General features: G+C 60.1%; 106 protein-coding genes and 1 pseudogene (2 of these 107 cut by a window edge). 62 read left to right on the top strand and 45 right to left on the bottom strand.

Going from position 1 to position 114,049, the window contains the following annotated elements:
• On the bottom strand, positions 1–7 hold the start of the coding sequence (locus ABOK31_RS25125; protein WP_349959400.1) for an NAD(P)-dependent alcohol dehydrogenase. The gene continues 1,040 nt to the left of window position 1, outside the view; only the first 7 of its 1,047 coding nucleotides appear in the window; its start codon is at positions 5–7; its stop codon lies off the left edge, out of view.
• Between the two features lie 259 nt (positions 8–266).
• Between ABOK31_RS25125 and ABOK31_RS25120 the strand changes: the two genes are divergently transcribed.
• On the top strand, positions 267–407 hold the full coding sequence (locus ABOK31_RS25120) for a hypothetical protein (protein WP_159444792.1): 141 nt from the start codon (positions 267–269) through the stop codon (positions 405–407).
• 21 nt (positions 408–428) lie between these two features.
• Here the strand turns inward: ABOK31_RS25120 and ABOK31_RS25115 are convergent, their stop codons facing one another.
• Entirely contained in the window at positions 429–1,892 is a 1,464-nt protein-coding gene (locus ABOK31_RS25115) for a DHA2 family efflux MFS transporter permease subunit (protein WP_350019283.1), read from the bottom strand.
• A gap of 434 nt (positions 1,893–2,326) precedes the next feature.
• Here ABOK31_RS25115 and ABOK31_RS25110 point away from each other — a divergent pair, with 434 nt between their 5' ends.
• Complete coding sequence (locus tag ABOK31_RS25110; protein WP_349959398.1) at positions 2,327–3,100, top strand: FadR/GntR family transcriptional regulator; 774 nt, start codon at positions 2,327–2,329, stop codon at positions 3,098–3,100.
• Between the two features lie 24 nt (positions 3,101–3,124).
• Here ABOK31_RS25110 and ABOK31_RS25105 read toward each other — a convergent pair whose 3' ends face one another.
• Positions 3,125–4,624, bottom strand: coding sequence for an MDR family MFS transporter (locus ABOK31_RS25105; protein ID WP_349959397.1), 1,500 nt, complete (start codon positions 4,622–4,624; stop codon positions 3,125–3,127).
• A gap of 369 nt (positions 4,625–4,993) precedes the next feature.
• On the opposite strand from ABOK31_RS25105, the gene ABOK31_RS25100 reads away from it, so the two are divergent.
• From ABOK31_RS25100 to ABOK31_RS25050, 11 genes are all read left to right on the top strand, one after another.
• Positions 4,994–6,127 carry an ROK family transcriptional regulator gene (locus ABOK31_RS25100; protein WP_349959395.1) on the top strand — a complete coding sequence of 378 codons (1,134 nt, stop codon included), beginning with the start codon at positions 4,994–4,996 and terminating at the stop codon, positions 6,125–6,127.
• 7 nt (positions 6,128–6,134) lie between these two features.
• Positions 6,135–7,577 carry a M81 family metallopeptidase gene (locus ABOK31_RS25095; protein WP_349959394.1) on the top strand — a complete coding sequence of 481 codons (1,443 nt, stop codon included), beginning with the start codon at positions 6,135–6,137 and terminating at the stop codon, positions 7,575–7,577.
• A gap of 191 nt (positions 7,578–7,768) precedes the next feature.
• The gene (locus tag ABOK31_RS25090) at positions 7,769–8,506 is read left to right on the top strand and encodes a FadR/GntR family transcriptional regulator (RefSeq protein ID WP_349959393.1); all 738 of its coding nucleotides are present in this window, start codon (positions 7,769–7,771) and stop codon (positions 8,504–8,506) included.
• Between the two features lie 86 nt (positions 8,507–8,592).
• A complete protein-coding gene (locus ABOK31_RS25085) occupies positions 8,593–10,101 on the top strand; it encodes an ABC transporter substrate-binding protein (protein WP_349959391.1) in 1,509 nt (502 codons plus the stop codon).
• A gap of 70 nt (positions 10,102–10,171) precedes the next feature.
• On the top strand, positions 10,172–11,119 hold the full coding sequence (locus ABOK31_RS25080; RefSeq protein WP_349959389.1) for an ABC transporter permease: 948 nt from the start codon (positions 10,172–10,174) through the stop codon (positions 11,117–11,119).
• The gene (locus tag ABOK31_RS25075; protein WP_349959387.1) at positions 11,116–11,994 is read left to right on the top strand and encodes an ABC transporter permease; all 879 of its coding nucleotides are present in this window, start codon (positions 11,116–11,118) and stop codon (positions 11,992–11,994) included. Before ABOK31_RS25080 ends, ABOK31_RS25075 begins: the two co-directional genes overlap by 4 nt.
• 22 nt (positions 11,995–12,016) lie before the next feature.
• Positions 12,017–13,804 carry a gamma-glutamyltransferase family protein gene (locus tag ABOK31_RS25070; protein WP_349959386.1) on the top strand — a complete coding sequence of 596 codons (1,788 nt, stop codon included), beginning with the start codon at positions 12,017–12,019 and terminating at the stop codon, positions 13,802–13,804.
• 5 nt (positions 13,805–13,809) lie between these two features.
• Positions 13,810–14,568 (top strand): DUF1028 domain-containing protein, encoded by a 759-nt coding sequence (locus tag ABOK31_RS25065; RefSeq protein WP_349959385.1) that lies wholly within the window; start codon positions 13,810–13,812, stop codon positions 14,566–14,568.
• A gap of 50 nt (positions 14,569–14,618) precedes the next feature.
• A complete protein-coding gene (locus ABOK31_RS25060) occupies positions 14,619–16,469 on the top strand; it encodes an ABC transporter ATP-binding protein (RefSeq protein WP_349959383.1) in 1,851 nt (616 codons plus the stop codon).
• 79 nt (positions 16,470–16,548) lie between these two features.
• On the top strand, positions 16,549–17,100 hold the full coding sequence (locus ABOK31_RS25055) for a glutathione peroxidase (protein ID WP_174176338.1): 552 nt from the start codon (positions 16,549–16,551) through the stop codon (positions 17,098–17,100).
• A gap of 184 nt (positions 17,101–17,284) precedes the next feature.
• Positions 17,285–18,346, top strand: a complete 1,062-nt coding sequence (locus ABOK31_RS25050; protein WP_174176336.1) for a class I SAM-dependent methyltransferase — start codon at positions 17,285–17,287, stop codon at positions 18,344–18,346.
• A gap of 41 nt (positions 18,347–18,387) precedes the next feature.
• On the opposite strand, the gene ABOK31_RS25045 is transcribed toward ABOK31_RS25050, so the two are convergent.
• The 11 genes from ABOK31_RS25045 to ABOK31_RS24995 form a co-directional block, all read right to left on the bottom strand.
• Positions 18,388–19,473 (bottom strand): ATP-binding cassette domain-containing protein, encoded by a 1,086-nt coding sequence (locus tag ABOK31_RS25045; RefSeq protein ID WP_349959381.1) that lies wholly within the window; start codon positions 19,471–19,473, stop codon positions 18,388–18,390.
• A 3-nt stretch (positions 19,474–19,476) separates the two neighbouring features.
• Entirely contained in the window at positions 19,477–20,385 is a 909-nt protein-coding gene (locus ABOK31_RS25040) for a carbohydrate ABC transporter permease (protein WP_174176332.1), read from the bottom strand.
• Positions 20,385–21,251 (bottom strand): ABC transporter permease subunit, encoded by an 867-nt coding sequence (locus ABOK31_RS25035; RefSeq protein ID WP_234910491.1) that lies wholly within the window; start codon positions 21,249–21,251, stop codon positions 20,385–20,387. Before ABOK31_RS25035 ends, ABOK31_RS25040 begins: the two co-directional genes overlap by 1 nt.
• 146 nt (positions 21,252–21,397) lie before the next feature.
• Complete coding sequence (locus ABOK31_RS25030) at positions 21,398–22,645, bottom strand: extracellular solute-binding protein (RefSeq protein WP_234910486.1); 1,248 nt, start codon at positions 22,643–22,645, stop codon at positions 21,398–21,400.
• A 209-nt stretch (positions 22,646–22,854) separates the two neighbouring features.
• A complete protein-coding gene (locus ABOK31_RS25025) occupies positions 22,855–23,976 on the bottom strand; it encodes a Gfo/Idh/MocA family oxidoreductase (protein ID WP_174176328.1) in 1,122 nt (373 codons plus the stop codon).
• Positions 23,977–23,987: 11 nt separating this feature from the next.
• Positions 23,988–24,917, bottom strand: coding sequence for a sugar phosphate isomerase/epimerase family protein (locus ABOK31_RS25020; protein ID WP_349959378.1), 930 nt, complete (start codon positions 24,915–24,917; stop codon positions 23,988–23,990).
• 431 nt (positions 24,918–25,348) lie between these two features.
• Complete coding sequence (locus ABOK31_RS25015) at positions 25,349–26,245, bottom strand: fructose bisphosphate aldolase (protein WP_349959376.1); 897 nt, start codon at positions 26,243–26,245, stop codon at positions 25,349–25,351.
• 494 nt (positions 26,246–26,739) lie between these two features.
• A complete protein-coding gene (locus ABOK31_RS25010; RefSeq protein ID WP_349961295.1) occupies positions 26,740–27,801 on the bottom strand; it encodes a LacI family transcriptional regulator in 1,062 nt (353 codons plus the stop codon).
• Between the two features lie 175 nt (positions 27,802–27,976).
• The gene (locus ABOK31_RS25005) at positions 27,977–28,258 is read right to left on the bottom strand and encodes a hypothetical protein (protein ID WP_349959374.1); all 282 of its coding nucleotides are present in this window, start codon (positions 28,256–28,258) and stop codon (positions 27,977–27,979) included.
• Between the two features lie 62 nt (positions 28,259–28,320).
• On the bottom strand, positions 28,321–29,115 hold the full coding sequence (locus ABOK31_RS25000; protein ID WP_349959372.1) for an aldolase/citrate lyase family protein: 795 nt from the start codon (positions 29,113–29,115) through the stop codon (positions 28,321–28,323).
• Between the two features lie 444 nt (positions 29,116–29,559).
• The gene (locus tag ABOK31_RS24995; RefSeq protein WP_349959371.1) at positions 29,560–29,958 is read right to left on the bottom strand and encodes a VOC family protein; all 399 of its coding nucleotides are present in this window, start codon (positions 29,956–29,958) and stop codon (positions 29,560–29,562) included.
• Between the two features lie 101 nt (positions 29,959–30,059).
• Here ABOK31_RS24995 and ABOK31_RS24990 point away from each other — a divergent pair, with 101 nt between their 5' ends.
• Positions 30,060–30,770, top strand: coding sequence for a YafY family protein (locus ABOK31_RS24990; RefSeq protein WP_349959370.1), 711 nt, complete (start codon positions 30,060–30,062; stop codon positions 30,768–30,770).
• Positions 30,771–30,812: 42 nt separating this feature from the next.
• Here the strand turns inward: ABOK31_RS24990 and rhaI are convergent, their stop codons facing one another.
• Entirely contained in the window at positions 30,813–32,105 is a 1,293-nt protein-coding gene (gene rhaI, locus ABOK31_RS24985) for an L-rhamnose catabolism isomerase (protein ID WP_349959369.1), read from the bottom strand.
• Between the two features lie 64 nt (positions 32,106–32,169).
• Positions 32,170–34,266 carry a bifunctional rhamnulose-1-phosphate aldolase/short-chain dehydrogenase gene (locus tag ABOK31_RS24980; protein ID WP_349959367.1) on the bottom strand — a complete coding sequence of 699 codons (2,097 nt, stop codon included), beginning with the start codon at positions 34,264–34,266 and terminating at the stop codon, positions 32,170–32,172.
• 209 nt (positions 34,267–34,475) lie between these two features.
• Between ABOK31_RS24980 and ABOK31_RS24975 the strand changes: the two genes are divergently transcribed.
• The 7 genes from ABOK31_RS24975 (at position 34,476) to ABOK31_RS24945 (ending at position 41,679) form a co-directional block, all read left to right on the top strand.
• The gene (locus tag ABOK31_RS24975) at positions 34,476–35,288 is read left to right on the top strand and encodes a DeoR/GlpR family DNA-binding transcription regulator (protein ID WP_174176307.1); all 813 of its coding nucleotides are present in this window, start codon (positions 34,476–34,478) and stop codon (positions 35,286–35,288) included.
• A gap of 53 nt (positions 35,289–35,341) precedes the next feature.
• Positions 35,342–36,337 (top strand): rhamnose ABC transporter substrate-binding protein, encoded by a 996-nt coding sequence (gene rhaS, locus ABOK31_RS24970; RefSeq protein WP_092706622.1) that lies wholly within the window; start codon positions 35,342–35,344, stop codon positions 36,335–36,337.
• Positions 36,338–36,410: 73 nt separating this feature from the next.
• Positions 36,411–37,946, top strand: coding sequence for a sugar ABC transporter ATP-binding protein (locus ABOK31_RS24965; RefSeq protein ID WP_349959364.1), 1,536 nt, complete (start codon positions 36,411–36,413; stop codon positions 37,944–37,946).
• Between the two features lie 10 nt (positions 37,947–37,956).
• Positions 37,957–38,961: an ABC transporter permease gene (locus ABOK31_RS24960; protein WP_349959363.1), complete on the top strand. Its 1,005-nt coding sequence runs from the start codon at positions 37,957–37,959 to the stop codon at positions 38,959–38,961.
• Positions 38,958–39,974 carry an ABC transporter permease gene (locus ABOK31_RS24955; RefSeq protein WP_174176301.1) on the top strand — a complete coding sequence of 339 codons (1,017 nt, stop codon included), beginning with the start codon at positions 38,958–38,960 and terminating at the stop codon, positions 39,972–39,974. The genes ABOK31_RS24960 and ABOK31_RS24955 overlap by 4 nt, the downstream gene beginning before the upstream one ends.
• On the top strand, positions 39,971–40,297 hold the full coding sequence (rhaM, locus tag ABOK31_RS24950) for an L-rhamnose mutarotase (RefSeq protein ID WP_174176299.1): 327 nt from the start codon (positions 39,971–39,973) through the stop codon (positions 40,295–40,297). Before ABOK31_RS24955 ends, rhaM begins: the two co-directional genes overlap by 4 nt.
• Positions 40,294–41,679, top strand: a complete 1,386-nt coding sequence (locus ABOK31_RS24945; protein WP_349959360.1) for an FGGY-family carbohydrate kinase — start codon at positions 40,294–40,296, stop codon at positions 41,677–41,679. Before rhaM ends, ABOK31_RS24945 begins: the two co-directional genes overlap by 4 nt.
• On the opposite strand, the gene ABOK31_RS24940 is transcribed toward ABOK31_RS24945, so the two are convergent.
• Positions 41,676–42,503 (bottom strand): aminoglycoside phosphotransferase family protein, encoded by an 828-nt coding sequence (locus tag ABOK31_RS24940; protein ID WP_349959358.1) that lies wholly within the window; start codon positions 42,501–42,503, stop codon positions 41,676–41,678. The two genes, ABOK31_RS24945 and ABOK31_RS24940, sit on opposite strands and share 4 nt — an antisense overlap.
• A gap of 400 nt (positions 42,504–42,903) precedes the next feature.
• On the opposite strand from ABOK31_RS24940, the gene ABOK31_RS24935 reads away from it, so the two are divergent.
• Positions 42,904–44,010 (top strand): branched-chain amino acid ABC transporter substrate-binding protein, encoded by a 1,107-nt coding sequence (locus ABOK31_RS24935; RefSeq protein WP_075853910.1) that lies wholly within the window; start codon positions 42,904–42,906, stop codon positions 44,008–44,010.
• Between the two features lie 88 nt (positions 44,011–44,098).
• On the opposite strand, the gene ABOK31_RS24930 is transcribed toward ABOK31_RS24935, so the two are convergent.
• The 4 genes from ABOK31_RS24930 to ABOK31_RS24915 form a co-directional block, all read right to left on the bottom strand.
• Positions 44,099–44,923, bottom strand: coding sequence for a sugar phosphate isomerase/epimerase family protein (locus tag ABOK31_RS24930; RefSeq protein ID WP_349959356.1), 825 nt, complete (start codon positions 44,921–44,923; stop codon positions 44,099–44,101).
• A 130-nt stretch (positions 44,924–45,053) separates the two neighbouring features.
• On the bottom strand, positions 45,054–46,229 hold the full coding sequence (locus tag ABOK31_RS24925; RefSeq protein ID WP_349959355.1) for a dihydrodipicolinate synthase family protein: 1,176 nt from the start codon (positions 46,227–46,229) through the stop codon (positions 45,054–45,056).
• A 12-nt stretch (positions 46,230–46,241) separates the two neighbouring features.
• Positions 46,242–47,399 (bottom strand): Gfo/Idh/MocA family oxidoreductase, encoded by a 1,158-nt coding sequence (locus tag ABOK31_RS24920; protein WP_349959354.1) that lies wholly within the window; start codon positions 47,397–47,399, stop codon positions 46,242–46,244.
• Positions 47,400–47,528: 129 nt separating this feature from the next.
• Positions 47,529–48,236, bottom strand: coding sequence for a TetR/AcrR family transcriptional regulator (locus ABOK31_RS24915; protein WP_174176287.1), 708 nt, complete (start codon positions 48,234–48,236; stop codon positions 47,529–47,531).
• Between the two features lie 289 nt (positions 48,237–48,525).
• On the opposite strand from ABOK31_RS24915, the gene ABOK31_RS24910 reads away from it, so the two are divergent.
• Complete coding sequence (locus ABOK31_RS24910) at positions 48,526–49,737, top strand: TIGR03862 family flavoprotein (protein WP_349959353.1); 1,212 nt, start codon at positions 48,526–48,528, stop codon at positions 49,735–49,737.
• A gap of 22 nt (positions 49,738–49,759) precedes the next feature.
• On the opposite strand, the gene ABOK31_RS24905 is transcribed toward ABOK31_RS24910, so the two are convergent.
• Entirely contained in the window at positions 49,760–50,713 is a 954-nt protein-coding gene (locus tag ABOK31_RS24905) for an NAD(P)-dependent oxidoreductase (protein WP_349959351.1), read from the bottom strand.
• A 550-nt stretch (positions 50,714–51,263) separates the two neighbouring features.
• On the opposite strand from ABOK31_RS24905, the gene ABOK31_RS24900 reads away from it, so the two are divergent.
• Positions 51,264–52,838, top strand: a complete 1,575-nt coding sequence (locus tag ABOK31_RS24900) for a gamma-glutamyltransferase family protein (protein WP_349961292.1) — start codon at positions 51,264–51,266, stop codon at positions 52,836–52,838.
• A complete protein-coding gene (locus ABOK31_RS24895) occupies positions 52,835–54,079 on the top strand; it encodes an amidohydrolase family protein (RefSeq protein ID WP_349959349.1) in 1,245 nt (414 codons plus the stop codon). Before ABOK31_RS24900 ends, ABOK31_RS24895 begins: the two co-directional genes overlap by 4 nt.
• A gap of 83 nt (positions 54,080–54,162) precedes the next feature.
• Here ABOK31_RS24895 and ABOK31_RS24890 read toward each other — a convergent pair whose 3' ends face one another.
• On the bottom strand, positions 54,163–55,077 hold the full coding sequence (locus ABOK31_RS24890; protein WP_349959347.1) for a proline iminopeptidase-family hydrolase: 915 nt from the start codon (positions 55,075–55,077) through the stop codon (positions 54,163–54,165).
• Between the two features lie 54 nt (positions 55,078–55,131).
• The gene (locus ABOK31_RS24885) at positions 55,132–55,914 is read right to left on the bottom strand and encodes a LuxR family transcriptional regulator (protein WP_174176274.1); all 783 of its coding nucleotides are present in this window, start codon (positions 55,912–55,914) and stop codon (positions 55,132–55,134) included.
• Between the two features lie 131 nt (positions 55,915–56,045).
• On the opposite strand from ABOK31_RS24885, the gene ABOK31_RS24880 reads away from it, so the two are divergent.
• The 14 genes from ABOK31_RS24880 (at position 56,046) to ABOK31_RS24815 (ending at position 70,740) form a co-directional block, all read left to right on the top strand.
• Positions 56,046–56,936: a proline iminopeptidase-family hydrolase gene (locus ABOK31_RS24880; protein WP_349959346.1), complete on the top strand. Its 891-nt coding sequence runs from the start codon at positions 56,046–56,048 to the stop codon at positions 56,934–56,936.
• Positions 56,937–56,987: 51 nt separating this feature from the next.
• The gene (locus ABOK31_RS24875; protein ID WP_349959344.1) at positions 56,988–57,926 is read left to right on the top strand and encodes an ABC transporter permease; all 939 of its coding nucleotides are present in this window, start codon (positions 56,988–56,990) and stop codon (positions 57,924–57,926) included.
• Positions 57,923–58,774 (top strand): ABC transporter permease, encoded by an 852-nt coding sequence (locus ABOK31_RS24870; protein WP_349959342.1) that lies wholly within the window; start codon positions 57,923–57,925, stop codon positions 58,772–58,774. Before ABOK31_RS24875 ends, ABOK31_RS24870 begins: the two co-directional genes overlap by 4 nt.
• Positions 58,771–60,471 (top strand): ABC transporter ATP-binding protein, encoded by a 1,701-nt coding sequence (locus ABOK31_RS24865; RefSeq protein ID WP_349959340.1) that lies wholly within the window; start codon positions 58,771–58,773, stop codon positions 60,469–60,471. The genes ABOK31_RS24870 and ABOK31_RS24865 overlap by 4 nt, the downstream gene beginning before the upstream one ends.
• 19 nt (positions 60,472–60,490) lie before the next feature.
• Complete coding sequence (locus ABOK31_RS24860) at positions 60,491–62,005, top strand: ABC transporter substrate-binding protein (protein ID WP_349959338.1); 1,515 nt, start codon at positions 60,491–60,493, stop codon at positions 62,003–62,005.
• Positions 62,006–62,135: 130 nt separating this feature from the next.
• Positions 62,136–62,420: an acylphosphatase gene (locus ABOK31_RS24855; RefSeq protein ID WP_349959336.1), complete on the top strand. Its 285-nt coding sequence runs from the start codon at positions 62,136–62,138 to the stop codon at positions 62,418–62,420.
• 138 nt (positions 62,421–62,558) lie between these two features.
• On the top strand, positions 62,559–63,203 hold the full coding sequence (locus ABOK31_RS24850; RefSeq protein WP_349959333.1) for a Rieske (2Fe-2S) protein: 645 nt from the start codon (positions 62,559–62,561) through the stop codon (positions 63,201–63,203).
• A complete protein-coding gene (locus tag ABOK31_RS24845) occupies positions 63,200–64,045 on the top strand; it encodes an aromatic ring-hydroxylating dioxygenase subunit alpha (RefSeq protein WP_349959332.1) in 846 nt (281 codons plus the stop codon). The genes ABOK31_RS24850 and ABOK31_RS24845 overlap by 4 nt, the downstream gene beginning before the upstream one ends.
• Entirely contained in the window at positions 64,042–64,698 is a 657-nt protein-coding gene (locus tag ABOK31_RS24840; RefSeq protein WP_349959331.1) for a glutathione S-transferase family protein, read from the top strand. The genes ABOK31_RS24845 and ABOK31_RS24840 overlap by 4 nt, the downstream gene beginning before the upstream one ends.
• A 4-nt stretch (positions 64,699–64,702) precedes the next feature.
• On the top strand, positions 64,703–66,082 hold the full coding sequence (locus ABOK31_RS24835; protein WP_349959330.1) for an amidohydrolase: 1,380 nt from the start codon (positions 64,703–64,705) through the stop codon (positions 66,080–66,082).
• Positions 66,083–66,103: 21 nt separating this feature from the next.
• Positions 66,104–67,204, top strand: a complete 1,101-nt coding sequence (locus tag ABOK31_RS24830) for a BMP family ABC transporter substrate-binding protein (RefSeq protein WP_349959328.1) — start codon at positions 66,104–66,106, stop codon at positions 67,202–67,204.
• Between the two features lie 7 nt (positions 67,205–67,211).
• Entirely contained in the window at positions 67,212–68,735 is a 1,524-nt protein-coding gene (locus ABOK31_RS24825) for an ABC transporter ATP-binding protein (protein WP_174176250.1), read from the top strand.
• A complete protein-coding gene (locus ABOK31_RS24820) occupies positions 68,732–69,832 on the top strand; it encodes an ABC transporter permease (protein WP_349959327.1) in 1,101 nt (366 codons plus the stop codon). Before ABOK31_RS24825 ends, ABOK31_RS24820 begins: the two co-directional genes overlap by 4 nt.
• Entirely contained in the window at positions 69,829–70,740 is a 912-nt protein-coding gene (locus ABOK31_RS24815; protein WP_349959325.1) for an ABC transporter permease, read from the top strand. The genes ABOK31_RS24820 and ABOK31_RS24815 overlap by 4 nt, the downstream gene beginning before the upstream one ends.
• Here ABOK31_RS24815 and ABOK31_RS24810 read toward each other — a convergent pair.
• Positions 70,737–70,892, bottom strand: coding sequence for a hypothetical protein (locus tag ABOK31_RS24810; RefSeq protein WP_349959324.1), 156 nt, complete (start codon positions 70,890–70,892; stop codon positions 70,737–70,739). The two genes, ABOK31_RS24815 and ABOK31_RS24810, sit on opposite strands and share 4 nt — an antisense overlap.
• A 56-nt stretch (positions 70,893–70,948) precedes the next feature.
• Here ABOK31_RS24810 and ABOK31_RS24805 point away from each other — a divergent pair, with 56 nt between their 5' ends.
• From ABOK31_RS24805 to ABOK31_RS24770, 8 genes are all read left to right on the top strand, one after another.
• Positions 70,949–72,595, top strand: coding sequence for an ABC transporter ATP-binding protein (locus ABOK31_RS24805; protein ID WP_349959322.1), 1,647 nt, complete (start codon positions 70,949–70,951; stop codon positions 72,593–72,595).
• Positions 72,596–72,876: 281 nt separating this feature from the next.
• Positions 72,877–73,359 (top strand): MarR family transcriptional regulator, encoded by a 483-nt coding sequence (locus ABOK31_RS24800; RefSeq protein WP_349959319.1) that lies wholly within the window; start codon positions 72,877–72,879, stop codon positions 73,357–73,359.
• 25 nt (positions 73,360–73,384) lie between these two features.
• Positions 73,385–74,089, top strand: a complete 705-nt coding sequence (locus ABOK31_RS24795; protein ID WP_349959317.1) for an SDR family NAD(P)-dependent oxidoreductase — start codon at positions 73,385–73,387, stop codon at positions 74,087–74,089.
• Positions 74,090–74,091: 2 nt separating this feature from the next.
• Positions 74,092–75,423: an FAD-binding oxidoreductase gene (locus ABOK31_RS24790; protein ID WP_349959314.1), complete on the top strand. Its 1,332-nt coding sequence runs from the start codon at positions 74,092–74,094 to the stop codon at positions 75,421–75,423.
• An 87-nt stretch (positions 75,424–75,510) separates the two neighbouring features.
• Entirely contained in the window at positions 75,511–77,184 is a 1,674-nt protein-coding gene (locus ABOK31_RS24785; protein WP_349959311.1) for a peptide ABC transporter substrate-binding protein, read from the top strand.
• A gap of 78 nt (positions 77,185–77,262) precedes the next feature.
• Positions 77,263–78,213: an ABC transporter permease gene (locus ABOK31_RS24780; protein ID WP_092706687.1), complete on the top strand. Its 951-nt coding sequence runs from the start codon at positions 77,263–77,265 to the stop codon at positions 78,211–78,213.
• 10 nt (positions 78,214–78,223) lie between these two features.
• Positions 78,224–79,123 (top strand): ABC transporter permease, encoded by a 900-nt coding sequence (locus ABOK31_RS24775; protein WP_174176234.1) that lies wholly within the window; start codon positions 78,224–78,226, stop codon positions 79,121–79,123.
• Positions 79,124–79,132: 9 nt separating this feature from the next.
• Positions 79,133–80,455, top strand: a complete 1,323-nt coding sequence (locus ABOK31_RS24770; RefSeq protein ID WP_349959308.1) for an FAD-binding oxidoreductase — start codon at positions 79,133–79,135, stop codon at positions 80,453–80,455.
• Positions 80,456–80,624: 169 nt separating this feature from the next.
• Here ABOK31_RS24770 and ABOK31_RS24765 read toward each other — a convergent pair whose 3' ends face one another.
• From ABOK31_RS24765 to ABOK31_RS24755, 3 genes are all read right to left on the bottom strand, one after another.
• Positions 80,625–81,770, bottom strand: coding sequence for an FAD-binding oxidoreductase (locus ABOK31_RS24765; protein ID WP_349961290.1), 1,146 nt, complete (start codon positions 81,768–81,770; stop codon positions 80,625–80,627).
• Between the two features lie 51 nt (positions 81,771–81,821).
• Complete coding sequence (locus ABOK31_RS24760; RefSeq protein WP_349959306.1) at positions 81,822–83,348, bottom strand: amino acid ABC transporter permease/ATP-binding protein; 1,527 nt, start codon at positions 83,346–83,348, stop codon at positions 81,822–81,824.
• 69 nt (positions 83,349–83,417) lie between these two features.
• Complete coding sequence (locus tag ABOK31_RS24755; protein WP_349959304.1) at positions 83,418–84,245, bottom strand: ABC transporter substrate-binding protein; 828 nt, start codon at positions 84,243–84,245, stop codon at positions 83,418–83,420.
• Between the two features lie 186 nt (positions 84,246–84,431).
• Here ABOK31_RS24755 and ABOK31_RS24750 point away from each other — a divergent pair, with 186 nt between their 5' ends.
• Positions 84,432–85,511 (top strand): LacI family DNA-binding transcriptional regulator, encoded by a 1,080-nt coding sequence (locus ABOK31_RS24750; RefSeq protein ID WP_349959303.1) that lies wholly within the window; start codon positions 84,432–84,434, stop codon positions 85,509–85,511.
• Between the two features lie 128 nt (positions 85,512–85,639).
• Here the strand turns inward: ABOK31_RS24750 and ABOK31_RS24745 are convergent.
• From ABOK31_RS24745 to ABOK31_RS24690, 12 genes and pseudogenes are all read right to left on the bottom strand, one after another.
• A pseudogene (locus ABOK31_RS24745) lies at positions 85,640–85,798 on the bottom strand (bifunctional methylenetetrahydrofolate dehydrogenase/methenyltetrahydrofolate cyclohydrolase); the annotation flags it as partial.
• 40 nt (positions 85,799–85,838) lie between these two features.
• Positions 85,839–86,723, bottom strand: coding sequence for a formyltetrahydrofolate deformylase (gene purU, locus ABOK31_RS24740; RefSeq protein WP_349961288.1), 885 nt, complete (start codon positions 86,721–86,723; stop codon positions 85,839–85,841).
• A 38-nt stretch (positions 86,724–86,761) separates the two neighbouring features.
• Positions 86,762–87,988, bottom strand: coding sequence for an FAD-dependent oxidoreductase (locus ABOK31_RS24735; RefSeq protein ID WP_349959300.1), 1,227 nt, complete (start codon positions 87,986–87,988; stop codon positions 86,762–86,764).
• A 30-nt stretch (positions 87,989–88,018) separates the two neighbouring features.
• The gene (locus tag ABOK31_RS24730) at positions 88,019–88,306 is read right to left on the bottom strand and encodes a MurR/RpiR family transcriptional regulator (RefSeq protein ID WP_349959298.1); all 288 of its coding nucleotides are present in this window, start codon (positions 88,304–88,306) and stop codon (positions 88,019–88,021) included.
• Positions 88,307–88,400: 94 nt separating this feature from the next.
• Positions 88,401–89,402: an inositol 2-dehydrogenase gene (gene iolG, locus ABOK31_RS24725; protein ID WP_349959296.1), complete on the bottom strand. Its 1,002-nt coding sequence runs from the start codon at positions 89,400–89,402 to the stop codon at positions 88,401–88,403.
• Between the two features lie 18 nt (positions 89,403–89,420).
• Entirely contained in the window at positions 89,421–90,245 is an 825-nt protein-coding gene (locus tag ABOK31_RS24720; protein ID WP_349959294.1) for a 3-methyl-2-oxobutanoate hydroxymethyltransferase, read from the bottom strand.
• Between the two features lie 4 nt (positions 90,246–90,249).
• On the bottom strand, positions 90,250–91,029 hold the full coding sequence (locus ABOK31_RS24715) for a TIM barrel protein (RefSeq protein WP_174182385.1): 780 nt from the start codon (positions 91,027–91,029) through the stop codon (positions 90,250–90,252).
• A gap of 4 nt (positions 91,030–91,033) precedes the next feature.
• Positions 91,034–91,345: a MocE family 2Fe-2S type ferredoxin gene (locus ABOK31_RS24710; protein WP_174182384.1), complete on the bottom strand. Its 312-nt coding sequence runs from the start codon at positions 91,343–91,345 to the stop codon at positions 91,034–91,036.
• 42 nt (positions 91,346–91,387) lie between these two features.
• Positions 91,388–92,215: an ATP-binding cassette domain-containing protein gene (locus tag ABOK31_RS24705; RefSeq protein ID WP_349959290.1), complete on the bottom strand. Its 828-nt coding sequence runs from the start codon at positions 92,213–92,215 to the stop codon at positions 91,388–91,390.
• Between the two features lie 8 nt (positions 92,216–92,223).
• The gene (locus tag ABOK31_RS24700; protein ID WP_349961286.1) at positions 92,224–93,246 is read right to left on the bottom strand and encodes an ABC transporter permease; all 1,023 of its coding nucleotides are present in this window, start codon (positions 93,244–93,246) and stop codon (positions 92,224–92,226) included.
• 119 nt (positions 93,247–93,365) lie between these two features.
• Entirely contained in the window at positions 93,366–94,322 is a 957-nt protein-coding gene (locus tag ABOK31_RS24695) for a substrate-binding domain-containing protein (protein WP_174182469.1), read from the bottom strand.
• A gap of 135 nt (positions 94,323–94,457) precedes the next feature.
• Positions 94,458–95,480, bottom strand: a complete 1,023-nt coding sequence (locus ABOK31_RS24690) for a sterol desaturase family protein (protein ID WP_174182382.1) — start codon at positions 95,478–95,480, stop codon at positions 94,458–94,460.
• A 297-nt stretch (positions 95,481–95,777) separates the two neighbouring features.
• Here ABOK31_RS24690 and ABOK31_RS24685 point away from each other — a divergent pair, with 297 nt between their 5' ends.
• Positions 95,778–96,806 carry a LacI family DNA-binding transcriptional regulator gene (locus ABOK31_RS24685; RefSeq protein ID WP_349959289.1) on the top strand — a complete coding sequence of 343 codons (1,029 nt, stop codon included), beginning with the start codon at positions 95,778–95,780 and terminating at the stop codon, positions 96,804–96,806.
• A gap of 390 nt (positions 96,807–97,196) precedes the next feature.
• Complete coding sequence (locus tag ABOK31_RS24680; protein ID WP_349959288.1) at positions 97,197–98,948, top strand: thiamine pyrophosphate-binding protein; 1,752 nt, start codon at positions 97,197–97,199, stop codon at positions 98,946–98,948.
• Here ABOK31_RS24680 and ABOK31_RS24675 read toward each other — a convergent pair.
• On the bottom strand, positions 98,939–99,868 hold the full coding sequence (locus ABOK31_RS24675; RefSeq protein ID WP_349959286.1) for a LysR substrate-binding domain-containing protein: 930 nt from the start codon (positions 99,866–99,868) through the stop codon (positions 98,939–98,941). The two genes, ABOK31_RS24680 and ABOK31_RS24675, sit on opposite strands and share 10 nt — an antisense overlap.
• On the opposite strand from ABOK31_RS24675, the gene ABOK31_RS24670 reads away from it, so the two are divergent.
• The 6 genes from ABOK31_RS24670 to ABOK31_RS24645 are packed head-to-tail and all read left to right on the top strand — an operon-like array spanning position 99,867 to position 104,754.
• Positions 99,867–100,445 (top strand): Lrp/AsnC family transcriptional regulator, encoded by a 579-nt coding sequence (locus ABOK31_RS24670; RefSeq protein ID WP_349959284.1) that lies wholly within the window; start codon positions 99,867–99,869, stop codon positions 100,443–100,445. The genes ABOK31_RS24675 and ABOK31_RS24670 overlap by 2 nt on opposite strands.
• 28 nt (positions 100,446–100,473) lie before the next feature.
• Positions 100,474–101,307 carry a transporter substrate-binding domain-containing protein gene (locus ABOK31_RS24665; protein WP_349959283.1) on the top strand — a complete coding sequence of 278 codons (834 nt, stop codon included), beginning with the start codon at positions 100,474–100,476 and terminating at the stop codon, positions 101,305–101,307.
• A gap of 11 nt (positions 101,308–101,318) precedes the next feature.
• A complete protein-coding gene (locus ABOK31_RS24660; RefSeq protein WP_349959282.1) occupies positions 101,319–102,032 on the top strand; it encodes an aspartate/glutamate racemase family protein in 714 nt (237 codons plus the stop codon).
• Positions 102,032–102,688, top strand: coding sequence for an amino acid ABC transporter permease (locus ABOK31_RS24655; protein WP_349959281.1), 657 nt, complete (start codon positions 102,032–102,034; stop codon positions 102,686–102,688). Before ABOK31_RS24660 ends, ABOK31_RS24655 begins: the two co-directional genes overlap by 1 nt.
• Positions 102,685–103,479 carry an amino acid ABC transporter ATP-binding protein gene (locus ABOK31_RS24650; RefSeq protein WP_349959278.1) on the top strand — a complete coding sequence of 265 codons (795 nt, stop codon included), beginning with the start codon at positions 102,685–102,687 and terminating at the stop codon, positions 103,477–103,479. The genes ABOK31_RS24655 and ABOK31_RS24650 overlap by 4 nt, the downstream gene beginning before the upstream one ends.
• A gap of 18 nt (positions 103,480–103,497) precedes the next feature.
• A complete protein-coding gene (locus ABOK31_RS24645) occupies positions 103,498–104,754 on the top strand; it encodes an FAD-dependent oxidoreductase (RefSeq protein WP_349959276.1) in 1,257 nt (418 codons plus the stop codon).
• 68 nt (positions 104,755–104,822) lie between these two features.
• Here the strand turns inward: ABOK31_RS24645 and ABOK31_RS24640 are convergent, their stop codons facing one another.
• Genes ABOK31_RS24640 through ABOK31_RS24625 form a run of 4 tightly spaced genes read right to left on the bottom strand, consistent with a single transcriptional unit; the run spans position 104,823 to position 108,270 of the window.
• Positions 104,823–105,887 carry a 4-oxalomesaconate tautomerase gene (locus ABOK31_RS24640; protein WP_349959275.1) on the bottom strand — a complete coding sequence of 355 codons (1,065 nt, stop codon included), beginning with the start codon at positions 105,885–105,887 and terminating at the stop codon, positions 104,823–104,825.
• Positions 105,880–106,551 (bottom strand): 4-carboxy-4-hydroxy-2-oxoadipate aldolase/oxaloacetate decarboxylase, encoded by a 672-nt coding sequence (locus tag ABOK31_RS24635; protein ID WP_349959274.1) that lies wholly within the window; start codon positions 106,549–106,551, stop codon positions 105,880–105,882. The genes ABOK31_RS24640 and ABOK31_RS24635 overlap by 8 nt, the downstream gene beginning before the upstream one ends.
• 1 nt (position 106,552) lies before the next feature.
• Positions 106,553–107,515 (bottom strand): VOC family protein, encoded by a 963-nt coding sequence (locus tag ABOK31_RS24630; protein ID WP_349959272.1) that lies wholly within the window; start codon positions 107,513–107,515, stop codon positions 106,553–106,555.
• A 20-nt stretch (positions 107,516–107,535) separates the two neighbouring features.
• A complete protein-coding gene (locus ABOK31_RS24625) occupies positions 107,536–108,270 on the bottom strand; it encodes a PIG-L deacetylase family protein (RefSeq protein WP_349959271.1) in 735 nt (244 codons plus the stop codon).
• Positions 108,271–108,557: 287 nt separating this feature from the next.
• Between ABOK31_RS24625 and ABOK31_RS24620 the strand changes: the two genes are divergently transcribed.
• The 6 genes from ABOK31_RS24620 to ABOK31_RS24595 form a co-directional block, all read left to right on the top strand.
• Positions 108,558–109,412 (top strand): branched-chain amino acid ABC transporter permease, encoded by an 855-nt coding sequence (locus tag ABOK31_RS24620; protein WP_349959270.1) that lies wholly within the window; start codon positions 108,558–108,560, stop codon positions 109,410–109,412.
• On the top strand, positions 109,412–110,461 hold the full coding sequence (locus tag ABOK31_RS24615; RefSeq protein WP_174182467.1) for a branched-chain amino acid ABC transporter permease: 1,050 nt from the start codon (positions 109,412–109,414) through the stop codon (positions 110,459–110,461). The genes ABOK31_RS24620 and ABOK31_RS24615 overlap by 1 nt, the downstream gene beginning before the upstream one ends.
• A complete protein-coding gene (locus ABOK31_RS24610; RefSeq protein ID WP_174182369.1) occupies positions 110,458–111,213 on the top strand; it encodes an ABC transporter ATP-binding protein in 756 nt (251 codons plus the stop codon). The genes ABOK31_RS24615 and ABOK31_RS24610 overlap by 4 nt, the downstream gene beginning before the upstream one ends.
• Complete coding sequence (locus tag ABOK31_RS24605; RefSeq protein WP_349959268.1) at positions 111,206–111,916, top strand: ABC transporter ATP-binding protein; 711 nt, start codon at positions 111,206–111,208, stop codon at positions 111,914–111,916. The genes ABOK31_RS24610 and ABOK31_RS24605 overlap by 8 nt, the downstream gene beginning before the upstream one ends.
• A 114-nt stretch (positions 111,917–112,030) precedes the next feature.
• Positions 112,031–113,200 (top strand): ABC transporter substrate-binding protein, encoded by a 1,170-nt coding sequence (locus ABOK31_RS24600; protein ID WP_174182367.1) that lies wholly within the window; start codon positions 112,031–112,033, stop codon positions 113,198–113,200.
• Between the two features lie 74 nt (positions 113,201–113,274).
• Positions 113,275–114,049 carry the 5' portion of a DUF1932 domain-containing protein gene (locus tag ABOK31_RS24595; protein WP_349959267.1) on the top strand. 110 nt of this gene lie beyond the right edge of the window, so the window shows 775 of its 885 coding nt (coding positions 1–775); its start codon is at positions 113,275–113,277; its stop codon lies beyond the right edge, outside the window.

Below are 114,049 nucleotides of genomic sequence, written 5' to 3'. Positions count from 1 at the left end.
TGCTCATCGCCTCTTCCTCTTTTCCAAAGCAGCCGGCGTCCCACTGACACAGGGACGAAATCCTTATCCGTTATATCGTGTGGGCCGGTATCATAAAACGATCTTTATGCCCTGCGGATGAAGTTCGATGGCCCTCTTAAGGTCAACAAAACGCTCTTCATCTGCAGAACATTAGAGAATTCTTATTATTTAGCTCGCTATTGCCGATATTGACTGGCGTTCCATTTCTTGCCTTTCTAATAGTTAAGGAGAAGGAGGGGCTCATTATGGCAGTATATGATTGGACCGGTCAGCGCGCCCGCCGGATGAAGATGGTGCGCGCGGCAAGCGTCGCAATGCTTCTGATCATTCTGATGGCGATACCCGCGATATTGCTGCATTATAATCTGATCCAATACCCGTACTGAACGCTTCGAAAAAAGACATCTCTACGCCGCCTTCCTCGTGCTCTGCTTCGGTTTGCGCGAGACGTTGTCGCCTGCCTTGCGGTCAAGCGGCAGGCAATCCAGCACAGCGAGAAGCGCGATGATGCCGAGCAGCACGAAAGCCAGACGGAACTCGATGGCGACGATGCCCCCTACTCCGAGCGGTGCGCTGATTGCCTGCCCGATGCGGATGCCGATGGCGCCAATTGCGATACCCATGCCCATCGTCAGCTGAAAGACGGTGCTGAACAGCGTGTTGGCACCCGTCATCTGCTGGGGCGGGATATCGGCGAAAGCGATTGTATTCAGTGCGGTAAAATGCATCGACCGGCACATGCCGCCGATGAACAGCACCGGCACGATGAACCAGAGGGGCGTGTCGGGCGAAAACAGCGCGCAGGCCGCGATGAAAACGGCATTCAACAGGCCGTTGACGATCAGAACCGGCTTGAAGCCGAAGCGGCGCAGGATGGGCGTTGTTGCCGGCTTCATCGCCAGATTGCCGGCAAAAACGGCGAGCGTCAGCATGCCGGCATGAAAGGCGCTGAGCCCGAAGCCGACCTGAAACATTAGCGGCAGCAAGAAGGGCACAGCACCGATGGCGGTGCGGAACAGCGATCCGCCCGAGATGGTGATGGCGAACGTTGGCAGCTTCAGCCCCGAGAGATCGATGAGCGGATGCTCGGTGCGGAGAAAATGAAAGACGGCGACGGCTAGCAGGACAAAGCCTGCAATCACATAGGTCCAGGCTTCCAGCCAGACCGGATCGGGGCGCCCGATCAGCTCCAGCCCATACATCAGGCTCGCAAGCCCGATGCCGCTGACGGCGAAGCCGATCCAGTCGAAAGGCGGGCGCGCCGTGCTTTTCGTTTCCGGAATGAGCATGAGCGCGAAGATGAATGCCAGAATGCCGAGCGGAAGGTTGAGGAAGAAGATCCAGCGCCAGCTTGCATGGTCGGTGATGAAGCCGCCGAGCGGCGGCCCAAGGATCGGCGCCACCAGCGCCGGCCAGGTGATCGTGGCAATGGCCGAGATCAGTTTGTCCTTCGGCGTATTGTTCAAGACCACAAGCCGACCCACCGGCACCATCATCGCCCCGCCGATGCCCTGCAGGATACGCATCGCGACGAAGGAGCCGACGCCATTGGCAAAACCGCAGAGCACGGATGCAAGTGTGAAGATGACGACAGCTGTCGTGAAGACCAGGCGCGCGCCGAAGCGGTCGCTGATCCAGCCGCTGATCGGAATGAAGACGCCGAGCGTCAGCAGATAGGCGCTCATGCCGATATTGAGGTCGACCGGGCGGGCACCGAAGGAGACGGCCATCTGCGGCAATGCGGTCGCGATGACCGTGCCGTCCAGATTTTCCATGAAGAAGGCACCGGCCACGAGCAATGCAATCAACAGCGAACGAGAGCCCGCCTCCTGCACATCCTCCCTTTGCCCACGCGTGGACATGTCATTCATCGATCAGCTACTCCGAATCCGCCTCGCATCCCGAATGCATTTAACCGGTTCGGTAACGTTTACGATAGGCCGAAATCGCTTCCGCAATCGATTGAGCGATCACGTTTCGCTTAGCAGTCGGGACGCAATTTGATGATCGGGCACGGCTTCTTTCGGTACCCCCGATAAAGCGGCATCCCTGCAAGTTCACAGCCGCAAATTGCTCTCTCAATCCATGCCAGTAGGCATGGACAGGCAAGACATGCTAGGGTTTCGCCGGGACATGCCGCAAAAAGGACGACAGGATCACCGCCGGAACACTATGGAACAGCCTCAAACAAGCCGAGACACCAGCGTGAAGCTCTCCCCAACCGAACTTCAGCCGACGATTGTTCTCACAACGGCGCATCAATAAGGAACGAGAGCCCCGCATAATGAAACATGGCCAGGACGCAATGACCTCTAGGGCTACCCCGGAGTCGAAACTGATCGTAACGCAGTCGCCTTTCGATGCTTTTGTGCGAAAATACGGCACGATTCCGCGACGCGGCGTCTTCGGCTATTTCGTCCACGAACTCGGTCGCCGTATCGTCAGCGGAGACTATCCGGTCGGCACGACATTACCGAACGAGCCCGATCTGGTCGAACAATTCGGCATCAGCCGCACCGTCATCCGTGAAGCGATGAAATGCCTCGCGGGCAAGGGATTGGTGGAAATCAAAACCCGCGTCGGCACCCGCGTCAAGGAACGCTCCAACTGGCATCATCTCGATACGGATGTCATGGTCTGGTACTACGAGACCGGCCCATCGGTCGAAATCATGCGATCGATCAAGGACCTGCGATTGGCGCTGGAGCCTGAGGCGACCGCGCGCGCGGCGCTCCGCCGCACCGAGAGCGATATTGCCGCAATCAACTCCGCTTATGAGGAGATGGCGTCCACCATCGGCGACGTCAACAGCAACGCCGATGCCGACCTGCGCTTTCATACGGCCATCTTCGCCTCCACCCACAATATGATCTATTCGCAGCTGATCGATCTGATCGCCGTCGGGATCTACGCCAATCGCACGCTTTCAGGCCATGAAGACATAGCCGAGGGGCAAAAACGCTCCCTGCCCCTTCACAAGGCCATCCTCGACTCGATCATCGCTCAGGATGCGAATGCCGCCATCACGGCATCCAGAAACCTGCTGGATGCGTGGCTTGCCCGCGATTATGGCTTCTAACGCGCCGCAGCCTGCCCTTCCGGGTTAGTGCGTCATCGCATCCTGGGCATCCGCGTTGGGCATTGACGATCCGCGACCGGCATCACGCGTCACGGGGATAAGCCAGATCGTCGCGCAGGTCGTCAAGGCAACGATGACGACGCCCCAGAAGCTCCAGTGCAGCGCCGCATCGAAGACGTCACGGATCGCAGGATCGCGGACGAGGTCGGAAAGGCCGGTCGGCTGGTTGAGGATATCGTGAAGCCTCGCCGCCAGTTCTCCGCTGCCGTAATGCGCGATGCCGACATTCATGATCGCGCCGAGCGCGGTCGCGCCAAGCGTATTGCCGAGGCTCCGCGAGAAGATGATCGAGGCGGTGGCGCTGCCGCGCATCGACCATTCGACGCTTTCCTGCACCAATACGACGCTGGTGAGACTGATGAGCCCCATGCCGAAGCCCATCAGGAACGAACCGATGCCGGCAATCACCGGGCTGCTTTCAGGCGTCAGGAACAGAAGGAAGAGCGAACCGAAGGGAAACATCAGGCTGCCGGCTCGCAAGGTTGTGCGGATGCCGAAGGTACGGAAGAAGCGGCTTGCAAGCATGACGGCGAGCGGCCAGCCGACGATCAGCATGGTGAGCGTAAAGCCGGCTTCGAGCGGCGAACGGCCGAGCACGCCCTGTACATAGATCGGCAGGACCGTCGTCAGGCCGATCAGGGCCATGCCGGCAAGCAGCGTCGCGGCATTGCTGGTTGCGATCAGTCGCCTGCTCCAAAGCGCGATCGAGATGATCGGCTCCGGCGCCCGCCGCTCCTGCCACAGGAACAGGATGCCGGTGACGACAAAAACAATCGCCAGGGGACAGAGAACGGCAAAGCCCGCATCGGTCTCCGTCAGAATGACGAGCAGCGACACGATCGATATCGAAAACAGGACCGTGCCGAGATAGTCGATCTTTGCTTCGCGCGGCGTGATGGACTCGTGCAGAAAGATCATGAAACCGGCGATCGCAAGCACGCCAAGCGGCAGATTGATCCAGAAAATCCAGGCCCAGGAGAGATTGTCGACGATGATGCCGCCGGCAAGCGGACCGATGACGGCGGAGATTGCCCAGACGCTGGCAAGTGCGCCCTGCACCTTGGCTCGCTCTTCCAGCTTGTAGAGGTCGCCAACGACCGTCATCGTGACAGGCTGGATGGCACCGGCGCCGAGGCCTTGCAGCAGCCTGAAAACGATGAGCGAGGCCATTGACCAGGCAAAACCGGCCAGTGTCGAGCCTACGAGAAAGATGATGATGCCGCCGATCAGCATGGGCTTGCGGCCGAAAATATCGGAAAGCTTGCCATAGATGACCGTGGTGGTGGACTGCGCCAGCAGAAAGGCGGAAAAGACCCAGCTATAATAGGTGAAGCCGCCGAGCTGGCCGACGATGCGCGGCATGGCGGTTGCGACGATGGTCGCTTCGATGGCGACCATGAAGGTTGCCAGCATGATCGAGACGATGACCAACGGGCGTCTCGAACGATCGACCGTGCTGGACATGGCATTCCTTTCTGACTGCTGCACCCGAGGCCGAAAATGCAGGAGGCCACCATAATGGCTATGGTCGAGTGCTTAGCTGGTGGGATCAAGTCTAGGGACAAGACGATTGGAGCGCGACTGCCGGCTGAATCGTTATGATAAGCTTTGCATATTGATGTAGGTCGATGTCAACTATTTAAACGCGAGCATATTCTGCCAAGTCGCCCGCAGGCAGCGCTTGGATATCGCCTTTCACAAATTCAGTATTCTCCTCAAATTCTTTGCTAGCCTGGATTAATTAGGTCCTCGGTGAAACCAATCGTGATTGCTTTGTTCATTTTCTGAACTTATTATCGGCAAAGAGAGCAAGGATCCGAGCGGGACGTCGAATTGCTAACATCCTCACAGCAGCAGCTTTTGCGGGTTATCAGCCAATCAGGCCCTTCCAGCCGCACGGTTCTGGCGGCATCCATGGGGCTGAGCAAGGCTGCGATGAGCGGAATTGCGCGCGATCTGATTTCCCGCGGCGTATTGCGGGAGACGGAAACGATCTACGGACAGGGCCGCCCGTCGATCCTGCTGGACCTGCATCCGGAAGGTGCCTTCTTCGGTGGAATTTCGCTGCTGGAAGACCCGGCACCGCTGGTGCTCAGCGACTTCAATGGCAATACAGTCGCTCGCCAGACCATGCCGCTATCGCGCGATCCTGATGTCATTGCCGAAATGATCGCCGACACGCTGCCGAAATTGCTTGCCGAATGCAAAGATGCCAGTCGCAAGCTTTCCGGCCTCGGCATCGCGCTCTCCGGCTTCGTCGATGAAAAGCAGGCAAGCTGCGTCAAATCCACCCTACTTGGATGGCAAGATGTGCCCCTTGCCGGCATCATCAGACAGAAGACCGGCATCGCCACCTTCATCGAGAACGACGCCAAGGCAGTCGCCGTCAGCGAGAAGCTGTTCGGCTGCGCCCGCGACGTGCAGAATTTCAGCGTCGTTTCGTTCGATGATGGCATCGGCTGCGCCCATTTTATCGGCGGCAAGCTCTATCGCGGCAATCATGGCGGCGCCGGTGAGATCGCCCATTGCACCATCGAGCCCAATGGCTCGCCCTGCCGTTGCGGCAAGCGTGGCTGCCTCGATACCGTGGCCTCGCTGAAGGCGATCAAGGAAACGGCCAAGGCCGAGGGCCTCGCTTGCCAATCTCTCGAAGAGCTGGAGACGCAGGCCTCGCTCGGCAACGCCATTGCGATCCGAATTCTGCACCGCGCCGGCAGTGCGCTGGGGCTGGCGATTGCCCATCTCATCCAGTTCAACGATCCCGGCCTGATCCTGATTACTCATGTCGAAGGCCGGTTCGATGGCCTTTTCGGCACGGTCATGCGGCAGGCGATCGAGGGCAACGTATTGCCGCGCTATGCCGGCCAGACGCCGATCCGTACGCAGCGTGTCGATGGCGATGTCTGGGCACGCGGTGCCGCCAGCATTGCCGCTCACAATTTCCTGATTGGTCCTAACCCCTATTGAGGTTCCCATGCGCATTGCCGTCGGAGGCATTCATATCGAATGCAGCACCTACAATCCCGTCCTGAACGAAGAAAAGGACTTTCGCGTCCTGCGCGGCGCGGAGCTGACCGCCTCGCCCTACTTCGCCTTCCTCAAAGACTATGACGGCGAGTTTTTGCCGACCATCCATGCGAGAGCCATCGCCGGCGGTCCTGTCGCGCGTCATACCTACGAGGCCTTCAAGGCGGAGTTCCTGGAAGGGCTGAAAGCGCTGCTGCCACTCGATGGGCTCTATCTCGCCATGCATGGCGCCATGTATGTCGAAGGCATGGAAGATGCCGAGGGTGACTGGATCAGCGCGGCCCGCGCAGTTGTCGGCAACGACTGCACGCTTTCGGCAAGCTACGACCTGCACGGCAACGTCACCCAGCGCATCATCGATGCCCTCGACATATACTCCACCTATCGCACCGCCCCGCACATCGATGTCGAGGAGACCATGCGCCGCGCCGTCAAGATGCTGACGGAAAGCCTGAAGACCAGCGTGAAGCCGATCCTGCTTTGGGTACCTATCCCGGTGGTGCTGCCGGGTGAACGCACCAGCACGGTCGATGAGCCGGCCAAGAGCCTCTACGACATGCTGCCCGGAATCGACGCCATTGACGGCGTATGGGATGCGTCGCTCATGGTCGGTTATGTCTGGGCTGACGAGCCCCGCGCCACGGCTGCCGCCATCATGACCGGCACGGATCGCGCCGTGCTCGAGCGGGAAGCCAAACGCCTGGCGCAGGCCTATTGGGATGCGCGCCAGGATTTCGTCTTCGGCTGCGAAATCGGCTCGATCGAGGAATGTGTCGCCAAGGCAATCACCAGCACGACCGCACCCGTGGTTCTGGCGGAATCCGGCGACAATCCGACGGGTGGCGGCGTCGGCGACCGCGCCGATGTGCTGGCGGAACTGATCGCCAAGGGCGCACAAGGCGTCATCTTTGCCGGCATTACCGACAAAGCAGCGACGGAAGCCTGCTATGCCGCCGGCCTCGGCGCCACCCTCGATCTCTCCGTCGGCGCATCGCTGGACACCAAGGGAAGCAAACCGGTGAAAGGCACCTTCACCGTCAAGCATCTGCTCGAGACTAAAGAAGCGACCGACATGCAGGCGGTCGTCTCCATCGGCGGCATCGATCTCGTCCTGTCGGCCAAGCGCCGCCCCTATCACAATATCGCCGATTTCACCCGCCTTGGCCTCGATCCGCACAAAGCAAAGATCATCGTCGTCAAATCGGGCTATCTCTCGCCGGAATTGGCACCGATCGCCAACCCGAACCTGATGGCGCTGTCGCCCGGCGTCGTCGATCAATTCGTCGAACGCCTGCCGCGGCTGCACAAGACGAAGCCGACCTATCCCTTCGACAAGGATTTCGACTTCACGCCCGAGACAGCACTTTCAGCGCGCGCCGTCGGTCGCTAAGGCTCAAGTTGAAGAGCCGTAAGAGCGGACATCATCCTTTCACCATCTGAAGCAGGCGACCCGTTTTGCAGGTCGCCTTTTCGCGTTGCGCACAAACATTGTGCATTGCCGAAATTGCACAAAAAAGCGCTTGACGATGCGATCGAGTTGAACTTCTATTGAACCAATCTTAAATTGGTTCACCCTTCATCATGGCAACCAGCAGCCTTCCGGAAAATTCGGTGCATGCCCTGGAACGGCTCCGAGGGCTCCTGAATTCCGCCGATCTGCCGGCCGACGGAAAGTTGCCGACGGAGCGGGCTCTTTCGGAAACGCTCGGCGTCAGCCGACGCGCGATCCGGCGGGCGCTGGAGGTGCTGGAAGCAGAAGGCCGCGTCTGGCGTCGCCAAGGGTCGGGGACCTATGTCGGACAGCGTCCGGACGACTGGAGCCAGCATGTCAGCACGCTTGTCGCCGGCACGGATCTCATGGAGGTCATGGAGGTACGGCTGCGCATCGAACCGCAACTCGCCCAGCTCGCCGCCATGCGCGCCAAGCCCGACGACATCGACCGCATGTATGAACTGGCAAAGAAAATCACCGCCAGCGACGATGCCGACAGCCGCGAACTTTGGGATGGCGCATTGCATCGGCTGATCGCGCAAAGCGCCGGCAACCAATTCTTTCTGACCATTTTCGACGTCATCAATCATGTCCGCCAGGACGAGGCTTGGCAAACCATTCGCGAATTGGCCCGTAGCACCAACAAGACACGCCCGGTCTCCTATGCACAGCACAGGACGATCATCGACGCCATTGCGGCGCGCAACCCGATGAAGGCGGCCGAGGCCATGCGCGAACATCTTCTGATGCTGCAGGAAAGCCTGATCCGCATCACCTCGCTGGATGCGCGGCAAGCCGAGGAGCCGCTGACCGAGGAGGTGGGCTGACCAAAAGCCCCGCCCACGCCAGACCACGACCGGAGAGGAAACCGGTCGAGACTGCAAAGAACGAAAACGATAAACAGGAGAACAGAATGAAGATCGCCAAATTCATGGCATCGCTTGCCGCCGGCGCCCTGATCGCGCTGCCGTCCCTAGCCGTCGAACTCAAGATCGGCCTGCAGGACGATGCCGATGCACTGGACCCTGCTCAGTCCCGCACCTTCGTCGGCCGCATTGTCTATACCGCGCTCTGCGACAAGCTCGTCGACGTCACACCGGATCTGCAATTCGTGCCGCAGCTTGCCACCTCCTGGAAATGGTCCGCAGACGGCAAGCAGCTCGTCATGGAGCTGCGCCAGGGCGTCAAATTCCAGGACGAGACACCGTTCAATGCACAGGCTGTTGCCGACAATATCCAGCGCTATCAGACCTTGCCGGAGTCGCGCCGCAAGAGCGAGCTTTCCTCCGTCACCAAGGTCGAAGCAACAGGCGAGTACGAAGTCACTTTCACCCTGAAGGCGCCTGACGTCACGCTGCTTGCCCAGCTTTCCGATCGTTCCGGCATGATGGTCTCGCCGACGGCGGCAAAGGCTGCCGGTGCCAAATTCGGCGATCATCCCGTCTGCTCCGGACCGTTCAAATTCGTCGAGCGCGTGCAGCAGGATCGCATCGTGCTCGAGAAATTCCAGGACTACTGGAACAAGGACAATATCTTCATCGACAAGGTGACCTACCTGCCGATCCCCGACACGACGGTTCGCCTCGCCAACCTGCGTTCCGGCGATCTCGATATGATCGAGCGTGTCGCAGCCTCCGATGCAGGCACGGTCAAGGGCGACCCCAATCTCGTCTATGCCGATGCTGTCGGCACCGGCTGGCTGGGCGTCTACGCCAATGTCGGCAATGGTCCGCGTGCCGACAATCCGATGGGCAAGGACAAGCGCCTGCGCCAGGCCTTCTCGCTGGCAATCGACCGCGAGGCCGCCATGCAGATCGTCTTCGACGGCACGGGTCTTGCCGGCAACCAGCCATTTGCGCCGAACAGCCCCTGGTTCGACAAGGATGTTCCGGTGCCCGCCCGCGATGTCGACAAAGCCAAGGCGCTGGTGAAAGAAGCCGGCTTCGATCGCATTCCGGTCGAGCTTGCCGTCGCCAACAACCCGGTTTCTATGCAGATGATGCAGATCATCCAGTCGATGGTCGCCGAAGCCGGTTTCGACGTGACGCTGAAGACGACCGAGTTCGCGACCCTGCTTGATGCGCAGTCGAGCGGCAACTACCAGCTCAGCCGCTCCGACTGGTCCGGCCGCTCCGATCCCGACGGCAACATCCAGCAGTTCGTCACGACCGGCGCCGGCCTCAATGATTCCAAATACAGCAATCCGGACGTCGATAAACTGCTGCTTGAGGCGCGCCAGTCGCAGGACAATGCCGTGCGCAAACAGAAGTACGATGCGGCCGAGGCGATCCTCAACCAGGATCTGCCGATCATCTTCCTCGGGCATCAGGCCTGGATCTGGGCTTACAATAAGAAGATATCCGGCTTCGTGCCCTCCCCGGACGGCATGATCCGCCTCGTGGGTGTGAAGAAGGGCAGTTGAGCGACCAAAGCCATGCGGGCTCCTTCCCGCATGGCGCTTCCTCATTCGACATCGCGGCAAGGATCTGCCCATGTATAGCTATATCGGAAAGAGGCTGCTCGTCGCCATCCCGACTCTGCTGATCATTTCGGTCTTCGTCTTCTCGCTACAGAAGCTGCTGCCCGGCGATCCGGTGCTCGCCATGGCCGGCGAAGAGCGCGATCCGCAGGTGCTGGAACTGCTTCGCGAGAAATATCGCCTCAACGATCCGGTCATCTACCAATATGGCTACTGGCTGCAGGGCGTCGCCAAGGGTGATCTCGGTGTTTCGCTGCGCACCAATCAGCCGGTTCTGACCCTCGTTGCCGAAAAGCTGCCGGTGACGATCCAGCTTGCCGTCATGTCGATGATCTTCGCCTTCGCGATCGGCATTCCCATGGGAATATTGGCGGCGGTGAAGAAGAACACCTTCATCGACTTCCTCGCCAATATCGTCGCCTTGTGCGGGCTGTCGGTGCCGAACTTCTGGCTCGGCATCATGCTGATCCTGCTGGTCTCGGTGAAGCTGCACTGGCTTCCCGCCTCCGGCTATCAACCCTTCTTCGAAGATCCGTGGCGCTCGATCCAGACGATGCTGATGCCATCCTTCGTGCTCGGCAATGCACTGGCGGCCACCTTGATGCGCCACACGCGTTCGTCGATGCTGAGTGTGCTCAGTGCCGACTATATCCGGACAGCCCGCGCCAAAGGCCTGCCGGAGGCGGCCGTCGTCCTTCAGCACAGCTTCCGCAACGCCATCCTGCCCGTCGTCACCGTCAGCGCCCTGCTTTTCGGAGAACTGCTGGCAGGCGCCGTGCTGACCGAGCAGATCTTCACCATCCCCGGCTTCGGCAAGCTGATTGTCGATGCGGTCTTCAATAGGGACTACGCCGTGGTACAGGGCGTGGTGCTTTGCACAGCCATCGGCTTCATCGCGATGAACCTCATCGCCGATATTCTCTATGTCCTCCTCAATCCACGCATGAGGGCAGCCCTATGAGCACGATCGTTCAAGCGGCCACGGCGGTCCCTTCTGCCAAACGTGCTCCCAACCGGGCCTGGCGCAAGCTGCGAGCCAACAAGGGGGCGCTGGTCGGGCTTGCGATCATCGCGTTCTTTACCGCGCTTGCGGTGGTCGCACCGCTCCTGCCGATCCCTGACCCGGTCGCCACCAGCTGGTCGGCGATCCGCAAGGCGCCATCGGCCGCCCACTGGCTCGGCACCGACGATCTCGGCCGCGACATTCTCTCCCGCATGATCTGGGGCGCACGGGCATCCCTGATGGCGGGCATCTTCTCGGTTGCCATCGCGGTCGCGATCGGCGTACCTCTGGGCCTGATCTCGGGCTACTATGGCGGCTGGATCGACCAGATCATCTCACGCATCACCGAAGCCTTCCTGGCGATGCCCTTCCTCATCACCGCCATTGCGCTTGCTGCCTTCCTCGGCCCGAGCCTCACCAATGCGATGATCGCGATCGGCTTGTCGGCAACGCCCGTCTTCGTGCGGCTGACGCGCGGCCAGGTGCTGGCGGTCAAGACGGAGGATTATGTCGAGGGCGCCCGATCGATCGGCTTGCGCCATACGAGCATCATCACCCGTTATATCCTGCCGAACGTCTTTGCTCCGATCCTCGTGCAGGCGACGCTCACCATCGCGACCGCGATCATCGCTGAAGCAAGTCTCTCCTTCCTCGGCCTCGGCCAACAGCCGCCTGCCCCGAGCTGGGGCTCGATGCTCAACGTCGCCAAGAACTATCTCGAACAGGCGCCCTGGATGGCCATGTGGCCGGGCGCCGCCATTTTTCTCGTCGTGATCGGCTTCAATCTCCTCGGCGACGGCCTGCGCGATGCCCTCGACCCGCGCGAAGCATGAATAAACAGAAAGGATGCCCCCAATGACCGCATTCACCACACGCCCCGAAATCCTCGGCACCTTCGGCGTCGTCACCTCGACGCATTGGATCGCTTCCGCCGTCGGCATGAGCATTCTCGAAAAGGGTGGCAACGCCTTCGACGCCGCCGTTGCCACCGGTTTCGTGCTACAGATCGTCGAGCCGCATCTCTGCGGGCCGGGCGGCGACATGCCGGCCATCCTCTATTCGAAGAAGAAGGACAAGATCGAGGTCATCTGCGCCCAGGGACCAGCGCCGGCCGGTGCAACGATCGAACATTACACGCGCGAGGGATTGAAGCTGATCCCCGGTGATGGCCTGCTTGCGACCGTCATCCCCGGAGCCTTCGACGGCTGGATGCTGATGCTGCGCGATTATGGCCGGCTGACGGTCCGCGACGTCCTCGAACCGGCGATCCACTATGCCGAAAAGGGGCACCCCGTCCTGCCGCGCGTCTCCGCCACGATCACAGGTCTTGCCGAATTCTATCGCAACGAATGGCCGACCTCCTACGAGACCTGGCTTCCGGGCGGTGCCACTCCCGAACCCTGGTCCAACTTCAAGAACCCCGTTCTTGCCGAAACCTGGAAGCGGGTCGTGGCCGAAGCGGAAAGCAAGAGCGATCGTGAAGCGCAGATCGAAGCCGCCCGCGATGCCTATTACCGCGGCTTCGTCGCAGAGGCGATCGACACCTATGTCAGCAAGACCAAGGTCATGGATGCGAGCGGTGAACGCCACAAGGGTGTGTTGACCGCCGACGATATGGCCAACTGGCAGGCGACGATCGAGGCGCCACAGACCTACGACTATCATGGCTGGACGGTCGCCAAGATCGGCCCATGGGGTCAGGGACCCGTCTTCCTGCAGACGTTGGCACTACTCAAGGGTTTCGACATCGCCAGCATGGATCCAGCCGGTGCCGATTTCGTCCACACCGTCACCGAGGCGATGAAACTCGCCTTTGCCGACAGAGAGGTCTATTACGGCGACCCCAATTTCACGAATGTACCGCTCGAAACCCTGCTTTCGGATACTTATGCCGACGAGCGCCGCCGGCTGATTTCGCCGGAAGCTTCACTTGCTTTGCGCCCCGGCAGATTGCCTGGCTTCGAAAGCCAGTACGATCTCACTATGACGATGCTCGAAGTACCGGAAGCCAAGAGCGGCGCGGTCTACGAGCCGACAATGTCGCATTTGACCGAAAAGCGCGGCGATACCGTGCATATCGATGTCATCGACCGAGAGGGCAACATGGTGTCGGTGACGCCATCCGGCGGCTGGCTGCAGTCCTCGCCGATCATTCCCGGCCTCGGCTTCTGCCTGAATTCCCGCGCACAGATGTTCTGGCTGCAACCCGGCCTGCCCTCCTCACTTGCGCCGGGCAAGCGGCCGCGCACGACGCTGACCCCGACGATGGCGCTGCACGAGGGGCGCCCGACCCTTGCCTTCGGCACGCCCGGCGGCGATCAGCAGGAGCAATGGCAGCTCTCCTTCTTTCTGCGCTATGTCCATCATGGGCTGAACTTGCAGGAAGCAATCGACAAGCCGCTGTTCCACAGCACGCATTTCCCGAGCTCCTTTTATCCGCGTACACGCGAGCCGGGCGGCCTGACGGCGGAGGCGAATTTCAGCGCTGATGTGCTGGATACGCTCCGCAAGAAAGGCCATCAGTTGACTGTCGCGCCGGAATGGACCGTGGGCCGCCTCACGGCAGCGCGGCGTGACGCGGATGGCCTCTTGCGCGCCGCAGCAACTCCGCGTTTGATGCAAGCCTACGCTGTCGGGAGATAGAGCCGATGACCTGGTCGATCGTAGCCCGCGAGCCGGAAACCGGAAACCTCGCCATCGCCGTTGCCACGCGCTTCTTTGCCGTCGGCAGCATCGTGCCGCATATTCGCGGCGGCATCGGCGCGGTTGCGACGCAGGCCTTTGCCAGCCCCCTCTACGGCATCGACGGACTGGCCATGCTGGCGGCAGGCAATGCACCCGGCCAAATCGTTGAGGCGCTGAGTGCTCGCGACGAAGGCCGCGAGCAGCGGCAGTTTCATCTGATTGACAACAGGGGCAGCAACGCCGCCTTCACCGGCGCCAAGTGCATCGATTGGGCCGGCCATCTGGTCGACGACAATGTCTCGGTTGCCGGCAACATGCTGGCCGGGCCACAGGTGATTTCTGAAACGCTTGCGACCTTCAAGAAGACTGCCGGCAAACCACTCGCGGAACGGCTGCTCGAAGCGATGCGCGCCGGCGAAGACGCCGGCGGCGACAAGCGGGGCAAGCAATCGGCAGCACTCGTCATCCACCGCGACCAGGATTATGCCTGGTTGAACATTCGCGTTGACGACAGTGCCGATCCGCTCGCCGAACTCGAACGGCTCTATGCGGTTGCGCAGGAGCGCTATCTCCATGTCGCCGAAACCATGCCGACACGGCAGAACCCCAGCGGCATGACCGACCGGCGCGAGATCGACGAGGCGATCGCCGCTCTTGAGGCCAAGCGGATTGCCGAAGGCAGGCCTTCGGCTTCCCATGCCACGATGGCAGCGCCATCGTGAACAACTCCGATTGAAGCTCGACCAATGGTAAAATCATAAAAGGGAACTTCATGCCGACCGTTGCAGCACAGATGACCAATCCGGGCTCCCAGCCTGTTCTTTCTGTCTCCGATCTCACCACGTCGTTTCTCGTCGATGGCGAGTGGCGCACGGTTGTCAAGGACATCTCCTTCGACGTCATGCCGGGAGAAACGGTCGCCATCGTCGGCGAAAGCGGTTCGGGCAAGAGCGTAACTTCGCTCTCGATCATGCGGCTGCTCGCCAGGGCAAGCAGCCGCATCGAAGGCTCCATAAGGCTCAACGGCCGCGATCTTCTGACTTTGCCGGAGGCCGAGATGCGCAAGGTGCGCGGCAAGGATGTCGCGATGATCTTCCAAGAGCCGATGACTTCTCTCAATCCAATCTTCACCATCGGTCGGCAGATTTCCGAGGCGCTGACCTGTCACGGCAATATTTCCAAGGCGGAAGCGAAAGCTGAAACGATCCGCCTCCTGGAAAAGGTGCGTATCCCCAATGCATCCTCGCGCTTCGACGAATATCCGCACCAGTTTTCTGGCGGCATGCGCCAGCGCGTCATGATCGCCATGGCGCTTGCCAGCCGTCCGAAACTTTTGATCGCCGACGAGCCGACGACCGCGCTCGACGTGACGATCCAAGGGCAGATTCTCGACCTCATCAAGGTGCTGCAGGAAGAGGAAGGCATGTCCGTCCTCTTCATCACCCACGATATGGGCGTCGTCGCCGAGATATCCGATCGGACCATCGTCATGTATCGCGGCGAGGCAGTCGAGACCGGCAAGACCGACGATATTTTCCATCGCGGCCAGCACCCTTATACCCGCGCCCTGCTGTCAGCCGTGCCGCGCCTCGGCTCGATGAAAGACCAGCCGCAACCGCTGCGCTTCCCGGTCGTGGACGCAAACACGGGTGAACGCAGCGAACCGAAGGCGCTCGCCGACACTGTCGATCATGGCAAGACCCCGGTGCTGGAAGTGAAAAATCTCGTCACCCGCTTCGAGCTTCACGGTGGCCTGCTCGCCCGTCCGACAGGCGCCATCCATGCCGTCGAGAATGTCTCCTTCGATCTCGCCCAGGGAGAAACGCTGTCACTGGTCGGAGAATCCGGTTGCGGCAAGTCGACGACCGGGCGCTCCATCATGCGCCTCATCAACCCCAAATCCGGCGAGGTTCGCCTCGACGGCTATGATGTGATGAAGCTCAATACGCTTGATCTGCGCCGGATGCGCCGCAGCATCCAGATGATTTTCCAGGACCCGTTCGCGAGCCTCAATCCGCGTATGACGATCGGGGCTGCGGTTGCCGAACCTGTCATAGAGCATCGCTTGGGCACACGCGCCGAAGCACGGGAAAAGGCGGCCGATCTTCTGGAACGCGTCGGCCTGAAAGCGGATATGATGAGCCGCTACCCGCACGAATTTTCGGGCGGCCAGCGCCAACGCATCTGCATTGCCCGCGCGCTCGCCCTTGATCCGAAGGTGATTGTCGCCGACGAAAGCGTCTCGGCGCTCGACGTGTCGATCAAGGCGCAGGTCTGCAATCTGCTGATGGATCTGCAGCAGAGCCTCAATCTCTCCTATCTCTTCATCTCGCATGACATGGCCGTGGTCGAGCGCGTCAGCCACCGCGTCGCCGTCATGTATCTCGGCGAGATCGTCGAAATTGGCCCTCGTGCATCCGTGTTCGAGAATCCGCAGCACCCCTATACCAAGAAGCTGATGGCTGCCGTTCCGGTGCCGGACCCGTCACGGCGCGGCATCCGGCGCAACCTTGCCGTCGACGAGCTGAAGAGCCCAGTACGCCCCGTCGGCTATCAGCCTCCAGCCCGACAGTATCGCGAAGTGTCCAGAGGCCATCTGGTTCGGATGGAAGAGGCCGCTTGAGCCGGTTTCTGGCCTTGACGCGGCCAAAATCCGGGCAAATATCGGCATCCTGTTTTCCATCTCATCTGGAGTGAATGATATGACCGATAACGTGCTCGATATTCCGGTAAAGAGGATCGATGGCAGCGATACGACGCTTGCCGACTATCGCGGCAAGGTCATCATGGTCGTCAATGTCGCGTCCAAATGCGGCCTGACGGTGCAGTACGAAGGACTGGAAAAGCTCTATGAGGAAAAGTGCGACGAAGGTCTGGTCATCGCTGGCTTTCCGGCCAACGACTTCAAGGGACAGGAGCCTGGCAGCGACAAGGAAATCCTGGACTTCTGCACGCTGACTTACGACGTGCAGTTCCCGATGTTCTCAAAGATCGCCGTCACAGGCGAAGAGCGCCATCCGCTCTATAACAGTCTCATCGCCTCAGGCGTGGAGACGACCGGAGATGGCCCGATGCGTGTCCGCCTGGCCGACCGCGGCCTGCATACCGGCGAAAACGGCGGCATCGTCTGGAATTTCGAAAAATTCCTGATCGGCCGTGACGGCAAGGTTGCGGCCCGCTTTGCGCCTGATGTAACGGCCGACGATCCGCGGCTGCTCTCGGTTCTGGAAAAGGAGCTGGCGCGCCTCGGCTGAGGCATCCAGCATCCTCTGAACCGCCAAAATAGCACATTGCATCAATAGGTTGCGCCCGCTTTCGGCGCGGGGCTGAGCCTGTTCAGCCGGATGGCGTAATTGCCTGCCTCGCGGCCCGGGAGTATCTTTCCCTATCCGAATACATCGTGACGGAACGCTGCATCAATTCTGATGGGAGGATGTCATGCGCGAACCTGATATGCAGAAACTCGATACGCTTGTCGGGCGCCTGGTCGGCGATCTCGGCGCGGCGGTCTCGGGCGTGCTGGTAACGCTCGGAGACCATTTGGGCCTGTTCAAGGCCATGGCCGATGGAACGCCGATGACCTCGGCGGAACTGGCCGACAAGGTCGGCGTGAAGGAGCGCTATGTGCGTGAATGGCTGTCCGCTCAGGCAGCCGCCGACTATGTCAGTTACAACGACGAAACCGAGCGCTTCTATCTGACGCCGGAACAGGCAATGGTGTTTGCGGAGGAAAACAGCCCTGCTTTCTTCGCAGGCGCTTTCGATGTCGTTCAATCCATGTGGATCGACGAGCCGAAGGTCGTTAACGCCTTCAAGACTGGCAGCGGCCTTGGCTGGCATGAGCACAGCGCCTGCCTGTTCCGCGGCACGGAGCGCTTTTTCCGAACGGGCTACAACAGCCATCTCGTTTCGGAGTGGATACCGGCGCTCGATGGCATGAGGGAAAAGCTCGAGGCCGGCGCTATCGTCGCCGATGTCGGCTGCGGCCATGGCGCTTCTACCATCCTGATGGCCGAAGCCTATCCGAACTCGACCTTCTTCGGCTTCGACTACCATCTCCCGTCCATCGAACGAGCGAAGGCGGCAGCAAGGGAAGCAGGCGTTGCGGGCCGGATTACTTTCGAGCAGGCGACTGCCAAGGACTTCCCCGCTGCCGACTACGATCTTGTGGCGATGTTCGATTGCCTGCACGACATGGGCGATCCCGTCGGCGCCGGCAAACATATCAAGGAAACCCTCGCCGATGACGGCACCTGGATGATCGTCGAACCCTTCGCACAGGATTGCCTGAAAGATAATCTCAATCCGGTCGGACGCGTCTACTACGGCGCATCGACGATGATCTGCACTCCAGCCTCGCTGTCCCAGGAAGTCGGGCTCGGCCTGGGTGCGCAAGCCGGCGAGCTGAAACTGCGCAAGGTCGCCATGGATGCGGGTTATTCGCATTTCCGCAAGGCGACTGAAACGCCGTTCAACATGGTTTTCGAAGTCAGGGCATGAAGATTGTGCCGCGCGCTTCATCCAACGCGCGGCACGGCATCTTATAAACGCTGCCCGTCTTCGCCGAACAACGATGCGAGCGCCGGCTGGAAATAAACCGGCTGCTCGGTGTCGAGCGCGACATCCTCATCGGCATCGATGCGGACCGACATGGTCTCGCTGCCGACCTGACCCCAGATCAGATTGTCCGAGCCCATGGGCTCGACGATGGTGAAAGTCGCCGGCAGGCTGGCAGCCCGCCCGCCCGCGGGCTGGAACTGCATCTGCTCCGGCCGGACACCAAGCGTAGCCTTGCGGCCCTCACCGGGCGTTCCGGAAAAGTCGTAGCCGTTGAGATCGATCGTCCGGCCGTCAGGTAATGTAAAAGCCGGAACACCGCCATTGCTCGTCACCTGCCCCGACAGGAAGTTCATCGAAGGCGAGCCAACGAAGCCTGCAACGAAGCGATTGACCGGGCGCCGGTAGATCTCCTTCGGCGTGGCGAATTGCTGGATGACCCCACCGCTCATGACAGCGATACGATCAGCAAGCGTCAGAGCCTCGATCTGATCGTGCGTCACATAGATCATCGTCGAGCCGAGACCGCTATGCAGGCGCTTCAGCTCGACGCGCAGCTCGGTTCTAAGCTTGGCGTCGAGATTGGAGAGCGGCTCGTCGAACAGGAAGACATCGACATCTCGCACCAGGGCGCGGCCGATCGCGACACGCTGGCGCTGACCACCGGACAATTCGCCCGGCCGTCGCTTGCGCAAAGGATCGATCTGCAGGATCTGCACGGCGCGGTCGACACGCTGGGCGATCTCTTCCTTCGCCATGCCGGCGATGCGCAGCCCGAAGGAGAGGTTTCCCTCGACCGTCATCGTCGGATAGAGCGCATAGGATTGAAACACCATGCCGATGCCGCGATCCTTCGGCTCTTCCCAGGTGACGTTCTTGTCGCCGATCCAGATCTGGCCGTCGGTGATATCGGTCAGCCCGGCAATGGCGTTGAGCAGGGTCGACTTACCGCAGCCGGAGGGGCCGAGCAGCACGATGAACTCACCGGATTGTATTTCGATATTGAGCGATTTCAGGACGCTGACACTGCCGAAATCGATTGCAAGTTCGCGAATGGAAACATTGGCCATGAGCTATCCCTTGACTGCACCGGCGGTGATGCCGCGCACGAACCAGCGACCCGAGCCGAAATAGACGATCAACGGCACCAAAGCGGTGAGAATGGTCGCCGCCATGTTGACGTTGTAGAGCTTCTCGCCCTGGGTCGAGTTGACGATGTTGTTGAGTTGCACGGTCATGGGGAAATTTTCCCGGCCGGCGAAGACGACGCCGAAGAGGAAATCGTTCCAGATGCCGGTCACCTGCAGGATCGCCGCGACCACCAGGATCGGGATCGACATCGGGATCATCAGCCGGAAGAAGATCTGCCAAAGCCCCGCGCCGTCGATGCGGGCCGCCTTGAAAAGTTCCATCGGCAGGCTCGAATAATAGTTACGGAACAAAAGCGTCAGCACCGGCAGGCCGAAGACCGTATGGGTGATGATGATGCAGGGCAGCGTCGAATAGATGCCGACATCGCGATAGATCAAGACCAGCGGGTAGATGAAGACCTGATACGGGATGAAGGCGCCGAGCAGCAGGATGGCAAAGAGCACGTTCGCCCCTCGAACCCGCCAGAAGGACAGCGCATAGCCGGTCAGCGACGAGATCAGGATCGACAGAATCATGCTCGGGATTAGGATCTTCACCGAGTTCCAGAAGCCGACGCTGATGCCGCCACATTCAAGCCCGGTACAGGCCGTGCTCCACGCCTGAACCCAGGCATCGGCCGACCACATCTGCGGAAGGGCGAAAATATTGCCCTGGCGGATCTCCGGCATGGATTTGAACGAGGTGACGAGCATCACGTAGAGCGGCAGCAGGAAGAACAGTGCCGCGATGACGAGAAAGAGATAGAGGCCAATGCGGCCGGGGGTCAGATGCTGCGGCTTACGCCCGGTCGGACCCTGCATGGCACCTGTGACGGAAGATGGCGTTGTCATCAGTTCCCCCTCGGCTTTTCACGGAAATATTCATAATAGAGCCAGGGCGTCACCAGGATCACCACGGTGATGAACATCACGGTCGATGCCCCGGTTGCAAGGCCGATATTGCCGCGCCCGAAGAGGTAATCCATGATGAACTTGCCTGGCACTTCCGTCGAGATTCCGGGACCGCCGCCCGTGGTCGCCAGCACAAGTTCGTAGACCCTGACGACAGCAATCGCCAAAAGCACGCTGGCTGTGATGATGGTCGGTCTCAGGATCGGGATGACGATGTGCAGATAGACGCGCCAGCTTGGTATGCCGTCGATGCGCGTCGCCTTCCACAATTCGCGGTCAACGCCGCGCAGACCCGCCAGCATGATCGCCATGACAAGGCCCGATGATTGCCAGATGCCGGCAAGCACGATGACATAAAGCGCCAGATCGCTCTGGACGATCCAGTCGAAGCGAAACCAGGTAAAGCCGACGCTGTCGGCAACCTTCTGCAGGCCGAGCGTCGGGTTCATGATCCACTGCCATACCAGCCCGGTGACGATGAAGGACATGGCGAAGGGATAGAGAAAGATCGTCCGGAAGGTATTTTCGAAGCGGACCTTCTGATCGAGCGCGACGGCCAGAAGAAAGCCGAGGATCAGACAGCCGGCAATGAAGAGAATACCGAAAACGACAACGTTCTGCAGCGATATCAGCCAGCGCGCGGTTGCAAACAACCGCTCATATTGCTTGGTGCCGACGAAGATATTGACGGGTAATACCTTGCTGTCGGTGAAAGATATCCAGATGTTCCAAACGACAGTGACGACATAGGCCAGGAGCACAATGGCGAAGGCCGGAAACAGGGCCACATAGGGCGAAATATGCATCTTTCTGCGGCTGACGCTCGCAGGGGCGACAGCCGCCTTTACGGCAGTGGCGCTCGTGTCTGGGCTGCTCATGGGCGGGCTCCTCCTCAGCATTCATGGAAACCGGCGGCAAGTGAACCTGCCGCCGCATGGATGTCGATCGAAGCTTACTTCGCCTGTTCGATGACCTGCGCAAACTGCGTGGCGAACTGGTCGGCCGTCATGCTGGGCGTCGTCCAGTATTGAGCGATGAGATCGCCCTCGGTCTGGACGATGTCCTGTGGGGTCAGCACGTCAGGAGCAAGGATCTGACGGCTCGGGTCCTTGAGCGCATTCAGGCCCTTCTGAGCGCAAGCGTCGAGCTTCGACGTATCGACGTCGAGACGCACGGGAACGGAACCCTTCTTGGAGTTGAAGGCGAGCTGGCCTTCCTTCGACATGATGACCGTCGCCAGCAGCGTCTGTGCGTCGGTCGCCGTCTTGTCCTTGAGGACCGGGAAGACGAAAATGTCGCCGCCCATCATGAAGTTGGATTCGCCCGGTCCGAGGATGCAGCCGAAATCCTTGTCGGCGACGAGGCCGGCATGGATGAATTCGCCCTTGGCCCAGTCACCCATGAACTGGATACCGGCCTTGCCGTCGATCAGCATGCCGGTCGCAACGTTCCAGTCGCGGTTCGGGCTGCCCGGATCCTGATAGTTGCGCAGCTTGGCGAAGACTTCCGCCACATGCTTGAACTTGTCGGACTTGACCGCATCCGTGTCGAGATCCTTCCAGACCTTGGCATAGAGGTCCTTGCCACCTTCGCCGAGCAGGATGGCGTTGAACATCGACTGCAGCTGCCAGGGCTGGCCGCCGACGGCGACCGGGATCAGGCCGGCGGCCTTGATCTTGTCGAGCGCGGCAAACATTTCATCCCAGGTCTTCGGCTCTTCCGTCACACCGGCCTTGGTGAAGACCGCCTTGGAATAGAAGACCCAGTTCTGGCCGTGGTCGTTGATGGGAGCGCCATAGATATGGCCCTGGAACTGAATGGCCTGATAGAAGGCCGGCGTCAGAACTGATTTCCAATCCTGCTCCTTGGCGAGATCGTCGAGCGGACGCAGCAGGCCCTGCTGGGCCAATTCGTTCATCTGCGTGCCGGTGTTGAACTGCATCGCCGTCGGCGGATTGCCACCGATGATGCGGTTGATACCGATCGGACGAGCAGTCGAGCCGGAACCGGCGATCGCGGTATCCACCCATTCACCGCCAGCGGCGTTGAAGGCCTTGGCCAGTTCCTTCACGGCTGCGGCCTCACCGCCCGAAGTCCACCAATGCAGAACTTCGGCCTTCTTGCCTTCGGCCAGAGCGCCGGTCACGCTCGCCGCGACCAGCGCCGTGGCGCCGACCAATGCCATCATCAATTTGCGCATGCGTTCCTCCTCCTTTGACGGCGTTCTCCAAACGCCTGTGTTCAGCCGCCGCCGTCGCCAGACATCGGATGCCGAATCTCCTGATCCTCCAAAACTATGCTGCAGGGCCTCCGTTCCCCACAGCAAGTGAGCAATGCTTCCTCAGGCATTGCCCCTTCGTCAAGCCCGCAGTCCAAAAGGACCGCATTTTCCCAACTCTATAGCGCAGCCTATGCGAAACGTCCCTCATTAATTGTGCGCACGATCGGATCAGGGCGGCCGCAGCTGCTATGAATTGCAACCACGCGACGCGACTGGGCGGAGCGCTCGAAAGCTGTCATGACTTCCAAAGCGTGGAAGGCAAGCTCCGACGATACGCGATGCTGCCGGCCCGAGCGAAGGGAATCCACCATTTCGGCCGCGCCCAATCCGCGCAGTCCGAGATGACCGGGCACACCCTCCGTATAGGGATGATCGACCGGGATCTCCTCCCACGCTTCGCCGCCATCGCGGAATATCTCGACCTTGCCGGTGAAGTTGTTGGGGTCCGGCGTCACCATGGAGCCTTCAGAGCCGTAAAGCTCGATCTGGTTATGCTTGTGCCTGATGACGTCGAAGCTGGTGGCGATGGTGACGGTCGCGCCGCTATGAAATTCCATCACACCCGTCAGATGCGTCGGCACCAGTACCTTGATCGTCTCGCCTCGGCGCGGATCGGTCTTCACCGTGCGCTCAATGCGGGTGATCTTCGCGGTCCCGAAGACCTCGCGGACGGGGCCGAGCAGTGCGATCAGGTTCGTGACGTAATAGGGGCCGACATCAAGCATCGGCCCGCCGCCGCGGCCGTAGAAGAAGGCCGGATTAGGATGCCAATGCTCATGGCCGGGCAGGAGCAGCATAGCGGTCGCCGAGATCGTCTTGCCGATGCGACCCTCGTCCAGCAGGCGCCGCGTCAACTGATGGCCACCGCCGAGAAAGGTATCGGGCGCGCAGCCGAGCCGCAAATCTCCTGCCCGCGCGATGGCCATCAACTCCTCCGCCTCGGCCATGGAGACGCCGAGCGGCTTTTCCGAATAGACGTGCTTGCCCGCCAGCAGCGCCTTCTTGCTGATGGCATGATGCGAGATCGGCGTCGTCAAGTTGATGATGAGGCCGATTTCCGGATCGGAGAGCATCGCATCGAGCGCCACCGCTTCAATGCCGAACTGCTCGGCGAGTTTGTGCGCCGGCGCATCATAGAGATCGTAGACTGATTTCACGCGAATGAAATCAAACATATGCAGGGTCGCGACATAGGTGGCGCTGATATTGCCGGCGCCGACGATGCCGACTTTCATGGGCTCTTTGCTCATTGGGTTGCCTCTTACGAAATAGTGATATCAAGCTCAGCGGCAGCGGCGCGCAGATAGTTCATGCCGCGGCGCATCTCGTCATCGAATTCTGCCGTCGCTTCACGGAAATGGGTCCAGTGCGATGCGCCCGGCGCATCTTCCAGCTCCAGCGTGATCGGACCGGAATAGCCGATGGTCTTGAGTGCCGCGAAGATCGCCTTCCAGTCGATCTTGCCGCGTCCCGGCCGCCAATGGGCGTTGGTATGGCCCTCATTGTCGGAAAAATGCGTATTGAAGATGCGGTTGCCGAGCGCCAGCACGACATAATGCGGCATGTCGCCGGCGGGAAAGAGATGACTCGGATCGAAATTCAGGCCGAGATTGGGTGCGCCGGTGCGCTCGATCAGGCGCAGCATGCCTTGGCCGGAACTGACCCAGCGATAGGGATGCGGCTCGATCGCGACGCGGAGGTTTGCCGAGGCCGCAATCTCGCACGCCCCGGCAAAGCCCTCAACCACGGCATCATATTCGCCCGTCCAGTCCCATTGCGGCTCGACGGCCGCACTCCATTCCTGCGAAATCGGCCGCTGCAGTATCGGCTTGACGTCGGATTGAAATGGATAGGGTGTCATGCTGGTGACGATCGGCGTGCCGATTGCGGCGGCGACATCCATTCCCCGCTTGTAGCCGTCAAGATCGACCATCGACACGGCGGCATTCGCGGCACGGCTGAACGGCAGGTTGAAGAAGAAGTTGGTGAGAACCAGCCCCTCGCCATCGGCAATCGCCTTCAATTCGCGAATGGTCTCGGGCATGTAATAGGCCAGCATGTCCACGGACCATGCGGTGAGCTCAAAACCCTTGCATCCGGTGCGGGCGAGCCGTCTCAAGGGCGCCTGATAGGGCGGGTTCCAATTGAAAGTCCAGATTGGTGACCCGAAAAAAAGCGAACCGTCACTCACATCATCCTCCCGTGGAATGCGGACCTGCCCGCAGCAGGGCTCCGCGCCTGTATCGTGGGCGTTGCCGACGAGCCTCCTCGCTCGATATCGGCAATTCGTAACGTTACGATTATGGAAAATGGCGACGCTGTCAATCTCAGATGATTTGGGATCTATTGCTAGTTTACGCTCAAAATGGCAAAATTCGTAACGTTACGAATTCCTTGCCGAGATCGGCTCATATTGTGATCGGTGGCATATTGGGGTGAGTAACGATGGGGCCAAAGCGAGAACCTTCCTTGCAACAGGCAAGGTGGCGAAACCATCCGCAGCGGCAACCGCTTCAATAGGAGCCCGGGTGCCGGTCGTGCAACACCGGCTGCGATCGTAGTACGGGCTCTATCAGCAATTGATTGACGCCGGGTCGTTTTAGACCCGGCGCCTTGATCAGGTCAGGCTTTCACGACACTTGCCTGATAAATCTCGTCGATGGTCTTTGCGAGGTTGGCGTCGAATTCGGCATCGCTCATCGACACGCGCAGGTCTTCGGTCAGAGCGCGCGAGAAGCTGGCGATCATTCCGTGGTTATGGCTGAGCTTCTCACAGGCATCCGCACGGCTGTAGCCGCCCGACAGCGCGACGACACGGGCCACGGCCTTATGATCGACGAGGGGCTTGTAGAAATCCGGAACCGTCGGGATCGTCAGCTTGAGCATAACCCTCACGCCGGTCGGCACAGCGTCGAGCCTCTGCGCGATCTCATCCCGCAGAATGGCCTCAGCCTCCTGCTTGGTCGGGCTCTTGATCGACACTTCCGGCTCGATGATCGGCACGAGACCGTGGCCGAGGATCTGGTGACCCACCTCGAATTGCTGCTTTACCACGGTCGCAATGCCGGTCTTGTCAGCCCCGGCAATCACCGAGCGCATCTTGGTCCCGAAGATACCCTTTTTCACCGCGCGGGCGAGCAAATCGTCGAGATCGGGCATCGGCTTCATCACCTGCACGCCGTTCTCCTCGGCTGCCAGTCCCTTGTCGACCTTGAGGAACGGAACGACGCCGCGGTCCTGCCAGAGATAAGTAGGAACCGGCTTACCCTTCGCTTCGCCATCCATGGTTCGCTCGAATAGGATGGCGCCGATCACCTTATCACCGGAAAAAGAGGGTGCCGTCATGATGCGTACCCGCATTTCGTGCATCAGACGGAACATTTCCTCTTCGCCGCTATAATCGGAATCAGCGATCCCATAGAGACGCAGGGCGCCCGGTGTCGAGCCTCCGCTCTGATCGAGCGCGGCGATGAAGCCACCCTTGCCCGACATCTGCGACAACATCTTTTCGTCAGCCATACTTTTCTCCCTATTGCGTAGCGCCGCACGGCGCATACGGACTTTCTAGATCGGACAAGCCTTCGGCATCACCGATCGGTTACAAATATCGACCTTGGCGAACAGTCTCGCCCCTGGAGCGGCCATTCAAGTAACCAATATCTAAGAAACCTAACGGAATTCCCTTTGTTATCCAGTCGAAATGCACAGCATTTTCGAGAAATCAATGACCGTGAACTGTGGAGTTTTGGCTATGACAGCTCACCAACGCGGCTCTTTCCGCGCCGACTCACCGAATAAACCGATTAAGGCGGCTAATAGTGGAAGATCGCGCGCTGGGACCCGGTCGAGAAATATTTTAACTTCAGCTTTTCGCCATCTGTGTGACTTGAGCCGTTTTGAGTTACTTCGCCTTTGGTTTGGATCTTGCTGCGCGTTTTCCTGGCGCGAAAAACGGGAAAGGACGAACGGCATGGCATTCGTGATTCCGCTCAACTCGCAAACTGCGGCATCACTCAAGCGTGGCGCAGCTGGCTCTGGTGATCCACGAAATCGGCGCGAACGACTTCACGCAGCTCGGCCGGATTTTCGCCTGAGATCGCCCGATGCAAGAAGGCGGCCAATCGCTCGCCTATCGCGTGGTTCGAGTAATAGAAGGTGCTAAGCGGTGGATTGAAAAAATCGGGCAGCGCCGTGCCGCCATAGGTAATCAGGGCGAAATCCTTGCCGGTCTGCCGCCCGGCATCCCGCAGGCCGGCAAGAAAACCAAGCGCCGCTTCCTCGCTGGCCACGAAGGCAGCCGTCGCCTCCGGATACGCTGTGGTGACGCGTTTGGCCATTTCGCGCCCATTCTCGGGCGTCACGGCGGTAAAATGGATGAGATCGTCAGGGACATGGAGATGCCGCTCGGCAAAGGCCCTGCGCCAGCCGCGCACGAATTGCAGGCTGTAGGTGAACTGGCTGCTGGGAGCAATCAGCAGCGGCGCAGCGTGGCCCGCATCCAGCAGCAGGCGCGCAGCCTCGGCGCCGATCACTTCATGGTCAAGATCGATACTCGGATGAGCGCTCAAAAGCTCGGTGCGGCCAAAGGTGACGAAGGGCATGCCGACCTCAAGCAGATATTTGACGCGATCGTCCTGCGGGGTCGTATGCGTGATAACGATGCCGTCGACAGACCCTTCCTCGACGATATCGCGCACCGTCGCGAGCGGATCGTCGGCCTGGAGTTGCGGCACGATCGTGGTGCGGTATCCCCGCGCCTTCATGTAGCGCGAGGCGCCCTCGATCAGCGAGGCGACGACGATGTTCATCTCACCCTCGCGCCCGAATGGCAGCACGATGCCGATGGCGTGGGTCTTGCCGGTGCGCAGATTGATGCCGCCGAGATTCGGGCGATAACCGAGCTCGCCCGCAACGCGCTTGACCAGTTCGATCGTCTCGCGGTTGACCTCGGGGCCTTCCTTGAGCGCGCGACTGACTGTCGTCACCGAAAGACCGAGTGCTGTCGCAACCGTTCGCAGCGTCACGCGCTGGCCCGCCTCGCGCCGCAAGCCGCGTCCCACAGCCAATCCCTGCACCTTCGACAAATTATTTCGCTCCGCCATGTCGGCGGGAGAATGCCCGCTGCCAGGCGAGGATGCAAGCACGGGTTACAGTCAACGCAAGAGAGATAAATGTGTGTTTAGGCTGCCTCTCCAACCGCGGTTAGGCAGCATCGAGCTGCAACCATAAGCATTAATATTCAGCAAATGTTCAGAAAAGCAATTTTAGAGTGCAGATGTTTCTTTTATCTGTCACCGGGGGAATCTCATGGATAAATATACGAGAACTGTTTTGACGATCATTGCCGTATCGCTTGCCGCCATCGCCATTCAAAACACGATCCCACCGGCGAAAGCCCGCGGCGGATGTGGCGAAGAATCGTATAATCCCTGCTTTGTAAAGCTCGTAAACTGATGGGATTTGGCGCTCGTCGCTCAGCATTGTAAATGTCTGGAGCTGCCGCTGCATCAATAGCAGCAGCTCCAAAACCATTCTTCATCATCAAAAAGTGGGTTGCGGCTTGTCCGGAACTGCTCCGGTAAAACTGGAAGGCGTCAGTTTTGCTCTGCGATCTTGCGCGCAGCCTGAATAGCGGTGCGCGCACCTGCCCTTAGCTGTGCCGTTTCCGTGCCGGCGATAACCAGATCGAGGCCGAGCTTCAGATATTCTCCGGCGCGAGCGCCGTCGCCGCCAAAGGCGCAGATCACCTTGCCATGGGCACGGCAGCGTGCAAACACGGTCGCCAGCGCTTGATCGATCGCGGCACTATCGGGCGCAAGCCGGGCACCGTTCGAAAGCGCAATCGAAAGATCTGAAGGACCGACGAAGATGCCGTCGATACCGTCAACCGCAAGGATCTCGTCGATCGCGTCCAGAGCAGTCCGGGTTTCGACCATGGCAATCGTGACGGTCAGGCTGTTAGCACTCTGCAGATAATCCTCGGCGGCAAGGCCGAAGTGATTGAGAGCAAGCGAAGGTCCCCAGCTGCGCTCGCCGAGCGGCGGATACTTGGTTGCCTTCACTAGCGCACGGGCGTCGTCGGCGGAATTGATCATCGGCGCGATGATGGCAGAAGCGCCGGCATCCAGAAGGCGCGAGGCGGAAGCGAAGTCGCCGACCGGAATACGCGCAATCGCCGGTTTGCCAGCGAGCCTAACATGGGCAATGCCGCTTGCAGCCGATGTCATGTCCCACATGCCATGCTGCATATCCAAGACGATGGTATCGAAATCTTCCTGCGCGAGGTGATTGAGGAGCATCGCGTCGGGAATACCGACCCAGCCGGAGATCATGCCGCCATTTTCGCGGCGCTTCAGGCGTCCGGCAAAACCGTTAATGTCAGTCGTCATCGTCTTTCCTCACCTATCAACAACAGGCTCTTCTTGAAGCCAGGCTCAACCGCCAAATCACGGCGAGCTGTTGCAATCGACAATACTCAATTCCCATTGCCGGGCCACTCGAAAGTGCACGTGCGACAGACACAAATCGTCCAAGCACGGCTTCGAGCGCCCCAACCACCCAACGAGCGGTCGATTTCAAATCTGCCAGACGACCATGACAAATATGCAGCTATTCCGGTCGCTTAGGCTGCGAATCATATGAACAGCGCCACAGGAAAGCGACTGGAAACGGGCGATGCCGTCAGTCCAACGACATCGCCCGCCCATCATTCAAGCCCCGATAAGAGCGCGACACGCGGCGTTCGAAGGCCGCTTCCAAACGCGACTGCAGAAAGGCTGCGGGCGCCGAGCGAATTGGAATCCCGATCAGGACCTTTCGCGAATTTTGAGCGGTCAACGCCCCGCAAAACGCTGTTTCGCAAAGTCCGTGACAGGCGTGTAGAGACTGACGAGCGTTCCCTCTGGATCGCGGATCAGTCCCGCCCGATTGCCCCACGGCATCAGCTTCGGTTCGTGCACGACCTCCACCTTGTCCTCCAGCCGTGCGAATTCGACATCGACATCATCGACCTGGAATTCGATGATAACAGAGCGGTTGGCACGGGGTTCAGCACTGCCCTCGCGGAACAGGGCGACGGTTTCGGCGCTTCCGATCGCAAGCGTTGCCGAGGGGGTGACGATCTCGGCAAAGACGGGCGCCAGCCACTCGGCCGCCTGCCCCGTAACCATCTCATAAAAGCCGACCATCTTCTTGATGTCCGAAGCGATCAGACGCGTGGATGCGAGTTTCATCGGATATTCCTTCAAAAAGCCCGCCGCTTTATCGCTGGCGGTTCGAAGGCTCTTGTCGCATAACCCTGTTGCCACCATACTGGCAGCAGGAGTCAGCAGGAATGCGCCGCGCCGACCGTTTGTTTCAGATCATACAGATATTGCGCCGGTCGAGCCGGCCGATAACTGCCGCCGCGCTGGCGGATGAGCTTGAGGTCTCGAAGCGCACCGTATATCGCGACGTTGCCGATCTGATGAGCCAGCGCGTTCCGATCGAGGGCGAGGCGGGCTTCGGGTATCTCCTCTCGCCAGGCTATGAAATGCCGCCGCTGATGCTGACGCCCGAGGAGATCGAGGCCGTTGTCCTCGGAGCGCAATGGGTTGCGGGTCGTGCCGACAAGACCCTCGCCAATGCTGCGCGAGACGTCGTTGCCAAGATCACCGCGGTGGTGCCCGCCCATCTGCGCCCCTTCATCCTCGAGCCGAGCGTCGGAGCCAGACCCGTCGTCCCGGGAGCGGAAGAAGAAAACATCGATCTGCCGATGCTGCGTGTCGCCGTCCGTGAAGGGCGAAAGCTTCGGCTGCACTACCGCACCGAAGCGGGCGAGGAAACAGCAAGGACGGTGTGGCCCGTCATCCTCGGTTATTCCGACACGAGCCGCATTCTGGTGGCATGGTGCGAGCTACGCCAAGGCTTCCGGCATTTCCGCACGGAGCGAATTCTCAAGGCTGATATGCTGGATGAAGGCCATGGCCTGCGGCCGGGCGAGTTGCGTCGCCGCTGGGCCGCCTGGCGAGAGGAAGAGCTCCAGAAATCCGCACGGCAACGGTAGTGATCGGGTGCCGACACCATTGTCCGCCGGCACCCGATAATCTCAGATGATCCCGCCGCCACCTGCGGCAGAGGCTGGCCGCTCTGCGGCGACCTTGCGGCGATAACCGCTCGCCCGATAGGTCGCGACCGGATCGATGGCGCCGCCGGCACGGCGACGTGCTTCGGCAAGGATAGGCTCGACATCGGCACGATAGGCGCGCTTCAGCGTTTCCGAGGCCATCAGCGCGTCGTTCGCATCCTGATAATCGCCGAGCGCGTTTCGATCGACGATCAGCGCCTGCGCATAGGCGCGGCGGATCTCGTTGGCGCTGGAGATCAGGCTTTCGATCGGGTCCGTGACATTGTGCGACTGGTCGATCATGTGAGCCGGATTGAAGTCGTTGACCCCGCGCCGTTCGGCATCGACCAGTTCGTTGAAGACGAGGAACAGGCGATAGGGCTCGATGGCGCCGGCGTCGAGATCATCGTCGCCATATTTCGAATCGTTGAAGTGGAAACCGCCGAGCTTGCCGAACTGGATGAGGCGCGCGACGATCATCTCGATATTCGTGTTCGGCGCGTGGTGGCCGAGATCGACGAGGCAATGCGCCTTGGGGCCGAGCGTTTGCGCGATCAGGTAATTGGTGCCCCAGTCCTGAACCACAGTCGAATAGAAGGCCGGCTCGTACATCTTGTGTTCGGAAAACAGCCGCCAGTCATCCGGCAGCGCCTTGTAGATGTCGGCCATGGCGGCGAGATAGCGTTCGAACGCCTTGGTGAAATTGGTCTGACCGGGGAAGTTCGAGCCATCGCCGATCCACACGGTCAGCGCTTTCGAGCCGAGCGCCTTGCCGATCTCGATGCATTCGATGTTGTGCTCCACAGCTTGCGCACGCGTTGCCGCATCGACATGGCTGAGCGAGCCGAACTTGTAGGAATGCGCCTGGCCGGGTGCATCCGAGAACGTGTTGGAGTTCATGGCGTCGAAGCCGAGGTCGAGTGCATCGCCCTTGGCCCTGAGTTCACGCGGATCCGCCTTGTCCCATGGAATATGCAGCGAGACCCTGGGTGTCGCCCGCGTCAGCTGCTGGATGACCGCGCAATCGTCGAGCTTGTCGAAGATGCCGCGCGGCTCGCCGGTGCCGGGAAAGCGGGCAAAACGCGTGCCGCCGGTACCAACGCCCCAGGACGGGACGGCAACGAAGAATTCGGAAACCTTCTTGGTGACGGCCTCGATATCGACGCCGCGACGGGCGAGCGTGGCGCCAAGCGCCTCATAGTCGGATTTCAGCGCGGCGGCGCGCTTGTCGTTTTCTGCAGCAACCAGATCGGGCGCAATTCTAAACTCGGCCATTCTTTCCTCCCAGACGATGAAGGCCCGCGCCGGCAAGCATAACCGCGGCGCAGGCCGTTTGATATCAGCGCGTAAAGCTCTGCGCGTTGCCGGCGTCGACGTTGATGATGTTGCCGGTCGACTTGGCGGACAAATCAGAGGCCAGGAAGTAGATCGCCTCGGCAATGTCCTCGGGGAAGACATTGAGCTTCAGCATAGAGCGCTTGCGGTAATGTTCCTCGAGCTCGTCCACCTCGATCTTCGAGGAGGCGGCGCGCTGCTCGCGCCATTCGCCGTTCCAGATCTTCGAGCCGCGAAGGACGGCATCGGGATTGACGGTATTGACGCGGATGCCGGCTTCTGCGCCCTCCAGCGCCAGGCAGCGGGCGAGATGGATCTCTGCTGCCTTTGCCGTGCAATAGGCGGCGGCATTCGGCGAGGAGGCCAGACCGTTCTTCGATGCGACAAAGACGACGTTGCCACCGAGATTCTGGCGGCGGAACAGCCGGAAGGCTTCGCGCGAAACGAGGAAATAGCCAGTCGCGAGGATATCGATATTGCGATTCCACATCGAAAGCTCGGTGCTCTCGATCGGCGCGGACGAAGCGATGCCGGCATTCGATACCAGAATGTCGACGCCACCGAATTCGACGCAAGCCTCGGCAAAGGAGGAGATGACGGCATCTTCCTTGGTGACGTCCAGCCTGACGCTGCGCACCGCATCCGCACCATATCTCTTGGCGAAATCAGCCTGCGTGCTTTCAAGTGCAGCCTGGTCGATGTCAGCCAGAACCACACAAGCCCCCTCGCCCACCAGGCGCGCAGCCGTGGCACGGCCGATACCACCGGCGCCGCCGGTGACGAAGGCAACGCGGCCGGCAAGGCTCTTCGGCTTCGGCATGCGCTGCAGCTTTGCCTCTTCCAGCAGCCAATATTCGATATCGAAGGCTTCCTGCTCCGGCAGGCCCTGATATTCGGAAACCGTGGATGCCCCGCGCATGACGTTGATGGCGTTGACGTAGAACTCGCCGGCGATACGGGCGGTCGCCTTGTCGCGGGCGAAGGACAACATGCCGACGCCGGGAACGAGGAAGATCACCGGGTTCGGATCGCGCATGGCAGGCGAATTGTCATGCTTGCAATCATTGTAGTAGCGCGCGTAATCGGCGCGATAGTCTTCCAGCGCCTTGTCGAGACCGGCAATGACGGCATCGACATCGGGCTTTGCCGGATCGAAATCGACGATCAGCGGGCGGATCTTAGTGCGCAGGAAGTGATCCGGGCAGCTGGTGCCAAGCACGCCGAGCGGGCGAAGATTCTTCGAATTGACGAATTCGAGTACAGCGCCCTGATCGTCGAAATCGCCGAGCTTGCGTTCGGCCTTGCCGATGCGGCCGCGAATCTCGGGCATCAACCGGGCGGCGATAGCGCGGCGCTCCGTCTGCGGCAGGCTTTCGACGACCGCACCGCCAAAAATGGTTTTGCCTTCGGTCTTGGCGGCGAACCATTCGATCGCCTTGTTGATGATGGCGAGCGTCAGCTCGTAGCAGGCCTTGGCGTCATTGTCCCAGGTGAAGAGACCATGGCTTTCAAGGACGACGCCCTTGGCGTTCGGATGCGCCTTGACGAAGGCTTCGAGATCAAGCCCGAGCTGGAAGCCGGGGCGCCGCCAGGGCAGCCAGCCGATATCGTCGCCGAAGATTTCGCGTGTCAGCTCGCGCGAGTTCTTCGAGGCGGCGATAGCGATGATGGCGTCGGGATGCATGTGGTCGACATGGGTAAACGGCACAAAGCCATGCAGCGGCGTGTCGATCGAAGCGGCGCGGGCGTTGAGATTGAAGGTGCAGTGCGGCAGGAAGCCGACCATGCGGTCCTCGTCGGCGACGCCCTGATAGATATTCTTCAGGCTGTCGAGCTTGTGCTGATAGAGCGTGGCGAAACCGTCAAGCTTGATGGTGCCGACATCGCCGCCGGAGCCCTTGACCCAGAGCACCTTGACCTTTTCGCCGGAGAGCGGATCGGTTTCCATGACCTTGGCCGAGGTGTTGCCGCCGCCGTAGTTGGTGATACGCTTGTCTGCACCGAGCAGATTCGAGCGATAAAGCAGCTTGCCCGGCTCATCGAGGCCGGCCGCATATGCATCATCCCAACGGTTCTTCAGAAGCTGAACGTCAGCCGCCATGTCATCCTCCCTTGAAAATCAAGTCCTGCAGGCGGATCACGTTACGATTGGAACCGCCCTTTGTGAGCAGGGTATCGCTCACATATAGTCACCCTGTCAATCGAAAACGATCAAATTCGATAATGCTGCGATGCAATATGAAAGTTTATGATCGTTTATGATTGACACTTTATCATATTTGCGAAATAACCGCCAATAAGGAGGAGCCGATGCACGAACGTGAACGCCATCGCATTATTCTGAGCGCCGTACAGGAAAAGTCTGTCGTGACGATTCAGGATATTTCCGAGCTGACCGAGGCTTCGGAGGCGACAATACGCCGTGATATCGCTGCCCTTCATGTGCAGGGAAAGATCCGGCGCGTGCGTGGTGGTGCAGAATCGATCCATCCTCCGCAACTCGGCAATCTCGTCGGTCGACCCTTCCGCGTCTCAGAATCCGTCAATATCGATAAGAAACGCGCAATTGCGCGCAAGGCGGCAGAATTATGCAGCCCGGGTGACGCCATCATCATCAATGGCGGCACGACAACATTCCAGCTCGTTCATTATATTTCAGCTTTCCGGCTGCAGGTAATGACAAATTCGTTCGCCATTGCCGAACATCTGGTCAAGCATTCGAAGAATACGGTGACAGTGCCGGGCGGCGCGATTTATCGCGAGCAGAGCTTGATCCTTTCGCCGTTCGACAACGATACGACCCGCAATTTCTACGCACGCCGCATGTTCCTCGGCGCGCAAGGCGTTGGCCCTCTCGGTATCATGGAAGCGGATGGCCTGCTGATCCAGAGTGAGCAGAAGCTGATGCGACAGGCCGACGAACTCGTCCTCATGGTTGATTCCAGCAAGTTCCGTCAGCGTTCCAGCCTGATCCTTTGCCCGCTCGAGCAGGTTTCGACCATCATCACCGATGACGGCGTGACCGCCGAGACCGTGCGCATGATCGAGGATGCCGGCGTATCGCTCATCATCGCAAATGTTTCGGCTCAGGCCGAGGAGGAAGATTCCCCATCGGTCGCATGAAACGCGCGGCTCAGGTGGGGTGAGCATGCCTATTAACTTTGGGAGGAAGTGACATGAATATAGCAAAGAAACTGGCGATCGGCGTTGCGCTTGCGGCCACGCTTTTCGCCGGCGCGGCAAGCGCGAAAGACATCAAGATCGGTCTCGTGGTGAAGTCGCTGGGCAACGGCTTCTTCGAGGCTGCCAACAAGGGCGCTCAGGAAGCCGCCAAGGATCTCGGCGGCGTGCAGGTGATCTACACCGGCCCGACCTCGACCACGGCTGAAGGCCAGATCGAAGTCATCAACTCGCTGATCGCGCAGGGCGTCGATGCCATCGCGATCTCCGCAAACGATCCCGATGCAGTCGTACCTGCCCTCAAGAAGGCGGCACAGCGTGGCATCAAGGTCATCTCCTGGGATTCCGGCGTCGCCAAGGCTGGCCGCATCCTGCAGCTGAACCCCTCGTCCAACGAGCTGATCGGCAAGATGTGCCTGACGCTTGCCAAGGATCATCTCGACGGCGGCAAGGGTAACTTCGCCATCCTGTCGGCAACGACGACATCGACGAACCAGAACATCTGGATCGGCGAAATGAAGAAGCAGCTCAAGGACTTCCCGGGTCTCAACCTGGTCACGACCGTTTATGGTGACGACCTCTCCGACAAGAGCTATCGTGAAGCCCAGGGCCTCCTGACCTCGCATCCGGAAGTCAAGGTCATCGTCGCTCCGACGACCGTTGGCGTGCTTGCCGCTTCGCAGGCCGTCAAGGATGCCGGCAAGATCGGCCAGGTCTACGTGACCGGTCTCGGCCTGCCGTCTGAAATGGCCGGCGCGATCAAATCCGGTGCGACGAAGGAATTCGCGATCTGGAACCCGATCGATCTCGGCTATTCTGCAACGCAGATCGCCTATCGCCTTGTCAAGGGCGAGACCGACGGCAAGCCGGGCAGCGAGATCAATGCTGGCCGCATGGGCAAGATCAAGGTCGACGCAAACGGCGAAGCCGCCATGGCCGATCCGTTCGTCTACAACGCTTCGAACATCGATCAGTTCTCCAAGGTTTTCTGATCGAAAATCGAATTCGCAGCTCTCCGGCGGTGTCAGCCGCCGGACCTGGTTTCATTGATCCGGTACATTGCTGATGACCACAGTTCTTCAACGACCCCTGGCGGACGCACCTGCCGCGAACAATCAAGCCATCCTGGAAATGCGCGGCATTTCCCAGATCTTTCCCGGCGTGAAAGCGCTGGATGGCGTCAGCATTTCGCTTTATCCCGGCAAGGTGACCGCCCTGATAGGCGAGAACGGTGCGGGCAAATCGACCCTCGTCAAGATTTTGACCGGTATCTACCGCCCGAACGAGGGCGAGATTCTCGTCGATGGCAAGCCGACAGCTTTCGCCAACGCGCAGGCCGCCATCGATGCCGGCGTTACGGCCATCCACCAGGAGACGGTGCTCTTCGACGAGCTGACCGTCGCCGAAAACATCTTCCTCGGTCATGCGCCGCGCACATCCTGGCGCACCATAGACTGGAAACGGATGAACAGCCGTTCGAAGGAACTTCTTCAATCCCTCGAAAGCGCCATCGATCCCACAATCCGATTGAAGGACCTCTCCATTGCGCAGCGCCATCTCGTGGCGATTGCTCGCGCTTTGTCGATCGAGGCCCGCATCGTCATCATGGACGAACCCACGGCCGCCCTTTCGCGCAAGGAAATCGACGATCTCTTCCGCATCGTCGAGGGATTGAAGGCGAAGGGCAAGGCGATCCTGTTCATCAGCCACAAGTTCGACGAACTCTATGAAATTGCCGATAATTTCGTCGTCTTCCGCGACGGTCGCGATGTCGGCCACGGCGAATTGAAATCGACCCCGCAGGACGAGATCGTCCGCATGATGGTCGGACGCGATGTCGGCAACGCCTTTCCCAAGGTTGCGGTAGCGCTCGGAGAAACGGTTCTCGAAGTCGACAAATACTGTCATCGCACGGAGTTTCGGGACATTTCCTTCAAGCTCAGGCGCGGCGAGATTCTCGGCGTTTACGGCCTGATCGGCGCGGGGCGCTCCGAACTTTGCCAATCGCTTTTCGGCATCACCAGGCCGCTCTCCGGACGCTTGACGCTCGATGGACGGGAAATCCAGGTGCGTTCGCCACAGGACGCCATCGGCGCCGGCATCGTCTACGTACCGGAAGAGCGCGGCCGCCATGGCTTAGCGCTGCCGATGCCGATCTATCAGAACATGTCTTTGCCCTCGCTCGGACGCACCTCGCGCAAGGGCTTCCTGAAAGCGGCCAACGAATTTGCGCTTGCCCGCAAATATGCCGAACGGCTCGATCTTCGTGCCGCCGCCCTCTCCGTGCCGGTCGGCACGCTGTCAGGCGGCAACCAGCAGAAAGTAGTCATCGGCAAGTGGCTCGCGACGCAGCCGAAAATCATCATTCTCGACGAGCCCACCAAGGGGATCGACATCGGCTCGAAGGCAGCCGTTCATGGCTTCATCAGCGAGCTGGCGGCCGAGGGCCTGAGCATCATCATGATCTCTTCCGAACTGCCGGAGATCATCGGCATGGCGGATCGAGTGCTCGTTATGAAAGAGGGTCTGTCGGCTGGTCTTTTTGACCGCGGGGAGCTGACACCGGAAACACTCGTCCGTGCCGCCACGGGAAATGCATAGGGAGAGCCGGATGCCACGTATCCTCAAAAGACGAGAGACACTGCTCTTTATCATCATCGCCGTGATGATCGCTGGTTTCGCAACGCGCGCCGCCGGCTTTGCCGAGCCCGCCAATCTCGCCAATATCTTCAACGATACCTCGATCCTCATCATCCTGGCGCTTGCCCAGATGACCGTCATTCTGACCAAATCGATCGATCTGTCCGTCGCCGCCAACCTGGCGCTGACGGGCATGGCGGTTGCGATGTTGAATGCGGCCTATCCCGATATTCCGCTGATCGTGCTCGTCATCACGGCAATCCTGATGGGTGCGGTTCTTGGCGCCATCAATGGCTATCTCGTCTGGGCCTTGGAAATCCCGCCGATTGTCGTCACGCTCGGCACCCTGACGATCTATCGCGGCATGGCCTTCGTGCTGTCGGGCGGCGCCTGGGTGAATGCGCATCAGTTCACGCCGATCTTCCTGAACGTGCCGCGTACACCACTTCTCGGCCTGCCGGTGCTTGCCTGGATCGGCATCGTGATCGTGCTGATGATGTATCTGGTGCTGCGCTACATGCAGTTCGGCCGCTCGGCCTATGCCAGCGGCGGTAATCCAGTCGCCGCCGTTTATGCCGGCATCGACGTCGGCTGGACGCGTTTCCTCGCCTTCGTTCTCTCGGGTGCGCTCGCCGGGCTCAGCGGCTATCTCTGGGTCTCGCGCTATGCCGTTGCCTATGTCGATATCGCCAACGGTTTCGAGCTCGATAGCGTGGCGGCCTGCGTCATCGGCGGCATTTCGATCGCAGGCGGCGTCGGTTCGGTCGCCGGCGCTGTGTTGGGCGCCCTCTTCCTCGGCGTTATCAAGAATGCGCTCCCGGTCATCGGCATCTCGCCGTTCACGCAGATGGCAATCTCCGGCACCGTCATCATTCTGGCCGTCGTCTTCAATGCCCGCCGCGAACGCAACCGCGGCCGTATCATCCTTAGAGATCAGGCCGCGAAAGACACCGCCAGCGAGGGAGCAATCGCATGACAAACGGTTCGCAAGCGGCAACGGCGGAAAAGCGCGTCATTCCGGATCGCCTCGGCACTCCTTTCAAGCGCATCCTGTCGAGCTGGGAAACGCTGCTCTTCGGCGTCGCGGTCGCGATCTTCATCTTCAATTCGCTGGCCTCGCCCTATTTCCTCGATCCCTACAATCTCTCGGACGCGACCTTCAACTTCACCGAAAAGGCGATGATCGCCTTTGCCATGGCGCTGCTCGTCATCGCAGGCGAAATCGACCTCTCGGTCGCAGCCATCATCGCGCTCGCCTCGACAGCGATGGGCGCCGCCGCGCAACTGGGCGTCGACACGCCCGGCCTCGTCGCGATCGGCATCGGCGTCGGCCTGGTCTGCGGTATCTTCAACGGTTTCCTGGTTTCGGTGCTGAAGCTGCCGTCGATCGTCGTTACCATCGGCACGATGAGCCTGTTTCGCGGCATTTCCTACATCGTGCTCGGCGACCAGGCCTATGGCAACTATCCGGATAGTTTCGCCTATTTCGGCCAAGGTTACGTCGTCTGGGTCTTCTCCTTCGAATTCGTGCTGTTCATCGTGCTTGCGATTGCTTTTGCGATCCTGCTGCATGCCACGAATTTCGGCCGGCAGGTCTATACGATCGGCAACAATGATTTTGCCGCACGCTTCTCCGGCATTCCGGTCGAACGGATCAAGTTCATCCTGTTTCTCTTGACCGGCATCATGAGCGGCATCGCCGCCGTCTGCCTCACCTCGCGTCTTGGCTCGACGCGCCCCTCGATCGCGCTCGGCTGGGAGCTGGAGGTGGTCACCATGGTCGTGCTCGGCGGCGTGTCGATCCTCGGCGGCTCAGGCACGATCGGCGGCGTTGTCATCGCCGCCTTCGTCATGGGCCTCGTCACATTCGGCCTCGGCCTGCTCAACGTTCCCGGCATCGTCATGTCGATCTTCATCGGCCTCCTCCTCATCATCACCATCGCGTTGCCGATCGTCGCCCGGCGCATCAAGACCATGAGTTCCAAATGACCGCTGCTCTCGAACGCCACGCCTTCAAGATGACGCTCAATCCAGGCATGGAAGCGGAATACCGGAAGCGCCACGACGAAATCTGGCCGGAACTCGTGGACCTACTGCACGAGTCCGGCGTCAGCGACTATTCCATCCACCTCGATCGCGAGACGAATACGCTCTTCGGCGTGCTGACGCGGCCGAAGGATCACACAATGGCGAGCCTGCCGGACCATCCCGTCATGAAGAAATGGTGGGCGCATATGGCCGATATCATGGCGACCAATCCCGACAATTCGCCGGTTCAGAGCGATCTCGTCGCGGTCTTTTATCTGCCATGAGCACCGAGACAGCCTACCGCCACATCGCCGTGATCGACATCGGCAAGACCAACGCCAAGGTGGTCGTGCTCGATGCCGGTACGGGCAGCGAGGTCGCCGTTGTCAAGACGGGTAACAGCGTGCTGAAGACCGAGCCCTACCCGCATTACGACATCGAAAGGCTCTGGCATTTCATCATCGAAGCGCTGAAGGGCTTTACAGTCGCGCCCGGTTTCGATGCGATATCGATCACGACGCATGGCGCATCTGCCGTGTTGCTTGCGGCCGACGGCAGTCTTGCCATGCCGGTTCTCGACTATGAGCACGCCTATCCCCAAGCCGTTCGGGACGCCTATGACCGGTTGCGACCTGAATTCGCCGAGACGTTTTCGCCCGGACTGTCGGTCGGGCTTAACATCGGCGCGCAGATTCACTATCTGAAAGGCAGCTTTCCCGCCGATTTCGCCCGCGTTGCCACGATCCTGACCTATCCGCAATACTGGGCATTCCGGCTGAGCGGCGTCGCTGCCAACGAGGTGACTTCACTCGGCTGCCACACCGATCTCTGGAACCCGACCACGCAAGGCTACTCCTCTCTGGTCGACACGCTTTGCATCCGCCCGCTGATGGCGCCGGTGCGTTCGGCCTTCGATGCGCTCGGATCGGTATTGCCGACGCTTGCCGCGGAAATCGGTCTGGCAAGAGCCGTGCCCGTCTATTGCGGCATTCACGATTCCAACGCCTCGCTTCTGCCGCATCTGGTGGAAAACGAAGCCCCGTTTGCGGTCGTCTCGACCGGAACCTGGGTAATCAGTTTCGGCGTTGGCGGCGATCTCGAGCATCTCGATCCCAAGCGCGATGCGCTTGCCAATGTCGATGCCTACGGCCGTGCCGTACCATCCGCACGCTTCATGGGTGGCCGCGAGTTCGAGATTCTGGCCGCCGAAATCGGCACCGCATCACCCGAGGCGATCGAGGCTGCTCTTGAGCCGGTGATCGGCAAAAGTCTCATGCTGCTGCCCAACGTCGTTGAAGGTTCCGGTCCCTTTCCCGGCAGCAAGCGGCGCTGGATCGCGGATAACGCCGCGAACAATGCCGAGCGCCTTGCCGCCGTCAGCCTCTATCTCGCGCTGATGACAGAAGCTTGCCTCGGCTTGATCGGCGCCAGAGGATCGATTTTCGTCGAAGGACCCTTCGCGCTCAACCGCGCCTACCTTAAAGCCCTGTCCGCCTTGACGAATACCGACGTTATTGCGCTGGCGGGCTCGACAGGCACCAGCCAGGGTGCAGCGCTGCTGACGGGCATACGCCCTGGGACAACAGCGGAAAACTTGCCCGTTCGCGCCGAACTGGCCGGGTTGATCCGCTATCGGCAGGCCTGGCGCGACGCTTTGATCTCTTAAGCCCCGGGGGTCCCGGATAGTTCGGCAGCCGCGATTTCGGCAACATTCAGTGTTGGCTGGACGTGTTCGTCCTCGCCATCTTCGATCAGCCACGCGGCCGAAAGGCCAGCCCAGGCAACGATCCATTGCAGCAGTCGCCCGCGTTCCAGCCCCGCCGCCTCGGCAACGACTGCCACCTGCCGCGCAAGGCGGCCGGGAGATGTGGCAGTGGCATTATCCGGATTGCAGAAGAGATTGGCGTAGTCGAAGCCGCGTTCTCCCACGAGCCCCTTCGGATCGATCGCGAGCCAGCCGCGCTCGGCAAAGTCCAGAATATTGCCGTGATGGATGTCGCCATGCAGCGTCACGACATCGCGGGGTTCCGACAGCAGTTTGCGGGCCGTGACCGCGGACCGCACGAAAGTGCCACCTTCGCAGTGGGCCATCGCTTCGAGCGAACGAAACCGGTGGACCAAGGGAATCAAAGTCGGCAAAGAAATCCCGCGCGACGCGTGAAGCCCCACGACGGCTTTGCAGATGATGCGGCTTGCCTCGTCATCCCCGCCACTCCTTACCATCTCGATGAGAGAACAAGGACCTGTCGCCCGTTCGAGCAGGATGGCATCACCTTCATGTTCAAGAACGCGCGCGGCACCGACGCCATTCCACCAAACCATGAGTTCGGCGCCCCATTTCTCCTCGGGCGCGACCGCAATCTTCAGCATGGCTGGCTCGCCGTCACGACGTACGGGAAAAAGCCGGCTGGAATGCGTTACGATCGGGGCACCATCGGGGATCAGCCGCCAGAGGTCAAAATAGGCTTTCGAATCGTCATTCTCATTCACGCGACATCAATCTCCTCGGCATAGGCCACGCCATGACAGGCGCCGCTACCTATGTGGGTCAGCGGCATCGAAACTTCCACTTTTAGATTCACCTCGCTTTACCGCCATATCGCCTGGGTCTTGGGAGCAGGCGCGCAACAACCATCCCTCGTCAAAATTTTCGAAAAAACGCTAAAATTGTCTTCGCGACGGTTATTTTCTTGCGGAATCGTCGCAATATTCCTACACAAAATACCCTCATGGGCGCTTTCGAGATCAAAAAATGTCCGAAAGCGATCATCGGCTTCGATATCAGCCTTGTCTCTTTAAAAAAGAACGCCTCACGGCAGTTTGCGCGTCGAGACAGGTGATTGCGAGCGGGTTCAAAGGGCGCTGCCGCGCTCATCCAAGGAGAGCTAACATGAGTCTGAAGACATTGACGGCCGCGACCTTCGTCGCTTCGCTGGCCTTCGCACCTCTCGCACATGCGGACATCACCATCGGCCTCATCGCGCCGCTGACCGGCCCGGTCGCAGCTTACGGCGAGCAGGTCAAGAATGGCGCGCAGACCGCCATCGACGAAATCAACAAGAGCGGCGGCGTTCTCGGCCAGAAGCTCGTCCTGAAGCTCGGCGATGACGCCGGCGATCCGAAGCAGGGCGTATCCGTCGCCAACGGCTTCGTCGGCGACAGCATCCGCTTCGTCGTCGGCCCGGTCACCTCGGGCGTTGCCATTCCGGTTTCCGACGCGCTTGCCGAAAACGGCATCCTGATGGTCACGCCGACTGCGACCGCTCCGGGCCTCACCAATCGCGGCCTGACCAACGTCCTGCGCACCTGCGGCCGCGATGACCAGCAGGCTGTCGTTGCCGGCGAATATGTGGTCAAGAACTTCAAGGACAAGAAGATCGCGATCCTCAACGACAAGGGTGCCTACGGCAAGGGCCTGGCCGACGCCTTCAAGGCAGCGATCAACAAGGGCGGCGTCACCGAAGTCGTCAACGACTCGCTGACCCCGGGCGAAAAGGACTACAGCGCCCTGACGGCGAAGTTGAAGCAGGCAGGCGTCGAGGTCATCTACTTCGGCGGTTACCACCCGGAAGCAGGTCTGCTGGCCCGCCAGCTGCATGACATCTCCGTCAAGGCACAGATCATCGGCGGCGATGGCCTTTCCAACACCGAATACTGGGCAATCGCCAACGATTCGGCTGCCGGCACGCTCTTCACCAACGCGTCCGACGCGCTGAAGAACCCGGATTCGCAGAGCGCCGTTGCCGCCCTCAAGGAACGCAACATCCCGGCCGAAGCCTTCACGCTGAACGCCTATGCCGCCGTGCAGGTGCTGAAGGCCGGTATCGAGAAGGCCGGCAAGGCAGATGATGCCGAAGCCGTCGGCGCAGCGCTCAAGAAGGGCGAGCCGATCGACACCGCCATCGGCAAGGTCACCTACGGCGAAACCGGCGACCTGACCTCGCAGAGCTTCTCGCTCTACAAGTGGGAAGGCGGCAAGATCGTTTCGGCCGAATAAGCCGCCACGTTATCGCTTTGAAAGAGAGCCGGGCCACTTGTTGTTGGCCCGGCTTTTTTATTGGAGATGCTGCCCGAGCCGCTGCGGCTCAGCAAACGGTGCGGAAGCGCTCGACACAGGTGGAGAGAACCTCTTCGCCCGGCCGCTTCCACCAATTGTTCTGAGAGAAAATCTCGACCTCCTGCAGGCCGAAGAAGCCAGCCTTCTCAATCTCGGCGCGGATGCGCTTCAAGTCGATCACGCCGTCACCCATCATGCCGCGATCAAGCAGCAGATCCGTGGTCGGCACCAGCCAGTCGCAGATGTGATGGGCCAGGATGCGGCCGCCGGCGCCGGCGCGTGCGATCTGCTCGTAGAGCTTAGGGTCCCACCAGACATGATAGACATCTATGGCGACGCCGATGCCTTCGCCGAGGAGATCGCAGATGTCGAGCGCCTGCTCCAACGTGTTCACGCAGGCGCGGTCGGCCGCGTACATCGGGTGCAGCGGTTCGATCGCCAGCGGAATTCCGGCACTGCGGGCATGCGGCAGGATCGCCGCGATGCCGTCCGCCACCATCTCGCGAGCGTGAGGGATATCCTTCGATCCCTCCGGCAGGCCGCCGACAACGAGGACGAGACAATCGGCATTGAGCGCCGCCGCTTCGTCGATCGCGCGCTTGTTGTCGTCGATAGCAGCCGCCCTGCCCTCGGAGCTGGCCGCAGGAAACATGCCCCCGCGGCAAAGGCCCGTGACCTTGAGCTTGTTGTCAGCAACGATTCGCGCCGCTTCCGAAAGTCCGATCTTGTGCACCTGATCGCGCCAGGGCGCGATCGCTACGATATCCTGCTTCAGGCACGCCTCCACCGCCTGACGCATGTCATATTGCTGGCGCACCGTCGCCAGATTGATGGATAGACCCTCTACGGCCATTGTGATGATCCTCCCCGATCCTCTTATCCGCTAGAACCCGATGACCTTTATTCGACACGTCATCGTGCTCTAGCTATTTGATATTGCACAATCTTATCCAAAGCCGCTGCGCACTTTCTGGGATCATGCTTTAATCGATGCCGACGGTGGCAAGGATCGCCTTCATCCGATAGGTCGCCAGATCCGGATCGCGCAGCACGCGCGCCGTATCGGCCAGACGGAACAACTCCGAGAGGTGCTGGATCGAGCGCGCGCTCTGCTGGCCGCCGAGCATCTGGAAATGGTCCTGGAAGCCATTGAGGTAGGCTAGGAAGACGACGCCGGTCTTGTAGAAGCGCGTCGGCGCCTTGAAGATATGACGCGATAGCGGCACGGTCGGCGCCAGGATCGCGTGGAAGGCGTCGAGGTCGTTCTGAGCGAGCTTTGCGAGCGCCGCACTTGCCGCCGGCGCGACGGCATCGAAGATGCCGAGCAAGGCGTGCGAATAGCCCTGCTCGTCGCCGGCGATCAGTTCGGCGTAGTTGAAATCGTCGCCCGTGTACATCTTGACCGACGGATCGAGCCGGCGGCGCATGACGATTTCCTTTTCCGCCGAAAGCAGCGAAATCTTCACGCCATCGACCTTGGCCGCGTTCTGATTGATGATCGCTGTCGCGGTTTCCATGGCCAGCATGTCGTCGGTCGATCCCCAATAGCCCGCAAGCGCCGGGTCGAACATCGAGCCGAGCCAGTGAATGATGACGGGCTCTTTGACCTGACCGAGGATACGGTCGTAGACACGGATATAATCATCCGGGCTCTTGGCTGCCGCTGCAAGTGCCCTGCTCGCCATCAGGATGACGCGGCCACCCTGCCCTTCCACATAGGCGATCTGCTCCTCGTAGGCGCGGATGACGTCATCAATCGTGACATCGGGACCGGGTTGGAGATGATCGGTTCCGGCGCCATAGGCGATCACGGCATCCGGCCGACCACGGGCTGCCGACTGCGCATGAGCGATCAGCTCCTTCGCGCCAGTCCAGTCCAGTCCCATACCGCGCTGCGCGGTATCCATTGCTTCGGCAACGCCGAGGCCAAGGCCCCAGAGATATTCGCGGAAGGCGATAGTACGCTCCCAATCAATGTTGCGGTCCAGCCATGGATCATTATCTGCCAGCGCGTCGACCACGACATGCGCAGCTGCATAGGCGACGCGATTGAAGTGATGAGCGCCCGCCGGTTTCACCGGCGCGATCAGCGGCTCATTGGCGGGTGTGAAGGCGGCAATGGTACCGCCCGCCATCGGCAGGCGAAGGCTTCTCTCCATGGGATCAGCCTCCTAGCGCGCCGAAAGAGAAGGCACGTCGATCCAGCGACGCTCCGCCCAGCTCTTCTGTGCAAGCTCTGCAAGCTGCACGCCCTTGGCGCCCTCGCGAAGCGTGAACTTCCACGGCGCATCCTCGGCCACATGGCACAGGAACTGCTCCCACTGCGCCTTGAAGCCATTGTCGAAGGCCTGCGTCTCCGGCACTTCTTCCCAGGTGTCGAAGAAATTGATCGGTTGCGGCTGATCCGGGTTCCAGACGGGCTTCGGCGTATTGACGCGATGCTGCGTCCAGCAACGCATCAGACCGCAGACGGCCGATCCATGCGTGCCGTCGACCTGGAAGGTGACGAGATCGTCGCGACGCACGCGCACTGCCCAGGAGGAGTTGATATGCGCGATAACGCCGCCTTCGAGCTCGAAGGTAGCATAGGCGGCGTCGTCGGCATCGGCAGCATAGGTGTTGCCATTCTCATCGACGCGGCTTGGAATATGCGTTGCGCCGAGGCAGCTGACGGACTTTACCTCACCAAACAGATTGTCGAGCACATAGCGCCAATGTGGCAGCATATCGAGAATCATGCCGCCGCCATCCTTTTTGCGGTAGTTCCAGGACGGACGCTGTGCCTTCACCCCCCAATCGCCTTCGAAGACCCAGTAACCGAATTCGCCCCGCACGGAGAGGATCTTGCCGAAGAAGCCGCTGTCGCGCAGCATGGCGATCTTGCGCAGACCCGGCAGGAAGAGCTTGTCCTGAACGACACCGTTCTTGACGCCGCGACGCTCGGCGGAAGCCGCTACCGATAACGCCTCCTCAAGCGTCTCGGAGATCGGCTTTTCGCAATAGACATGCTTGCCGGCGGCAATCGCCTTTTCGAGAAGCTCCACGCGCATCTGCGTCGAGCCGGCATCGAAGAAGATCGTATTGTTGGGATCGGCAAGAGCAGCGTCGAGATCGGTCGTCGTCTTCGACAGACCGTGCTTGCGGGCAATCGCCTCGATCTTTTCGGCATTGCGGCCGACGAGCACCGGCTCGGGCATCAGCCGGTCGCCGTTCGACAGAAGAACGCCGCCCTGTTCGCGGATCGCCAGGATGGAACGCACGAGATGCTGGTTATAGCCCATGCGGCCGGTAATACCGTGCATGATGATGCCGATCGGCTTCGTTGCCATGAGTTTCTTCCTCCCGTAAATAACTATATAGTTACATAACTGACACGGCGACGCGATGCTGTCAACGGCCATCATCAGTGGCCACAGCGGCAATCATCTGTCGTTGCAGGGGTTGTTGCCCCGGGATTTTTAGGGGCGCAGATAGGCGAAAATCACATCGACGATATGCTCGCCCCAGGCGTCGATTTCGCTCTTGTCCGAGAGGTTGCGGCGGAAGATCGTCGAGAGCGTCCAGCGGTTCGTCAGGAAGAACGAGCCAAGTGCCGCAATGCTCATATAGATCTTCACCGGATCGCAGTCATTGCGGAATACGCCCGTTGCCGCGCCGCGGTCGAGCAGGCCGGAAATCTCCGATACCAGCGGCGAGTGCAGTTCGAAAATGCGCGCCGAACGCTTCAGAAAACGTGCCTTGTGCATGTTTTCCGTGCTGAGAATCCCCAGGAACTCCGGGTGATCCAGGAAATATTGCCAGGTGAAGACAACCAGCTCCCGCATGCCGTCTTGAGGCGAGCGATGCGAAAGATCGAGCCGCGCTTCCGCCGAGCGAATGGCGATATAACTGCCTTCCAGAACGGCGACATAGAGCGCATCCTTGCCGCCGAAATAGTGGTAGAGCATTCGCTTGTTGATCTTGGCGCGCTCGGCGATTGCATCGACGCGGGCACCGCCATAGCCACGCTCGGCAAATTCCTTAGTAGCGGCGGCCAAAATCGCCTTACTGGTGCGTTCCGCATCCCTGAGACGGGGCCGTTCCGAAGCCGTGCGCGAGGATGTTTGCTCTGCATTCGCAAGGTCTGCACTCTTTGCGCTGCGCTTCACGGTCTTGGCTTCTGACATCATGGCTCCCGGCGGCATTTCGTAAGGCTTATGCGGCCCATCCTCACGCCGATAAGTAACCGATCATCGCATAAGTTGACAGCCCCTGGTAAATCGAGGGCAATAGTAACTATATGGTTATATCGATTTAAATTTGAATATGGAGAAAGATGCCGGCAGGAAACGCGGAGCTCCCGCTGCCGCCGTAACCATCTGAATGAGGGCGAGTTTGGGTCGGGACACGGCAACGATCTTGCCTTCTGACCCCATCCGGCCCTAGAGAGCAATAGGCAAGCGGCACCGGGTGAGCATGACCAAAAAGCAAATCGCAATCATAGGCGGCGGCCCTACCGGATTGATGGCGGCAGAGACCTTGTCACTGCTCGGCCATTGCATCGCGGTCTACGACAGCATGCCGACGGTGGCGCGCAAGTTTCTACTGGCCGGAAAATCCGGCCTCAACATCACGCACTCGGAAAACTACGGCCTTTTTGCCACCCGCTTCGGCGCTGCCTCGGCCCGATTGCGCACCGCGCTTGACGATTTCCAGCCGGATGACATCAGAGCCTGGGCGGAAAGCCTTGGAACGGAAACCTTTGTCGGCTCTTCCGGCCGCGTCTTCCCGAAAGTCATGAAGGCATCGCCCCTGCTGCGCGCCTGGCTGGCGAGGCTGGAGGCGCGCGGTGTCAGCATTATGACACGGCATCGCTGGTGCGGCTTCGAGGATGGCGCCTTGGTATTCGAAACACCGAAGGGGCGCGCACTTATGCGTCATGACGCCGTTCTGCTCGCACTTGGTGGTGCGAGCTATGCACGGCTCGGGTCGGACGTGGCATGGGTCAGCTGGCTTCGCGACAAGGGGATCGACATCGCTGCTTTCCAGCCAGCCAATTGCGGTTTCGACGTCACCTGGAGCGCGATGTTCAGCGAGCGTTTTGCCGGCGAACCACTGAAAGCCGTAACGGCGACATCGCAGGCAGGGACTTTTCCCGGCGAATTCGTGATCTCAAAAACGGGGATCGAGGGCAGCCTGGTCTATGCACACGCCGCCTCGCTGCGTGACCGTTTGGCAAAAAAGGGCGAGGCCTCGCTGATTATCGATCTGGCACCCGGACGCGACGAAGAGCGTTTGGCGCGCGATCTGGCACGGCAGGACCCCAAGGCCAGTTTCTCCAATCGCCTACGCAAGGGCACCGGGATCGAGGGCGCCAAGGCCGGACTTTTGCGCGAGCTTGCCGATCCCGCCGCTCTCTCGCATCCGGAAAGTCTGGCCCGCTTGATCAAGGCTTTGCCGATTCCATTATTGAGACCAAGGCCCATTGCCGAGGCCATCTCGTCCGCCGGCGGCATTCGTTGGGATGAGCTCGACGAGAGATACATGCTGAAAAAGCTGCCCGGCATCTTCACCGCCGGAGAAATGATCGATTGGGAAGCCCCGACCGGCGGCTACCTCCTGACTGCCTGCTTTGCGACGGGGCGTGCGGCGGCCAGGGGCATGGATTCCTGGCTCAAGGCCAGTTGATTTAGGCCCGAACGCCTGAGCTTTAGCCGATCCGGCCCCTCTCCACCAGCCAGGCAACCGCTTCCTGAACAGCCTGCAGCGAGGTGTAGCGAGGCCGGTAGCCGAGCAGCCGCTCGGCCTTCGAAATCGAGCAATTCGGGCTTCTGGCAATGTGCTCCCAGGTCGCCTGCGCATCTTCCACCGACTGGCCTTCGGTCCACGCCCCATAGGGCAGGAATTCCAGCTTCGGCTCATGTCCGAACCATCGCGACATCGCTTCTGCATAGCCCCTGAGCGTCAGAGCGCCGCTTGAAACCGCATGGAAAGCCTCTCCCGTCGAGGCCCGCCAGTTGGCAATGGCGCCCATGAACATCTGCGCGACGTCATCGGCATGAACATGGTGGACCGTCTCCAGGCCGAAATTCGGCAAGACGAGGGTTTCACCCCGCGCCAAAGTCGAGAAGGCGGATAGATTAAAATGCCCGGCGGGATTGAGGGGCGCCCAGCCTGGACCGACAATATGACCGGGATGGATCAGGGTCGCGGGAAATCCCCTGCGGCGCGCCTCATCAAGCAGATATGCTTCGATCGCGGCTTTCTGGATGCCATAATCACCGAAGGGCTGCTTCGGCGCTTCTTCCGGCGTCGGCACGACGGTCGAAAATCCATGCGTCCAGATCGTGCCCGTGTGCAGGAAATGGCCGACATGATCGGTGAGCGCCTCGGTCAGATGCCTTGCGCTGTCGAGCGTGAAGCAGATCATGTCGATGACGATATCCGGCTTCAACGCGCGAATGGCTGGACCAAAGCTGCCTTCCTTCTCCATCGCAGCGCGATCCATCGCCTGCATCTCAACATCATTCCACGCTTTGTTCGGCGAATAGGGTTTGGCTTGGCCTCGGCTGATCGCCACGACATCATGACCTGCCTCGATCAGCCGCGGCACGAGATAGGTGCCGACATGGCCCGTTGCACCGATAATCACCGTGCGCGTCATGATGTCCTCCCAACGGTCAAGATCGAACTCGGCGGCTGCCGACATTCAAGAAATGATCTGCTCCGTGAGAATAGGAGAGCGGGCGGCTTTGTCATCCCCCTCATGGCTGAAAACTTACTCATCCCCGTCTTCCTCGCAGGAGGCGGTGACGAATGCATCCGAGCATCATTTTGCGGCAGACAGCGATATAATACGCTGCGATTGAGATTGGGGATGACACTTGCAGACAGCACCGCACATCATCCAATGGCAACACCACCTTTCGGACTGCAGCGGTGACTGAACCGCCACTTTTTCCATCACCTGTACAAGAGCATGCGAATTCCTAGGCACTCGCTGAGGTGTGAGGCCAAGATCGGCCTTTGGTATCGTTGCTGCCTGGGTGGCAGGAAACTGATTTATTCTCAATAGATACAATAGCTTAAATCAGTCTCGCACGGCTGCGGCTCCTTATGGCATCGGTATTGCATGCCTGGCTTTCCAGATCATGCCGCCAGGATTTACCTATGCCGAACAAGACATCATCGCCATCGGTGCGACCGCCGATTTCATGACTCCTTCCAGCAGACAGAACACTCGAACCAATTCGCCATCGTCGGGCGCCATGATCGCGACACCGCATTGGCTGGCCAGCGAAGCAGGCGCGAAGGTGCTCAGACGCGGCGGCAATGCGATTGAAGCACTGGTTGCCGCCGGAGCTGCGCTATCGGTCACCTACCCCCATTTCTGCGGGCTCGGCGGCGACGCGGTCTGGCTGGTGGCGGACGAAATAGGCAATGCACAGACTTTCCTCGGTATCGGGCAGGCAGCTGCGGCCATTCCGCGTGAAGACATACCTTTGCGGGGCTCAGCCTCTACACTGACGACGGCCTGCCTCGTGGATAGCTGGGAAAAAGTGCTTGCCTATTCCGCCGCCGAATGGGGCGGTACAGAACGATTGCCGGCCCTTCTCGACGACGCCATCGCGCTCGCGGACGGCGGCTTCGAAGTCAGCAAGTCGCAAGCCTTCTGGTACGAATTCCGGCGCGATGAGCTGAGCGGCTGGCCGGGCTTCAACGGGCTCTTCTGCTCTGGCGGCATCCAGCACCAGCCTGCCTTGGCGCGGACGCTCAAGGCTATAGCGCGTCATGGCACCCGCGAATTCTATGAAGGTGCGCTCGCCCGCCGAATTGCGAGCGGGCTTGCCGAGGCCGGCTCTCCGCTCTCCGCCGCCGATCTTGCCGCCACGCAAACAGATATTGTGGCTCCCCTGCAGCAGACCTATCGCGACACGATACTCCTCGCCCCACCGCCACCGACCCAAGGAATAACCACCCTCGGCATCATGGGTGTGCTCAATCACCTGCCGATGGCGGACTTCCAGCCCGACAGCCCGGCCTATTATCATGCGCTGGTCGAGGCCGTGAAACAGGCGTTCCTCGACCGGCACGCGATCGCCGATCCCCGCTTTGCCGCTGACGTCTCGAAACACCTTCTCGATCCAGCCCACCTTGCCGCCAAGGCTGCGGCGATCGATCCGGCACAAGCCCTGCCCTGGCCACAAGATTATCGACACGGCGACACCTCGCTGCTTGCAGCCGTGGATGCCGATGGAAGATGTGCATCCCTGCTGCAAAGCCTCTATTTCGACTGGGGTAGCGGCGTGGTAGTCGGCGACACCGGTCTACTCTGGCAAAACAGGGGAGCGGCCTTCAGCACCGAACCGGCAAATCCCAATTGCATCCAACCGGGGAAGCGTCCTTTCTATACGCTCAATCCGGGCCTTGCACTGAAAGGCGGGCGTCCGCACCTGGTCTACGGTACACAGGGCGCGGACGGACAGCCACAGACACTGTCGCTGCTGCTCAGCCTGCTTATCGACCACGGCCTTGATCCAGCTGCAGCGCTCGCGCGCCCGCGGTTCCTGCTCGGCCGGACCTTCTCGGACAGCCGCAACAGCCTGAAGATCGAGGAAAATATCGGCATCGAAGCGGTCTCCGCGCTCGGAGCCATGGGCCATGAAATCTCGACCATCGACGCGCTCAGTCCGCTTGGCGGCCAAGCCGGCGTGATCCGCATCGGCGAAGGCGGGGCGATCGACGGTGCGCATGATCCACGCAGCGACGGAGGCGCAATCCTGCTGTGAGCGTCACCGGGCAACCGTTCGATCTCGTCATCCGAAATGTCCGTGTCGAGGAAGATGGCGATCTCGTCGACATCGCCGTGCGAGGCGACCAGATCGCGGCCATCGAACCCCGCATACGATGCGACGCCGTATCGGATGTTGACGGCCAGAGTAGCTTCGCCTTTGGCGGATTTGTCGACACGCACATTCATCTCGACAAGACCTGTATTCTCGATCGCTGCACGATTTGCGAAGGCACGCTTGCCGAGGCCGTGCGCGAAGTGGCCAGAGCCAAGGCAGGTTTCAACGAGGATGATGTCTACGCACGAGCCGCACGCGTTGTCGAGAAAGCGATTTCCCACGGCACGACGCGGATGCGCGCCTTCGTCGAGATCGATCCTCGCGCCGGCTTCCGTTCCTTCGAGGCGATCAAGCGTATCCGAGGTGATTACGCCTTCGCGGTCGACATCGAAATATGCGCCTTCGCTCAGGACGGGCTCACGAACGAGCCCCAAACATACGACATGCTCGACACAGCACTTGCAGCTGGTGCGGATCTGGTGGGCGGCTGTCCTTATACGGATCCATCCCCCGGTCAGCATGTGGACATGATTTTTGCCTTGGCAGAAAAACACAATGTTTCAGTCGACTTTCATCTCGACTTCAGTCTCGATCCCGATCGAACCGATCTGCCCAAGGTGATCGACACGACGCTGCGCCATGGCTGGCAAGGTCGTGTATCGATTGGTCATGTTACCAATCTGTCGGCCATGCCCAACGCCCGGATCCTTGCCATCGCCGATAGTCTCGCGGACGCCAGGATTGCACTGTCGGTGCTTCCGGCAACCGATCTGTTCCTGATGGGCCGTGGATATGACCGGCTGGTCCCGCGTGGCATCGCACCGGCCCATGTGCTTGCAACTCGCGGCGTCGTCACCTCCATTGCGACCAACAATATTCTCAATCCCTTCACGCCCTATGGCGACGCTTCATTAATCCGCATGGCCAATCTGTACGCCAATGTCGCTCAACTGGCGCGCGACGACGAGATAGCCCTGGTCTTCGACATGGTGAGCAAAATGGCAGCGAGCCAACTCAACGGGCGCGCGCGTCTGCAAGCCGGTGGTGACGCGACAATCGTGCTCCTCGACAGCTCCGGCCCCCGCGCTGCCGTGCGTGAGATCGCCCGGGTGATTGCCGGTTGGAAAAAAGGACGCAAGAGCTTCGACAATGGGCGTCCTGTGCTGCACAAAGGGATCTGAAACACCGCATGGCCCGCACTAATCTGTCCATGACGAGTAGGCCTCATGTCACTGTCGCTGGACACGCGTTGGAGGCTACAAGATCAATCATGCCGTTCCAGGAAGCCTGAAACCGTCTTCAGGCAAAGATCCTTCTCTTCGACATGCGGCATATGGCTCGAATTTTCGAGGAGTACCCATTCGCAACCCTTGACGCGATCGACATAGGGCTTGACCACCAGCGGTGTCGCCTCGTCGTATTTGCCGGAGATCAGCAGGGTCGGCGCCTCGATAAGGGCAAGCCTGTCTTCGATCGTCCAGTCCTTCATCGTACCGATGACGTGAAACTCGGTCGGGCCGTTCATGTTGCGGTAAACGGTGTTGTCCTCATCCATAGTGGCGAAGGTGCGGGCAACCTCTTCCGGCCACGGCACGACACGGCAGACATGGCGATCGTAAAAGACGCGGGAAGCGGTGATATATTCCGGATCGGTGATCGTGCCGGCCTGCTCGTGCCTCAATAGCGTGTCCTGCACCTCCTGCGGCAGCTCCTCGCGAAGGCGGTTGGCTTCGGCGACCCAGGTATGCATGTTGGCCGGCGAATTGGCGATCACCAGTGCCTTCAGCCCCTTTGGCCGCCGCACCGCATGTTCGGCGCCGAGCATGCCACCCCAAGATTGGCCGAGAAAAGCGTAGCGATCCTGAATGCCGAGATGCTTCAGCAGCGTATCCAGTTCATCAAGAAACAGCGCCGGCGTCCAGAAGTCAGGTCCTTTCTCCGGCAGTCGCGTGGACTTGCCGTTGCCAAGCTGATCGTAATGGATGACGGCACGGCCATCGATCTCGGCAATGCCCTTGAAACTGTCGACATAATCATGGGTGCAGCCCGGCCCGCCATGGGCAACGATGAGCGGCAGCCTGCCAGAGTCGAGCGAACCGGTGATGCGGTACCATGTCCGGTATTCGCGAAAGGGCAGAAAGGCTTCCTGCGTCGGGATTGCGGCCACGTGTCTCTCCATCTTAAGCCTTTGATGGTGGAGACCATAACGTGGCCAAAGCGCGCGCGGCAGCTATCAGAAGTTATAGGATGGCTGCGCGTCCAGCAGGCGATAATGCGTGGCGCGGACGACCGCCTGCGTGCGGTTCTTGGCGCCGAGCTTTTTTGCCGCGGCATTGAGATGCATGACGACCGTCGGGACCGAGCGGTCGATGATGCGGGAAATCTCCTTGGCGGAATAACCCTCGGCGGAATAGCGCAGGCATTCCCTCTCCCGCTCCGTCAGCCGGATTTTGCCGACACTGAGCGCTGCGGTATCGAAGAGCGAATAGGCCGTCTCGTGAAAGACATGGGCGAGCAGGTTGAAATCGGCGATATAGCGCAGGGCATCGCGCTCGAACTCCTTGTTGGCACCGAAACGAATTCCGGTGACCGTCGCATAATCGCCGCGCGGCATGTGCACCGGCACCGTCACACCCGTCGACATGTCACGTTCGCTCAAATAGCGCGCAACAGGAACCGTATCCTCGCTCATGAAGCGCTTGATCAGCGTATCGGCCTCGGAATCATAGTTCCAGAAAAACGGCGCCGAAGTGCGTAACGCTACCTGCTGCACGGGATCGATACGGAAATAACCGCGATCGAACCAATATTCATACATGTCGTCGGAGATGTTTCTGAGCTTCAGAAGCGACGGGATCATGATCTTGCCGTCAAGATCGTAAGGCACCGGCGTATAATCGTAGATCAAGGCCTCGAAACCGATTGCCTTCATGCCCTCGAAAATATGGTCGATGCGGCCGTCCAGCGTCTGATGCGCCGTGAACTGGCGCCTGATGGTTCCGATTTGATCGAACATGCAGCGGTTCCCGTCTTTGCCTGCGACCTCCCAACCTATCACTTCTTATAGCTGGTGCCGATTGCGGTTTAAGGTAAAAATTTAGCCATGCTCAAATATTGAGCAAGCGGAATCTTTCGCCGGAGTTGTCAATGTGGCGTGAAATTGAGCCCGAGGCGCGGCACGACATCGAGGTCGATGGCTACAAGGTGGTTGCCTATAGCTTCGGGAGCGGGCCTGAAACCGTCTTCTGCCTGAACGGCGGACCCGGGCTGCCCTGCGACTATCTGCGCGAGGCGCATTCCTGTCTGATCGACAGGGGTTACAGGGTCGTTGCCTTCGATCAACTCGGCACCGGCGCCTCCGACCGGCCGGCCGACAAAAGCCTCTGGACCATCGGCCGCTATGTCGAGGAAACGGAAACCGTCCGCAAGGCGCTCGGCCTCGGCAAGGTGCATATGCTCGGTCACTCCTGGGGCGGCTGGCTGGCCATCGATTATGCGCTGACCTATCCCGAGAACCTGCAGACGCTGATCCTCGAAGATACCGTTGCCGACATGCCCCATCTGATTTCCGAGCTGGAGCGGCTGCGCGCCGCACTCGGCCCGGAAACGGTCGCGATGATGCAGAAGCACGAGGCGCAGGGCACCTATAACCATCCCGAATATCTCGCCGCCGTCACCATCCTCAACTATCGCCATGTCTGTCGTCTGCCGGAATGGCCCGCGCCTATCCGTCGCTCGCTCGATGATTGGAACATGGGTCCATATGAGACGATGCAGGGGCCGAACGAATTTCTCTACATCGGCAATCTCAAGGACTGGAACCGCATTCCGGATCTTCCGCGGCTTTCCATGCCAGTGCTGATTACGGCGGGAGAACATGACGAGTTGACGCCGGCCTGTGCGCTCAGGATGAAGCTTGCCTTGAAGGATGCCGAACTCAAGGTCTTCGCAAACGCCAGCCACATGCCCTTCTACGAGAATCTACAGGACTACTATCCGGCACTCCTCGATTTCCTGTCGCGGCATAGGGCAAGCTGATGCAGGCTAAGGTGATCCAATCCCACCGACGACAAGGGGGCGATCGCCGCCATGCATCGCTATAAATTCGTATTGACGCGACCGCTGCAGTTTGTGCCCGTCCTCTTCGGCATCAGCGTCATCACCTTCGTTCTGGTGCGCCTCATTCCCGGCGACCCCGCGCGCAATATCCTCGGCACGCGCGCGACGCCGACGGCACTTGCCAGCATCCGCGCGCAATATGGTCTCGATCAGCCTATGTGGCTGCAATATTTCTATTTCATCAAGAATCTCGGCAATGGCGAGATGGGCAAATCGATCCTCTACAAGATCGACGTGCTGCCGCTGATTTCGACCCGGATCGAGCCGACCATCGCGCTGGTCATCACAAGCGTCATCCTGTCGATCCTGATTGCCGTGCCGATGTCGGCGATTGCCGCGCGCAATGTCGGCCGCGCGCCGGATCACATCGTCCGCGTCGTTTCGACCTTCGGCATCGGCTTCCCTCCCTTTTGGCTAGGGCTGATGCTGATCATCCTGTTCAGCATACAGCTCGGCATCCTGCCGGTTTCCGGTTACGGCTCGACGATCGGCGAGAAGATCGCCCATCTCGTTCTGCCGGCTCTGACGGTTGCGCTGTCGCTTTCGACCGTGCTCACCCGCAGCCTGCGGGCAGCCATGATCGAATCGCTCAAATCGGATGTGGCGACCGCGGCGCGTGCCCGCGGCATGCCCGAGGGCATCGTTTTCTGGCGGCATGTCGTGCCGAACTCGCTGGTTCCAACCATCAACCTACTTGCGGTCAACATCGGCTGGCTGATCGGCGGCACGGTCGTCGTCGAGAGCGTCTTTGCCCTGCCTGGCATGGGCCAGTTGCTGGTGCGCGCCATCTTTTCGCGCGACTACATGGTCGTCCAAGGGGTTGCGATGGTGTTTGCCTGCGCCACGGTGCTGGTCAACTTCCTTGCCGATATCGTCACCGTCGCCGTCGATCCGAGGGTGAAGCTATGAGCGTCGATACGACCACGGCCGCATCCATTGGCTGGAACAGGCTCTTCGGAAGACACCTGACGCTGACGCTCAGCTGCGGCATTCTCCTGCTCTTCCTTCTTCTGGCGATTTCAGCACCGATCGTCGCGCCCTATGACCCGATATTCCAGAATGCCGATGTGCGCCTGCAGGCACCGTCGTTCCTGCATCCATTCGGCACGGACAATTTCGGGCGCGACATTCTCTCGCGCGTCATCTGGGGTGCGCGCATCGATCTGCAGATCGCCGTCATCGGCGTATTCTTTCCGTTTCTGATCGGGACCACGGTCGGGACCATCGCCGGCTTTTTCGGCGGCATCGTCGACGCGCTCTTCATGCGCATCGTCGATATCATCCTCGCCTTCCCCTTCTTGGTGCTGATGCTGTCGATCATCGCCATTCTGGGACCGGGGCTGAGCAGCTTCTATATCGCCATGGCCCTGGTCGGCTGGGTCTCCTACGCCCGCCTTATCCGCGCGCAGATGCTGGTGCTGAAGGGCAGCGACTATGCCGTGGCTGCGGTCAGCCTCGGCTTCAGCCGACCCCGGCTCATGTTCCGCCATCTGCTGCCGAACGCCATTGCCGGCTCCATCGTCTTTTCGATGTCGGATGCCGTGCTGGTGCTCCTGAGCGGCGCGGCCGTCAGCTATCTCGGCCTCGGCGTGCAGCCGCCGCTTGCCGAGTGGGGTGTCATGGTCGCGGAGGGCCAGAGCTTCATCACCACAGCCTGGTGGATCACGCTGTTTCCCGGCCTTTCCATCGTCTGCCTCGCTTTCGGCTTCAGCATGCTGGGCGATGCGCTCGGCGAACTGCTCGGGGTGCATGAATGAGCGAGCCCGTCCTTTCCGTCCGGGACCTCGTGGTCAAGGCCAATCTCGACGGCGGCACCCGCACGCTGATCGACAGCGTTTCGCTCGATCTCGGCAAGGGTGAAATTCTCGGCCTCGTCGGCGAAAGCGGCTCGGGCAAGAGCCTGTTGTGCCGCTCGCTGGTGCGGCTGCTGCCATCGTCGCTTCTTGAAATCGAAAGCGGCTCCATCCGTCTCGAAGGGCGGGAGCTCACGGAAATCGGCGATGCCGAGATGCTCGAGGTGCGTGGCGGCGAGATCGGCATGATCTTTCAAAACCCGACGAGCCATCTCGACCCCGTCATGCGCATTGGCGACCAGATCGCCGAAGGCATCCGCTATCATCAGGATCTCAAGGCACGCGACGCCCGCGCGGCAGCGATCGAGATCCTTGCGCAGGTCGGCTTTCCCGATCCCGCCAGGCAGTATGACAGCTATCCGCACGAGTTTTCCGGCGGAATGCGGCAGCGTGCGATGATCGGCGTCGCGCTCTCCTGCAACCCGAAGATCCTGATTGCCGATGAGCCGACAACGGCCCTCGACGTCACCATCCAGGCGCAGATCCTCCGGCTCCTGATCGACATTCGCGGCAAGCGCGGGCTTTCGATCATCCTCATCACCCATGATCTCGGCATCGTCGCCAAGACCTGCGACAGGATCGCCGTCATGCGGGGCGGCCAGCTGCTCGAACAGGGTCCCAAAAGGACGATCCTCAGCCGACCTGAAAATCCCTATACGATCGACCTGATCAACAGCCATCCCTCCCTGCCGGACGAAGCTGCAACGCAGCTGGAGACGACTAGGCCGGAGACATCAACCAAACCGCTGCTGGAAATCGACGACCTGCATGTGCGCTTCAAGGTCGACGGCGGTCTCTTCAAGGGCAGCGACGCGAAGACGGTCAGCGCCGTTTCCGGTGTGAGCCTGCAGGTCATGTCGGGGGAAACCATCGGCATCGTGGGTGAATCCGGCAGCGGCAAGAGCACGCTTGCCCGCGCCGTACTCGGCCTTACCCCGATCTCTTCCGGTCACGTCACTTTCGACGGTGTCGATCTCACCCAGCAGAAGAGTGCCGGCCTCGCCAGGTTGCGACGCGAAACAGCCATGGTCTTCCAGGACCCGTTCAACGCGCTCAACCCGCGCCTGACGATCGGCCAGACGCTTACCGAGGTGCTGAAAGTCCATGGCAAGGTCGCAAAGGCCGACATCCCCGCCCGCATCGGCGAATTGCTCGATCTCGTCGGTCTCGGGCGCGAATTCGCCGATCGCAAGCCGCGCAGCATGAGCGGCGGCCAATGCCAGCGCGCGGGCATTGCCAGGGCGCTGGCGGTCGATCCGAAACTCATCATCGCTGACGAATGCGTGGCCGCGCTCGATGTCACCATCCAGGCGCAGATCATCGATCTCTTCCGCGAATTGACGCGCAGGATGAACCTGACGCTAATCTTCATCGCCCACGACCTCGCGATCGTGCGCAATCTGTGTGAGCGGACCGTCGTCATGTATCGCGGCGAGATCGTCGAGCAGGGCCGTTCGCAGGAGATCTTCTCCCACCCGAAGCATCCCTATACTGCCGCGCTCATTGCGGCCATTCCCGATATCGACCCGGACAGGCCTCTGTATGACGCACGCGATGCGGCATCGGCCGAGCCGACCCAATCAGCCAAACGCATGCGATAACAACGAAGGGAACGAATTCATGACCAACAAGTGGAAAACAATCGGGCTTGCCGCAATTCTCGCCGGTTTGACGCTGAGCGCGAGCTATGCGGAAGCCGCCGGCGTGCTGACCATCGGCCGCCGCGAGGATTCGACGACATTCGATCCGATCAAGACGGCGCAGAATATCGACAACTGGGTGTTCTCCAACGTCTACGACGTGCTGGTGCGCGTCGATAAATCGGGGACGAAGCTGGAGCCGGGTCTTGCGGAGAGCTGGACCACCTCGCAGGATGGCCTCACCTATGTCTTCAAGATCCGAGACGCGAAGTTCTCCGACGGGTCACCGCTGACGGCCGACGATGCAGCCTTCAGCCTGCTGCGCATCCGAGACGACAAGGCATCCCTCTGGAGCGATTCCTATAAGGTGATCGATACGGCGGTTGCTACCGATCCGCATACTTTGACAATCAAGCTCAAACACGCCTCAGCGCCTTTCCTTTCAACACTCGCCTTGCCGAACGCGTCGGTGATCTCGAAGGCCGGGATGGAATCGATGGGGCCGGACGCCTATGGCGAAAAGCCGATCGCCTCCGGAGCCTTCTCCGTCGAGGAATGGCGGCGCGGTGACCGCATCATCCTGAAGAAGAACCCGAATTTCTGGCAGGCTGATCGCGTAAAACTCGACGGGGTCGAGTGGATCTCGGTGCCCGACGACAATACCCGAATGCTGAACGTGCAGGCAGGCCAGCTCGATGCCGCCATCTTCGTGCCGTTCTCGCGCGTCGAGGAGCTGAAGAAGGATCAGAACCTCAACGTGCTGATCGACCCCTCCACCCGTGAAGACCATCTGCTGATCAACCATGCCCATGGCGACCTCGGCAAAAAGGAAGTCCGTCAGGCGCTCGACATGGCGATCGACAAGAAGGCGATCGTCGATGCTGTTACCTTCCATCAGGGCACGGTTGCGAACTCCTACATCCCCAAGGGCGCCCTATATCACTACGCCGACAATCTGCAACGCCCCTATGACCCCGAGAAGGCCAAGCAGATGCTTTCGGCGGCCGGCGTTTCCAACCTCACGCTGAACTATCTCATCCGCGCCGGCGACGAAGTGGACGAGCAGACAGCCGTTCTGGTGCAGCAGCAGCTTGCCAAAGCAGGCATTACCGCCAATCTGCAGAAGGTCGATCCCAGCCAGGAATGGGACATGACCGTTGCTGGCGACTATGACATCTCGGTAAACTATTGGACCAACGACATTCTCGACCCGGACCAGAAGACGACATTCGTTCTCGGCCACGATTCCAACAACAACTATATGACCAACTACAAGAATGATGCGGTAAAGGATCTCGTCGCCAAGGCGCGGCAGGAGCTGGACCCGAAGAAGCGCGAGCAGATGTATATAGATCTGCAGAAGATGGCAAAGGACGACGTGAACTGGGTCGACCTCTACTACAGCCCCTATATCAACGTCTCACGCAAGAACATCGAGAACTTCAATCAAAACCCGCTCGGTCGCTTCTTCCTGGAAGACACGGTCAAGAACTGACATCTTATCATCTGATCCGAACCTCCGCTGTCCCAAGGACAGCGGAGTATTGCTGTGTGAGACGACCCCTTTCGCAAACTCACGAAGCGGCTATTCTGCCATCCTGATATGAAGCAAGGATCGTTGACGGATGCAGGTGCCACAAGGTGAATTTCGAGAACGCATGACGATACTGGGCGACCTCAACGCGGCCTCATTCGTCCCGTGGATCCAGCGTCATGCCAAAAAGCTCGGACTTGCGCAGACATTCTTCCATTCTGATGCGGACCGGATCGAACTTGAGGTCACCGGGCCTGCGGAACTGATCGACATGCTGGAAATGGGCTGCTCCCTTGGGCCGATCGACGTCTGGGTCGACGAGATTCAGCGCAGGGTCATGGATAGCGCCGAAGCATCATATCTTAGGAATTCCTGATCTACTGCCTTTTATTTAATCATTGTTGCCAATGCGAATTATTTATGCAAGCTTTTGAAGGCTGTGGGGATGCAGGGATCGGCGCCTGCCTATGACTGGTGGCGCTAAGCCATTGGTGAAATTAAGAGAGTTAAGGCTATGCCATTTGATGGGGTCGGATCCTGGGCGCCAGTCGCCCTTTCCTCTGATCTACCACCAGGAACCGTCATACCGGCCTGGACATCGGTTGGCCCGATTGCCCTGTGGCGCAGTCAGTCGGGCCGCGCAACCGCATCTTCCGATCGCTGTCCGCATCGCGGAATGAGATTGTCGCACGGCTTCGTCCGCGGCGAGGCACTGTCCTGCATCTATCACGGATGGAGCTATTCGCTGTCAGGCGGATGCATTCGCATTCCCGCACATCCCGATCTGGTGCCACCGGAAACCATCCGTGTCGCCGTCCAGCAGGTCGAAGAAGCGGGCGGTATCCTATGGGTAGCCATCGGACAACCGGCAACGCAGCCTCCGCAGCTCGACGAGCTCATACCCCTACGTTCTCTGAACGTGAAAACGGATATCGCGGCAATCGAGGCCGCAGCAGGGGCGAAGATCGACGCGAGAGGGCTGATCTGCTTACCTGAGTTTCCCTGGATCAGGCTGCTGTTAGCGCCCCAGGAGAAGCATACGCTCATCCTTCTCATGATCGACAGGGATCGCAGCCCGGCAGACCGTGTTGCGGCGTCTCGGATTGTCGAATCCCTCCGCCGTGCGGCGGAAGAGCGCCACAGGGAGATTGCAGAATGAAAGGCGGCGCGATGATCGACGAATGGTATCCGGTCGGCCTCTTCAGCCAGCTCAGCGAGAAAGGAAGCAAGACCCATCTGATGGGCAAGGCGATCGAGGTCGCGCGCAGTCAGGACGGAAATGCGCGCGTGGTGACGGACAATGGACGTCCCCTCCCCGTCCGCATCCGCTACGGCCATGTCTGGTCCTCCCTCGGGAACCCCGAGAAGGAGCTTTTCGCCATTCCGGAGGCCGATCAGCCGGGCCGCCGTTTCGTCGATGTCGGCGTGGTGCGCGTGCGCTGCTCGCCGCTTCGTGCCGTCGAGAACTTTCTCGATATCGCGCATTTTCCTTTCGTGCATACCGACATTCTCGGGGCGGAGCCGCATACGGAGGTCGAAAACTACAAGGTCGAAATCCGCGAGAGCGTGGACGAAGTCTGGGCAACGCAGGTGAAGTTCTACCAGCCGCAAGCTGCGAAATCGGCGTCCGGCGGCATTACGACTGAATATATGTATCGCGTGCCGGCACCGACCTGTTCGGTGCTCTATAAGACATGCCCTCCGCGCCCCAGCGAATGGGACGTGATAACCCTGTTCGTCCAGCCTCTTGCCGAAGACCTATGCGACGTTTGGCCGTGGATGGCGCTCTTCGATGACGAAACGCCGATGACCGATCTCATCCACTTTCAGCAGACGATCTTCCTGCAGGATCGCTCGATCCTCGAGAACCAGATCCCTTCACTTCTTCCGCTTGATCCCGGCATGGAAATTCCGACAAGGGCCGACCTCACCTCGGTCGCCTACCGGCGATGGCTCAAGCGCCACAACTATACCTACGGCGCACAGTTGGTCGCACAATGAAGCTCTACGACTATATTTTATCGCCAAGCTGCTACAAGGTACGGCTGATGGCCGCACTCCTGGGCATCAAGCTCGAAATCCGGTCGGTTGACTTTCATCCTGGCGCGGAGCATCGCGGGCCGGAGCTTATGGCGCTCAATCCGGCAGGTTCCATCCCGATCCTCGAGGATGGCGATCTTGTGCTCACCGAATCCTCGGCAATGCTTGCCTATCTCGCTGCCAATGCTGCGCCGGAATGGCTGGGCCAGAGTTCGCCGCGGGAGACGGCACGCGTGCAGCAATGGCTCTCCTTTTCACATCGCCTGACCGCGAACCTTGGCGGCGCGCGGCTTCATGAAATGCTTCTGCGTCCCGGGGACAGCAAGGTTTTGCAGGCTCAGGGGACCGCGGCGCTGCGCGAACTTGAAGCAGGCCTCTTCGAACAAAGCGAGCGCGGCATGCGGTTCCTTGCGGCGATCCACGCGACCATCGCCGATATCGCCTGCTTCCCCTACGTGGCGCTTGCGCCTGACGGCGGCATCTCGCTTGATCCCTACCCCTTGATCCGGCTCTGGATGCGCGCCATCCGCAGCCTGCCTGGTTTCATCGAAATGCCCGGCATTCACCGCCTGCACGAGCTGAAACCCGATCCGCATCCGGCGGGGGAGACATAATGGAATGACTGGTTATCTCCTGAAGAATTGTGCGGCCGTTATCATCAATGAAGGTAATGGGCTGAGCGTGCGCCGGAACGTGGATCTGCTCACCAAGGGTCCGGCAATCCAGGCGATCGGCGAGAACCTGTCGCTTAGCGCCTTACCCGAGGGCACCATCGTCCAGGACGCATCCGGCTGGTTCGTCTATCCGGGGCTCGTCAACACCCATCACCACTTCTTTCAGTGCTTCGTGCGCAACCGGGCCGAGCTCGACTGGACGAAGCTCTCCGTCATCGAATGGCTCGACCGGATCTATCCGATCTTCTCGCGACTGACGGAGGACTGCTTCTATCATTCTTCGGTCACCGCGATGGCCGAGATGATCAAGCATGGCTGCACGACCGCCTTCGATCATCAATATTGCTTTCCCCGCCATGCCGGAAAGCGTCTGATCGATCGCCAGTTCGAGGCGGCGGAATTGCTCGGAATGCGCTTTCATGCGGGGCGTGGCGGCAACACCCTGCCAAAATCCGAGGGTTCGACGATCCCGGACGCGATGCTCGAGACCACCGACGAATTCATCGCCGATTGCGCGCGCCTGATCGACAGCTATCACGATGCCGGTCCCTTCAGCATGCGCCAGGTGGTGGTCGCCCCCTGCCAGCCGGTCAATTGCTACCGCGAAACTTTCGTCGAGTCGGTCGCGCTGGCACGCGATCGTGGCGTGCAACTGCACACCCATGTTGGCGAAGGTGAAAGTCCGGTCATCGAGGCGCGGCATGGCATGCGCACGGTCGACTACTGCAGCGAATTGGGCTTTGCCGGCCCTGACACCTTCTATGCCCATTGCTGGGAACTGACGCATGACGAGCTCCGCAAAATGGCGGCAAGCGGCACCGGCGTCTCCCATTGCCCCGAGCCGGTCTATCTGGTCGGCGCCGAAGTCACCGACATCCCGGCGATGCAGGCCTTTGGCTTGCGCATCGGTCTTGGTTGCGATGGAGCCGCATCGAACGACAACTCGAACCTCATGCACTGCGTCCATTCCGCCTACATGCTGCAGTGCCTGACGGCTTCGACGCGCCAACACGCCGTTCCCGCCCCGCTCGACTTTCTGCAATATGCGACAAGCGGAGGCGCAAGCCTGCTCGGGCGCACGGATATCGGGCGTCTCGCCCCGGGCATGGCCGCCGACCTCTTTGCCATCGATACGCGGCGGATGGACTATGTCGGGACGCGGCACGACCCGCTGAGCCTGATCGCCAAGGTCGGGATCGGCATGCCCACCGATCTGACCATGATCAACGGACGCATCGTCTGGCAATCCGGTGAATTCACCGGACTGGATGAGGCCGCGCTGTTTGCTGCGGCCGAGGCGGCACTTGCAACAGTGGAATTCTGAAAAACCAAAAGGGGAACTGGGATGCAGAAGAATCTGACCCGTAGAACATTGATGAAGAGCGCGGCTATCGCAGGCCTCGCAACGGCCTTTACCGGCCGCTCCGCCTTTGCCGCGAACGAACCGCTCGGCATCACGCTCGTCGTGCCCTCGCCGATCGGCGATGTCGGCTGGGGACACGCGCTTGCGGCCGGCCTTGATCCGATCAAGGCCGGCTATGGCGACAAGGTCACGGTGACTGTGATCGAGAACATCGCCGAAGGCCCGGATGCGGACCGCATCATGAACAAGACCGTCGCCGACGGAAACCACTTCCTGATCGCCGGCTCGTTCGGCTATCAGAACGGCGCGCTGCAGATTGCCCGCCGCAACCCGAAGGTGACCGTCCTGCATGCCTCCGGCTTCCAGGTCGCACCGAATTTCTCGCCCTTTGCCGCCAAGTATTTTCAAGGGACCTATCTGCTTGGCATGGCGGCAGCCGCCGTTTCCAAGACGGGCAAGCTCGGTTCGGTCTCCGCCTTCGCCATTCCCGAACTGATCACGTCAATCAACGCCTTCACGCTCGGCGCGCAAGCCGTCAGGCCAGACATCGAGGTATCAGTCGTCTGGGTCAACTCCTGGTTCGATCCGGCCAAGGAGCAGGAGGCCGCCAAGGCTTTGATCTCGCAGGGCTGTGACGTGATCTTCTCGAACGCGCAGGATACGCCCTCGGTCATATCAGCCTGCGAGGCTGCCGGTGTCTACGCCTTCAATCTGAACTCCTCGATGAAGAAATATGCACCGAAGACCTATCTCGGCTGCATTTCCACCGACTGGTCGCCTTTCTTCAAGGCATCGGTCGATGCCCATCTCGCCGGCACCTTCAAAGGCGCCAACGCCTTCCTCGGTGTCGCGGACAAGGTCGTCGAAGTCGTCGACTGGAGCCCGGCGATCCCGGCAGACACCATGGCGAAGATCAAAGACGTCGAAGCGAAGATCGGAAGCGGCGGCTTCTCGCCGTTTACCGGCCCGATCATCAAGGCCGATGGCAGCGAGGGCGCGGCTTCGGGCGCGACACTGACGGATACGCAGATCGTCGCGATGGACTGGCATGTCAAAGGTGTGAAGACGCCTTTGCCGAAGTAATCAAATCATGACCATCCCGCTGCTGTCGCTGCGCGGCATCTCCAAAAGCTACGGCCAGGTCCATGCCAACCAGCATATCGATCTGGATGTAGCCCCGGGCTCGATCCATGCCATCCTCGGAGAAAACGGCGCCGGCAAATCGACGCTGATGAAGCTGATCTATGGCGTCGAACAACCAGACGACGGAACGATCGCCTGGCATGGGAAGCCGCTTAGCCTTGCCTCCCCCGCAGAGGCGAGGCGTACCGGCATCGGGATGGTCTTTCAGCATTTCTCCCTGTTCGAGAGCCTGACGGTTGTCGAAAATATCCGCCTGATCGTCTCCGGCCGCCAGGCCGAACTTGCGCGGCGCATCCGCACGCTGGGCGATGAATTTGGACTTGAAGTCGATCCGCTGGCCCATGTGCATGAACTGTCGGTCGGCGAGCGGCAGCGAGTTGAAATCATCCGATGCCTGATGACCGATCCGAAGCTGCTGATCCTCGACGAGCCGACATCGGTCCTGCCGCCGCAAGCCGTCGAGAAGCTGTTCGATACGCTGCGCCGGCTGCGCGACGGCGGCGTGTCGATCCTCTTCATCTCGCACAAGCTGGAGGAGATCCAGTCCCTGTGTGACCGTGCCACCATTCTGCGCGGCGGACGCGTGACCGGCCATGTGGATCCGCGCGAGCATGACGCCCATGACCTCGCCCGCATGATGATCGGCCGCGACATGCCGGAAGCAATACCCGCATTGCCTATGGTCGAGGGTGAAAAGCGTCTGGAGATCATTGGCCTCGATTACCGACCTGACGATCCCTTTGGCATGCCGCTCGCCACGATCAGCCTCAGCGTGCGCAGCGGCGAGATTGTCGGTATTGCTGGCATTTCTGGAAATGGGCAAAAAGAACTTGCCGCGCTGATTTCGGGGGAAACAACCCTGGCCCGCGACAAGCGCGACCAGATCTTCATGATGGGCCGAGATGTCGGCAACCTCGATGCCGCCAGTCGTCGAAAGCTTGGCTTTGCCTTTGTTCCGGAGGATCGGCTCGGGCATGGCGCGGTTCCCGAAATGTCGCTAACGCTCAATAGCCTGCTGACAGCCTATCCCTTGAAGCTCGTCAAGCATGGCCTCATCGACAGTGGGAAAGCAACCGACTTCGCAAACGAGTGCATCCGGGGTTATGACGTGCGCACGCGCGGTCCGGAGGCTGAAGCAGGCTCGCTTTCTGGGGGGAACCTGCAGAAGTTCATCGTCGGACGCGAAATCATGCTCGCCCCGAAACTGTTGTTTCTTGCACAACCGACCTGGGGCGTCGACGTCGGCGCGGCCTCCGCCATTCGCAAGCGGCTGATCGAGCTGCGCAATCAAGGCATGGCCATTCTCGTCATATCGGAGGAGCTCGAGGAATTGTTCGAGCTCAGCGACGTCATCCAGGTCCTTTACCACGGCACACTGAGCCCGCCGCTTGTCACCCGCGATACAAAACCTGAGGAAATCGGTCGATACATGATCGGTGCACAGCCCCAACGCGAAAAGGCATCCGCATGAGCAGCTCCTTTTCTGCAGTCCTCCCAACTATAGTCCGCCGCGAACGAGCCTCGTTCGCCGCAAAGCTGCTTGCACCGCCGATCGCCCTCACCATCACCATCGTACTCAATCTTGGCCTCTATATCGCGATGGGTCGCGATCCGGCAGCCGTGATCTATACCATGCTGATCGAACCATTCATCTCATGGGCCTCATTCTCGGAAGTCCTACTGAAGACTGGCCCCCTGCTTCTGATCGCACAGGGTCTCGCAATCGGCTTTCGCGCCAAGGTCTTCAACATCGGCGCTGAAGGCCAATTCATTCTCGGCGCAATCTTCGCCTCCGCCATACCCATCTGGATGCCACAGGCAACGGGCCAATGGATGTGGCCGGCGATGCTGCTGCTCGGCACTCTCGGCGGCGCTCTATGGGCGTCTCTCACTGCCTTCTGGCGCGTCAGGCTCAACGCCAATGAAATTCTCGTCTCATTGATGCTGAGTTTCGTTGCCGCGCAATTACTCAACTATCTTCTTCTCGGCCCATGGAAAGATCCGAACGGCTTCAATTTCCCGCAGTCGGTCATGTTTCAATACGACGCCATGGTACCGATCCTGTTTGAGGGGACCCGCGTCAATGTCTCGCTTCTCCTTGCTGCCGGTCTGTCGATTGCGGCATGGATCTTCATGCAGAAGAGCTTCGCCGGATATAAATTGCAGGTCGGCGGACTGGCGCCCCGGGCGGCGAGCTATGCCGGCTTCAAGGAGAGCTGGGCAATCTGGCTTTCGCTGATTATTGGCGGAGCGGCAGCCGGACTTGCGGGCGCCGCTGAGGTTGCCGGTCCGCTTGGCCAGCTACAGCGTTCGATCTCGACCGGATATGGATACGCGGCAATCATCGTTGCCTATCTTGGCGGCCTCAATCCAATCGGCATCGTCATCTCCGCGATCATCATGGCAGCACTCTACATCGGTGGCGATAACGCCATGGTCTCCGCCAATCTGCCAATTGCAGCCGTCCGCGTGTTCCAGGGCAGCCTGCTCCTCATCTATCTCATTGCCGTCGCCTTCGTGCGCTATCGCATCGTCTGGCGCCCTATACCAGCCCGGAGCGCATCATGAGCGCCGTCGAGTTCATTCTTGCCGGCATGCTGGCAGCCGCAACGCCGTTTCTGCTCGCAGCCTTGGGCGAACTTGTTGCTGAGCGCGCGGGCGTCTTGAACCTCGGCGTAGAAGGCTTGATGGCGGTTGGTGCCGTCATTGCGTTCATTGTCGTTTATCATGGTGGTGGCCATCTTCTTGCTTTTCTTGCGGCCGGTCTCGGAAGTGCGCTCCTCTCCATGATTTTTGCCGGTATCACACTGGGCTTCAATGCAAACCAGGTTGCAGCCGGTCTTGCCCTCGGCATTCTCGGCCAGGGCCTCTCGGCGCTGTTCGGCAAGAGTTATGAGAGCTTGACCGTCACCACCTTGCCAAAGATCGCAATTCCCGGGCTTTCGGAAATTCCAGTTGTCGGAGGCCTTTTCAGCCAGGATATCGTCGTCTGGATCTCGCTTGTCGCGACGATCGGCATATGGGCGATGTTTGCCTTCAGCAAGGTCGGTCTTGTCCTTCGCGCTGTCGGTGAAAATCCGAAAGCCGCGCATGCAATCGGCTATCCGATTGTCCCGATCCGGTTCGCGGCGGTTACGTTTGGTGGCGTGATGGCCGGCTTTGCAGGTGCGTATGCCTCGACGATCTATACGCCACTCTGGGCGGACGGCATGATTGCCGGGCGAGGCTGGATTGCCATTGCCCTCGTTGTCTTTGGGACCTGGCTGACATCCAGGATTTTCTTGGGCGCCTGCCTGTTCGGTGCGGTATCGCTGATGGGTCTCGCCGCGCAGGCCAGCGGGCTCGCAATTTCCTCGCAATTGCTTGCATGCCTGCCCTATCTCGTGACGATCATCGTCCTTGGCGTCATCTCCGTAGATCGCCGCCTCTTGAAGCTCAATGGCGTCGCCTCGCTCGGCGAACCGTTTGAACGCTAGCAAAGTGCATAGACGGAGATTTCCATATCCGCAGGCTGCTGCGGCTGACCATTTTTGAAATGCAGGTGGCGGGCAGCAAAAATCCGTCGATTAAGAATTTCCTTCGCTTGCCTTAAGGGCGGCAATACCGGCATTCTTCTTGCTTCTGACAATTCATGAGCTCTCCCTGAGAGGGCGTGTTCGCTGGTTCAGAACAAGGAGGCCTTCCATGACCCCGTCCGATGCTCAAAATATAGCCCCGCCCAGCGAGCCGGTACTGTCGGTACGTGACCTGACAGTCAGCCTCCCGAAGAACATGGAACGCGTGCATGCGGTTCAGGATATCTCCTTCAATCTGATGCCAGGTGAGATCCTTTGCATCATCGGTGAATCCGGCTCGGGGAAATCGGTGACCGCGAACGCGATCATGGGCCTGCTGCCATCCATCATAAAAGTAACGGCGGGCACGATCTGCTTCAAGGGCACGGATCTCGTGAGCGCCGACGACGCCACCCTCAGAAGCCTCAGGGGACGGGCCGTTTCGATCATTTTCCAGGACCCGCTCTCAGCACTCAATCCGCTGATGACGATCGGCGACCAGATCATCGAGGTTCTCGATGCTCATAAGATCGGCACGCCGGAAAGCCGGCGGCAGAAGGTGAAGGAGTTGCTCGGCGAAGTCGGCCTGCCCGATCCGGATCTTCTCCAGCATCAATATCCCTTCCGGCTATCGGGCGGGCAGCGGCAGCGCGTGATGATCGCCATGGCGCTGGCGCTCGATCCGGACGTGCTGATCGCCGACGAACCGACCACGGCATTGGACGTGACGACGCAGGCCCAGATCCTCGAATTGATCCGCAAGATACAGGCGCGCAAGAAGATGAGCGTCATGTTCATCACCCATGATTTCGGGGTGGTCGCCGAGATTGCCGACAGGGTGATCGTCATGGAAAAGGGTCACCTCGTCGAACAGGGACCGGCAGCGCAGGTGCTCAATGCGCCTGTTCATCCCTACACGCAGCGTCTCATCGCGGCCGTTCCCCGCATGACCACCGCCAACCGCGAAACCATTGCCGAGGCGCCCGTGGTGCTAGAGGTTGATAAGCTCAACAAGACCTATCGATCGGGAAGCGGCTTCCTGTCGAAATCGCGGACGGTGCAGGCGGTCAACGACGTCAGTTTCTCGATCCGCAAGGGACGCACATTGGGTGTGGTCGGTGAATCCGGCTCCGGCAAATCCTCGCTCGGCCGCGTCCTGCTGAAGCTTTTGAGCTCGGACAGCGGTCGGATTCTCTTCGATGGCCGCGATATCGCCCCGCTGTCAGACGATGAGTTCCGGCCATTGCGCCCCTATATCCAGATGATCTTTCAAGACCCATTCGCCTCGCTGAACCCGCGCCATACGATCGGCCGCATTCTCACCGTCGGACCGATGGCGCACGGCCTGCCGATGCACGAGGCCAAGACGAAGGCGCTGCGTCTTCTCAAGCGCGTCGGCCTCGACGAAGGCGCCTTCGACCGCTTTCCCCATGAATTCTCCGGCGGCCAGCGCCAGCGCATCGGCATCGCTCGTGCCTTGATGTTCGATCCCGTGCTGCTGGTGGCTGACGAAGCCGTTTCCGCTCTCGATGTCTCGATCCAGGCGCAAATCCTCAAGCTTCTTGCGGAAATCCAGCAGGATACCAAAGTGGCGATGATCTTCATTACCCACGATCTTCGCGTCGCCAGCCAGATCTGCGACGAGGTCGCCGTCATGTACAAGGGCGAGATCGTCGAATATGGTCCGCCTTCGCAGATCTTCCGCGCGCCGGCGCATACCTATACCCAAAGCCTGCTGGCCGCCATCCCCGGCAGCGACTGGGAAGCCGTCGGCTGAAACGGCCACCAAACGAAGCGCGGGCCGCGCCGGATGCGGCCGCTTCTGCCCAATTACCACCATTCGTGCACGTCCCAGTGGCGATTGATGCCTGAGAAACAGGCAGCCTTGCATGCTGATTAATTTTTATCTGATCGGGCGAAAAAATAGTTGCATTTATCCACTATCCGTCCTTTCATGGCATAAAGTTCCAGCGACGATCCGCCGCAGACGACCATGAACCTGCCTCCGCATGAAGGGTGGCGGAGCGGTGTTTTGTTGCCTTTCAAGGGTTCCGAGCCATGCCGCCGACCAAGGCCCCGCCAACTTCCGTGAAGGACATCGATATCGATGTCCTGGAGGATACGCTGAGCTTTTACATCCGCAGTATCAACCTCGCCGTTTCGCGTGATCTGGACGAAAAGCTGGAAGGCTTGGACGTGGCGCGCGGAACGGGAAAGATCACCACCCTGTTCCTGGTCGACGACAATCCGGGAATCCGGCCCTCCACCATTGCCCAACTCATCCTGAAAGACCGCTCCGCGACCGGCAGGCTGATCGAGCAGATGGAAGCGCATGATCTCCTTACGCGCGAGACATCGGCGGACGACAGCCGGGCCCAGGAACTCTACATCACGGACAAGGGTCACGAATTGGCGAAGCGCGTGCGTGCCATCGTCACCAAACAGTCACGCGAATTCTTTTCCGACATCACCGACGAAGAACACAGGCTGCTGATAGACATTCTGCGCAGAACCTACCGGCGCATCGTCGCACAATCGTGAGCCGGCGAACCATGGGAGAGCGGGCATGAGCATAAGTGAGGAACGGGTCGCAATGATATCCGGCGCCAGCCGGGGGATCGGCGCAGCACTCGCCGAGGAACTTGCCGGCAAAGGCTGGCTGCTTTCGCTCGGCATGCGCAAGCCGGTCATGCCCGCCTGGGCCGACCCCGCGCGCGTCGCCGTCCTTGCTTATGATGCCACGGACGCGGATGCTTCGGTATCATGGACCAAAGAGACGCTTCGCACTTTCGGCCGCATCGACGCTGTTGTCGCCAATGCCGGCATTGGCCTCGCGAAGACCGTGATCGAAGCCGATGATGCCGACCTCGACGATCTGCTCGAAGTGAACGTCAAGGCACCGCGAAGACTTGCAAAATCCGCGTGGAGTGCCCTTGCTTCAAGCGGTCACGGCCGGGTCATCATCGTCGCTTCGCTTTCGGGCAAGCGGGTGAAATCCGCGAACTCCGGCCTCTATGCCGTCTCCAAATTCGCGGCCGTCGCGCTGGCCCATGCCATACGCCACACCGGCTTTGATCTTGGCATCCGCGCCACCGCCATCTGCCCCGGCTTCGTCGCGACCGACATGGCGCGCGGCCTTACGAGCAAGCCCGATAGCGAGATGACAGATCCACGCGATCTCGCCCGCATCATTTCCATGCTGATCGACCTTCCGAACGAGGCAAGCGTCGCCGAATTCACCATCAATTGCCAGTTAGAGGAGTCTTTCTGACCATGCCCGGCCCCTATGTGGTCCCTGTTCACGGGGATGCGGAACTGCCCAAGGAAGTCGACGTCGTCGTCATCGGCGGTGGCATCATCGGCACCTCGACGACGCTGGAACTGGCCGAACGCGGTCTGCGGGTCGCGCTTTGCGAGAAGGGTGGCATCGGCCAGGAACAATCGAGCCGCAACTGGGGCTGGGTGCGCATTTCCAGGCGCGATCCGCGCGAAGTGCCCCTCATGGCCGAGGCCCTGCGCATTTGGAGCACGCTCGACAAGCGTACCGGCCGCGACACCGGCTACAAGCGCGCCGGCATCATCTTCACCTGCGCTGACGACAAGCAATATGCCGATCACGAGCGCTGGAACCGCAATCTGGAAGGCTACCAGCTGGAAAGCCGCATGATCAGCGGTGCCGAATTCAAGACCCTCTTTCCCGGTGCGCAGATGGACCTCAAGGGTGCGCTCTTTACCGCCGCCGACGGTCGCGCCGAGCCGCAGCGAGCCGCCCCCGCCATTGCCGAGGCCGCCCGCGACAAGGGAGCTTCCATTCTGACCGAATGCGCCGTGCGTGGCATCGAGACGGCCGGCGGCCGCATTTCCGGCGTGATCACCGAGCGAGGCCCGATCGCCTGCAAGGCCGTCGTACTTGCCGGCGGCGCCTGGTCCAGCCTGTTTGCCGGCATGTTCGGGCTCGATCTGCCGCAGTTGAAGGTGATGAATTCCGTGTTGCGCACCAAGCCTCTGGAAGGTGGCCCGGAGCAAGCCATCTGGGCGAGCGGCTTTGCCCTGCGCAAGCGCCAGGATGGCGGCTACACGATCGCTTCTGGCCACGAAAACATCGTGGACATCGTGCCGAGTTCCTTCCGCTACGCCGGCAAGTTCCTGCCGGCGCTGAAAAAGGAGTGGCGCTCGCTGAACTTCCGCGTCTCCGGCCGGTTCTTCGACGAAGCCCGCATTCCCAATCGCTGGGCAATGGACGAGGCAAGTCCCTTCGAATATTGCCGCGTCCTCGATCCCAAACCCTCCACCAAGCTTTCGAACGCGGCGCTCGCCAATCTCAAGAAAGCCTTTCCGGTTTTCGAGAAGGCCGAGATCGCCCAGTGCTGGGCAGGCTATATCGACGTGACGCCGGATGCCGTGCCGGTGATCGATGCGATCGACAGCATTCCCGGCTTCCATATCGCCACCGGTTTTTCCGGCCACGGCTTCGGCATAGGGCCGGCGGCCGGACGGCTGATGGCCGACGTCGTCACCGGCAAGCCACCGGTGGTCGACCGCAAGAATTTCCGTTTTTCCCGCTTCCACGACGGTTCGAAGATCGAACTCATCAGTGGTTTCTGACCTGTCCGAACCAAGAAGACAGTACAACAACGAGAGAAACGAAAGAGAAGAACAGCCGAAATCCTACCAACAAAAAGGGGAACGATCATGTCCGATGCAAATGACACCATCCTCCTGAAACCAACACGACGCCAGGCATTGACCATGATGGCGCTCGGTGCCTCCGGGCTGATCATGCCCAATATTCTCGGTCGCAGCGAAGCTTTCGCGGCACCGCCTGCCAAGCCGACCGGCCAGCTCGTCATCGGCTTTTCACAGGAACCGACCGTCTTCAATCCGCACCTGATACATATCGAAGTTGATGAAGGCATCCATTTCAGCGTCTTCGATCCGCTCTTTACCGTCACTCCTGACGGCAAATTTGCTCCCGCGCTTGCAACCGAAGTCCCAACCGTCGAAAACGGCGGCATCTCGGCCGATGGCCTTAACTGGAAGATCAAGCTGCGCGACGGCGTAAAGTGGCATGACGGCACGCCGTTCACCGCCGAGGACGTCAAGTTTACCCTGGAGCTGATGGTTGACCCGAACTTCCGCAGCTGGCGCAAGACGGGCCACGAGTTCGTACGCGACCTGACCGTTGTCTCGCCGACCGAAATCTCCTGGCGGATGGAGAAGGCGTTTGCGCCCTACCCGTCGATCCTTGCCGCCACCTTCATCGTGCCAAAGCATATCCTCGGCGCGGAGAAGGACAAGAACAACGCACCCTTCAACAATGCACCCATCGGCACCGGCCCGTTCAAATGGGTCGAGCGCATCGCCGGCGACCACATCACGCTCGCGGCCAATACCGACTACTTCGGCGAAGGCCCCTATCTCGAAACCCTGGTCTACAAATATATCCCCGACCTGACGGTTCTATATACCCAGTTCAAGACCGGCGACATCGACGTCGCTGGCCTGCAATGGATCACCCCGGATCACTATGACGAAGCCAAGGGACTGGATGGCAAGGTCGTCGCCGTCGTTCCGGCCGCAACCGTCGAATCCGTCGGTTTCAACATGGAGCGGCCGCAGTTCAAGGATCCTGCGGTGCGCGAGGCGCTCTACTACGCGATCGACAAGCAAACGATCATCGACGCACTCTATTACGGCCTGCCGGCGCCGACCGAAAGCTACATGCCGCAGCAGTCCTTCTATTACAATCCGGACCTGCCGAAGCAGGAATTCAGCACCGACAAGGCCAAGAAGCTCCTGGACGACGCCGGCTGGAAGCCCGGCGCCGATGGCATTCGCGTCAAGGATGGTGTCAGGCTTTCCTTCACCAACTCGACCACCGCAGGCAATCATATCCGCGAGCAGGTGCAGCAGTTCATGCAGCAGACCTTCAAGGATATCGGCGTGGAACTCACCATCTCCAACCTGCCGCCGGCGGTCATGTGGGGCGACTACTGGATGATGTCGAAGTTTGATTCCGTCATCGTCGGCATCAACTTCCTGACGGGCTCGGATCCCGACACCTCGGATTACTTCCGCTCGAGCGCGATCAGCGCCACGGGCGGCGCGGGCCAGAACACCTGGCAATACGCCAATCCGGAGGTCGACAAGCTCCTGACGGAAGGTGGCCAGATCTTCGTGCCGGAGGAACGCAAGAAGGTCTACCAGAAAATCCAGGAGATCATGCGCCACGATCTGCCGTTCCTGCCGCTTTTCCAGTATGCGACCGTGCGCGGCCATAAGGTGGGGGTCGAAAACGTCACTCCCAACATCAACGTGCGCATCGATAGCTGGAATGTGGGCACCTGGTATTGGGCCAAGGCATAGGCTGCTTGTTCCAGCCCTTCGGCCAAGGCGCCGAAGGGTTGGCCACTTCCCATTCCGCAACCATCGGAGACGAATGCTATGTTGCGCTATCTCCTGAGCCGCCTGTGGCAGAGCCTGGTGTTGCTGCTCCTCGTATCGATGATCGGCTTCGCCGTCCTTACCCTCGCTCCCGGCGGTCCGCTGTCGCAATATACGCTGACGCCAGGCATGACCAAGGAAGCGCTCGACAGGATCGCAGCCCAGATGGGCCTCGACCGACCGCTGCCGATCCAGTATCTCGACTGGCTGAGACATCTGCTGATGGGCGACTGGGGTCGCTCGTACCGTGACAACCAGCCGGTGCTGTCGATCATTTTCGGCCATCTCTTCGCCACGCTGCTGCTGATGGGCACATCGATGGTGATCTCGATCGCGGTCGGTACCTGGATCGGCATCAAGGGGGCAACCCGCCGCTATTCCATCTTTGATTATAGCGCCACCGTCGGCGCTATGGTGGCGCTATCGATACCGACCTTCTGGTTCGGTCTCGTCGCCATCTATATCTTCTCGCTGAAGCTGAAATGGCTGCCGGCCGGTAACATGTATACGGTCGGCAATGGCTCGCTCGGTGACTATGCGATCCATCTGATCATGCCGAGCCTCGTGCTTGCGCTTGTCAATATCGCAGTCTGGAGCCGCTACATGCGCACCGCCACGCTCGAGGTCATCAACCAGGATTTCGTGCGCACCGCCAAGGCCAAGGGCCTCTCGCCCCGGCGCGTCCTGATGCGCCATGTCGTCGGCAATGCGCTATTGCCGATGATCACGCTTGCCGGCCTGCAATTGCCGACCATTCTCGGCGGTGCTCTGGTGGCGGAGACCGTCTTCACCTGGCCGGGAATGGGGCGGCTTTTCCTCGATAGCCTCGGCTACAGCGACTACCCGGTCGTCATGGGCCTCCTGATGTTTTCGGCAATCTTCGTGCTGATTGGCAATCTGCTTGCGGATCTGCTCGTCGCCTTCGTCGATCCGCGCGTCCGGCTTGGTTAGGAGAAACGCCATGTCTTCCTCCTCCCCCGCAACCCTTTCGCAATCACTGTTCTCGCATTCGCGCTGGTGGCAAAACCGTACCTTGCGCCGTTTCGTCCGCCACAGGCTCGCACTCCTCGGCGTGGCCATGATCACGCTCATTGTCCTTGCCTGCCTGCTGGGGCCGTCGCTGCTTCCCTATGACGAGCTCTATATCGACCTGCGTGCCCGGTTCGCGCCGCCCTTTACGGCCGGCTACCATATTTTCGGCACCGACCCGCTCGGACGCGACGTTGCCGTGCGCCTGTTCATGGCGGGCCGGATTTCACTGCTCGTCGGTTTCTTCGCGATGGTGCTCAGCACCTTGATCGGCACGGTGATCGGCATCGTGGCCGGCTATTACGGCGGGCGTATCGGGATATTGCTGATGCGCTTCGTCGACGCCTTTCTGTCCTTTCCCAGCATATTCCTGCTATTGACGCTGGCCGCCTTCATCAAGCCGAGCCCCTTCATGATCACCGTCATAATAGCGGTGACAAGCTGGATGGAGACCGCTCGCATCGTCGAGGCGGAGGTGCGATCGCTGCGCGAACGCGATTTCGTGCTCGCCGCGCGCATGCTCGGCCTCTCCAACAGATGGATCATGTTTCGCGAACTGCTGCCAAACGCCGTCGGCCCGATCATCGTCGCCGCCACGCTGACGGTCGCCCGCGCCATCCTGCTTGAAGCCTATGTCAGCTTCCTCGGCTACGGCATCCAACCTCCCCTCCCGAGCTGGGGCAATATGCTGAACGGCGCGCAGCAATATCTCGCTAGCGCACCGTGGCTCGCCATTGTCCCCGGCGTCGCCATCACGCTCGCCGTCACCAGCTTCAACTTCATCGGCGACGGCCTGCGCGATGCGCTCGATGCCCGAAGCGATCTGCACTGAGGATGTGGGATGACGAAATTCTCGCCGTTCAAAACAACCCTGTGGTACGCCACCGCGGCACCCGCTCCCGAGACCGTGGAGCTGCTGGGCACGATCAAGGCAGATGTCTGCATTGTTGGCGGTGGCTATACGGGGCTGACCACCGCTCTTGAGCTTGCAAAGAGCGGCGTAAGCGTCGTGCTTCTCGAAAAGGAAGAAGTCGGCTTCGGCGGTTCCGGCCGCAACGCCGGGCACTGCACTCCGACCTTCACCCATTACAGCCTGCCGGAACTGCGCTCCATGCTGGGTGAGCCTTGGGCTGAACGATTGATTGCTCGACAGACGCGTGCCAACGACCAGGTCTCCAGCATGATCCGACAGTACCAGATCCAATGCGAATGGCAGCAGAACGGCTATGTCATGGGAGCGCTCTACCCCGGTCTGATGAAGACAATCGAGGAAAAGGTTCGTACCTACAATGCCGTCGGCGCCAAAACCCGGGCCATCGGCAAGGACGAGGTTGCCGCGATCACGGGCAGCCCGCGCTTCCACGGCGGCTGGCTGCATGAGGAGGCGGGGCATCTCAATCCCCTCGGCTATTCCCGCGGTCTCGCACGCGCGGTCCTGCAGGAAGGCGGCGTCATTCACACCAGCTCACCGGTGACGGGATGCGAGCGCGAGGCGGGCGGCTGGGCGGTCAGCACGCCGAAAGGGAAGGTCATTGCCGACAAGGTGATCTTCGCGACGGGCGCCTATACCGTCGGCGGCTGGCCGAAGCTGGATCAGACCTTCAAGATCCAGAGGGTCTTCGTCGCCGCTACCCAGCCGCTTTCCGACGACGAGCGGCTGTCGGTGCTGCCGCGCAACACCACCATCCATGATGGGCGTGGCGATATCTATGTCTACAAATACAATGCCGAAGGCCGGATCGTCGCCTCCATGTTCCCAATGGGACGGCGCGGCCGCGACATGGATTATACGCGACAGGTCATGAGCGACCGGCTCAAATGGCTGCATCCGCAGATCAAACAGGAGATCCGCTGGGAATATTTCTGGTTTGGCGAGCTGGACATGCAGTACCGCACCATTCCACGCCTCTACGACCTCGCACCAGGCGTCGTGGCGCTGACCGGCCTGTCCGGCCGCGGCGTGCCGACGGGCAGCATCCTCGGCGGCATCCTGTCGGAATGGGCCAGCGGCGTGCCGGAAAAGGATCTGTCGCTGAAGCTGGAGCCGCTTTCGGCGGCCCCCTTCTATATGAATTACGGTCCCAAACTTACGCTACGCTATTATCGTATTTCAGATTGGATCAAGACCAAACTGGCCGGCGCTCCCCTGCCGCCGCATGCCTGACCGCTGCCAACATCCTCGGTATCCGGAGAAGGCAAGGTTCAATGCCCGGGCCAGATTACGACATCCTCGATCATGTCGATCTGACGACCGGCCCGAACGCAAGCAAGCTGTGGGAGATTGGCCCTGAGGACGGACGCTCTTGAACGTGTCGGTTACCTTTCCGATCAAACTATCTGGCGAAGCGTTCCGGTCGGAAGGCGGCCAGAAGCGGATGACGCTTGCCAGTAGCGATCTCGTCGGCGAGCAGTTCGCCGGCGATCAGGCCAAGAGTGGCGCCGCTATGGCTGAATGCAACGAAATAGCCCGGGATCGTCTGCAATTCGCCGAAAACCGGCTCGCCGTCGCCAGGGATGGGCTTGGGACCGACGCCATAGTCGCCGATTTCGAGCTTCGGATTTCCTTCCAGCACCTTCGAGGCTTCCTGCAGCAACCCTTCGAGTGTCGAAGGCTTGATTTCGTAGCTACCATCGGCCTTTACGATGACCTCTTCTTCCGACCAGGCTGAATCCAGCGCAAAGGCACCCTCAGGGGTCGGGCGGATGGCAACGCGCGGCGTATTCAGCACGGCCTTCAGCGGATGCTTGATTGGTTTCGTCCGAACGAGAAGCGCGATCGGCGTATCGTCGCCGATGTGCGGGCCGGCTTCCGCAACGATTGCCGGCACCTCGCCGCCTGCCGCCAGCAAGACAGCATCGGCCGCCCAACGGGCGCCACTCGCAGTCGTGACGCCGCGGGCGCGACCATCCTCTACCTTGACAGCCACCCGGCCGACATCGGTGACGATTTCGCCGCCCAAAGACCGGAACTCCTCGGCCAGAACGCCGATCAGGGATGGCAGATCGACCCAGCCTTCGCCCGGATTGAAGATAGCACCCTGCCGCGTCACAGAACGAGGGTCGACGCCCGGCGTCGCTTTCGCAATCTCACCCGGCGTCAGCAATTGCGCGTGATAGCCAAGATCACGCTCGTAATCGAAGACGGCGGCAATGTCGTTATCGGCTTCGTCGGCATCCCAGGTCAGGCCGCCGTCAAAACGCAGCCATGCCGCATCAGGATATCTGGCGGAAAGTGTGCGATAGCGGTCGATGCCGGCCAGACGCAACCGATGATAGGCATCGGAGCGGCGCCTCGCAGAATTGAGCCAGGCGAGCGAGCGGCCCGATGCGCCATTTGCCAGCGGGCCGTCGTTGATCAACGTTGTCTGAACGCCAAGCCGCGCCAGATGAACGGCACAGGAAACCCCGAAGATACCGCCGCCGACAACAACGACTTTCGAAGGACGAGTGGGAGCATGCATGTTGGAAAACCTTGTCAGTAGGGAATGTTGTGATCGAAGGGCCGTCTTAATTCTCGCCGGCCCTGTTTGTCAGAGCACCTCGGCGAGGAAGCGTTTCAGCCGCTCGCTTTGTGGATTGTCGAAGATCTGTTGCGGTGGGCCGGCTTCAACGATGCGGCCTTCATCCATGAAGACGACCTGGTCGGCGACCCTGCGAGCAAACCCCATCTCGTGGGTAACGACCGCCATGGTCATGCCCTGGCGCCCGAGACTGGCCATCAGGTCGAGAACCCCCTTCACCAGCTCCGGATCGAGTGCGCTCGTGACCTCATCGAAGAGGACGACTTCCGGATCCATGGCAAGAGCGCGGGCGATGGCGACGCGCTGCTGCTGGCCGCCGGAAAGACCGGCGGGGCGGTGATCCTTGCGCCCGGCAAGCCCCACTTCCGCAAGGCGGGTCTCGGCAATCCGCCGCGCCTCGCCCTTCGGCATCCCCTTGATCTTCGTCAGCGACAGCATGACGTTTTCAAGCGCCGTGTGGTCCGGAAAAAGATTGAAATGCTGGAACACCATGCCGACGCGGCGACGCAGACTTTCCGGTTTCATGGACAGGATGCTTTCGCCATCGAGCTCGATGGCGCCGCGCTTCGGCTCCACCAGCCGGTTCAGACACCGCAGCAGCGTCGATTTGCCCGAGCCGGACGGCCCGATGATGCAGGTCACCGTGCCTCTCGCTATATCGAGATCGATGCCCTTCAATACTTCGAGATCGCCATAGGACATGCTGAGATCGCGGATTCTGACGGCGCCGCCCTTGAAGCGTGGCCCGGTATCCTTCGGCGTCTGCGTGTCTGAAGCAGCCTCCAGTTCGCCGACTTCAACAAGACCGCTCGTGGCGCCGGAACCGCGACCCTGACGCCCGAGACGCAGACGCGCGTCGATATAATTGACGAGATGCGTCAGCGGCACGGTGATCACCAGATAAAAGACGCCGGCAAGCAGCAGCGGCGAGAGGTTGCCTGTGACCACGGCTTGGTCCTGGCCGACGCGGAAGATCTCGCGTTCGGAGGCAAGCAGCCCCAGAAAATAGACAAGGCTCGAATCCTTGACGTTGCCGATGAACTGGTTGACGAGCGCCGGCAGGACGCGCCGCACTCCTTGCGGAATGACGATCAGCCGCATCCCCTGCCCATAACTCATGCTAAGCGCGCGGCAGGCCTCCATCTGACCGCGCTCGACACTTTGAATGCCCGATCGAAAGATCTCGCCGATATAGGCGCCTGCGATAAGGCTGAGCGCGATGATGCCGAGCGGAAAGGGCGATGGGCCGAAGATCTCGCGGCCGATGCGGGCAAAGCCCTGGCCGATGATGAGGATCGTCACGATCGCCGGCAGGCCGCGAAAAATATCGGTATAGATGCGGGCCGGCAGGCGCAGCCAACGGGACTGCGAAATGCCCATGACGGCGAGCACCATGCCGATGATGACGCCAAGCACGGTGGACGCCGCCGCCAGGATGAGAGTGTTCTTCAGTCCGACCGTAATCATACTCGGCAGGACTTCTGCCATCGCATCCCAATCCAGGAAGCTACGACGGAGGTTTTCAAGCCAATCCATTCAAATTCCCCATGAAATTCGCCAGGCAGCTAAATGCCGCCGCCCGGCAAACCGGACGGCGGCGCGGCCTTACTTCTTGGGAAGATATTGATCGGGCATCGGCGAGCCGGGGAACCACTTCTCATAGAGCGTCTTCCAGGTGCCGTCCTGCATGGCTTCGTGCAGCGCCTTGTTGAGCGCCAGACGGAAGGCGTCGTTGCCCTTGTGGACGACGAAGCCCGCCGGTGCATCGAAGGATGGGATATTCACCGCAATCTTCAATGCCGGATAGCGCTCGCCATATTGTTTGGCTGCTTCATAATCGAGGAAATGCGCGTCGACGGTGCCGTTGTTCAGCGCCGCGACGGCAGAATTGTTGTCCGGAAATTTGACAAGATCGGTGCCTGCGAAATTCTTCGCAGCGTAGATCTCCTGCAAGGTGCCCTGCACGACGCCGAGGCGTTTGCCCTTGAGGCCGGTTGCATCCTTGATCGAGGTATCCGATGTCAGAACCGAGAGATAGCCGGCGAGATAACCATCGGAGAAATCGACCGTTTTCTTACGTGCCTCGGTGGTTCCGATCGCGGCAACGGCGACGTCGAAGCGCTGGTTGGCGACCGACGGCAGCAGGGCCGAGAATTCCTGGCCGGTGAACGTCACCTTGTCCTTGGGAAAGCCCATGCGCGAAACGACATTCAGAAAGAGTTCGATATCGAAGCCGGTGAATTGGCCATCGGCCGTCGTGAAGGTGTAGGGCTTGGAATCTCCCATCGTACCGACGCTGATGACGCCCGGATCGATCAGATTGTAGGGATTATCGGCGGCGACCGCCGGGCCAACGCTTGCTGCGACGAGATAGGCCAGCGCGCCAGCGCGCAGAGGCGCGGCTATGGCCGAGAAAATACTGAATAATTTCATGTTCGTTCTCCGCTCTGAAGGATGCTCTTATCGGCATTCGTGCATGCGCGTCCGTATTCCCCGACCATATATCGGCAAGAGATTATCTGGACAAGAGACCGGTATCATGCAAAAAGAGACCGGTCTCAATGCTATTTGTTAACTTCAGATTGACCGTCCGTCAACAACTCTTGTAATCGTCATCCCATGGAAGAGCCCCTCACCTCGAAACGCTCCGTTACAGTCGCCGATGTTGCCAGGGCAGCGAATGTCTCGAAGGCCACCGCGGCTCGTGTGCTCGGCGGCTACGGCGTCGTCAGCGACAAGGTTCGCGAGCAGGTGCTTGCCGCTGCCGCGGCGCTCGAATACCGGCCAAACGAACTTGCCCGTAGTATGACGACAGGTAAATCCGGCATCATCGGGGTTGTGGTCGGCGATATCGAAAATGCCTTCTTCAGCCTTGCCGTCCGAGGAATCAGCGATGCCGCGCGCATGGCCGGCTTCAATGTGATCATTGCCAATTCCGGTGAAGAACTCGATACGGAAAAGTCAGCGGTCGACCTGCTCATCGGCAAGCGCGTCGATGGATTGATCGTGACGCCGGCGCGCTGCGACCAGATGGGGCATCTTCGGGACATACGTCGCGTTGGCGTGCCGCTCGTTCTGTTTGACAGAAGCATTCCGGAGCTGGGCGTCGATGCGGTGACCGGCGATGATTTTGACGCGGCCATGATCGCCACCCGCCATCTTCTCGATATGGGGCATCGGCGGATCGCCTATATATCGGCGATGGATGCCGAGAGCGAACTCCTTGGCGATAGCCGCAGCATTTCCAATTCCGCAGTGCGCGAACGCGTGGAAGGCGTGCTGAAGCAGCAGGCTGATGCCGGCATTGAGACGGCTCGATATTACGTGCGGCTTGGCGCAACCAATCAGCCCAGGACTGACGCTGTCGTCAAGAGCTTGCTGCAGGACATGGCGCCGCCGACCGCCCTCATCGCATCAGACAGTCTCGTCGGACTTAGGATCTTCAAGACCCTGCAGACACTGGGATTGTCCATACCGCGCGATATATCGATGATCTCTTTTCTGGATGCGGACTGGACGACCGTCACGACACCGCCGATTACCGTCGTCGACCAGCCTGTCTACGAGATGGGCAAGAAGGCGGCCGAGCGTCTGATCTCGCGGCTGAACGGCAAGGATCTGCCTGTCGAGCGAATTGCCATCAAAACGAGCCTGATCAAACGCGGATCGGTCGCCTCCCCATCCCGCAACGGTCAATAACGTCTCGCATCGTGAGTTACGGCGCGGATATGATTGCGATGACGCGCCATGCAATTGCTTACGCCATCATGGGCTGCGTCAATCGACTTCGTCACCCGGCGTAAGATCTTCTGCGTAGGAGCATTGCTCTAAAACCTCGGCGGCTTTCTGCTGGCTGAGCGATGGGCGGCGATGACGGTATTGGCCATCAGCATGGCGATCGTCATCGGACCAACACCGCCCGGAACCGGCGTGATGGCGGCCGCGACTTCGGAAGCTTCGCCATAGGCGACATCGCCCACCAGCCGCCGCTTGTTTCCCGTCGATCACTGTTGCGAGCGTCATCACTCACCCCATGCGCTCGGAGGCATAGGACCCCGGACTTGCCGGGAAGACGACGGTGCGGTTGCCGTTGAGGAAGGTGCGGAAATGGATATGCGCATGGATGGCGCGGGCCAGCACCTGGCTCTCCACATCGCGGCCGATCGAGACATAGTCCTCGGCCGACTGCGCATGCGTGATGCGCGCCGTGTCCTGCTCGATGATCGGACCCTCGTCGAGATCGGCCGTCACATAATGCGCCGTCGCCCCGATCAGCTTCACCCCGCGCTCATAGGCCTGCTTGTAGGGGTTCGCCCCCTTGAAGGACGGCAGGAAGGAATGGTGGATGTTGATGATGCGGCCCGACATCTTCTGGCACATGGAATCCGACAGGATCTGCATGTAGCGGGCGAGCACGATCAGCTCCGTGCCGGTCTGCTCGACCACATCCATGATCCTGGCTTCCGCCTCCGGCTTGTTGGCCTTGGTCACCGGAATATGGTGGAAGGGGATATCGTGGTTGACCACCACTTTCTGGTAGTCGAAATGGTTGGAGACGACGCCGACGATGTCGATCGGCAGGGCGCCGATCTTCCAGCGATAGAGCAGGTCGTTGAGGCAATGGCCGAAGCGCGAGACCATGAGCAGCACCTTCATGCGCTTCCTGGCATCGTGGAACTCTGACACCATGGCGAACTTCTCGGCGATCGGCTTGAAGCCTTCGACCAGGGCTGCCTCGCCGACACCTTCCTCGGAGATGAAGGAGACGCGCATGAAGAACATGCCGGTATCGAGATCGTCGAACTGGCTGGAATCGACGATGTTGCAGCCCTCACCGGCCAGATAGTTCGAGATCGCTGCAACAATCCCACGTGTCGATTGGCAGGATACGGTCAGGGTATATGAAGTCATCATTGTTGTCATTCTCTGCGTCAAGTTCGGATAAGTCGCTAGGCGGCGAGCAACTGCTTCAGTTTCATTTCCGGATTTGCGAGTGCCGTCGGATCGGGTCGTCTTCCGGCGGCAATCAACATTTCAGCCAGACGAATGTCGCGGGCGACCGAATTGCCCGGTCCGATACCGCTTGCGGCGAGGATTTTTCCACCTCCATCCAGGTGGAACAGGATGAACGCATCCTCAGAGAGGTTGCGCCTGATCATCGTCATCGCTCCGTCGGCAAGTCCTGTGACCTGGAGCGTCAGATCATACTGGTCCGACCAGAACCAGGGGACGGATAGCGGCGCCTCGGTCGCCCCCATCATACAAGCCGCTGCGCGAACCCCCTGCTCCTGTGCGTTGCGCCAGGATTCAAGGCGAAGCCGACGGTCACCGAAATGGACCGAGGGAAAGGAACAGCAATCACCGGCCGCGAAAATGTCGGGATCGCTGGTGCGCAAGTTGCTGTCCACCGAGATGCCGTTCTCGATCGCAAGACCTGCAACCGCGGCCAATTCAGCATTCGGAATGGCGCCGATCCCGACGACCAGAATATCGGCGGCGATCATATCAGCTCCGTCAAGAGCTATCGAAACACCTGCAACCGTCTCTGTGACGGAAAGGATTTTCACGCCACAGCGGATGTCTACCCCCTCAGCCGCGTGACGGTCTGCGATCCGCGCAGCGATCTCCGCCGGGACACCTCGCGACAGAATACGAGGCAGTCCTTCGAGCAGGATGACCGATGCACCAAGCGTTCTGGCACTGGCCGCGAGCTCGAGGCCGATGAAGCCGCCGCCGAAGATCGCGATGGACCGGCCGGATTTCAGGAATGGCCGCAGCGCCATGGCGTCTGAATGGGTTCTCAGTGAACGGATGTGGCCGTGCGTACTGACGGCATTTCCAAGCTCGCGCGGTCTCGCGCCGGTCGCCAGAAGCAGCTTGTCATAGCCAAGCGTGGTGCCATCGGAAAGCTCGACAATCTTTTGCAGGCGATCGATGGCAATTGCGGTTGTACCGATCCGAATTGCGATACCGAGCTCCTTGTAGCGGCCGACATCCGCGATCCATTTGGGCTCGGCACCCTGTAGAAGTCCCGCCTTGGACAAGGGCGGTCGTTCATAGGGCAGGAGTGCCTCACTGCCGACGAGCGTCACATCTCCCGCAAAACCGCGCTCACGCAAGGTCAGAGCGGCACGCGCACCGCACTCCCCTGCCCCAATGATAACGAAAGAAGTCATCGCAAAAGCCTTTGCTGCTATCCAAGTCGATTATTGGTTCGTCCGGGTGACGGAGATCAGGTGTTGACGAAAAGCGCCCTTCATCTCTTTGAAGCTCGAATATCCGCTTCGAGACGCAAGTCGGATGATGGTGGTTCGCGAAACGCCGCAGTTTCGCGCAACCGACTGCAGCGTTCCGAAGGCGATAATCTCCGGCTTGCTGAGAAGTAGCCGCATCGCTTGTTCCGGAAGGGCAGGAAAATCGATGTGCCGGTCGGCAATCAGCTGCTTCAGCTCCCGTATGCTCAGCGGTGTCTTCAAGTTCGAGGATGACAGCATTTCCGATCTCCCGGCATTGCGAAAGGAGGGATGGCGGCCGCTTTGGCGCGACCGTTTGGATTTGTCTTTCCGCCATAGAGGGACGCTGCGAGACTCAGCCGAGCAGGGTCGCAAGCGAGACGGGAGCACCGGTTTTGACCGAGAGGGTTGCCGCTTCCGCCATGGCCAGCGCGGCAACGCCATCAGCAAGCGTCACCGGCAAAACCTTGTTTCCATTGACCGCATCCACGAAAGCCGCCCATTCGGCCGCATAGGCCGGCATGTAGCGCTCCAGGAAGAAATAGTTCGGCTTGGCGCCGGTCACGCCTTGCGTTGTCGATTTCACGACGGTGTTTTCCAGCATGTTCTGTGCCTGCAGCAACCCTTCGGAGCCCAGCAGTTCGACCCGCTGGTCATAGCCATAGACGGCGCGACGGCTGTTCTTGATGACGGCAATGCGGCCATCGGCATAGGTAAGTGCCACCACAGCCGTATCGACGTCCCCTGCCTCTCCGATTGCCGGATCGACGATGGAAGAGCCGACTGCCGTCACCGTGACCGGCGCCGCGCCCATAATGAAATTCGCCATGTCGAAGTCGTGGATCATCATGTCTCGGAAGAGACCGCCCGAGACCTTAACATAAGCAACCGGCGGGGGAGCGGGATCGAAGGAAGTGATCGACAGCAACTCCGGCTTGCCGATCTCACCCGCATCGACAGCCTTCTTCAGCGTCGAAAAGTTCGGATCGAAACGGCGGTTGAAACCGATCATCACGGGACGGCCTGTGGCGGCAACGGTCTTCTGGCAGCTAAGCGCCCGCGCAAGGCTGAGATCGACGGGCTTTTCGCAAAGCACCGCCTTGCCAGCCGCCGTCGCCCTTTCGATGAGGTCGGAATGCGTGTCGGTGGAGGTGGCGATCAGCACGGCATCGATTGCGCTGTCACCGAGGATGGCGTCGGTGTCTCGCGCCTCGGCGCCGTACTGGCCGGCGATCTTTTCTGCTGCCACCGTGTTGATATCGGATACGGCAACCAGTGTGCTGCCCGGATGGCTGGAGATCGCGGTGGCGTGCACGCCGGCAATGCGGCCGGCACCAAGAAGGCCAACTTTAAGCATGGGATTTTCCTTTGTTGATCAGAGGCCGAGTTCGGCTTTGAAAGCGTTGAATTCCGTGTCGCCGATCGCGACATTGTGCTGCGGCTGCGGATAGGCGCCGGTGTTCACATCGGCGATGAACTCACGGAAGGCGGCAATACGCTCCTTCTGTAGCCTGTCGAATTCGGCGGCGAAGTTGCGATAGGTCTTGGCGTGGCGCGGCCGGTGGCCGTCAGTGTGGCCGAGCACGTCTTCAGCAAAGAGATACTGCGCATCCGCACCTGGCCCGGCGCCCATGCCCAGCATGATCATCGAGGTATTCCGGGAGATCAGCTCGCCGACGCGATCGGGCACGACCTCCAGCTCCGCGCCGAAGCAGCCGATTGCCTCGAGCCGCTTGACGTGCCGGAAGACGTCAAGCGCCTCCTGTGCCGTCTTGCCCACCGCTCGAAACCCTGTCCAGGTAATGTAGGAGGGAATCAACCCGACATGGGCGACGATCGGGACGTGGTTGTCGCAAAGCATTTTCTGGATATCCAGCGATGCCGCGCAGTAGAAGCAATCTCCCCCCATGGCGGAAAAATGAAAGGCGGCGCGCAGATAGTCCTCGGCGGTCGCAAGCGGCCGGCCCTCGAATTTGCCCCATCCGCCATAGGGAAGGCCGACCTGCACGAAGCAGCGCCCCGCCGCTGCGCGCATCTCCGGCGAGAAGAAACGACCTTCGATCGAAAGCATGTGGATACCCGCGGCGTCAGCGGCCGCAGCCTCCTCCGGCGTCGTGACATAGAGCATGGAAATCTTTTCGCCCCGCGCCTTCATGGCACGAATGTCGGCGACGGTCGGACGGGTATTCTTATGAACCATGGAACTATACCGTGAATGCGTTGCGGAAAGCTTCGAGAGCCGCTTCCGGATCGCCGGAGGCGAAGGCCTCCATGCCGACCGGTCCGGCATAGCCCATCGCCTTGAGAGCCTTGGCGATGCCATGCCAGTTCACCTCGCCGGTGCCGGGTTCGCAGCGGCCGGGAACATCGGCCACCTGAATTTCACCGATGAAGGGCAAGCACTTGCGGCAAAGTTCGATCAGGTTCCCCTCGCCGATCTGCGCATGATAAAGGTCAAGATTGAGCCGGAGCCGCGGATGGTCGATGCTCGACACCAGGGCAAGCGTATCTTCGGCACGGGCAAAGGGGACGCCAGGGTGGTCAACCGGCAGGTTCAGGTTTTCCAGCGTGAAGGTAACGCCTTTCTCCTCCGCCATGTCGACGACGCGGCGGAGCGTGTCGCGTGCCTTCAACCACATGGCGCCGGTCACGACCTCGATCGGCTGGACGGGAAGCCCGCCCTCACCAAGGCCCGTGCCATGCAGGTTGAGGCGCTGGACGCCGAGGCGCTTGCCGACCTCAGCCGTTTCGCGCGCGGTCCGCAGAAGCTCATCGGCCCCCTCGTCGTCCGTAAGGCGGCCGGTGAGATAGCCGTTCATGATGGTGAAGGCCGCCCCGGTCGCTTCTAGCTTGGCAAGATCATGCTGCGGCCAGTTCCAGAGGCCGACGCCGAACCCCATTTCCTTGAGGCGAGACGCGCGCCATTCGATGGGGCGGTCCCGCCAGATCATTTCGGCGCAAGCCGCCAATGCAAACTGTGTCATATCGTCAGATCTCTACGAAAATATCGCCGTTCTCGATGCGGACCGGCCAGGTCTTGAGGTTGATGCAGGCAGGCGCCCGGGTCGCCTCGCCGGTCTTGTAGTCGAAGTGCGCGTTGTGCTTCGGACATTCGATGATGCCGTCCATGACGAGGCCATCGGCAAGATGCACCCGTTCATGGGTACAGATGCCATCGATGCAGAAGAACTCGTCCTCGGGACTGCGGATCAGCAAAAAGGTGCGCCCGCCACTATCGAAACGGTAAAGGTCTTCGAGTTCGACATCCTCGGCTGCGCACGCGCGGGTCCAGGTCCCCATCATTTCATCCTTTTTGCATTTCGGTTCCTGAGGGTCAGCAGGCTAACCCGCCGCACCGGAAAGCTGCGGCGCATGACCGTCATGGGTCGTCATATAGCCATCGATCTGGGCTTCGAGTTCCGCCATCGTCTCGCCACCCGCCATGAGGTCGGTGATTTCCTCGCGCGTCTTCTCTCCCTTACGGAAATCGGCGGCGATCGCGCCGCGGATCAGCACCGCGAAATGATCGCCCACCGCCATGGCGTGCATGACCTGGTGGGTGATGAAGACGACCGCCAGGCCCCGGCGCTTGGCTTCGTTGACGATCCGGAGCACGTGGGTCGCCTGCTTCACGCCAAGCGCTGCAGTCGGTTCGTCGAGGATCAGCACCTTCGCGCCGAAATGGACGGCACGGGCAATGGCGAGCGACTGCCGCTCCCCGCCCGACAGCCCGCCGACCAGCCGGTCGCCATCGTCGATACGCGTGATGCCAAAGTCTCGGATGGCCTTGACCGCAATCTCGTTTGCTCGTCTGCGGTCAAAGATCTTGAATGGTCCCCAGCCCTTGGTCGGTTCGACACCGACGAAGAAACTGCGGCCGATGCTCATCAAGGGAAACGTGCCGCCGAACTGATGGACTGTCGCGATGCCGCGGCTGCTGGCGTCCCGCGGACCGGTGAATTCGATGGGTTTCCCGTCCATCTCGATTGTACCGGAGTTCGGACGATAGACGCCCGACAATGTCTTGATCAGCGTCGACTTGCCCGCACCATTGTCGCCGAGCAGGCAGAGTACCTCGCCAGGACGGATATCCAGGGAAATATCGGTGAGGACATCGATGGGACCGAAGGACTTGCAAATGTTTCTGAGTTTCAGAATGGGGGTAGACATGGCCGACCTCACTTCTTCTTCGGCGAATAGGAGAGCGCCATGCTGCGGAAGGTGTTGTTCATCAATACGGCAAGCAGAAGCATCACGCCGATAATGAGGCTCGACCAGTTGCGGTCGAACGATGTGAAGTAGATACCCTGATTGACGACGGCAAAGGTGATGGTGCCGAAAAAGATCCCGACGATGGAGCCGAAGCCGCCGGTCAACAATACGCCACCCACGACCACCGATATGATCGAGTTGAAGATGAAGGACATGCCAGCCGAGACCTGGGCGGAGTTGAACAAGATCGCCTGACACATCCCGACGAAAGAGGCACTGGTCGACGAGAGCACGAACAGGGCGATGGTCAGCTTTGTCGTTGGAATACCGGCGTTGCGGGCGCTGATCCTGTCGCCACCCATGGCGAAGATCCAGTTGCCATAGATCGAATAATGAACGACGTAGATGTAGAGTGCCGTCAGCGCCAGCCACCAGAAGATGATAACCTGGAACGTGTTGGCAACGAAGTGGCCAAAGAGGAACTTTGCCAGCTCCGGCGCCTTGATGGCGACACTCGTCGTGCCGGTAAGCAGCACCGAAAGGCCAAGCACCAGACCCGCCACGGCAAAAAGAGTTCCGAGGGTAACGATCAATGAGGGCACGTTGGTTCGCACGACAAGGATGCCGTTGATAAGGCCGACGATGACGCCAAAAGCGAGCGAAGCTGCAATACCGAGCCAGATCGGCAGATCATAATAGCCCGATATGATCGCAACCGTCATGGAACCGGCGGGGATCATCGAACCGATGGAAATATCAAGCTCACCGGCGATCATCAGCAGGCCAATCGGGAAGGCGACGATGCCGAGATTGGCCGCGACGTTCAGCCAGCTCGCAGCACCCGTCGGCTTCAGGAAATCGATGCTCCCGAAGACGAGGAAGAAGATGAAGACGCCGAAAAGGCCGAGAAAGGCGCCTGCTTCGGGCCGGCGGAACAGTCCGCCGATGGATATACCAGCGGCCCGTGCAGGAGGCAGCGTCTGCGCCATGGCGATCGGTTGAGTTGCGGTTTTCGAATTCATGATGATTCCCCTTCGCGGGCTGTGCCGTGTTGTGGCTATGGTTGCTCCCTGGGGAGGTCACAGGGAGCAACCTGGAAGCGCGCAGCTCAGCGCGCGCCCTTAGACACGCCTGCAAGCGTCGTTTCGATATTTGAGGCGTCCACAATGCCCGGTCCGGTCAAGACCGGTTTCACCGGCAGGTCAGTGCCAAAATCGATATTGGATGCCAACAGGGAAACGGAGAGCAGCGACTGAAGATAGGGCTGCTGATCGATAGCGAAGAGCTGCGCACCGCTTTTGATGCGGTCGAGCCCCGCCTGATTGAAGTCGAAGGAGCCAAGCTTCACGGTTTCGGCTTTGCCGGCCTGCTGGATACCACTTGCCGCCGCATCCGCGTCGCCCGCACCGATCGTGATGACGCCGTCGATCGCGCTGTCCTGTGTCAGCGTCGCCTTGACGGCTTCGGCAATCGCAGTGGGGTCTCCGAAGCTGGTCGCCGGCAGCGGCAGCTGCTTGCCTGCACCACCGGCCTTGCCGATACCGTCGATTACACCCTTGCAGCGTGCTTCCTGGTTGGCGCTGCCGGGCAGCGTGTTGACGCAGAGCACCTTTTTCTGACCGCTCTTGCTAAAATATTGTCCGCCAGCGAGCCCGGCGAGGTATTCATCCGAGCCGACATAATTGATGGCACCGAGTTCCTTCGCCTTGTCGAGCGAGCCGGCATTCATGAGGATGACTTTGATGCCACTGCTGACGGCGGCCTTGATCGCTTCATCTTCGGCCTCCGGCACCCAGTTGGGAACGACGAGACCCTTGACGCCCTGGCTGATGGCGGTGCGCACAAGACCGGCGGCGTCTGGACCGAGATTGTCGTAGGTCTGTAGCTGGAGATAGGTCACCTTGCCGCCGTTCGCCGCTACGACGAGGCGGCTGTCGTCCACTCCTTTCTTGATCTTGCTCCAGAAGGCGTCGTCGGTCTTGCCGCCGACGACGGCAATGTCGGCGGCAAGCAACACGCTTGCGGTGAGACAGAGGGCAACCGAGGTCGCGAGCGCCTTGGTCATGGTGGTCAGCATTGTCATCGAATTTCCTCCCAGTTTCCGTCATGCGACGGGTTTAAAAAGCATTGTGCTGCGGGCGTGGTGGCCCTTGTTCCGAGAGTGTCCGCCTCCTCGCGGACATCTGGGAATTCCGTGAATTCAGGAGTTTGCGCGAACCGTCTTTGCGTTCATGCGCTCTCTCTTTTTGGCAAAGCGGGCCTGCATCTGCACGTCACCTTCCTTGGTACCGTCGTGCCAGGTGCCGAACCACCTATCGAGCGGGATCAGCCCGTCGCCGCCATAGTTCACCTCGAAGTATTTGTGATGCAGGTAATGGGCATAGGCATGGGTATCGAGCGGTGTCTCCTCGGTGATCTCCAGCTTGTCGAAACCGATATGGCCGTTGACCGCACCGAAGCCGGCAATGTGGAGCTGGAACAGCGCGACTATCGGATTGGACGGGATGACGAGGTGCCAGAGGGCAACGGCGTGATAGAGAAAGCCTTCAACCGGATGCATGGAGAGCGAGGACCACGGCGACGGGTTCACCGAATTATGGTGGACCGAATGGATCCAGCGATAAAGCGGCCCCCAATGAATGAGGCGGTGAATAATGAAGAAATGGACCTCATGGATCATCGGCGCGATGGCGACGAGAAATGCCAGATAATAGGGATGGCCCGACCAGCTCAGCCAAGGCACCCAACCGTTGGCAAACACCCACAGGAACAAGACCTCAACGAGAGTCCACAGCGGGATCGACAAGAAGAACGAGCGCAGGAAATTGTCGATGTTCTGGCTCTTGAACCAGAAGACATCGGATGGTTGCTCGCTCGGGAACTTGGCGTTGTATTTAAAGCGATTGCCCTGCTTACGCTTCACGTAGAAAAAGAGTTCGATGGAGCCATAGAAAACAAAGATCGCAGCCGCATTGACCGCGTAAAGCCAGAGTGCCCAGCTCCAACTTAATGTCTTCATGACGTCAACGCCAGGCACGACGTAGAACCAGTAGAGAAGTGCTGTTGCCATGTGAAAGGCATTCCACGGCCAGATATATTCCGGCACCCACTTCAGCACGGACGGGATCTTCGGCGGCCAGGACCAGAAAGGCGCAATTTCGATCCGTCCATGGGGCGCCCAGTCGCCGCGCTTGTTCCGAGTTCCGTAATTGAGATCATCCATCGTCATGCCTCCTGGACATCGAGCGTCCCTGTTCGTGATGAGAGAGAGGTGCCGCAGATCGCGCGGACAGAGCACGGCGCTCTTCGGGCGAAGGCCCAAAGCGCATAAGCAGCGATGTCGATTGTATTTCTCTCCCAGAGCGCCGTGAGCCGCGTGCGCGTTCACCCGTCGCCCTCTGGCAAGGACAATGCCAACTTGACCTCCATGAAATCAAGGCGCATTTCTCTCTCCATAGACGATCGTATCATTCGTCTCAGAAAGTCGATAAATTAATACATTTCGTATCATGGAGCTTCTATGAGAAGACCGACCATCCGCAATCTCGCCGAGGCCGCAGGCGTGTCGATCGCGACAGCCAATCGGGTCCTCTCTGGTGCGGAGAATGTGCGGGCTCAGACGCGAGAGACGGTCCGCGCTGCTGCTGAAAGCATCGGCTTCTATGGGCTTGGAGCCATCGAGGCACGCAATGCGGCAGCCCGCCCGAAATATCGCTTCGGCGTGCTGCTCCTCCAACCGCACCGGCCATTCTACCAGCTCGTGGCGCAGGCCTTGCAGGAGGCAGCCGCAGCGATAGAAACCGCCGAACTCGATCTGCGGATCGAGCATCTGGAAGACCTCTCGCCCCAGAACACCGCAGACCGGGCGCTGGCGCTGGCCGAGGAATGTGATGCGCTCTGCATAACAACCGCAGTCCATCCCATCGTCCTTCAGGCGCTGGAAAAGATCCAGGCTGGAGGCATCCCCGTCTTTGCGCTGATCTCGCAAGTCGCCGCGACAGGCCAGGTCCACTATATCGGGCTGGATAACTGGAAGGTTGGACGCACTGCGGCCTGGGCCTTTGACCATATCTGCAAAAGCCCGGGCAAAATCGGCTTGTTGATGGGCAATCCACGCTACCGGAATCAGGAAATGAACGAGACCGGCTTTCGTTCTTATTTTCGTGAGCACGCCCGAGACTTCGTGTTGCTCGAGCCTCTTTCGACCTTCGAGTCCTCCGCCGTGGCGCAGGAAATGACCGAACGCCTGCTGGCGGATCATCCCGATCTTGCCGGCCTTTACGTTGCCGGCGGCGGCATTTCCGGCGTGCTGGCGGCTCTGCGTACGACCGGACGGGCCGGCACCCTGGCCGTCGTCGGCTACGAACTCATGGACAATGTGAAGGCGGCTCTGCTCGATGGAACGCTCACTCTATCCATCGCCCATCCACTCACCCGCCTCGCCGGCGAAACGATGAAAGGCATGGTCATGGCCACCGGAGCCAAGGCGGAGAATGCCAGCTACACAAAGATCGTCCCCTTCGACATCTATACTCGTGAAAACGTATGAGGGGAATTTCGCCCGAAATCTGCATGGCGAAATACCGGCCAACATTCTCAACCCGGTTCCGAATAGTACGATGGATCATGACGACGATGATACCGCAATCCGCCTGCATATCCTCGACCATGCGCGAGCCCGGCGGGAATAGAGCCAAATGGCGCAGGCATCGCACCACTGCAGCCGCGATCTTTCCATGGTGGATGTTTTCGTAACATCCTTCCTTCGTCCAACAGATTCATGATTGCGATGCACTTGGCACACTGCAGCTCCATGCAATCTCAAGGACCGGGCCGGCAGATTGACGGCTACGGCCGCTTCAAGCCGCCGATTTGCCGGTCCCCGGCAAACCTCCGCTTCACTATTCTGATCGTCGCGGCGAGACAAAAGGAGAGACGAATGCGCGGTGCGGACATTCTGGTAGATATGCTCATTGGCTACGGGGTTGATACGATCTTTGGTGTTCCCGGAGATACCAATGTGCCGCTCTATGAAGCACTCCAGCACCGGGAAGGCGAAATACGGCATGTGATGGCCCGCGACGAGCGCTCTGCCGGCTTCATGGCAGACGCTTACGGACGGTTCACCAACAAGCCAGGCGTGTTTGAATGCCCGTCGGGCGCAGGCGCGATGTATTCTTTACCGCCGGTCGCTGAATCGAACGGATCGTCGGTGCCGGTAATCCTGCTGACCATCGACATTCCACTGCCGGGCGAGGGACGCGGCGTTCTAACGGAATTGGATTGCGCGAAACTGTTCGAACCGGTCACAAAGCTGTCCGTGCAGGTAAAGACGCCGGAAAAGCTGCCCGAAATCATCCGCCGCGCCTTCCGTGTCGCCTGCTCTGGCAAACCTGGCGCCGTGCATCTGCAGATTCCCGAGGACATGCTGTTGGCCGAGATAGACTTGACCCGGATATCCCTGCATGTCGAAGAGGAATGCCGCACCTTCCCGGCCTATCCAACGCTGCCGCCGCGCGCGAAACTCGAAGGGCTGCTGGAGCTCCTTTCCAAGGCCGAGCGGCCGCTGATCGTGGCAGGCGGTGGGGTGAACCGCGCCCGCGCAGGCGACGAGATCACCCGGCTTGCCGAGAAATTCAACGTGCCGATGTGCACGACGATGACCGGTCAGGGGGCCATCGATGACGACCATCGCCTGGCAATCGGCGTCATCGGCGACAACGGATATCATCCTCATGCGAACTGGGCGCTTGAACATTCTGATTTCACGCTGTTCGTGGGCTCCCGCATCGGCTCGGTCGTCACCATCGGCTGGACCTTCCCGCGGATCACCCTCAATCGGCGGCTGGCACAGATCGATATCTCACCGGAAATCATGGCAAACAACTACGAGAATCTGTTGTCCATCCAAGGAGATGCCTTGCTGGTCCTCAAGGAGTTGCTGGAGCTGAAAGCAAGTATCGAACCTGCCCGGCATGAAGCCTGGGTCAGCGAGCTCAACCGGCGCCGGCAAGTCTTTTGGGAGCATGCGGAGGAGGCGCTTTCGGACGAACGAGTTCCGTTGCGGCCCGAGCGCGCCGTGCGTGCCTTCAATCAGGCTCTCCAATCCTCCGGCAAGCCCGCGCTCATCTACTCTGACGCCGGAACGCCGACCCCATACATGACGCGCTTCCTCAAAATCAATGATCGCGAGACCCGCTTTGCCATACCACGTGCCTTTGGTGGCCTCGGTTCGGCGCTTCCCGCCACAGTCGGAGCTTGGCGGGCCGATCCATCCAAGAGGCCGATCGGTCTCTTCGGTGACGGATCGTTCGGCATGACGGTCGGCGAATTGGAAACACTGGTGCGTTTGCAGGTGCCGGCAATCCTTATCCTCTTCAACAACGGGACATTCGGCTGGATCAAGGGCCTCCATCGGCTCAAAGGCCATAATCAGTGCTTTGGCGTGGATTTTCTGGCACCGCGCGGTCAGGCAATCGCGGAGGCCTATGGTCTCAAGGCATGGACAGCCAAGACGGCTTCGCAACTCGATGGCGCGCTCGCAGCCGCCTTTGCTCAGGACGACGGGCCGTGCTTTATCGACATTCACGTCGAATCCATCGCAGACCGGGTACCGCCGGTCTATTCCTGGCTATTGAAGCGAGGAGAAGATCCGCTCGAGCTGAAGCCGGTGGAAAAAACCTATTTTTGATCCAAGGGATACACCAGAGGCAGGAATTGCCGCCGGCGCGTGAATTCGGTCGCGAACCAATCGCGAAAGATCCGCACATTGGCCGAGTTCATCCGTGCCTGCGGGAAACAGAGATAAAAACCTTCCCCGGATGTCTGGAGCCTGCTTAAAGCGGGCTTCAGAATTCCTGCGGCTAGTTCGGTGCGCACATGGAGCTCGGGAACGACCGCCAGCCCCATGCCGCTGAGGGCGCATTCGAGGATCATATCGAAGTTCGGCAAGCGCGGACCATAGATGCGGCTTTTATAGTGCACGCCCGCCCCGCGCAGCCAATGCAGCCACAGGCTCGGGCGGCTGGAATTCTGGATCAGCGGGTATTCCAGTAGCGCCTCGTCATTCGGCAACCCTCCCGATGGCACCAGCTTCGGCGCACCGACCACGATCAGCTCCTCGTCGAAGAGCAATTGGCTGCGCGCTCCGCTCCAATTGCCCGTGCCGCGTAGAAATGCCAGATCCAGCTCGGATGCCGCGAAATCGAGATCGTGGCGGCAGGGATAGACCTCGAACCATGTTTGAGGATGCGCGGCTGCAAAGGCGGTCAGCATCGCCGCACCCCAACGCCGCATCAATGTCGGCGGAAAGCCGATCTTCAGCATGCTCTGCGCCTTTCGACCGCGGACGGCATCGATGGAGACATCTTCCAACTTGTCGAGGAGGCGCGAAATCTCATCGTAATAGCGCGCGCCCTCCTCCGTCAGGATCAGCTTCGGACCGGCTCGTTCGAACAGGGTAAGACCAAGAAAATCCTCAAGGTTTTTTATCTGCCGGCTGATACCGCTTTGCGTGATCCCCATGTCCTCGGCAGCCTTGGTAAAACTCAAGTGACGCACGGACGCATCGAATGCATGCAGAGCGCTCAAGGATGGCAGAAAACGGCGCATGACGAAGCTCCTATTGATCGGCATGAATAAAAGTCATGAAGAACCCATTTTTCAATGCTTTTCTTTGGGAAAGTTTAGCCCCAGTCTTCCCGCACAAAAAAGTGGGAACGACATGGACTACGGCGACAGCATTGACCGCAATCTGCTCAGCATCCTGGAGGAAAACGCACGCGTGACAGCCAGTGAATTGGCGCGACGTGTCGGTCTCGCGCGCTCAAGTGTCCAGGAACGTATCGAGCGGTTGGAACGTCGCGGCGTCATCCTTGGCTATCGCGCGATCGTGGGTCGCCGTGAAATTGATCAAAGCGTTGCAGCCTATATCTTCATCACCACCGCCCTGCGCGCCACGCGAAGGCTGTTTACGGTATTGCGTGGGTATCCCGAGATCTCGACCGCCGATGCGATCAGCGGCCCGGCCAACATTCTCTGCCGTGTGAACGTCAATTTTTTGGAAGATCTGGAAGCGCTCATCGAAGAGCTTGCGCGGATCGAAGAAATCGAAAGCGTGACCTATTCGGTCGTGCTTTCCAACAAAATCAATCGCGAAAACGCATTGATCGCCCGCAAGGCGCAATAGGGAACGAACAATCAACTGGGATATGACCATGAACAGACGTGACTTCGGAAGGGTAATGCTGCTTGCAGGCACTGCTGCACTCCTTCCGCCCTCCGCACTTCTAGCAGCGACCGAAGGTCCGACACTCGAAGCGATCCGGGCGCGTGGCGCCTTGCGGATCGGCGTGTTTGCGGGCACCGAACCTTATTATCACAAGAATCTCGCAACCGGAGAGTGGGAAGGTTTCTGTGTCGCCATGGGGCACGACCTCGCGCAATATATCGGCGTCAAGCTGGAATTGGTCGAGACGACCTGGGGCAACTCCGTGATCGATCTGCAAAGCAACAAGATCGACATCATGTTCGGGCTCAGCAACAGTCCGGAGCGCGCCAAGGTTGTCGACTTCACCAAGGCGCTGATGGACAATACCTTCACCCTCGTTGCCCGCAAGGATCTGGAGGTAACGAAGTGGGAAGAAATGAACAAGCCGGAGATGCGGGTGGCCGTCGACCTCGGCTCGACGCAGGACAATTTCGCCCGCAAGAACCTGCCGAACTGCACGCTGGTCGCGCTCAAATCTGCCGATGAGACCATTCTGGCGCTTCAGTCGGGTCGCGCCGATGCCATCATCCAGGTCGCTCTCCTTGCCGTCGTGACGACGAAACACCTTGCTCCAAACGTCAAACTCATCATCCCGGACCCTCACGGAAGCCAGCCGACCACGATCGGCGTACGCCGCGACCCGAATGGCGAATTCCGCGACTATGTCGATGCCTGGCTTGCGGAACGCCGCGGGCAAGGCAAGGTCTCAAGCTGGATTGTCGATAGCCTCGCGCTCGTCGGTGTCGACAAGGCTGCGCTGCCTGCAAACCTGACCTTCTGACGGGCACGACCATGTCCGTCTCTTCAGGTGCCCTGGGCATCATCATGCTGGATACGACGTTCGAACGTCCGCCTGGCGATGTCGGCAATGCTGCATCATGGCGCTTTCCGGTCAGGTTCCGCCGGGTGCGTGGTGCATCCGTTTCCCTCGTCGTCCGCGCGGGCGGCGAGGGTCTCGTCGACGATTTCGTCGCCGCGGGACGAGAGCTGATCTCGGAGGGCTGCAGCGCGATTATCACGTCTTGCGGCTTCATGGCGCGCCACCAACGAAAGCTGGCCGAGGCGCTGGGCGTGCCGGTGGCCGCCTCCAGCCTCATGCAGCTGCCCATGGTGGAAATGGCGCTCGGCACAGGTCTGCGCCCCGGCGTGATAACCTATGATGCAGCCAGCCTTGGTCCCGAAGTGTTCGAAGCTTGCGGGGCCGATCCATCCGTGCCTGTGCGCGGCGTGCCCGCCGGCGGCGCATTTCACGCGCTCATCGAGGGCTCTGCCGCATATGATCATGCAGCCTTGGAGACCGAGGTGATCGATGCAGCCCGAAGGCTTGTCGCCGAACATCCATCCGTCGGCGCCATCGTGCTGGAATGCACCAATATGCCGCCCTTTGCCCAGGCGATTTCGGCTGCCCTCGATCTCCCCGTCTTCGACATACTGACGCTTGGCGAGTGGCTTTTCACCTCAACCTCTCCCCGGACTTTCCGTCGGGCCGAACAAAGCGCGCTGTGATGCAATATCAATGGGACTTCTCCAGCCTTTGGCAGTACCGCGGCCTGTTTCTTCAAGGCTTGGGCTACACGGTCGGCTTTACCGTTTTGACCATCGTCTCCGGAATCCTTGTAGGCACGGTTTTCGCTCTTGCCCGACTTTCGGGTTTGAAAATCGTCACCGTTCCGATCATGACGATCGTGGAGCTGTTTCGCTGTACGCCTGTCCTCGTGCAGCTGGTCTGGTGTTACTACGCTCTGCCCATGCTGGTCGGAATTCAGATCTCCCCTGCGATGGCAGCCTTCATCACGCTGACCATGTATGGCGCTGCGTTCTACGCCGAGATCATTCGGGGCGGCATCGTCTCGATCGACACCGGGCAATGGGATGCCGGCCGCGCGATCGGCATGCGTCGAGGCCAGTTGATGGCCAAGATCATTCTGCCGCAGGCGCTGCGCCGCATGGTGCCGCCGCTGGTCAACCAGTCTGTCCTGCAGCTCAAGAACACCTCGCTTCTCTCCGTGCTCGCCGTGCCCGACCTGCTCTATCAAGGTCAGCTCGTGACGTCTGCCACCTACCGGCCGCTTGAAACCTATACTTTGATTGCATTCATCTATCTGGCGGTCCTGTTCCCAATGACACGCCTGGCGCACTGGCTGGAGGGTCGCAAGGCATGAATAGCAAGGTAGAGAGAACGGGCGGCGAGGAATCAATGATCGAGGTCGTAGGCCTGAAGAAATCCTTCGGTCCTCTCGAGGTCTTGAAGGACATCAACCTTTCCGTACCGCGCGGTCATGTCGTGGCGATGATCGGGCCAAGCGGCTCGGGAAAGTCGACCCTGTTGCGCAGCCTCAATTTGCTGTCATTGCCGGATGCAGGCCGCATCACCATCGGCGGAAAGCGGATGGATTTTTCCGCAGGCCGGGTCGCCATGCGCGACCGGGATCTGGCAGCCTTCCGTGCCAATACAGGGATGGTGTTTCAAAACTTCAATCTGTTCCCGCATATGAGTGTCATCGACAATGTGATGGTCGGGCCGGTGAGCGTGTTGAAACAGGACAGGAACTCCGCGCGGACCGTCGCGATGGAGCTTCTCGCCAAGGTCGGCCTAGTCGCGAAAGCCGATGCCCGCCCGGAGCAGCTTTCGGGGGGGCAGAAACAACGCGTGGCAATCGCCCGGGCGCTCGCCATGAAACCGGAAGTCATACTGTTTGATGAGGCCACCTCTGCCCTCGATCCAGCACTGGTCGGCGAGGTTCTGGCCGTCATCCGTCAACTCGCCGAGCAAGGCATGACGATGATCCTTGTCACCCATGAGATGGCTTTTGCCCGCGATGTCGCCGACACGGTCATCTTCATGCAGGACGGCTTCGTCATCGAGTCCGGTGATGCACGCCAGGTCATCAACGAACCCCGCGAAACGAAAACGCGGGAATTTCTCAGCCATTTCCATGGCGGACTTTCCTGAGAGCAGGATAAAACGGCAATGACAGGCAAGGTAATCGTGGTCGGCGCGGGCATTATCGGTGCCACCGCGGCATTGAGATTGGCAGAGGCTGGCTGGGATGTCGCACTTTGCGACGGCAACGCGCCGGGCAGCGAAGCCGGGGCAAGCTACGGCAATGGCGGCTGGATCAGTCCGGCCTCGATCATACCGATGAGCATGCCAGGTCTGTGGCGGAAGGTTCCCGGCTTCCTTCTCGATCGAAACGGGCCGCTGACGATCGATTGGAGGTCACTACCGCAGCTGACACCCTGGCTCCTGCGGTTTTTGTGGGCCGGCGCCAGCAAGACCCGCGTGCGCCGGACGGCGAAATTGCTGAGCTTCCTGCTGCACGATGGCCCCGAGCGACATCTGGAACTCGCGCGAAAGACCGGGCAAGAGCAGCTCGTTCTTCAAAAAGGGCTGCTCTACGCCTATCCCGACCGGGCTTCCTTCGAGGCCGAAGCACTAAGCTGGGAGCTGCGTCGAGAAAACGGCGTTGCATATGTGGAGTGGGACGAGACCGAAATCCGGCAAAAGCTCCCGGCTTTGGGCCCTCCCTACCGGTTCGCCATCCATGTGGTCAACGGTGCCCATTGCCGCGACACCGGACGCTATGTGGCCGGCATTGTGCAAGCCGCCCAACGCACGGGCGTGCAATTCCACCAGTCCGCCGTGACAGCCATCCTGGACGGTATGACGCCGCAGGCCGTACTTGAGGGTGGCGAGACGCTATCTGCCGACCGCATCGTCGTGGCCGCGGGCATACATTCCGGCCGCCTGCTTCGCCCGCTCGGCGTGCGCATTCCGATGCAGAGCGAAAGGGGCTATCATGTGACCGTGACATCAGGGCAAACACCCTTCGAAATTCCCGTGATGCCGAGCACGGGCCGGATGGCCAATACGCCGACCAATATGGGTCTGCGCCTTTCGGGCCAGGTCGAGCTTGCAACGGTGAACAAACCTCCGAATTGGGAGCGCGCGCAGGTGCTGCAACGGCATGCCCTGGCGAGCTACCCCTATCTGTCGGCGGACAAGACACCCAACCTTCGTCTCTGGATGGGACATCGCCCATCCACGCCCGACGGACTCCCGGTGATCGGCCCGCTGTCGCGCCATCCCGGCCTGATCGCCGCATTCGGCCATGGACATGTCGGCATCGCGGCAGCTCCCAAAACCGCGGATCTGGTGCTCGACGCGCTGGAACGTCGCATCAGCGACAACGCTTACGCCTTTCTACCCAGCCGTTTTGGACAATGACCAGTCGCCCACCCTCAGCAAGTCCCGCATAAACGCTCCTGATGAGAACCGGGCCGGTGGGGTCGCAGTCACCGGACTGGAGCCGGGAAGACCCTGCCATCGAATAGTTTTCGGGCGGTTCGGATCGTCCCCGCCCCTTGGATAATCCCGTCGCCATCGAGGTCGAGAAAGACTTCCATGTCTCCGGTCGGATGTTCGATCTTGTAGCGTCCGTCGAAAGGAGCGACCGAAAGCCCGCACGCGGGAGAGCCCGCCAGTCGCGTGCTGGTCGCCACTGTTACCGCTGCAAGGACGCCGACAGAAGCATGCACGCGATGGGGGATGAAGCTGCGCGTGTTGATCGCGCCTCCATGCCGCGGTTTTGAGACGAGCGTCATTTTCGGGACCGAAGCCGCACTGACATCGCCAAGGTTCATCATCGGCCCGGCTTGCAGCCGGATGGCCTCTATCCGTTGCCTGACGGCGTCATTGCCTTCTAATTCCTCACGAGTCTCGTCGCCCGTCAGACCGAAATCCGCAGCCCGCATGATGACGCAGGGCATGCCGTTATCGATCAGCGTCACCTCGATGCCGTCGATCACATCAACCTCGTTGCCGGTCGGCAGCAGCGCGCCGCACATCGATCCTTCGGTGTTCGTAAACAGGATCGGAATTGCGGCATGGCATCCCGGTACGCCGGCGATGCTCGTCTCGCCCACATAGCTTACCTTTCCGGCTGGTGTCGCGATCTTGGCGACTGCCACCTCGCCGGAATTGACCATGTGAATCCTCACCGAAGTGATGTCGCCTGCGATAGGCACCAGTCCGCGTTCGATAGCGGCAGGACCAACGCCGGCCAGGATGTTTCCACATCCCTGGGCGTCGCTGACGAGCGCCTTGTCAACGAAAACCTGCAGGAAGAGATAGTCGACGTCAGCGTCATCGCGGGTCGGAGGCGAAAGCACCGCAACCTTCGATGTCAACGGATCTGCCCCTCCGATTCCATCGATCTGCCGTGGATCGGGTGATCCCATGATCGCAAGGAGCAGCCGATCGCGCTCCTGTTGATCGCCGGGAAGATCCTCGGCGAGGAAATAGGCTCCCTTCGATGTGCCGCCGCGCATCCAAAGGCAGGGGATTCCGTCCTCATACATATTTGAGGCCCTTCTCCGCCAGTTTGCCCCGCATGTCGTAGATGTCGAGGCCAAGCTCGCCCGCGGCAAGCCGTTTGCGCTTCGCTTCCTCGTTGGCGATCCGCTTCTCGGCCGCCACTGCGACCTGTTCAGCCTCTGCTCGCCTGACGACGCAGACGCCATCATCGTCGGCGACGATAATGTCCCCGGCATCGACCAGCGCGCCTGCGCAGACGATCGGGATATTGACCGAGCCAAGCGTCTCCTTCACCGTTCCCTGAGCCGAGACGGCTTTCGACCACACAGGAAAACTCATTGCCGTGAGATCGCGGATGTCGCGGACACCTGCATCAATAATCAACCCGCGGCATCCGCGAGCACGCGCCGAAGTCGCCAGCAGATCCCCGAAATAGCCGTTGTCGCAAGGCGAGGTCGGCGCAAGAACGAGCACGTCGCCCTGTCTGATCTGCTCGATCGCAACATGGATCATCCAGTTGTCGCCGGGAGGAGCCGAGATCGTCACCGCCGATCCCGCGATCTGGGCGCCCGGATAGATGGGGCGCATGTAGCTTGCGAGCATTCCCTTGCGGCCCTGGGCTTCGTGGACGGTGGCGACGCCCGCCGAGGCAAGTCGATCAATGATCGACGCGTCCGCGCGTTCGATGTTCTGTACGACAACACCCATATCAGTCTCCCTTTGTCCCTACCGGTGGCGTGCCGTGAGTGTGAAATGTCTCGATGGTCTTCAATCCCCAGGCCTGCCCCTTCTTGCGCTCAGTCTCGGTCCAGACGACCGGCTCCCAATCCGGCGCTAGGATGAGGCGCGCACCTGCATTGGCAAGCTCGACACGGTTACCAGCCGGCTCCCAGACGTAGAGAAAGAAGGTTCCCTGGATGGCGTGCTTGTGGGGGCCGGTTTCGATGTGAACACCGTTTTCCAGGAAGATGTCGGCAGCGCGCAAAATGTCTTCGCGGCTGTCCGTTGCGTAGGTGACATGGTGCAGGCGCGCGTCTCCGCGGCCATGCTCCTCGGTGCATGCAAGATCGTAGCCCTTGTTGTTGATCGTGAACCAGCAGCCGCCGATCCGCCCGTTGTCGAGCTCGATCATTTCAGTGACACGAGATCCCAGGCAGGTCTGCATGAACCGCCTGAACTCCGAAACATCCGAAGCCAAAAGGTTCAGGTGATCGAGCCGCCTCGGATGGCAGCCCTGCCCATGATAGCGCGACGCGACATTCTTCAGGGCCGGCCTTTCGGCATCCGACGGGCGGAAGCGGACAGTGTCATAGTAGATCTCGAACACATGCCCGAAAGGATCCTCGAACCGGAAGGAACGACCATGGCCCGGATCGCCGTCGGTCCAGCCGAGCACTTTATAGCCGCTCGCCTCGATCGCCTTCACCCGCCGGTCGAGTGCCTCGCGAGACGATGCCCGATAGGCAATATGCCCGACGCCCGTCGTATGGTGGCGCGTGAGCTTGAGCGTGTGGAATTCATAGTCGTCCCACGCCCTGAGATAGGCGGAGTTTTCATCCTGATCGGAAAGCGTCAGACCGTAGACCCGCAAAAAGAAGTCGAGACTTTCATCGAATTTATTCGTGTACATCTCGACGTGCGCCAGATGCGCGATGTCGAAGCATGGTTCCATTTCTATCCTCCCCGAGCCGATCAAAGCTCGTCGACCGTCCGCGGAAACACCGACTGGAAGCCTTCCGCATACTTCGCCGCCCGTCCACCGGACTGACCGCCAGAGTTTCGCTGGAAATGGTTGGCCCGGTTCTGGGCAACCCGGGTATAGAACTCCCAGAGATGCTCCTGACCTTCCATGCACTCGATCGCCGCACGCTTCTTTTCCCAGACCGGGGTGATATCAAGGAAGACATCCGGCTTCCATCCCATCTGCTCCGTCTGATGCGGTTCGAAAAGATAAAGCTGCGGTGCGCCAAGAACCTTCTGGCCGGGATTATGGCCCCATGCCTGTGCAATCATCCGTGTCTCAAAAGCAACCTGTGTCGCGTACATATGGTCCGTGTTGTAAGGATCATATTGCGAATGGCTGAGCATGAAGGAAGGCTGCACATCTCTGATCACATCGACCAGACGATATCTGTCATCGTCGGTCAGCCGTAGCGGATAATCTCCAAGATCGAAGCTGATAAGATTGTGCACGCCAAGCGCCTGCGCGGCGCGCTCTGCCTCGGATCGGCGAGCGGCCTTCACCCGTTCGAGCGTCATGCCCGGCTCTTTCCAGAGCTTTGCCGATTCCCCACGCTCACCGAAGGAAAGGCAGACGACGGTCACCTCGTAGCCCCTCTGCGCGTGCAGCGCGATTGCGCCCCCGCACCGCCAGACGAAATCCGCCGCATGTGCGCTGATCACCAGCGCAGTCTTCTTTTCCGACATGTGATGTCTCCTTGCTGATCGACCGGGATTTCATGCCTGAAGCGCTCGTTTGCCAATTTGGAATTGCGATCGAAGCGATAAGTTTTCGCTATAGGAGAATTAGCAGCGAACTCGAAAAGGTCGCCACTATAGCTTTTTCTTATATCTGGAAGACCATTTTGAAATAGGAATTCCGCCCTCTTCCCGACACCCTAGGAACGGAAACGAGCTCGGACGATCTCATCCGGGCCATCAACAAGACGTGCGCCTGCCATATCGATTAGAGGCGGCTGACACGGGGAGGAGAGATGCTGACCCTTCTGTTCGATGGGCTTGCCTATGGAATGCTATTGTTCGTCCTCTCGTGCGGGCTGGCTGTCACGCTCGGTCTGATGAACTTCATCAACCTGGCGCATGGCGCCTTTGCGATGGCAGGCGGCTACATCACTGTCGTCCTGACCAATCGCTGGGGCGTGCCGTTCCTGCTGACGCTGCCGATCGCCTTCATATTGACGGCCGTCATCGGACTTGTCCTTGAGCGGACACTCTATGTCAGGCTCTTCGACAAGACCCATCTCGACCAGGTCCTCTTTTCCATCGGGATCGTCTTCATCGCGGTCGCCGGTATGGATTATCTGATGGGCTCCCAGCAGCAGATCCTCGACCTTCCGGACTTCCTGAAGGGCCGTGTGGATGTGCTCGGCGTCGGCATCGGCATCTATCGCGCGTTCCTGATCGTCACTTGCGGCGTGCTTGCCGCGTGTCTGCAGCTCGTGCTGAGCCATACGCGTTTCGGAAGCCGGCTACGAGCGTCCGTCGATGACCGGCGCGTGGCCCGTGGCGTCGGTATCCGTGTGAATACGATTTTCGCGGCGACTTTTGCCGTTGGATCGGGTCTGGCAGGACTTGGCGGAGCACTTGGTGCTGAAATCCTTGGCCTGGATCCGACCTTCCCGCTGAAATTCATGGTTTATTTTCTGATCGTCGTCTCGGTCGGCGGAACGTCCAGCATGATCGGGCCGCTGGTTGCCTCTATCCTGCTCGGCCTGGCTGATGTCCTTGGCAAATATTATGTCCCATCGCTTGGCGGTTTCATCATCTACATCGTTCTCGTGGCCGTGCTTGTCGTGCGCCCGCAAGGACTGTTCACGAGGGCCGGATGATGTCGCTTTCTGCCAATATGCAAGATCCGCTCGTCAGTTCGGTCAAGGAAAGCCTTCGGCGGCAAACCCGCTGGCGCGCGCTTGAGATCGCGTTCTGGATCGCAGCGGTCGCTGCCTGGTTTGTCCTGCCGGGCAAGCATCTCATCCTCACCGAGATCGCGATCTTCGCCCTCCTTGCACTATCGATCGACCTGATCATCGGATTTGCCGGGATCGTGACGCTGGGTCAGGCTGCAATGTATGGCGTCGGCGCCTACGCCAGCGGCTTGTTCTCGATCCATGTGACCGGAGAGCCGTTGACCGGCCTCCTGGTGGCAGCCTTTGCCGGGGCTGCCGTCGCGCTGCCAACCAGCTTCCTGCTTCTGCGTGGTGCGGATCTTACGCGACTGATGGTGACGCTCGGTGTCGCGGCCGTCCTGCTCGAAATCGCCAATCAGGCCACCTGGCTGACCGGCGGCGCGGATGGTCTGCAGGGTATCACCATCCAGCCGCTGTTCGGCACGATCGAATTCGATCTCTATGGGCATGTTGGTTATGCCTACAGCCTTTCGGTTCTCTTCGTCCTTTTCGTTCTCGCCCGCTACATCGTCGCTTCCCCCTTCGGCAATTCGCTGAAGGCCATCCGCGACAATCCGCTGCGAGCATCGGCCGTCGGCATCCCGGTAAAGGGTCGCCTCGTCGCAATCTACACGCTGGCTGGAGCCTATGCCGCCGTAGCCGGAGCACTCTTCAGCCAGACGCAGCAGTTCGTTTCACTTGACGCGCTTTCCTTTCAGAAATCCGCCGACGGCTTGATGGTCCTCGTCATCGGCGGCACGGGATACCTCTATGGCGGCCTGATCGGAGCTCTGGTCTACGAACTTATCCAGGACGCACTCTCCTCGGTCACGCCGCAATATTGGCAGTTCTGGCTCGGCATACTGCTCGTCGCCTTCGTCATGATCGGGCGGGATCGGCCAAGGCAGATCGTCGAACGCCTCACCGCAAAAGCACTCGCCATGCGCAAAACGCCAACATCGGCCAAGGCCTCGGCGGGAGGAAAATCATGACCCTCCCTGCACTTGAGACACGAGGCCTCAATAAGACATTCGGCGCGCTGAACGCTACGACAGACGTCAACTTCCGGCTTGAACCTGGCGCCCGCCATGCTCTGATCGGACCGAACGGTGCCGGCAAAACGACCTTCATCAATCTCCTGACCGGCGTCTTACAACCGTCCAGCGGTGACGTCATTCTTCACGGGGAGAGCATCACTGGCCTCAAACGCGAGCGCCGCGTTCGGAAAGGCCTCGTACGCACGTTCCAGATCAATCAGCTCTTTGCCGGGCTGACGGTCATAGAAAGCCTCGCGCTCGTCATCAGCGAACGCAGCGGGCGCGGATGGAACTGGCTGCGACCGACACATGCCATTGCCGGCATTGAACAGGAAATCGCGGCTCTGCTGAAAGACTTCGGCCTCGATGGCGTCGGAGATGAAAAATGTCTCGCCCTTCCCTATGGCAAGCAGCGCCTTCTCGAAATCGCGCTGGCAATCGCCTGCCGCCCGCGCGTCCTGCTGCTCGACGAACCGGCCGCCGGCGTTCCCGAGGCCGATCGAAAGGAAGTGATGCAACACATATCGAGGCTGTCGTCGGACGTATCGATCCTTCTGATCGAACACGACATGGATCTGGTGTTCAATTTCGCCAATAGAATCTCCGTCCTTGTCGCCGGCGCCTTGTTTGCGGAGGGTAGCGTCGATCAGATCGCGAGGGATCAGCGCGTCAAGGAAGTCTATCTCGGAGGGGCAGCGCATGGCTGAGCTCCTGCGGATCGAATCCCTTTCTGCCGGATATGGCAAGGCGACCGTCCTTCACGGCGTCAGCCTGTCGGTCGAGCCTGGAACATCCGTCGCACTTTTGGGGCGCAATGGCGTTGGCAAGACGACGACCCTTAATACGATCGTCGGCTTGACCCGATATCGATCAGGGTCGATCCGGCTGCAGGGCACCGACATTCAGGGCATGTCCCCCGAACGGCGTGTCGAAGCCGGCATCGGTTGGGTTCCACAGGAGCGTGGAATTTTCCGATCGCTGACGGTCGAGGAAAATATAACGGCGGTTGCCCGACCCGGCAGGTGGACGCTCTCAGCAATCTACGATCTTTTCCCGCGACTGAAGGAACGGCGATCGAACCTTGGAAACCAGCTCTCCGGCGGGGAGCAGCAGATGTTGTCGATCGGTCGCGCGCTCGTGCTTAATCCAATCCTTCTACTTCTCGACGAACCGACGGAGGGGCTGGCGCCGATCATCGTCGAGGAACTTCTCGCGGCCATCCGCAGAATTGTCCGCGCCGAGGGACTTGCGGCAATCATCGTCGAACAGCACGCACAGCAACTGCTCGCAATCACCGACAAGGCAATCATCCTCGACAGGGGAAGCGTCGCCTATTCCGGTGACAGCGGCCACCTTGCAGAGGATCGCCAGACACTGGGCAAATTCCTTGGCGTGGGCGCAACCGAATGAGGAAGCGCCGGCCGGACTGCAAGCCGAAATCAGAATGCAAATGAGACGAAACTACAGGATGGGCTGCGGGGAGAGGTTTTTCCGCATGTCGGACAAAGAAAAAAGGAGGAGAGAATGAATACCAAACGGATTATTGCCGGCACCATGGCCGCACTTGCGATGATGGCCGCCACGACCGCCACATCCAGGGCGGACGACACCGTCAAGGTCGGCGTCGTCATTCCGATGACCGGGGGCTTCCAGTCGAATGGTCGCCAGATCAACGCAGCGCTCAAGACCTATGTCGCGACCCATGGAGAGACCGCAGGCGGCAAGAAGGTCGAATTTATCGTCAAGGACGATGGCAGCTCCGCCGACAACGCCCTGCGCATCTCGCAGGAACTCGTCACAAGCGACAAGGTTTCGATCCTGACCGGATTTGGCAACACGCCAACCGCCCTTTCGGTTGCGCAGATTTCCAAGCGCGCCAAGATACCGCAGATCATCATGGTTGCGGCAACGTCCTCGATCATGAAGGCGTCGCCCTACATGCTGCGCACCTCCTGGACCATTCCGCAGGTCGCAAGCGTCATCGGCAAATGGGCGCCCGAAAACGGCACGAAGAAGTTCGTCAGCATCGTCTCGGATTACGGCCCGGGTGCAGACGCAGAAGAATGGTTCTCCAAAACGCTCGAAGCCAATGGCGGTTCCGTGATCTCTAAGCTGAAGGTCCCGCTCGCAAATCCGGATTTCGCTCCGTTCCTTCAGCGCGCCGCCGACGAAAAGCCGGAAGGCCTGTTCGTCTTCGTCCCGACCGGCGCGGGCGCAGCGTTCATGAAGCAGTTCGTCGAACGCGGACTGGACAAGTCCGGCATCAAGGTCATCGCGATGGCCGACGTCACCGACGACGACCTTCTCAACGATATGGGCACTCCGGCCCTTGGCGTCATCACCGGCGGACCCTACTCGACGAACCACTCGTCGCCGGAGAACCAGACCTTCGTCGACGCCTTCAAGAAGAACAATAACGGCATGCGCCCGAACATGGTCGCTGCAGCAGCGTGGGACGCACTCGATCTCATCTACAAAACGCTCGACAAGACGAAAGGCGACGCCTCCGGCGATACCTTTGTGAAGGCAGCGGAAGGAATGCAGCTTCAAAGCCCGCGCGGCCCGATTTCGATCGACCCACAGACGCGCGATATCGTCCAGAACATCTACATGCGCAAGGTCGAGAAGGTCGGCGACGAATTCTACAACACGGAATTCCAGACGATCGAAAACGTAAAAGATCCGGCGCACTAGTTCATGCCAGGGGCGGGGCATTTGTTTCCGCCCCCTTCAAAAACCGTGTCGCAATGAAGGATGGAGAGTGTGTGATGACGATAGGCCTGATCGGTTTTGGCGAAGCGGCACAGGCTTTCGTCTCGGGATGGCGTTCAGAAATCCTGGGCGCAGGAGGGCATGGCACCATCTCGACCTTCGACTTGAAAGTCGAAGATCCCGCTCTTCGAACGGGACTGCGTGAAACATGCGAGAGCCTTGGTGTCCACTGCGCCGACAATCCGGCCGAGGCGCTTGCAGCCAAAAGGATCGTGTTCAGTCTCGTGACAGCGGACAACGCTCTGCAGGCGGCCGAGCGTGCGGCAAACTTTCTGGCCGCTGGCACTCTCTATCTCGATTGCAATTCCTGCTCGCCGAAGACGAAGACGATGGCTGCCGGAATCGTCGAAACGACTGGAGCCGTCTATATCGACGTTGCGGTCATGTCTCCCGTACACCCTGCCCGTCATCGCACGCCACTCCTGGTATCAGGCGCCGCAGCCGAGCAGGCACAGGCAGCGCTGGCGGAATTGCATATGAATGCAAAGCTTGCCGGCGGCAATGTTGGAGAAGCCTCATCGATCAAGATGCTTCGCTCCGTCATGATCAAGGGTTTCGAGGCCTTGACGGCCGAATGCTTTCTGGCGGCTCGAAGGGCCGGCGTGGAAAAAGCGGTGCTTGCCTCTCTGCAATCCTCCGATCCGGGGATAGACTGGAACAAGCGGGCCGCATACAACCTTGAAAGAATGATGGTTCACGGAAGGCGGCGCGCTTCGGAGATGATCGAAGTCGCTGCCACCCTGAGGGAATTGGGACTGCCAGACCGCATGG

It is taken from the genome of Rhizobium sp. ZPR4 (assembly GCF_040215725.1).
In the GTDB taxonomy this organism is placed as follows: domain Bacteria; phylum Pseudomonadota; class Alphaproteobacteria; order Rhizobiales; family Rhizobiaceae; genus Rhizobium; species Rhizobium rhizogenes_D.
This window is presented reverse-complemented; position numbering and strand designations above follow the sequence as displayed.

What these genes read in the sequence shown, in the direction of transcription:
- ABOK31_RS25120 (WP_159444792.1), top strand. Translation starts at nt 267, where the DNA reads ATGGCAGTATATGATTGGACCGGTCAGCGCGCCCGCCGGATGAAGATG.
- ABOK31_RS25115 (WP_350019283.1), bottom strand. Translation starts at nt 1,892, where the DNA reads ATGAATGACATGTCCACGCGTGGGCAAAGGGAGGATGTGCAGGAGGCG.
- ABOK31_RS25110 (WP_349959398.1), top strand. Translation starts at nt 2,327, where the DNA reads ATGACCTCTAGGGCTACCCCGGAGTCGAAACTGATCGTAACGCAGTCG.
- ABOK31_RS25105 (WP_349959397.1), bottom strand. Translation starts at nt 4,624, where the DNA reads ATGTCCAGCACGGTCGATCGTTCGAGACGCCCGTTGGTCATCGTCTCG.
- ABOK31_RS25095 (WP_349959394.1), top strand. Translation starts at nt 6,135, where the DNA reads ATGCGCATTGCCGTCGGAGGCATTCATATCGAATGCAGCACCTACAAT.
- ABOK31_RS25090 (WP_349959393.1), top strand. Translation starts at nt 7,769, where the DNA reads ATGGCAACCAGCAGCCTTCCGGAAAATTCGGTGCATGCCCTGGAACGG.
- ABOK31_RS25085 (WP_349959391.1), top strand. Translation starts at nt 8,593, where the DNA reads ATGAAGATCGCCAAATTCATGGCATCGCTTGCCGCCGGCGCCCTGATC.
- ABOK31_RS25080 (WP_349959389.1), top strand. Translation starts at nt 10,172, where the DNA reads ATGTATAGCTATATCGGAAAGAGGCTGCTCGTCGCCATCCCGACTCTG.
- ABOK31_RS25075 (WP_349959387.1), top strand. Translation starts at nt 11,116, where the DNA reads ATGAGCACGATCGTTCAAGCGGCCACGGCGGTCCCTTCTGCCAAACGT.
- ABOK31_RS25070 (WP_349959386.1), top strand. Translation starts at nt 12,017, where the DNA reads ATGACCGCATTCACCACACGCCCCGAAATCCTCGGCACCTTCGGCGTC.
- ABOK31_RS25065 (WP_349959385.1), top strand. Translation starts at nt 13,810, where the DNA reads ATGACCTGGTCGATCGTAGCCCGCGAGCCGGAAACCGGAAACCTCGCC.
- ABOK31_RS25060 (WP_349959383.1), top strand. Translation starts at nt 14,619, where the DNA reads ATGCCGACCGTTGCAGCACAGATGACCAATCCGGGCTCCCAGCCTGTT.
- ABOK31_RS25055 (WP_174176338.1), top strand. Translation starts at nt 16,549, where the DNA reads ATGACCGATAACGTGCTCGATATTCCGGTAAAGAGGATCGATGGCAGC.
- ABOK31_RS25050 (WP_174176336.1), top strand. Translation starts at nt 17,285, where the DNA reads ATGCGCGAACCTGATATGCAGAAACTCGATACGCTTGTCGGGCGCCTG.
- ABOK31_RS25045 (WP_349959381.1), bottom strand. Translation starts at nt 19,473, where the DNA reads ATGGCCAATGTTTCCATTCGCGAACTTGCAATCGATTTCGGCAGTGTC.
- ABOK31_RS25040 (WP_174176332.1), bottom strand. Translation starts at nt 20,385, where the DNA reads ATGACAACGCCATCTTCCGTCACAGGTGCCATGCAGGGTCCGACCGGG.
- ABOK31_RS25035 (WP_234910491.1), bottom strand. Translation starts at nt 21,251, where the DNA reads ATGCATATTTCGCCCTATGTGGCCCTGTTTCCGGCCTTCGCCATTGTG.
- ABOK31_RS25030 (WP_234910486.1), bottom strand. Translation starts at nt 22,645, where the DNA reads ATGCGCAAATTGATGATGGCATTGGTCGGCGCCACGGCGCTGGTCGCG.
- ABOK31_RS25025 (WP_174176328.1), bottom strand. Translation starts at nt 23,976, where the DNA reads ATGAGCAAAGAGCCCATGAAAGTCGGCATCGTCGGCGCCGGCAATATC.
- ABOK31_RS25015 (WP_349959376.1), bottom strand. Translation starts at nt 26,245, where the DNA reads ATGGCTGACGAAAAGATGTTGTCGCAGATGTCGGGCAAGGGTGGCTTC.
- ABOK31_RS25005 (WP_349959374.1), bottom strand. Translation starts at nt 28,258, where the DNA reads ATGGTTTTGGAGCTGCTGCTATTGATGCAGCGGCAGCTCCAGACATTT.
- ABOK31_RS25000 (WP_349959372.1), bottom strand. Translation starts at nt 29,115, where the DNA reads ATGACGACTGACATTAACGGTTTTGCCGGACGCCTGAAGCGCCGCGAA.
- ABOK31_RS24995 (WP_349959371.1), bottom strand. Translation starts at nt 29,958, where the DNA reads ATGAAACTCGCATCCACGCGTCTGATCGCTTCGGACATCAAGAAGATG.
- ABOK31_RS24990 (WP_349959370.1), top strand. Translation starts at nt 30,060, where the DNA reads ATGCGCCGCGCCGACCGTTTGTTTCAGATCATACAGATATTGCGCCGG.
- rhaI (WP_349959369.1), bottom strand. Translation starts at nt 32,105, where the DNA reads ATGGCCGAGTTTAGAATTGCGCCCGATCTGGTTGCTGCAGAAAACGAC.
- ABOK31_RS24980 (WP_349959367.1), bottom strand. Translation starts at nt 34,266, where the DNA reads ATGGCGGCTGACGTTCAGCTTCTGAAGAACCGTTGGGATGATGCATAT.
- ABOK31_RS24975 (WP_174176307.1), top strand. Translation starts at nt 34,476, where the DNA reads ATGCACGAACGTGAACGCCATCGCATTATTCTGAGCGCCGTACAGGAA.
- rhaS (WP_092706622.1), top strand. Translation starts at nt 35,342, where the DNA reads ATGAATATAGCAAAGAAACTGGCGATCGGCGTTGCGCTTGCGGCCACG.
- ABOK31_RS24965 (WP_349959364.1), top strand. Translation starts at nt 36,411, where the DNA reads ATGACCACAGTTCTTCAACGACCCCTGGCGGACGCACCTGCCGCGAAC.
- ABOK31_RS24960 (WP_349959363.1), top strand. Translation starts at nt 37,957, where the DNA reads ATGCCACGTATCCTCAAAAGACGAGAGACACTGCTCTTTATCATCATC.
- ABOK31_RS24955 (WP_174176301.1), top strand. Translation starts at nt 38,958, where the DNA reads ATGACAAACGGTTCGCAAGCGGCAACGGCGGAAAAGCGCGTCATTCCG.
- rhaM (WP_174176299.1), top strand. Translation starts at nt 39,971, where the DNA reads ATGACCGCTGCTCTCGAACGCCACGCCTTCAAGATGACGCTCAATCCA.
- ABOK31_RS24945 (WP_349959360.1), top strand. Translation starts at nt 40,294, where the DNA reads ATGAGCACCGAGACAGCCTACCGCCACATCGCCGTGATCGACATCGGC.
- ABOK31_RS24935 (WP_075853910.1), top strand. Translation starts at nt 42,904, where the DNA reads ATGAGTCTGAAGACATTGACGGCCGCGACCTTCGTCGCTTCGCTGGCC.
- ABOK31_RS24930 (WP_349959356.1), bottom strand. Translation starts at nt 44,923, where the DNA reads ATGGCCGTAGAGGGTCTATCCATCAATCTGGCGACGGTGCGCCAGCAA.
- ABOK31_RS24925 (WP_349959355.1), bottom strand. Translation starts at nt 46,229, where the DNA reads ATGGAGAGAAGCCTTCGCCTGCCGATGGCGGGCGGTACCATTGCCGCC.
- ABOK31_RS24920 (WP_349959354.1), bottom strand. Translation starts at nt 47,399, where the DNA reads ATGGCAACGAAGCCGATCGGCATCATCATGCACGGTATTACCGGCCGC.
- ABOK31_RS24915 (WP_174176287.1), bottom strand. Translation starts at nt 48,236, where the DNA reads ATGTCAGAAGCCAAGACCGTGAAGCGCAGCGCAAAGAGTGCAGACCTT.
- ABOK31_RS24910 (WP_349959353.1), top strand. Translation starts at nt 48,526, where the DNA reads ATGACCAAAAAGCAAATCGCAATCATAGGCGGCGGCCCTACCGGATTG.
- ABOK31_RS24905 (WP_349959351.1), bottom strand. Translation starts at nt 50,713, where the DNA reads ATGACGCGCACGGTGATTATCGGTGCAACGGGCCATGTCGGCACCTAT.
- ABOK31_RS24900 (WP_349961292.1), top strand. Translation starts at nt 51,264, where the DNA reads ATGACTCCTTCCAGCAGACAGAACACTCGAACCAATTCGCCATCGTCG.
- ABOK31_RS24890 (WP_349959347.1), bottom strand. Translation starts at nt 55,077, where the DNA reads ATGGAGAGACACGTGGCCGCAATCCCGACGCAGGAAGCCTTTCTGCCC.
- ABOK31_RS24885 (WP_174176274.1), bottom strand. Translation starts at nt 55,914, where the DNA reads ATGTTCGATCAAATCGGAACCATCAGGCGCCAGTTCACGGCGCATCAG.
- ABOK31_RS24880 (WP_349959346.1), top strand. Translation starts at nt 56,046, where the DNA reads ATGTGGCGTGAAATTGAGCCCGAGGCGCGGCACGACATCGAGGTCGAT.
- ABOK31_RS24875 (WP_349959344.1), top strand. Translation starts at nt 56,988, where the DNA reads ATGCATCGCTATAAATTCGTATTGACGCGACCGCTGCAGTTTGTGCCC.
- ABOK31_RS24870 (WP_349959342.1), top strand. Translation starts at nt 57,923, where the DNA reads ATGAGCGTCGATACGACCACGGCCGCATCCATTGGCTGGAACAGGCTC.
- ABOK31_RS24865 (WP_349959340.1), top strand. Translation starts at nt 58,771, where the DNA reads ATGAGCGAGCCCGTCCTTTCCGTCCGGGACCTCGTGGTCAAGGCCAAT.
- ABOK31_RS24860 (WP_349959338.1), top strand. Translation starts at nt 60,491, where the DNA reads ATGACCAACAAGTGGAAAACAATCGGGCTTGCCGCAATTCTCGCCGGT.
- ABOK31_RS24855 (WP_349959336.1), top strand. Translation starts at nt 62,136, where the DNA reads ATGCAGGTGCCACAAGGTGAATTTCGAGAACGCATGACGATACTGGGC.
- ABOK31_RS24850 (WP_349959333.1), top strand. Translation starts at nt 62,559, where the DNA reads ATGCCATTTGATGGGGTCGGATCCTGGGCGCCAGTCGCCCTTTCCTCT.
- ABOK31_RS24845 (WP_349959332.1), top strand. Translation starts at nt 63,200, where the DNA reads ATGAAAGGCGGCGCGATGATCGACGAATGGTATCCGGTCGGCCTCTTC.
- ABOK31_RS24840 (WP_349959331.1), top strand. Translation starts at nt 64,042, where the DNA reads ATGAAGCTCTACGACTATATTTTATCGCCAAGCTGCTACAAGGTACGG.
- ABOK31_RS24835 (WP_349959330.1), top strand. Translation starts at nt 64,703, where the DNA reads ATGACTGGTTATCTCCTGAAGAATTGTGCGGCCGTTATCATCAATGAA.
- ABOK31_RS24830 (WP_349959328.1), top strand. Translation starts at nt 66,104, where the DNA reads ATGCAGAAGAATCTGACCCGTAGAACATTGATGAAGAGCGCGGCTATC.
- ABOK31_RS24825 (WP_174176250.1), top strand. Translation starts at nt 67,212, where the DNA reads ATGACCATCCCGCTGCTGTCGCTGCGCGGCATCTCCAAAAGCTACGGC.
- ABOK31_RS24820 (WP_349959327.1), top strand. Translation starts at nt 68,732, where the DNA reads ATGAGCAGCTCCTTTTCTGCAGTCCTCCCAACTATAGTCCGCCGCGAA.
- ABOK31_RS24815 (WP_349959325.1), top strand. Translation starts at nt 69,829, where the DNA reads ATGAGCGCCGTCGAGTTCATTCTTGCCGGCATGCTGGCAGCCGCAACG.
- ABOK31_RS24805 (WP_349959322.1), top strand. Translation starts at nt 70,949, where the DNA reads ATGACCCCGTCCGATGCTCAAAATATAGCCCCGCCCAGCGAGCCGGTA.
- ABOK31_RS24800 (WP_349959319.1), top strand. Translation starts at nt 72,877, where the DNA reads ATGCCGCCGACCAAGGCCCCGCCAACTTCCGTGAAGGACATCGATATC.
- ABOK31_RS24795 (WP_349959317.1), top strand. Translation starts at nt 73,385, where the DNA reads ATGAGCATAAGTGAGGAACGGGTCGCAATGATATCCGGCGCCAGCCGG.
- ABOK31_RS24790 (WP_349959314.1), top strand. Translation starts at nt 74,092, where the DNA reads ATGCCCGGCCCCTATGTGGTCCCTGTTCACGGGGATGCGGAACTGCCC.
- ABOK31_RS24785 (WP_349959311.1), top strand. Translation starts at nt 75,511, where the DNA reads ATGTCCGATGCAAATGACACCATCCTCCTGAAACCAACACGACGCCAG.
- ABOK31_RS24780 (WP_092706687.1), top strand. Translation starts at nt 77,263, where the DNA reads ATGTTGCGCTATCTCCTGAGCCGCCTGTGGCAGAGCCTGGTGTTGCTG.
- ABOK31_RS24775 (WP_174176234.1), top strand. Translation starts at nt 78,224, where the DNA reads ATGTCTTCCTCCTCCCCCGCAACCCTTTCGCAATCACTGTTCTCGCAT.
- ABOK31_RS24770 (WP_349959308.1), top strand. Translation starts at nt 79,133, where the DNA reads ATGACGAAATTCTCGCCGTTCAAAACAACCCTGTGGTACGCCACCGCG.
- ABOK31_RS24760 (WP_349959306.1), bottom strand. Translation starts at nt 83,348, where the DNA reads ATGGATTGGCTTGAAAACCTCCGTCGTAGCTTCCTGGATTGGGATGCG.
- ABOK31_RS24755 (WP_349959304.1), bottom strand. Translation starts at nt 84,245, where the DNA reads ATGAAATTATTCAGTATTTTCTCGGCCATAGCCGCGCCTCTGCGCGCT.
- ABOK31_RS24750 (WP_349959303.1), top strand. Translation starts at nt 84,432, where the DNA reads ATGGAAGAGCCCCTCACCTCGAAACGCTCCGTTACAGTCGCCGATGTT.
- purU (WP_349961288.1), bottom strand. Translation starts at nt 86,723, where the DNA reads ATGACTTCATATACCCTGACCGTATCCTGCCAATCGACACGTGGGATT.
- ABOK31_RS24735 (WP_349959300.1), bottom strand. Translation starts at nt 87,988, where the DNA reads ATGACTTCTTTCGTTATCATTGGGGCAGGGGAGTGCGGTGCGCGTGCC.
- ABOK31_RS24730 (WP_349959298.1), bottom strand. Translation starts at nt 88,306, where the DNA reads ATGCTGTCATCCTCGAACTTGAAGACACCGCTGAGCATACGGGAGCTG.
- iolG (WP_349959296.1), bottom strand. Translation starts at nt 89,402, where the DNA reads ATGCTTAAAGTTGGCCTTCTTGGTGCCGGCCGCATTGCCGGCGTGCAC.
- ABOK31_RS24720 (WP_349959294.1), bottom strand. Translation starts at nt 90,245, where the DNA reads ATGGTTCATAAGAATACCCGTCCGACCGTCGCCGACATTCGTGCCATG.
- ABOK31_RS24715 (WP_174182385.1), bottom strand. Translation starts at nt 91,029, where the DNA reads ATGACACAGTTTGCATTGGCGGCTTGCGCCGAAATGATCTGGCGGGAC.
- ABOK31_RS24710 (WP_174182384.1), bottom strand. Translation starts at nt 91,345, where the DNA reads ATGGGGACCTGGACCCGCGCGTGCGCAGCCGAGGATGTCGAACTCGAA.
- ABOK31_RS24705 (WP_349959290.1), bottom strand. Translation starts at nt 92,215, where the DNA reads ATGTCTACCCCCATTCTGAAACTCAGAAACATTTGCAAGTCCTTCGGT.
- ABOK31_RS24700 (WP_349961286.1), bottom strand. Translation starts at nt 93,246, where the DNA reads ATGGCGCAGACGCTGCCTCCTGCACGGGCCGCTGGTATATCCATCGGC.
- ABOK31_RS24695 (WP_174182469.1), bottom strand. Translation starts at nt 94,322, where the DNA reads ATGACCAAGGCGCTCGCGACCTCGGTTGCCCTCTGTCTCACCGCAAGC.
- ABOK31_RS24690 (WP_174182382.1), bottom strand. Translation starts at nt 95,480, where the DNA reads ATGGATGATCTCAATTACGGAACTCGGAACAAGCGCGGCGACTGGGCG.
- ABOK31_RS24685 (WP_349959289.1), top strand. Translation starts at nt 95,778, where the DNA reads ATGAGAAGACCGACCATCCGCAATCTCGCCGAGGCCGCAGGCGTGTCG.
- ABOK31_RS24680 (WP_349959288.1), top strand. Translation starts at nt 97,197, where the DNA reads ATGCGCGGTGCGGACATTCTGGTAGATATGCTCATTGGCTACGGGGTT.
- ABOK31_RS24670 (WP_349959284.1), top strand. Translation starts at nt 99,867, where the DNA reads ATGACGAAGCTCCTATTGATCGGCATGAATAAAAGTCATGAAGAACCC.
- ABOK31_RS24675 (WP_349959286.1), bottom strand. Translation starts at nt 99,868, where the DNA reads ATGCGCCGTTTTCTGCCATCCTTGAGCGCTCTGCATGCATTCGATGCG.
- ABOK31_RS24665 (WP_349959283.1), top strand. Translation starts at nt 100,474, where the DNA reads ATGAACAGACGTGACTTCGGAAGGGTAATGCTGCTTGCAGGCACTGCT.
- ABOK31_RS24660 (WP_349959282.1), top strand. Translation starts at nt 101,319, where the DNA reads ATGTCCGTCTCTTCAGGTGCCCTGGGCATCATCATGCTGGATACGACG.
- ABOK31_RS24655 (WP_349959281.1), top strand. Translation starts at nt 102,032, where the DNA reads ATGCAATATCAATGGGACTTCTCCAGCCTTTGGCAGTACCGCGGCCTG.
- ABOK31_RS24650 (WP_349959278.1), top strand. Translation starts at nt 102,685, where the DNA reads ATGAATAGCAAGGTAGAGAGAACGGGCGGCGAGGAATCAATGATCGAG.
- ABOK31_RS24645 (WP_349959276.1), top strand. Translation starts at nt 103,498, where the DNA reads ATGACAGGCAAGGTAATCGTGGTCGGCGCGGGCATTATCGGTGCCACC.
- ABOK31_RS24640 (WP_349959275.1), bottom strand. Translation starts at nt 105,887, where the DNA reads ATGTATGAGGACGGAATCCCCTGCCTTTGGATGCGCGGCGGCACATCG.
- ABOK31_RS24635 (WP_349959274.1), bottom strand. Translation starts at nt 106,551, where the DNA reads ATGGGTGTTGTCGTACAGAACATCGAACGCGCGGACGCGTCGATCATT.
- ABOK31_RS24630 (WP_349959272.1), bottom strand. Translation starts at nt 107,515, where the DNA reads ATGGAACCATGCTTCGACATCGCGCATCTGGCGCACGTCGAGATGTAC.
- ABOK31_RS24625 (WP_349959271.1), bottom strand. Translation starts at nt 108,270, where the DNA reads ATGTCGGAAAAGAAGACTGCGCTGGTGATCAGCGCACATGCGGCGGAT.
- ABOK31_RS24620 (WP_349959270.1), top strand. Translation starts at nt 108,558, where the DNA reads ATGCTGACCCTTCTGTTCGATGGGCTTGCCTATGGAATGCTATTGTTC.
- ABOK31_RS24615 (WP_174182467.1), top strand. Translation starts at nt 109,412, where the DNA reads ATGTCGCTTTCTGCCAATATGCAAGATCCGCTCGTCAGTTCGGTCAAG.
- ABOK31_RS24610 (WP_174182369.1), top strand. Translation starts at nt 110,458, where the DNA reads ATGACCCTCCCTGCACTTGAGACACGAGGCCTCAATAAGACATTCGGC.
- ABOK31_RS24605 (WP_349959268.1), top strand. Translation starts at nt 111,206, where the DNA reads ATGGCTGAGCTCCTGCGGATCGAATCCCTTTCTGCCGGATATGGCAAG.
- ABOK31_RS24600 (WP_174182367.1), top strand. Translation starts at nt 112,031, where the DNA reads ATGAATACCAAACGGATTATTGCCGGCACCATGGCCGCACTTGCGATG.